The organism is Thiohalophilus thiocyanatoxydans (assembly GCF_004366735.1).
GTDB lineage: Bacteria > Pseudomonadota > Gammaproteobacteria > UBA6429 > Thiohalophilaceae > Thiohalophilus > Thiohalophilus thiocyanatoxydans.
Genome location: NZ_SOQX01000002.1, coordinates 346,029 through 460,551, shown reverse-complemented (window position 1 = coordinate 460,551; position 114,523 = coordinate 346,029). Strand labels below are relative to the sequence as shown.

At 57.9% G+C, this 114,523-nt stretch carries 113 protein-coding genes and 5 tRNA genes (2 of these 118 only partly in view); 61 read left to right on the top strand and 57 right to left on the bottom strand.

From position 1 onward, the window contains the following. From EDC23_RS05860 to EDC23_RS05840, 5 genes are all read left to right on the top strand, one after another. Window positions 1–1,194, top strand: the 3' portion of a protein-coding gene (locus tag EDC23_RS05860) for a vWA domain-containing protein (protein WP_166668782.1). The gene continues 651 nt to the left of window position 1, outside the view; 1,194 of the gene's 1,845 nt are visible here — the last part of the coding sequence; its start codon lies off the left edge, out of view; the stop codon is at window positions 1,192–1,194. Further along, window positions 1,188–2,702 (top strand): BatD family protein, encoded by a 1,515-nt coding sequence (locus EDC23_RS05855; RefSeq protein WP_134082071.1) that lies wholly within the window; start codon window positions 1,188–1,190, stop codon window positions 2,700–2,702. The genes EDC23_RS05860 and EDC23_RS05855 overlap by 7 nt, the downstream gene beginning before the upstream one ends. A gap of 46 nt (window positions 2,703–2,748) precedes the next feature. Continuing rightward, on the top strand, window positions 2,749–5,490 hold the full coding sequence (locus tag EDC23_RS05850) for a cation-transporting P-type ATPase (RefSeq protein ID WP_134082070.1): 2,742 nt from the start codon (window positions 2,749–2,751) through the stop codon (window positions 5,488–5,490). Between the two features lie 112 nt (window positions 5,491–5,602). Then, window positions 5,603–6,403 (top strand): oxygen-binding di-iron domain-containing protein, encoded by an 801-nt coding sequence (locus EDC23_RS05845; RefSeq protein WP_134082069.1) that lies wholly within the window; start codon window positions 5,603–5,605, stop codon window positions 6,401–6,403. Further along, window positions 6,400–7,536 carry a diguanylate cyclase gene (locus EDC23_RS05840; RefSeq protein WP_134082068.1) on the top strand — a complete coding sequence of 379 codons (1,137 nt, stop codon included), beginning with the start codon at window positions 6,400–6,402 and terminating at the stop codon, window positions 7,534–7,536. The genes EDC23_RS05845 and EDC23_RS05840 overlap by 4 nt, the downstream gene beginning before the upstream one ends. 676 nt (window positions 7,537–8,212) lie before the next feature. Here the strand turns inward: EDC23_RS05840 and EDC23_RS05835 are convergent. The 7 genes from EDC23_RS05835 to uvrY all read right to left on the bottom strand — a co-directional run bounded on the left by EDC23_RS05835 (window position 8,213) and on the right by uvrY (window position 13,658). Then, a complete protein-coding gene (locus tag EDC23_RS05835; RefSeq protein ID WP_134082067.1) occupies window positions 8,213–9,274 on the bottom strand; it encodes a diguanylate cyclase in 1,062 nt (353 codons plus the stop codon). Between the two features lie 85 nt (window positions 9,275–9,359). Next, a tRNA-Cys gene (locus EDC23_RS05830) sits at window positions 9,360–9,433 on the bottom strand. Between the two features lie 76 nt (window positions 9,434–9,509). Beyond that, window positions 9,510–9,585 (bottom strand) — tRNA-Gly (locus EDC23_RS05825). Window positions 9,586–9,629: 44 nt separating this feature from the next. Continuing rightward, window positions 9,630–10,193, bottom strand: coding sequence for a CDP-diacylglycerol--glycerol-3-phosphate 3-phosphatidyltransferase (gene pgsA, locus EDC23_RS05820; RefSeq protein WP_134082571.1), 564 nt, complete (start codon window positions 10,191–10,193; stop codon window positions 9,630–9,632). Between the two features lie 9 nt (window positions 10,194–10,202). Further along, entirely contained in the window at window positions 10,203–12,056 is a 1,854-nt protein-coding gene (gene uvrC / locus EDC23_RS05815; RefSeq protein ID WP_134082065.1) for an excinuclease ABC subunit UvrC, read from the bottom strand. A gap of 239 nt (window positions 12,057–12,295) precedes the next feature. Then, window positions 12,296–12,943, bottom strand: a complete 648-nt coding sequence (locus tag EDC23_RS05810; RefSeq protein WP_134082064.1) for a uracil-DNA glycosylase — start codon at window positions 12,941–12,943, stop codon at window positions 12,296–12,298. Window positions 12,944–13,007: 64 nt separating this feature from the next. Further along, window positions 13,008–13,658 carry a UvrY/SirA/GacA family response regulator transcription factor gene (gene uvrY, locus EDC23_RS05805; RefSeq protein ID WP_134082063.1) on the bottom strand — a complete coding sequence of 217 codons (651 nt, stop codon included), beginning with the start codon at window positions 13,656–13,658 and terminating at the stop codon, window positions 13,008–13,010. Between the two features lie 409 nt (window positions 13,659–14,067). Between uvrY and EDC23_RS05800 the strand changes: the two genes are divergently transcribed. Further along, entirely contained in the window at window positions 14,068–14,349 is a 282-nt protein-coding gene (locus EDC23_RS05800; RefSeq protein WP_134082062.1) for a hypothetical protein, read from the top strand. A gap of 371 nt (window positions 14,350–14,720) precedes the next feature. Here EDC23_RS05800 and EDC23_RS05795 read toward each other — a convergent pair. Beyond that, window positions 14,721–14,808, bottom strand: a tRNA-Ser gene (locus EDC23_RS05795). A 252-nt stretch (window positions 14,809–15,060) separates the two neighbouring features. On the opposite strand from EDC23_RS05795, the gene EDC23_RS05790 reads away from it, so the two are divergent. Beyond that, on the top strand, window positions 15,061–15,720 hold the full coding sequence (locus tag EDC23_RS05790) for a Bax inhibitor-1/YccA family protein (RefSeq protein WP_134082061.1): 660 nt from the start codon (window positions 15,061–15,063) through the stop codon (window positions 15,718–15,720). 114 nt (window positions 15,721–15,834) lie between these two features. Then, on the top strand, window positions 15,835–16,017 hold the full coding sequence (locus EDC23_RS05785; RefSeq protein ID WP_134082059.1) for a hypothetical protein: 183 nt from the start codon (window positions 15,835–15,837) through the stop codon (window positions 16,015–16,017). A 7-nt stretch (window positions 16,018–16,024) separates the two neighbouring features. Here EDC23_RS05785 and serS read toward each other — a convergent pair whose 3' ends face one another. The 7 genes from serS to ald all read right to left on the bottom strand — a co-directional run bounded on the left by serS (window position 16,025) and on the right by ald (window position 23,979). After that, a complete protein-coding gene (gene serS, locus EDC23_RS05780) occupies window positions 16,025–17,299 on the bottom strand; it encodes a serine--tRNA ligase (RefSeq protein ID WP_134082058.1) in 1,275 nt (424 codons plus the stop codon). A gap of 15 nt (window positions 17,300–17,314) precedes the next feature. Beyond that, window positions 17,315–17,623: a DUF190 domain-containing protein gene (locus tag EDC23_RS05775; RefSeq protein WP_134082056.1), complete on the bottom strand. Its 309-nt coding sequence runs from the start codon at window positions 17,621–17,623 to the stop codon at window positions 17,315–17,317. Continuing rightward, the gene (gene crcB / locus EDC23_RS05770; protein WP_134082055.1) at window positions 17,620–17,994 is read right to left on the bottom strand and encodes a fluoride efflux transporter CrcB; all 375 of its coding nucleotides are present in this window, start codon (window positions 17,992–17,994) and stop codon (window positions 17,620–17,622) included. The genes EDC23_RS05775 and crcB overlap by 4 nt, the downstream gene beginning before the upstream one ends. 192 nt (window positions 17,995–18,186) lie before the next feature. Beyond that, window positions 18,187–19,554, bottom strand: coding sequence for a replication-associated recombination protein A (locus EDC23_RS05765; RefSeq protein WP_166668781.1), 1,368 nt, complete (start codon window positions 19,552–19,554; stop codon window positions 18,187–18,189). Window positions 19,555–19,743: 189 nt separating this feature from the next. Beyond that, window positions 19,744–20,358 carry an outer membrane lipoprotein chaperone LolA gene (gene lolA / locus EDC23_RS05760; RefSeq protein ID WP_134082054.1) on the bottom strand — a complete coding sequence of 205 codons (615 nt, stop codon included), beginning with the start codon at window positions 20,356–20,358 and terminating at the stop codon, window positions 19,744–19,746. Window positions 20,359–20,541: 183 nt separating this feature from the next. Further along, window positions 20,542–22,857: a DNA translocase FtsK gene (locus tag EDC23_RS05755; RefSeq protein ID WP_243830722.1), complete on the bottom strand. Its 2,316-nt coding sequence runs from the start codon at window positions 22,855–22,857 to the stop codon at window positions 20,542–20,544. 69 nt (window positions 22,858–22,926) lie between these two features. Next, window positions 22,927–23,979, bottom strand: coding sequence for an alanine dehydrogenase (gene ald / locus EDC23_RS05750; RefSeq protein ID WP_134082053.1), 1,053 nt, complete (start codon window positions 23,977–23,979; stop codon window positions 22,927–22,929). Window positions 23,980–24,201: 222 nt separating this feature from the next. Between ald and trxB the strand changes: the two genes are divergently transcribed. From trxB to infA, 6 genes are all read left to right on the top strand, one after another. Beyond that, a complete protein-coding gene (gene trxB / locus EDC23_RS05745; RefSeq protein ID WP_134082052.1) occupies window positions 24,202–25,161 on the top strand; it encodes a thioredoxin-disulfide reductase in 960 nt (319 codons plus the stop codon). A gap of 211 nt (window positions 25,162–25,372) precedes the next feature. Next, window positions 25,373–26,521 (top strand): GNAT family N-acetyltransferase, encoded by a 1,149-nt coding sequence (locus tag EDC23_RS05740; protein WP_317622975.1) that lies wholly within the window; start codon window positions 25,373–25,375, stop codon window positions 26,519–26,521. An 8-nt stretch (window positions 26,522–26,529) separates the two neighbouring features. Beyond that, entirely contained in the window at window positions 26,530–27,267 is a 738-nt protein-coding gene (gene aat, locus EDC23_RS05735; RefSeq protein WP_134082051.1) for a leucyl/phenylalanyl-tRNA--protein transferase, read from the top strand. A gap of 111 nt (window positions 27,268–27,378) precedes the next feature. Continuing rightward, the gene (locus tag EDC23_RS05730; RefSeq protein WP_134082049.1) at window positions 27,379–28,113 is read left to right on the top strand and encodes an arginyltransferase; all 735 of its coding nucleotides are present in this window, start codon (window positions 27,379–27,381) and stop codon (window positions 28,111–28,113) included. Window positions 28,114–28,259: 146 nt separating this feature from the next. Then, on the top strand, window positions 28,260–28,493 hold the full coding sequence (locus tag EDC23_RS05725; RefSeq protein ID WP_134082048.1) for a hypothetical protein: 234 nt from the start codon (window positions 28,260–28,262) through the stop codon (window positions 28,491–28,493). Window positions 28,494–28,628: 135 nt separating this feature from the next. Beyond that, window positions 28,629–28,847 carry a translation initiation factor IF-1 gene (infA, locus tag EDC23_RS05720; RefSeq protein WP_134082047.1) on the top strand — a complete coding sequence of 73 codons (219 nt, stop codon included), beginning with the start codon at window positions 28,629–28,631 and terminating at the stop codon, window positions 28,845–28,847. Between the two features lie 311 nt (window positions 28,848–29,158). Here infA and clpA read toward each other — a convergent pair whose 3' ends face one another. Both clpA and clpS read right to left on the bottom strand, forming a co-directional pair. Beyond that, window positions 29,159–31,417: an ATP-dependent Clp protease ATP-binding subunit ClpA gene (gene clpA, locus EDC23_RS05715; RefSeq protein ID WP_134082046.1), complete on the bottom strand. Its 2,259-nt coding sequence runs from the start codon at window positions 31,415–31,417 to the stop codon at window positions 29,159–29,161. Window positions 31,418–31,438: 21 nt separating this feature from the next. Beyond that, the gene (gene clpS, locus EDC23_RS05710) at window positions 31,439–31,771 is read right to left on the bottom strand and encodes an ATP-dependent Clp protease adapter ClpS (protein ID WP_134082045.1); all 333 of its coding nucleotides are present in this window, start codon (window positions 31,769–31,771) and stop codon (window positions 31,439–31,441) included. Window positions 31,772–31,965: 194 nt separating this feature from the next. Here clpS and cspD point away from each other — a divergent pair, with 194 nt between their 5' ends. Then, window positions 31,966–32,184 carry a cold shock domain-containing protein CspD gene (gene cspD, locus EDC23_RS05705; RefSeq protein ID WP_134082043.1) on the top strand — a complete coding sequence of 73 codons (219 nt, stop codon included), beginning with the start codon at window positions 31,966–31,968 and terminating at the stop codon, window positions 32,182–32,184. Window positions 32,185–32,266: 82 nt separating this feature from the next. Here the strand turns inward: cspD and icd are convergent, their stop codons facing one another. Together icd and EDC23_RS05695 are read right to left on the bottom strand one after the other, a co-directional pair. After that, a complete protein-coding gene (gene icd, locus EDC23_RS05700; RefSeq protein ID WP_134082042.1) occupies window positions 32,267–33,526 on the bottom strand; it encodes an NADP-dependent isocitrate dehydrogenase in 1,260 nt (419 codons plus the stop codon). 167 nt (window positions 33,527–33,693) lie between these two features. Continuing rightward, the gene (locus EDC23_RS05695; protein WP_134082041.1) at window positions 33,694–36,615 is read right to left on the bottom strand and encodes a putative bifunctional diguanylate cyclase/phosphodiesterase; all 2,922 of its coding nucleotides are present in this window, start codon (window positions 36,613–36,615) and stop codon (window positions 33,694–33,696) included. Between the two features lie 74 nt (window positions 36,616–36,689). Here EDC23_RS05695 and EDC23_RS05690 point away from each other — a divergent pair, with 74 nt between their 5' ends. The 19 genes from EDC23_RS05690 (at window position 36,690) to EDC23_RS05605 (ending at window position 56,133) form a co-directional block, all read left to right on the top strand. Continuing rightward, complete coding sequence (locus EDC23_RS05690; RefSeq protein WP_134082040.1) at window positions 36,690–37,355, top strand: pseudouridine synthase; 666 nt, start codon at window positions 36,690–36,692, stop codon at window positions 37,353–37,355. Beyond that, entirely contained in the window at window positions 37,258–37,704 is a 447-nt protein-coding gene (locus EDC23_RS05685; protein WP_134082039.1) for an NUDIX hydrolase, read from the top strand. The genes EDC23_RS05690 and EDC23_RS05685 overlap by 98 nt, the downstream gene beginning before the upstream one ends. A 194-nt stretch (window positions 37,705–37,898) precedes the next feature. Continuing rightward, window positions 37,899–38,996 (top strand): tRNA 2-thiouridine(34) synthase MnmA, encoded by a 1,098-nt coding sequence (gene mnmA, locus EDC23_RS05680; protein WP_134082038.1) that lies wholly within the window; start codon window positions 37,899–37,901, stop codon window positions 38,994–38,996. Continuing rightward, the gene (gene hflD / locus EDC23_RS05675; RefSeq protein ID WP_134082036.1) at window positions 38,993–39,610 is read left to right on the top strand and encodes a high frequency lysogenization protein HflD; all 618 of its coding nucleotides are present in this window, start codon (window positions 38,993–38,995) and stop codon (window positions 39,608–39,610) included. The genes mnmA and hflD overlap by 4 nt, the downstream gene beginning before the upstream one ends. 593 nt (window positions 39,611–40,203) lie before the next feature. Next, the gene (acnA, locus tag EDC23_RS05670) at window positions 40,204–42,864 is read left to right on the top strand and encodes an aconitate hydratase AcnA (RefSeq protein ID WP_134082035.1); all 2,661 of its coding nucleotides are present in this window, start codon (window positions 40,204–40,206) and stop codon (window positions 42,862–42,864) included. Between the two features lie 123 nt (window positions 42,865–42,987). Continuing rightward, window positions 42,988–43,215: a hypothetical protein gene (locus EDC23_RS05665; protein ID WP_134082034.1), complete on the top strand. Its 228-nt coding sequence runs from the start codon at window positions 42,988–42,990 to the stop codon at window positions 43,213–43,215. 324 nt (window positions 43,216–43,539) lie between these two features. Continuing rightward, window positions 43,540–44,907, top strand: a complete 1,368-nt coding sequence (gene purB / locus EDC23_RS05660; protein ID WP_134082032.1) for an adenylosuccinate lyase — start codon at window positions 43,540–43,542, stop codon at window positions 44,905–44,907. A 5-nt stretch (window positions 44,908–44,912) separates the two neighbouring features. Next, complete coding sequence (locus EDC23_RS05655) at window positions 44,913–46,082, top strand: ribosomal protein uL16 3-hydroxylase (RefSeq protein WP_134082030.1); 1,170 nt, start codon at window positions 44,913–44,915, stop codon at window positions 46,080–46,082. Then, a complete protein-coding gene (locus tag EDC23_RS05650) occupies window positions 46,069–46,512 on the top strand; it encodes a GNAT family N-acetyltransferase (protein WP_134082028.1) in 444 nt (147 codons plus the stop codon). Before EDC23_RS05655 ends, EDC23_RS05650 begins: the two co-directional genes overlap by 14 nt. Before the next feature lie 9 nt (window positions 46,513–46,521). After that, on the top strand, window positions 46,522–47,052 hold the full coding sequence (locus EDC23_RS14095) for a DUF7931 domain-containing protein (protein ID WP_166668780.1): 531 nt from the start codon (window positions 46,522–46,524) through the stop codon (window positions 47,050–47,052). Between the two features lie 25 nt (window positions 47,053–47,077). Beyond that, entirely contained in the window at window positions 47,078–47,968 is an 891-nt protein-coding gene (locus tag EDC23_RS05645) for a secretin N-terminal domain-containing protein (protein ID WP_166668779.1), read from the top strand. Between the two features lie 14 nt (window positions 47,969–47,982). Beyond that, entirely contained in the window at window positions 47,983–49,845 is a 1,863-nt protein-coding gene (locus tag EDC23_RS05640; RefSeq protein ID WP_208321291.1) for a M61 family metallopeptidase, read from the top strand. A gap of 75 nt (window positions 49,846–49,920) precedes the next feature. Further along, complete coding sequence (locus EDC23_RS05635; RefSeq protein WP_134082025.1) at window positions 49,921–50,295, top strand: DUF4870 family protein; 375 nt, start codon at window positions 49,921–49,923, stop codon at window positions 50,293–50,295. Window positions 50,296–50,397: 102 nt separating this feature from the next. Further along, window positions 50,398–53,208 (top strand): monovalent cation/H+ antiporter subunit A, encoded by a 2,811-nt coding sequence (locus tag EDC23_RS05630; protein ID WP_134082023.1) that lies wholly within the window; start codon window positions 50,398–50,400, stop codon window positions 53,206–53,208. Next, window positions 53,208–53,534, top strand: a complete 327-nt coding sequence (locus EDC23_RS05625) for a Na+/H+ antiporter subunit C (protein WP_134082021.1) — start codon at window positions 53,208–53,210, stop codon at window positions 53,532–53,534. Before EDC23_RS05630 ends, EDC23_RS05625 begins: the two co-directional genes overlap by 1 nt. Continuing rightward, window positions 53,531–55,051, top strand: a complete 1,521-nt coding sequence (locus EDC23_RS05620; RefSeq protein ID WP_134082018.1) for a monovalent cation/H+ antiporter subunit D — start codon at window positions 53,531–53,533, stop codon at window positions 55,049–55,051. The genes EDC23_RS05625 and EDC23_RS05620 overlap by 4 nt, the downstream gene beginning before the upstream one ends. Continuing rightward, window positions 55,048–55,539: a Na+/H+ antiporter subunit E gene (locus EDC23_RS05615; protein ID WP_134082016.1), complete on the top strand. Its 492-nt coding sequence runs from the start codon at window positions 55,048–55,050 to the stop codon at window positions 55,537–55,539. Before EDC23_RS05620 ends, EDC23_RS05615 begins: the two co-directional genes overlap by 4 nt. Next, complete coding sequence (locus EDC23_RS05610) at window positions 55,536–55,805, top strand: K+/H+ antiporter subunit F (protein ID WP_134082014.1); 270 nt, start codon at window positions 55,536–55,538, stop codon at window positions 55,803–55,805. The genes EDC23_RS05615 and EDC23_RS05610 overlap by 4 nt, the downstream gene beginning before the upstream one ends. 4 nt (window positions 55,806–55,809) lie before the next feature. After that, window positions 55,810–56,133, top strand: a complete 324-nt coding sequence (locus EDC23_RS05605) for a Na+/H+ antiporter subunit G (protein ID WP_134082012.1) — start codon at window positions 55,810–55,812, stop codon at window positions 56,131–56,133. 249 nt (window positions 56,134–56,382) lie between these two features. On the opposite strand, the gene egtD is transcribed toward EDC23_RS05605, so the two are convergent. The 8 genes from egtD to EDC23_RS05565 form a co-directional block, all read right to left on the bottom strand. Continuing rightward, a complete protein-coding gene (gene egtD / locus EDC23_RS05600) occupies window positions 56,383–57,354 on the bottom strand; it encodes an L-histidine N(alpha)-methyltransferase (protein WP_243830721.1) in 972 nt (323 codons plus the stop codon). After that, complete coding sequence (egtB, locus tag EDC23_RS05595; RefSeq protein WP_134082010.1) at window positions 57,354–58,634, bottom strand: ergothioneine biosynthesis protein EgtB; 1,281 nt, start codon at window positions 58,632–58,634, stop codon at window positions 57,354–57,356. The genes egtD and egtB overlap by 1 nt, the downstream gene beginning before the upstream one ends. A gap of 80 nt (window positions 58,635–58,714) precedes the next feature. After that, entirely contained in the window at window positions 58,715–58,987 is a 273-nt protein-coding gene (gene grxC / locus EDC23_RS05590) for a glutaredoxin 3 (protein WP_166668778.1), read from the bottom strand. Continuing rightward, window positions 58,984–59,547 (bottom strand): hypothetical protein, encoded by a 564-nt coding sequence (locus EDC23_RS05585; RefSeq protein ID WP_134082008.1) that lies wholly within the window; start codon window positions 59,545–59,547, stop codon window positions 58,984–58,986. The genes grxC and EDC23_RS05585 overlap by 4 nt, the downstream gene beginning before the upstream one ends. A gap of 4 nt (window positions 59,548–59,551) precedes the next feature. Further along, entirely contained in the window at window positions 59,552–60,679 is a 1,128-nt protein-coding gene (locus EDC23_RS05580; protein WP_134082006.1) for a hypothetical protein, read from the bottom strand. 27 nt (window positions 60,680–60,706) lie between these two features. Then, a complete protein-coding gene (locus EDC23_RS05575) occupies window positions 60,707–62,092 on the bottom strand; it encodes a DUF2201 family putative metallopeptidase (RefSeq protein WP_134082004.1) in 1,386 nt (461 codons plus the stop codon). A gap of 23 nt (window positions 62,093–62,115) precedes the next feature. Beyond that, entirely contained in the window at window positions 62,116–63,159 is a 1,044-nt protein-coding gene (locus tag EDC23_RS05570; protein WP_134082002.1) for an AAA family ATPase, read from the bottom strand. Window positions 63,160–63,390: 231 nt separating this feature from the next. Next, a complete protein-coding gene (locus tag EDC23_RS05565) occupies window positions 63,391–63,825 on the bottom strand; it encodes a tetratricopeptide repeat protein (protein ID WP_134082000.1) in 435 nt (144 codons plus the stop codon). Between the two features lie 530 nt (window positions 63,826–64,355). Between EDC23_RS05565 and EDC23_RS05560 the strand changes: the two genes are divergently transcribed. Continuing rightward, window positions 64,356–64,550, top strand: coding sequence for an Alvin_2107 family globule sulfur oxidation protein (locus EDC23_RS05560; RefSeq protein WP_134081998.1), 195 nt, complete (start codon window positions 64,356–64,358; stop codon window positions 64,548–64,550). 172 nt (window positions 64,551–64,722) lie between these two features. Here the strand turns inward: EDC23_RS05560 and EDC23_RS05555 are convergent, their stop codons facing one another. Beyond that, on the bottom strand, window positions 64,723–65,274 hold the full coding sequence (locus EDC23_RS05555; RefSeq protein ID WP_134081996.1) for a hypothetical protein: 552 nt from the start codon (window positions 65,272–65,274) through the stop codon (window positions 64,723–64,725). Between the two features lie 235 nt (window positions 65,275–65,509). Between EDC23_RS05555 and EDC23_RS05550 the strand changes: the two genes are divergently transcribed. From EDC23_RS05550 to EDC23_RS05540, 3 genes are all read left to right on the top strand, one after another. Beyond that, window positions 65,510–66,541, top strand: a complete 1,032-nt coding sequence (locus EDC23_RS05550; protein WP_243830720.1) for an Sfum_1244 family protein — start codon at window positions 65,510–65,512, stop codon at window positions 66,539–66,541. Between the two features lie 137 nt (window positions 66,542–66,678). Then, window positions 66,679–67,287 (top strand): 2OG-Fe(II) oxygenase family protein, encoded by a 609-nt coding sequence (locus EDC23_RS05545; RefSeq protein WP_134081992.1) that lies wholly within the window; start codon window positions 66,679–66,681, stop codon window positions 67,285–67,287. A 14-nt stretch (window positions 67,288–67,301) separates the two neighbouring features. Next, window positions 67,302–67,748 (top strand): GNAT family N-acetyltransferase, encoded by a 447-nt coding sequence (locus tag EDC23_RS05540; RefSeq protein WP_134081990.1) that lies wholly within the window; start codon window positions 67,302–67,304, stop codon window positions 67,746–67,748. Window positions 67,749–68,287: 539 nt separating this feature from the next. On the opposite strand, the gene EDC23_RS05535 is transcribed toward EDC23_RS05540, so the two are convergent. From EDC23_RS05535 to EDC23_RS05525, 3 genes are all read right to left on the bottom strand, one after another. Further along, entirely contained in the window at window positions 68,288–69,430 is a 1,143-nt protein-coding gene (locus EDC23_RS05535) for an ABC transporter substrate-binding protein (protein WP_166668777.1), read from the bottom strand. Window positions 69,431–69,435: 5 nt separating this feature from the next. Beyond that, window positions 69,436–70,644: a hypothetical protein gene (locus EDC23_RS05530; protein WP_134081986.1), complete on the bottom strand. Its 1,209-nt coding sequence runs from the start codon at window positions 70,642–70,644 to the stop codon at window positions 69,436–69,438. 392 nt (window positions 70,645–71,036) lie between these two features. Continuing rightward, window positions 71,037–71,354, bottom strand: a complete 318-nt coding sequence (locus tag EDC23_RS05525) for a hypothetical protein (protein WP_134081984.1) — start codon at window positions 71,352–71,354, stop codon at window positions 71,037–71,039. A gap of 82 nt (window positions 71,355–71,436) precedes the next feature. Here EDC23_RS05525 and EDC23_RS05520 point away from each other — a divergent pair, with 82 nt between their 5' ends. Beyond that, window positions 71,437–72,111, top strand: a complete 675-nt coding sequence (locus tag EDC23_RS05520) for a Fe2+-dependent dioxygenase (protein WP_134081982.1) — start codon at window positions 71,437–71,439, stop codon at window positions 72,109–72,111. A 204-nt stretch (window positions 72,112–72,315) separates the two neighbouring features. On the opposite strand, the gene EDC23_RS05515 is transcribed toward EDC23_RS05520, so the two are convergent. The 5 genes from EDC23_RS05515 to EDC23_RS05495 form a co-directional block, all read right to left on the bottom strand. Then, window positions 72,316–72,525: a hypothetical protein gene (locus EDC23_RS05515; protein ID WP_134081980.1), complete on the bottom strand. Its 210-nt coding sequence runs from the start codon at window positions 72,523–72,525 to the stop codon at window positions 72,316–72,318. 110 nt (window positions 72,526–72,635) lie between these two features. Next, window positions 72,636–72,977 carry a TusE/DsrC/DsvC family sulfur relay protein gene (locus EDC23_RS05510; protein ID WP_134081978.1) on the bottom strand — a complete coding sequence of 114 codons (342 nt, stop codon included), beginning with the start codon at window positions 72,975–72,977 and terminating at the stop codon, window positions 72,636–72,638. Between the two features lie 134 nt (window positions 72,978–73,111). Beyond that, complete coding sequence (gene cas6 / locus EDC23_RS05505) at window positions 73,112–73,786, bottom strand: type I-MYXAN CRISPR-associated protein Cas6/Cmx6 (RefSeq protein WP_134081976.1); 675 nt, start codon at window positions 73,784–73,786, stop codon at window positions 73,112–73,114. A 21-nt stretch (window positions 73,787–73,807) separates the two neighbouring features. Next, window positions 73,808–73,999 (bottom strand): sulfur relay protein DsrC, encoded by a 192-nt coding sequence (locus EDC23_RS05500; RefSeq protein ID WP_134081974.1) that lies wholly within the window; start codon window positions 73,997–73,999, stop codon window positions 73,808–73,810. A gap of 220 nt (window positions 74,000–74,219) precedes the next feature. Continuing rightward, a complete protein-coding gene (locus EDC23_RS05495) occupies window positions 74,220–75,134 on the bottom strand; it encodes a TauD/TfdA family dioxygenase (protein WP_134081972.1) in 915 nt (304 codons plus the stop codon). A 500-nt stretch (window positions 75,135–75,634) separates the two neighbouring features. Between EDC23_RS05495 and dsrA the strand changes: the two genes are divergently transcribed. The 17 genes from dsrA (at window position 75,635) to EDC23_RS05410 (ending at window position 91,541) form a co-directional block, all read left to right on the top strand. Beyond that, window positions 75,635–76,894 carry a dissimilatory-type sulfite reductase subunit alpha gene (dsrA, locus tag EDC23_RS05490; protein WP_134081970.1) on the top strand — a complete coding sequence of 420 codons (1,260 nt, stop codon included), beginning with the start codon at window positions 75,635–75,637 and terminating at the stop codon, window positions 76,892–76,894. A gap of 49 nt (window positions 76,895–76,943) precedes the next feature. Next, entirely contained in the window at window positions 76,944–78,020 is a 1,077-nt protein-coding gene (gene dsrB / locus EDC23_RS05485) for a dissimilatory-type sulfite reductase subunit beta (protein WP_134081968.1), read from the top strand. 20 nt (window positions 78,021–78,040) lie between these two features. Next, window positions 78,041–78,433, top strand: coding sequence for a sulfurtransferase complex subunit TusD (gene tusD / locus EDC23_RS05480; RefSeq protein ID WP_134081966.1), 393 nt, complete (start codon window positions 78,041–78,043; stop codon window positions 78,431–78,433). A gap of 13 nt (window positions 78,434–78,446) precedes the next feature. After that, a complete protein-coding gene (gene tusC / locus EDC23_RS05475; RefSeq protein WP_134081964.1) occupies window positions 78,447–78,854 on the top strand; it encodes a sulfurtransferase complex subunit TusC in 408 nt (135 codons plus the stop codon). A gap of 18 nt (window positions 78,855–78,872) precedes the next feature. Next, entirely contained in the window at window positions 78,873–79,181 is a 309-nt protein-coding gene (gene tusB, locus EDC23_RS05470) for a sulfurtransferase complex subunit TusB (RefSeq protein ID WP_134081962.1), read from the top strand. Window positions 79,182–79,220: 39 nt separating this feature from the next. Then, window positions 79,221–79,556, top strand: coding sequence for a TusE/DsrC/DsvC family sulfur relay protein (locus tag EDC23_RS05465; RefSeq protein ID WP_134081960.1), 336 nt, complete (start codon window positions 79,221–79,223; stop codon window positions 79,554–79,556). Window positions 79,557–79,659: 103 nt separating this feature from the next. Continuing rightward, window positions 79,660–80,388 (top strand): respiratory nitrate reductase subunit gamma, encoded by a 729-nt coding sequence (locus EDC23_RS05460; protein WP_208321290.1) that lies wholly within the window; start codon window positions 79,660–79,662, stop codon window positions 80,386–80,388. Window positions 80,389–80,420: 32 nt separating this feature from the next. Next, window positions 80,421–81,947, top strand: coding sequence for a sulfate reduction electron transfer complex DsrMKJOP subunit DsrK (gene dsrK, locus EDC23_RS05455; protein WP_208321289.1), 1,527 nt, complete (start codon window positions 80,421–80,423; stop codon window positions 81,945–81,947). Between the two features lie 49 nt (window positions 81,948–81,996). Beyond that, window positions 81,997–83,943, top strand: a complete 1,947-nt coding sequence (locus EDC23_RS05450; protein ID WP_134081958.1) for an NAD(P)-binding protein — start codon at window positions 81,997–81,999, stop codon at window positions 83,941–83,943. Window positions 83,944–83,964: 21 nt separating this feature from the next. Next, on the top strand, window positions 83,965–84,468 hold the full coding sequence (locus EDC23_RS05445) for a hypothetical protein (protein ID WP_134081956.1): 504 nt from the start codon (window positions 83,965–83,967) through the stop codon (window positions 84,466–84,468). Continuing rightward, window positions 84,468–85,229: a sulfate reduction electron transfer complex DsrMKJOP subunit DsrO gene (gene dsrO / locus EDC23_RS05440; protein WP_134081953.1), complete on the top strand. Its 762-nt coding sequence runs from the start codon at window positions 84,468–84,470 to the stop codon at window positions 85,227–85,229. The genes EDC23_RS05445 and dsrO overlap by 1 nt, the downstream gene beginning before the upstream one ends. 30 nt (window positions 85,230–85,259) lie before the next feature. Then, the gene (gene nrfD / locus EDC23_RS05435) at window positions 85,260–86,471 is read left to right on the top strand and encodes an NrfD/PsrC family molybdoenzyme membrane anchor subunit (RefSeq protein WP_134081951.1); all 1,212 of its coding nucleotides are present in this window, start codon (window positions 85,260–85,262) and stop codon (window positions 86,469–86,471) included. A 196-nt stretch (window positions 86,472–86,667) separates the two neighbouring features. Further along, the gene (locus EDC23_RS05430) at window positions 86,668–88,062 is read left to right on the top strand and encodes a cobyrinate a,c-diamide synthase (protein ID WP_134081949.1); all 1,395 of its coding nucleotides are present in this window, start codon (window positions 86,668–86,670) and stop codon (window positions 88,060–88,062) included. A 76-nt stretch (window positions 88,063–88,138) separates the two neighbouring features. After that, the gene (locus tag EDC23_RS05425) at window positions 88,139–88,477 is read left to right on the top strand and encodes a HesB/IscA family protein (RefSeq protein ID WP_134081947.1); all 339 of its coding nucleotides are present in this window, start codon (window positions 88,139–88,141) and stop codon (window positions 88,475–88,477) included. A 76-nt stretch (window positions 88,478–88,553) separates the two neighbouring features. After that, a complete protein-coding gene (locus tag EDC23_RS05420) occupies window positions 88,554–90,203 on the top strand; it encodes a histidine kinase (protein WP_134081945.1) in 1,650 nt (549 codons plus the stop codon). A gap of 2 nt (window positions 90,204–90,205) precedes the next feature. Further along, complete coding sequence (locus EDC23_RS05415; RefSeq protein ID WP_134081943.1) at window positions 90,206–90,871, top strand: response regulator; 666 nt, start codon at window positions 90,206–90,208, stop codon at window positions 90,869–90,871. A 205-nt stretch (window positions 90,872–91,076) separates the two neighbouring features. Beyond that, entirely contained in the window at window positions 91,077–91,541 is a 465-nt protein-coding gene (locus EDC23_RS05410; protein WP_134081941.1) for a rhodanese-like domain-containing protein, read from the top strand. A 241-nt stretch (window positions 91,542–91,782) separates the two neighbouring features. On the opposite strand, the gene EDC23_RS05405 is transcribed toward EDC23_RS05410, so the two are convergent. From EDC23_RS05405 to cysG, 3 genes are all read right to left on the bottom strand, one after another. After that, complete coding sequence (locus EDC23_RS05405; protein WP_134081939.1) at window positions 91,783–92,142, bottom strand: S24 family peptidase; 360 nt, start codon at window positions 92,140–92,142, stop codon at window positions 91,783–91,785. An 87-nt stretch (window positions 92,143–92,229) separates the two neighbouring features. Continuing rightward, window positions 92,230–94,050, bottom strand: coding sequence for an ABCB family ABC transporter ATP-binding protein/permease (locus EDC23_RS05400; RefSeq protein ID WP_134081937.1), 1,821 nt, complete (start codon window positions 94,048–94,050; stop codon window positions 92,230–92,232). Between the two features lie 197 nt (window positions 94,051–94,247). Next, on the bottom strand, window positions 94,248–95,645 hold the full coding sequence (gene cysG, locus EDC23_RS05395; RefSeq protein WP_134081935.1) for a siroheme synthase CysG: 1,398 nt from the start codon (window positions 95,643–95,645) through the stop codon (window positions 94,248–94,250). A 107-nt stretch (window positions 95,646–95,752) separates the two neighbouring features. On the opposite strand from cysG, the gene cysC reads away from it, so the two are divergent. After that, complete coding sequence (gene cysC, locus EDC23_RS05390) at window positions 95,753–96,361, top strand: adenylyl-sulfate kinase (protein ID WP_134081933.1); 609 nt, start codon at window positions 95,753–95,755, stop codon at window positions 96,359–96,361. A 452-nt stretch (window positions 96,362–96,813) separates the two neighbouring features. Here cysC and EDC23_RS05385 read toward each other — a convergent pair. The 11 genes from EDC23_RS05385 to EDC23_RS05335 form a co-directional block, all read right to left on the bottom strand. Then, a tRNA-Pro gene (locus tag EDC23_RS05385) sits at window positions 96,814–96,890 on the bottom strand. Window positions 96,891–97,148: 258 nt separating this feature from the next. Next, a complete protein-coding gene (locus EDC23_RS05380; RefSeq protein WP_134081931.1) occupies window positions 97,149–97,511 on the bottom strand; it encodes a MerR family transcriptional regulator in 363 nt (120 codons plus the stop codon). Next, entirely contained in the window at window positions 97,489–97,794 is a 306-nt protein-coding gene (ihfA, locus tag EDC23_RS05375) for an integration host factor subunit alpha (RefSeq protein ID WP_134081929.1), read from the bottom strand. The genes EDC23_RS05380 and ihfA overlap by 23 nt, the downstream gene beginning before the upstream one ends. Before the next feature lie 2 nt (window positions 97,795–97,796). Beyond that, on the bottom strand, window positions 97,797–100,418 hold the full coding sequence (gene pheT / locus EDC23_RS05370) for a phenylalanine--tRNA ligase subunit beta (protein ID WP_134081926.1): 2,622 nt from the start codon (window positions 100,416–100,418) through the stop codon (window positions 97,797–97,799). Window positions 100,419–100,919: 501 nt separating this feature from the next. Beyond that, window positions 100,920–101,942, bottom strand: a complete 1,023-nt coding sequence (gene pheS, locus EDC23_RS05365; RefSeq protein WP_134081924.1) for a phenylalanine--tRNA ligase subunit alpha — start codon at window positions 101,940–101,942, stop codon at window positions 100,920–100,922. Window positions 101,943–102,193: 251 nt separating this feature from the next. Further along, entirely contained in the window at window positions 102,194–102,568 is a 375-nt protein-coding gene (locus EDC23_RS05360) for an endonuclease domain-containing protein (protein ID WP_208321288.1), read from the bottom strand. A gap of 527 nt (window positions 102,569–103,095) precedes the next feature. Continuing rightward, window positions 103,096–103,455 carry a 50S ribosomal protein L20 gene (gene rplT / locus EDC23_RS05355; RefSeq protein WP_134081920.1) on the bottom strand — a complete coding sequence of 120 codons (360 nt, stop codon included), beginning with the start codon at window positions 103,453–103,455 and terminating at the stop codon, window positions 103,096–103,098. Window positions 103,456–103,471: 16 nt separating this feature from the next. Continuing rightward, a complete protein-coding gene (gene rpmI, locus EDC23_RS05350; RefSeq protein WP_134081918.1) occupies window positions 103,472–103,669 on the bottom strand; it encodes a 50S ribosomal protein L35 in 198 nt (65 codons plus the stop codon). Window positions 103,670–103,722: 53 nt separating this feature from the next. After that, on the bottom strand, window positions 103,723–104,238 hold the full coding sequence (gene infC / locus EDC23_RS05345) for a translation initiation factor IF-3 (RefSeq protein WP_134081916.1): 516 nt from the start codon (window positions 104,236–104,238) through the stop codon (window positions 103,723–103,725). Between the two features lie 192 nt (window positions 104,239–104,430). Further along, complete coding sequence (thrS, locus tag EDC23_RS05340; RefSeq protein ID WP_134081914.1) at window positions 104,431–106,356, bottom strand: threonine--tRNA ligase; 1,926 nt, start codon at window positions 106,354–106,356, stop codon at window positions 104,431–104,433. A 215-nt stretch (window positions 106,357–106,571) separates the two neighbouring features. Next, window positions 106,572–106,648, bottom strand: a tRNA-Val gene (locus tag EDC23_RS05335). Window positions 106,649–107,002: 354 nt separating this feature from the next. Here EDC23_RS05335 and EDC23_RS05330 point away from each other — a divergent pair. After that, a complete protein-coding gene (locus tag EDC23_RS05330; protein WP_134081912.1) occupies window positions 107,003–108,205 on the top strand; it encodes a Fic family protein in 1,203 nt (400 codons plus the stop codon). A gap of 395 nt (window positions 108,206–108,600) precedes the next feature. Here EDC23_RS05330 and EDC23_RS05325 read toward each other — a convergent pair whose 3' ends face one another. The 7 genes from EDC23_RS05325 to EDC23_RS05295 all read right to left on the bottom strand — a co-directional run bounded on the left by EDC23_RS05325 (window position 108,601) and on the right by EDC23_RS05295 (window position 113,316). Further along, window positions 108,601–109,023, bottom strand: a complete 423-nt coding sequence (locus tag EDC23_RS05325) for a type II toxin-antitoxin system VapC family toxin (RefSeq protein WP_134081910.1) — start codon at window positions 109,021–109,023, stop codon at window positions 108,601–108,603. Beyond that, complete coding sequence (locus EDC23_RS05320) at window positions 109,023–109,259, bottom strand: type II toxin-antitoxin system Phd/YefM family antitoxin (RefSeq protein WP_134081908.1); 237 nt, start codon at window positions 109,257–109,259, stop codon at window positions 109,023–109,025. Before EDC23_RS05320 ends, EDC23_RS05325 begins: the two co-directional genes overlap by 1 nt. Window positions 109,260–109,542: 283 nt before the next feature. After that, a complete protein-coding gene (locus EDC23_RS05315; protein ID WP_134081905.1) occupies window positions 109,543–109,851 on the bottom strand; it encodes a type II toxin-antitoxin system RelE/ParE family toxin in 309 nt (102 codons plus the stop codon). Window positions 109,852–109,860: 9 nt separating this feature from the next. Continuing rightward, a complete protein-coding gene (locus EDC23_RS05310; protein WP_134081903.1) occupies window positions 109,861–110,103 on the bottom strand; it encodes a type II toxin-antitoxin system ParD family antitoxin in 243 nt (80 codons plus the stop codon). Window positions 110,104–110,401: 298 nt separating this feature from the next. Further along, window positions 110,402–110,665 (bottom strand): Txe/YoeB family addiction module toxin, encoded by a 264-nt coding sequence (locus tag EDC23_RS05305; protein WP_134081901.1) that lies wholly within the window; start codon window positions 110,663–110,665, stop codon window positions 110,402–110,404. Continuing rightward, complete coding sequence (locus EDC23_RS05300; protein ID WP_134081899.1) at window positions 110,662–110,904, bottom strand: type II toxin-antitoxin system Phd/YefM family antitoxin; 243 nt, start codon at window positions 110,902–110,904, stop codon at window positions 110,662–110,664. The genes EDC23_RS05305 and EDC23_RS05300 overlap by 4 nt, the downstream gene beginning before the upstream one ends. A 432-nt stretch (window positions 110,905–111,336) precedes the next feature. Continuing rightward, on the bottom strand, window positions 111,337–113,316 hold the full coding sequence (locus EDC23_RS05295; protein ID WP_134081897.1) for a polysaccharide biosynthesis protein: 1,980 nt from the start codon (window positions 113,314–113,316) through the stop codon (window positions 111,337–111,339). 368 nt (window positions 113,317–113,684) lie between these two features. On the opposite strand from EDC23_RS05295, the gene EDC23_RS05290 reads away from it, so the two are divergent. The 3 genes from EDC23_RS05290 to EDC23_RS05280 form a co-directional block, all read left to right on the top strand. Beyond that, window positions 113,685–113,927 carry a type II toxin-antitoxin system Phd/YefM family antitoxin gene (locus EDC23_RS05290; RefSeq protein ID WP_134081895.1) on the top strand — a complete coding sequence of 81 codons (243 nt, stop codon included), beginning with the start codon at window positions 113,685–113,687 and terminating at the stop codon, window positions 113,925–113,927. Next, window positions 113,927–114,304, top strand: a complete 378-nt coding sequence (locus EDC23_RS05285; protein WP_134082541.1) for a type II toxin-antitoxin system VapC family toxin — start codon at window positions 113,927–113,929, stop codon at window positions 114,302–114,304. The genes EDC23_RS05290 and EDC23_RS05285 overlap by 1 nt, the downstream gene beginning before the upstream one ends. Window positions 114,305–114,464: 160 nt before the next feature. Next, a protein-coding gene (locus EDC23_RS05280; RefSeq protein ID WP_134081893.1) for a CopG family transcriptional regulator crosses the window boundary here: on the top strand, window positions 114,465–114,523 show its start. It continues 172 nt past the right edge of the window; the window shows 59 of its 231 coding nt (coding positions 1–59); it begins with the start codon at window positions 114,465–114,467; the stop codon falls past the right edge of the window.

Genomic DNA, 114,523 nt, shown 5'->3' with positions numbered 1-114,523 from the left:
TTGCAGGAGACGGTCACCGCATTGCAGCAAAACGGGCACCGTCTGTATATCCTGGGTGTGGGGAGCGAGTCCGGTACAAACCTGACCGATCCGGACGGTGGCTGGCTGGAACAGGATGGCCAGAGCGTGCTGTCACGCCTGCAACGCGCACGGCTGGAAGCGTTGGCCGAACGTGGCGGCGGCCGGTATGCCACGGCACGGGATGATGATCGTGACTGGCAGCAGCTCTATGACAACGGCCTTGCCGGAACCCTGTCCGACTCACTGAGCGAACAGTCGGACGGCCTGGTGATCTGGCGCGAACTGTTTGCCTGGTGTCTGCTGCCGGGTCTGGCATTGTTACTGCTGGCCCATCTTCGCCTGCCACGTCAGAGACCGACAGCCGGTTCTTTGTCCCTGCTGCTGGGGTTCGTGCTGGTCGCCAATCTGTTCGGTGTGCCCAACAACAGTTATGCCGCCCAATCCGACGCTCTGCAACAGGCCTGGCAGGCCTTTGAACAGGAAGACTACGCCAAAGCACAGAAGGCCTATCGACGGGTCGCCGGTTACCGGGGACGCATGGGCGAAGGCAGCAGCGCCTATCTGCGCGAGGAATTTCGCACCGCTTTGCAGCAATTCACCCGCGCGGTCGCGATGGCACAAAACGCTACGCAGCGGGCCGACGCCCTGTTCAATCTGGGCAACAGCTACGCCCGGCTCGAGCGCTATACGCAAGCGGCAACGATCTATGCTGATGTGTTGCGCTATCAAACCTCGCATACCCGGGCGGAACAAAACCGGACCCTGGCTGAAAAACTCGCCCGGGAACAGGTGGCGCGTGAGCGCCGCGACGAGCGCGGTCGCCAGGGACGCGGCACCCGCACCCGCGAGCTGGAGGAAGATGAACAGCTCACCCGCGGCAATCTGACTCTGAGCGATCAAAGCGAGTCCGAAGGCATCGCCCTGGGCGATGCGCACAGCGACGAGGCCGCGCGCCGTGAATCGGGCGGCGCCACGCTGTCGGATGAGACGATCATGGAGCGCACTGATCCGCAGTGGGACTACGCGGTCAACGCGATGAGCCAGCTGGCCAGTCGCGCCAGCGGGATGGACAGCGAACCGGCACGCTTCTGGCAACGCCTGTTTGAAAGCGAAGCAGGCTATCCGGCCCCGCTTGAGCAACCCGAAAACAAAGCGGGAGTGCGGCCATGGTAGCGCGTATCGGCCGACCCCTGTCGCTGCGACGGCTGTTCATCCTGTTAGCCGCCCTGTCGACGGCCCACGCCGCCAGCGCAACGGACAGCGGTTTGACGGTCAGTGTCGATCGGCACACAGTCGAATACGGCAAGTCCGTTGTATTGACCGTGCGCAGCACGGAGCCGGATACCGATCCGGGCGCCATCTCGTTAGCCGCACTGGAACCGGACTTTGCCATTGAACCGATCCGCGGCCGTTCAGCCACTGAAACCGATACCCCGATGCGCCAATGGCGGCTCTATCCGCGCCGCCCCGGCGAGCTGATCATCCCGGCGCCGGATAACGCGGCTCGCCGCGACCCGGTGAGGCTGAACGTGACACCGGCGGTGGATCCGCGTGACGGTCAGCCCATCCGGGTTACCCGCGAGATATCCGGCACGGATGTCTGGTTACGTCAGGCGGTGCATCTGACAATGACCCTGGAAACCGCCTCGCCGATTATTATTCTCGAGCGGGAGACGCCCGCCCATGACGCGCTGGCGATTCATGAGCTCGCCACAACCGAACGGCCGGTTGACCCGCAACAACAACGTTATCGCCATACCACCGGCTGGGTCGCCCACCCCCTGCGCCAGGGCGAACAACGGCTGCAATTACCGCCGCTACGCTATGTGCGCGACGGGGTGACGACACACCGTTTCTACCCGCCGGTGTTACAACTCGCGGTCCGTCCCCTGCCGCCCTATCTGTCACCGCAGATGCCGATCGGAACGTTGTCACTGCAGATCGACAGGCCGGATCGGTTTGTCTTCACCGACGAATTGCACGATCTGAAAGTGACATTACAGGGCCGGGGAATCCGCCGTCAGGATATGCCGCAACTGGAACGGCAACTGGCCAGCTCGGCCGACATCACCCTTTACCCGGCGCAACAGGCCTATCAGCAGAAAACCGACGCGGGCCGGCTGATTGGCCAGAGTGACTACGCGATCCCCTTCAGCATCAAACAGAGCGGACGGATCACCCTCCCCGATTTGCGGCTCGACTATTTCGACCCGAACACAGGCCGGATAGTCAGCCGGCAAGTCGCGGGGCAGGCCGTCTATGCCATGAATCGCTGGCTGTTTTATTTGCTGATCGGAATCGGATTAGTGGTCCTGGGGATCAGCATCCGAAAATCACTGCCCCCGTTAACCCGGCACCTGCGACGTCTGAAAGGTTACACCCGGGTCATCGGATTATTGCCGATGGCCGATTCCGATGAACGTGTGGTTCAACTGCTGCGGGAGGTGGCCCTCGGCGAGGGCTGGCCGGCCAATCTGACGCTGGCGCAGTGGTTGCAATACTGGCAGAATCATTATCGGCCTGACACACGTCTTGACCGGGCGATTGAGGCGTTAATCTTAAAACGCTATGCCGGCGAGCCGCTTGATATCCGGCAGGTGCGGGAACAGCTCCGCGCGGCACTATCCCGGCAACATGCTATTCCGGGCTGGCTTGGTCGACTCACACCGGTCAACGAATGACACCTGAGCGGCTCCACGTTTTACTTGCTCCAGGGAGATAGGCGCAATGGCAACAGACGATTCAGATCTGCAGCACGGAAATTCCGACACGACCCCACCTGACTGGCATGCCCTGCCCGGCGAGGACGTTTTTGAACGTCTTGCCAGCGCCTCGCAGGGACTGGATAAAACAGAGGCCGAACAACGCCTCAAACAGATCGGACCGAACCGCTTGCGTGCCCAGCAAAGCGAATCGGCCTTGCGACGCCTGCTCAGACAATTTAACAACGTCCTGATTTATGTTTTGCTCGCTGCCGGCTTCATTACTCTGTTACTGGGTCACTGGATCGATAGCGGTGTCATTTTCGGCGTCGTGATCATCAATGCGTTGATCGGGTTTGTCCAGGAAGGCAAGGCCCAGAAGGCGCTGGCCGCCATTCAGCAACTGTTGACCCGCCAGGCGCGGGTCCGCCGCGAAGGTCAGGTTAAAACGCTCGATGCGGAACAGCTGGTGCCCGGTGACGTGGTGCTGTTGCAATCGGGTGACAAGGTGCCGGCCGATCTGCGCCTGTTCAAATCCCGCCAGCTGCGTATTGATGAATCCCTGCTGACCGGCGAATCGGTGGCGGCGGAGAAGACCAGTGAACCCGACAAGGCCGAAAGCTTGCTGGCGGATCGCCATTCCATGGCCTATTCCGGCACCCTGGTCACCTATGGCCAGGGCACGGGCGTGGTGGTGGCGACCGGCAACGAGAGCGAAGTGGGCCGGATCAGCGACATGTTGCAGTCGGTTGTGACACTGACCACGCCACTGCTGCAAAAAATTGCCCAATTCTCCCGCTGGCTGACCGGCGCCATTCTGGTCATCGCTTCGGCCACCCTGGCCTATGGAATATTCATCAAGGATTACACCAGCGGCGAGATGTTCCTGGCCGCGGTCAGTCTGGCGGTAGCCGCCATCCCCGAGGGGCTGCCGGCAATTATGACCATTACCCTGGCCATCGGCGTACAACGCATGGCCCGGCGCAATGCCATTATCCGCCGTCTGCCGGCGGTCGAAACCCTCGGCTCGGTGACGGTGATCTGTTCCGACAAGACCGGCACCCTGACTCAGAACGTGATGATCGCCCGCAATGTGGTGACAGCGAAACAGAACTATGAAATCAGTGGTAACGGTTACGAACCATACGGCGATTTTTCTGTTGATCGAAACAGTATCGAGGTGGAATCGGATCCGGTGCTGTCGGAGCTTACTCGTGCTGCCCTGCTGTGTAACGATGCCAAAGTCGAGAAAGTCGAGGGGCAATGGCAACTCCATGGCGATCCCACCGAGGGGGCGCTGGTGGTAATGGGGATGAAAGCCGGTCTCGATCCACTCTACCAGAATGAACAATGGCCACGGGGCGATGCCATTCCGTTTGAATCCGAGCATCGTTTCATGGCAACACTGCATCACGATCACGCCGGTCATGGCTTTATCTATGTCAAGGGTGCACCGGAACAGATTCTGTCCATGTGTTCGCGTCAACGCACCGACGGGGAAACATCGCCGTTGGATACACCTTACTGGCATGAACAGATGCATCAGCTGGCCGAAAACGGCCAGCGGGTGCTGGCGATCGCGTTTAATACCACCGACAGTGACCAGCGCGAACTGAACTTTAACGATGTCGAAGCCGGGCTGACCCTGTTGGGGATGGTCGGGATTATGGATCCGCCGCGCGATGAAGCGATTGAATCGATCCGTCAATGTTATGCGGCGGGGATCCGGATCAAGATGATCACCGGCGATCACGCCACCACGGCGCTGGCCATCGCCCGCAAGATGGGTATTGTCGCCGGCGACAGCAAGGCATTGACCGGCGCCGATCTGGATCAAAGTGATGATGCGGCATTGCAGAAGATAGTCCGGGAGACCGATATCTTTGCCCGGGTCAGTCCCGAGCAAAAACTGAGGCTGGTGGAAGCGCTACAGACACAGAACAATGTCGTGGCCATGACCGGGGATGGCGTCAACGATGCCCCGGCACTGAAGCGGGCCGATGTGGGCGTGGCCATGGGTAAAAAAGGCACCGAAGTGGCTCGCGAGGCGGCCGAGATGGTACTGGCCGACGATAACTTTGCCTCTATCGCCCGGGCCATCGAGGAAGGCCGGATTGTTTATGATAATCTGAAAAAATCGATCATGTTCATCCTGCCGACCAACGGCGCTCAGGCCCTGACCCTGGTCGTCGCCATATTGCTGGGGATGATGTTGCCGATTACGCCGGTGCAGATCCTCTGGATCAACATGGTCACCGCCGTCACGCTTGCGCTATCTCTGGCATTTGAACCGGCCGAAGGCCAGGTGATGGCCCGCCCGCCGCGCGATCCGGAAGAACCGATCTTTACGCCGTTTTTGATCTGGCGGATATTGTTTGTCTCGCTGATTCTGGCTGTTGGAACTTTCGGTCTGTTCTTCTGGGAACGCGGCCAGGGAACCGGCCTCGACGAGGCACGCACCATGGCGGTGAATGTGCTGGTGCTGTTTGAAATGTTCTATCTGTTAAATTCCCGCTTTTTAATCGAAAACTCGCTGACCTGGCGAGTCTTCATGAACAACCGCTATGTACTCTACGCCATCGGCCTGCTGATCCTGCTGCAGCTGGCCTTCACCTACTGGGGACCGTTGCAACTGTTGTTCAGTACCACGGCGCTGGCCTTGACGGATTGGGCGCGACTTATTCTCATCGCCGCGTCCGTGTTCTTTATCGTGGAACTCGAGAAGTGGATAATTCGTCGCTGGATAAAAACAGGCACACTACGATGAGCGCAGACAGACACTCAACAGACTCTTTACCGCCTTAGTGAGTTCAATACCAATACCGTAAGAGTATGGAATAACGATGCCTTTATAATACTCACCAGCCAGGAGGTTCCGGATGCACACATCCGATAGCACGATTGGGTCGCACGATTTGAAAAACATTGAAATCGATATAAACCGCCCGACACCGCTGTTTCTGGACAAGAATCACGAAGTCTACTGGCTGGGCATTACCCAGGAAACCGCATTCCGCTGTAACAGCTACCTGATACGCGATGGCGATCAGGCCCTGATAGTGGATGCGGGCAACCGGAGTTTTTTCCCCCAGGTTCACGAGCGTGTCGCCCAGATTCTGGAACCGCAGGCGATAACGGGGCTGATTTTCTGTCATCAGGATCCCGATGTGGCCGCCTCAATCTGTGAATGGCTGGAACAGGCGCCCGATGCCCGGGTCTATACCACTCCCCGCACGCAGGTACTGTTACCCCATTACGGGTGCAGTGATTATCCCTATGTCGATGTCACAACCACATCGCGCCTCACACTCCCCTCCGGCTCGGCATTACGGTTTATTGATGCGCCGTATCTTCACTCTCCGGGCGCCTTTGCAACCTATGACGAACATGCCCGCTATCTTCTGTCGGGTGATATATGGGCCGCACTGGACACTGATTGGACGCTGGTGGTCAGGGATTTCGAACAGCATCGCAATTTACTCGATCTTTTCCACCTGGACTACATGGCTTCCAATGTCGCGGCACGGGGGTTCGTAAACCAGCTCGACAAGCTGGATATCGAAGCGATTTTACCTCAACACGGTTCGATCATTTCGCCACCCGATGTCCCCGCTGCCCTTGACTATTTGCGCAATCTGCGTTGCGGTACCGATATTGCCTATCCGGATCTCACCCCATGAACAATTCAGACCAAAAAATCGACGCGCTTCAACAGCGGATTGCCGAACTCGAGCGCAAGAATCACTCCTATGCCGAAGCGCTCTCCCAGGCGGAACGGATCCGCCACCAGTGGGCCGAGGCAATGGAAACACTCAAACGTACCAGCCGTGAACTGAAAACCGCCAATGACGAACTTTCCTTGCTGCATAAGGTGGCCGCCACTGTCAGTGAGACTGTGTGGCTGGACGAATTACTGGAGCACACTCTCGAACTGATGACCGGGTTGGTCGATACACCCGTTGATTGCGGTATATTCCTCATCAACGACGACAAAATGGAGCTGGCTGCCTCTCGCGGTTCCACTCAGCCCTTCCTGGATGCGCATGAGGGAATGCGTGTCGGTGACTGTCTGTGTGGCCAGGTTGCACAAAGCGGTGAAATGATTGTTACCGAAAACTGTGTGAATGATTCGCGACATACCATCCACTACCCGGGGATCCGGCCCCATGGGCATCTTATTTTACCGCTGAAATCCAAAGGCGAGGTTGTTGGCGTCTTCTACTATTATCTGCCCCAGGAGCAACCACTTCCCCAGCGTAAATTGACTCTGTGGCAGGCCGTGAGCGCGCAAGTGGGAATAGCCATCGGTAATGCACGCCAGCATGAAAAAACCCACGACGAATCCGTTCACGACTCACTGACCGGCCACGCCAACCGGCGTCATCTTGAAGTGAACCTCAAACGGGAGTGGGCCGCGGCCCGGCGCGGTACAAACATGTTGTCCGTTATCATGCTGGATCTGGATCACTTCAAAAATTATAACGACACCCATGGACACCCGGAGGGTGACAAATTACTGATCCAGGTTGCAGATATTATACGTCAATGTATCCGCGAAGAAGATCTCCCGGTCCGCTATGGTGGTGAAGAGTTTCTGATCCTGCTGCGCAACAAGGATCGCCAACAGGCCGCCGACGTGGCGGAACGGTTGCGCTCCCGTATCGAACAGCAAACCGAGATAACGGTCAGTGTTGGCGTCGCTGTCTTCAGTGAAAATGATGACGACCCCTGGAAAATGATTAAACGCGCGGATAACGCCCTCTACGCCGCTAAACAGAATGGTCGCAACCAGGTCATCACACAGGAGACGTAAACAGTATCAAGATGAGTATGAAAAAGAAGAAATACGGGGTAATTCGAATCTATCAATACACTATCGCACGGAATCGCCCTCACGCCTGATAATTCCGGACGTTTTTAGGCAGCAGGTCAAAGCCTGTCAAGTAATGGTGCCCGGGGCCGGAATCGAACCGGCACGGTCGCAATGACCGAGGGATTTTCTTACCACTACAGCTTTCGCTGCCGCGTACTTAAAACGCATTTGTGGCCTGGACTTTACCTTTACCCTATTCTAAGCTTGATAGAACTTAGGCAGGAGCCGTCAAGTCTCTACACTTTCCCGAGATAGTTACGAGTGACGAGGTACGAGTAACGAGGGATTCCCGAACTGTCGGTACTCGTGACTCGATAGTGCTTTATCGGGCTTAGCTCGGGATTGCCACCACCCTGCGTGCTGAGGTTTCCCCGAATTTGACTCCATTCACGCCGGCCGTTTCCGAGCCGGGTGCTCAATTTTTTAAGTCCCTTGCGTCTACCAATTTCGCCACCCGGGCTGCGGTGTGACGGGATATATTCTACATGCATATGCATCAGATTTGAAAGCTCAGAAAAAGATGCCTGGCCTGAAACTGTATTCCCGTGTTGAGGGGCGCGCTTATATATTATTGATTATTAAGAGAATATTCTGGTTCGCGCGGCAAGTTGGGAGTTTAACGGCTCACGACACGATTACGCCCGCCGTTTTTGGCTTCGTAGAGTGCTTCATCGGCGCGGTGGAAGAAGGAATCCTCATCATCCTCTTCCCGCAGTGTGGTCACGCCGGCGCTGAGGGTAACCTGGATATGCTGATCATCGTCGATTTCGATCGGGTTGTCTGAAACACTCGAACGCAGCCGTTCCATGACAATGTTTGATCCGGCCAGGTCGGTATTGTTCAGAATAATCATAAATTCTTCACCACCGTAGCGGCCCACGAAATCCTCACTGCGCAACAGACCCTGTATTTTCTCACCCACCTCCTTCAGTACCTTGTCACCCGCAAGGTGCCCGTGGGTATCATTGATCTGTTTAAAATGGTCCAGGTCCACCATCGCCAGGCTCAGGTTGGTCTTCTGAGAACGGGATTGCGTCAACATCCTGGAAAATATTTCCATAATGGAATTTCGCGTATGCACGCCGGTCAATTCATCCGTCGTGACCTGATCACGTAACTGCGCGCCTTCGGTGCGAAGCGTATTCAGCGAAACCTGCATCTCCTGGATATGTTCGACGTGGTAGGAGTGAATGGCAAGTGACATATCGAATGCAGTGATGCGCCGGGCAAATGACTCAAGCTCACGACGGTTTGCGCCGGGCTGTTCATTCGAAGCCGGAATCTTATCAATAATTATCCCGAGCAGTTTGGTATATGCGCTCTGATATAACGTCGTCGGCAGGCCGACCTGTTTGTGTATCGTGCCGACATGTATACGTTCCTCAAAATAGTTCGGGGTGTCAAACTCAACGCCAAGTGTGTAAAGATAATTGCGTTGAGATTTTTTCAATCGCGCAATCAGAACCTTATCCTCGAGATAAGGCCGAAAACGGTCATGCGAGAGCATGAAATCGTAAAATTTATCCACAATCTCATCGACATTGGGCTGAATAACATGGCGCTGCAGTATGTCGGCAAGTTTTTTATCCCCGGATGATAATTCGAACAATTCGAGAAATGACTTGCGGGCGTCATAGCTCAGGTTGAATGGCGGGATATTGGTCTGTTTGTTCATCATCAATGAACAGGGCTTTTTTGTTATAAGCAGAGGTTAGCGGGCAATTTTAACCGGGATGGCGCCAGAAATCCACGGCAAGGAAAGATGGAGGCTGGGCCCGGAGTCGAACCGAGGTACACGGATTTGCAATCCGGTGCATAGCCACTCTGCCACCCAGCCGTAGGGGTATTTTACCGGACTCTGCCCGGGGTTTACACAAAAAAACCCCGGGAGCGGCCGAGGTTTCCAGGGAATCTGGAGCGGGAAACGAGACTCGAACTCGCGACCCCAACCTTGGCAAGGTTGTGCTCTACCAACTGAGCTATTCCCGCTTGAGAGAGGCGTATTTTAGCGATACGGCGCGCGCTGTCAAGACTTACGCGGACCGGTCCCGGGTCAAACTGGGCCAGGCGGCGTGCAGATAGAGGAACATGGACCAGAGCGTCAGCCCCGCCGAGGCGTAGAGCAGCAGATAACCGATCAACATGGTCGGAAAACGGCCAATCGGCTCCTCGAACAGCAAAAAACAGACCGCCAGCATCTGCGCGGCTGTCTTGAACTTGCCAATGATGGAGACCGCCACCCGGGTCTGGCTTCCGATGTTAGCCATCCACTCGCGCAGCGCCGAAATGGTGATTTCCCGGCCGATAATCACGGCGGCCGGGATGGCCAGCAGGAAGCCGGGATGCTTGCTGACCAGCAGCACCAGGGCGACGCCCACCAGCAGTTTGTCGGCCACGGGATCGAGAAAGGCGCCGAAATGCGATTCCTGATCCCATTTACGGGCCAGATAACCGTCGAACCAGTCGGTGATGCTGGCCAGAATGTAGAGCGCGGTAAGCAGATAGTTGCTGATGCCAAAAACCGGCACATAGAACAGCACGATGAAGAACGGAATAATTCCAATCCGCAACAGGGTCAGCTTGGTCGGCAGGTTCATCGGCATGGGTCAGTATCCGTCTTGATGAAATGTATCATAGATTTGTTGCGCCAGTTTGCGACTGATGCCGTTGACCGCGGCCAGATCCTCGACGCCGGCGCGGGCGATCTCCTGCAGACCGCCGAAACGGTGCAGCAGGTTTTGCCGGCGCCGGGGTCCGAGGCCGGGGATCTGCTCCAGCGTCGACGTGCTGCGGGTCTTCTGGCGGCGTTGCCGGTGCCCGGTAATGGCAAAACGGTGGGCCTCGTCACGGATCTGCTGAATCAGGTGCAGGGCCTTGGAGTCGGCCGGCAATATAGTGTCTTCCCCGCCGTCTGACAAGTAAAGGGTTTCCAGTCCCGGCTTGCGGCCCGGCCCCTTGGCGATCCCAATTAGCCGTACACCGGGAACCTGAAGCTCCTCCAGCACGTTGCGGGCCGTCTGGACCTGCCCCTTGCCGCCGTCGATAAACAGGATGTCCGGCAGCTTGCCCTCCCCCTCGCGCAGCCGCTTGTAACGCCGTGTCAAAGCCTGTTCCATGGCGGCGTAATCATCGCCGGGGGTGATGCCTTCGATGTTGAAACGCCGGTAATCGGATTTGAGCGGGCCATTAATATCGAACACCACGCAGGAGGCCACGGTCGCCTCCCCCATGGTATGGCTGATATCAAAACACTCCAGTCGCTGTGGCTGTTCATCCAGTTGCAGCGCCTCCTGCAGGGCTTCAAAACGCTGCAGCTGGGTGGCCTGGCTGTTGAGACGCTGGCCCAGTGCCTGGCGGGCGTTTTGCGTCGCCATATCCCGCCAGCGGGCCCGGGTACCGCGCAGCTTGTGGCTGATCGTGACCCGCCGGCCGGCCGCCTCGCCCAGGGCGGCCTCGATCAGGCCCTGCTCCGCGGGGGGATGACTGACAATGAGCTCGGCCGGGATGTCCTCGGGACGAGAGAGATAATGCTGGGTCAGAAAGTGGCTGATCAGCTCGCTTTCGGGCTGTTCCGGGGCGAGTCCCTCCAGATGCTTGGGGAAGTAGCTGCGATTGCCCAGGTTCCGCCCCTGGCGAATGGTAAAAATCTGCACACAGGCGACCCCGCCCTCGACGGCAGCGGCGATCACGTCCAGGCTGCCGCCGCTGTCGCTGTCCATGTACTGCTTGTCCTGAATATGCCGCAGGCTGGCGATCTGATCCCGATAGCGGGCCGCCGCCTCGTAATCCAGTGCCTCAGCCGCCTCGGCCATGCGTTGCGCCAGGGCGTCGATCACCACACTGCTCTTGCCCTCCAGAAATAAAATGGCGTGACGCACATCCTCGGCGTAATCGGCCTCGCTGATCAGGCCCACACAGGGCGCGGTACAGCGTTTGATCTGATACTGCAGGCAGGGGCGCGAACGGTTGCTATAAAAGGAGTCCCGGCACTGGCGCACCGGAAACAGCTTTTGCAACAGACTCAGGGTCTCGCGTACCGACGGCGCGCTGGGGTACGGCCCGAAATAGCGTCCCTTACCCCGTTTCGCGCCGCGATGAAACGTCAGTCGCGGATACGGATGCTCGGTGGAGAGATAGATATAGGGGTAACTCTTGTCATCGCGGAACAGGACATTGTAGCGCGGGCGCAGCGACTTGATCTGGGTGTTTTCCAGAATCAGCGCTTCGCTCTCGTTGCTTGTCACCGTGACCTCGATCGCGGCGATCTGCGCCACCATCACCCGGGTTTTGGGACTGTCCAGATTGGTCCGAAAATAACTGGACACCCGTTTTTTCAGATCCACCGCCTTGCCGACATAGATCACCGTGCCCCCGGCATCGAGCATGCGATACACGCCCGGCCTGTTGGGCAGGCCCTTGATAAAGGCTTTGGCGTCAAAATCGGAGGTAGTCGCGCTCATGAAACTATTTTAACCGCAGAGACCCGGGAATAAGAACAGATTGCACCACAGAGGACGCAGAGGTCACGGAGAAATTAATGGGTTATAGCTCCGGACACAGAGATTAATGTTTATAAAACATTGCGCGGCCTGAGTCTGACAGTACATGTCGGCCTATGGTATTGAGAATAAAGAAAAATAAAATTTTCCTCTGTATCCAAACAACAGGCATAAATGCTCTGCGCCTCTGCGGTAAAAATTCAATCCGTCAGTTTACCAATCAGCCGGAACACGTCATGAAACATCTTTTCGGTCAGTCGGCCGGTCTGGGTGTTGTAGCGGCTGCAGTGATAGGAGTCGACCAGCCAGCGCCCGTCGGGCAGCTGATAATGGGCTGCATGACCGAACTTGTACTGCGACTGTTTCAGATCCTGTGCCTTGAGCACCGCCTTGTGGGCAATGCCGCCCAGCGCCAGAATCACGCTGTTGCGCGGCAGACTGGCCAGCTCCTGGCGCAGATAGCCGTTACAGGTATTCATCTCGTCGGTGGTCGGCTTATTCTCCGGTGGCAGACATTTGACCGCGTTGGTAATCCGGCACTGCTTGAGTTTGAAGCCGTCCCCCAGGGCGATCGAATCGGGCCGGTTGCTGTAACCAAATTCATACAGCGTTTTGTACAGCAGGATACCGGCAAAATCACCGGTAAACGGGCGCCCGGTGGCGTTGGCCCCGTGCATGCCGGGTGCCAGTCCCACGATCAGCAGACGCGGCCGCTTGCTGCCGAACGGGGCAACCGGACGGGCATGGTAGTCGGGATAATCGCGACGGACCTGTTTCAGAAACCCTTTCAAGCGCGGGCACTGACTACAGTCGGGATCGAATTCGGCCGGGGCCTGGTTACTGGACATGTTTTTACTACGACAGTTAAAACAGCGGTGAAAAGATAATTATAACGGATTCTGGCGGGACAGGTTACTGGACCTGGCTGCTTTCAATCACGCCGTGGCGCATCGCCAGGCGGGCCAGTTCAATATCGCTGTGTACCCCGAGCTTGGTATAGAGGCGTTGGCGGTAGGTACTGATGGTTTTGGGACTGAGACAGAGCTGGTCGGAAATCGCGCTGATCTTCTGCCCCGCCATTAACATCATCAACACCTGCAGTTCCCGCTCCGACAGGCTGTCAAAGGGCGAGTCGGTTTCGTGCTCGGGAAACTGGGACAGGGCAAGTTGCTGAGCGATCTCGGGGGTAATATAGCGGCGTCCCGCCAGGGTTTCATGGATCGCATGGCTGATTTCATCCACCCGGGCCCCCTTGGTCAGGTAACCGACCGCGCCGGCTTTAAGCAGACGCTGGGCGAACAGATCATCCTGGTGCATGGTGACGATAATAATCCGCAGCGCGGGATTGTTGCCGAGCATCTTGCGGGTCGCTTCAAGACCGCCGATCCCGGGCATATTGATGTCCATCAGGACCACATCCGGATCGAGTTCCGCGACCATTTTGATCGCCTCTTCCCCGCTGGTGGCTTCACCCAGAATTTCAAAGTCCGCCACATCTTCCAGCAACCGGCGAACGCCGGTACGGACCAAGTCGTGATCATCCACTAAAAGGATTCTCGTCATGAAACTCGCCTCCCACCCAGTCAGGCGCGGTATGGATTATTATGCAGTGAATGTAACCCAAACACCGTAAAATTTGTAGTTCTTTATAGATCGCCCCGTCGTTGCGCCGCAATAACCGCTTTTATCAGATGGTTTTATTGTCCCACTACCGGCCCTGTCTCAGGCGGGCGCCTGGTGCAGATCAGGTTCGCGCGTTAACGAGTCTTCCGCGGAAAATACATCAGCCTCTCTCTTCACAGCCCCGACTGATTTATTAAAAATAGACAAATCGCCTCCTCTCTGCCATAGCTAATCAAGACACGGTGTAACCCGAAGGATACATGGCACAAAGCAACGCCCACAGGCAACGCGATCGCTGCAAGTCATACCAGACTGGCCTATGCTTACATAACCATCAGGAGTAACAGCTGTGAATCAACCAACCGATTTTGAGAAAGCACTCAAAGACCCGATGCTGATCTATCACAGACCGCATGAAGTTCTGGCTGATCAACAGTTGAGTGATGAACAACGCCGGCAGATTCTCAAACGCTGGGAACAGGATGCGCGCGAGCTGGATGTCGCGCAGGAAGAAGGCATGACCGGCGGCGAGAACAGCCTGTTGGATGAAATCCTCAACGCCCTGGAAACCCTGGATGGTGACTCGACATCAGCCGAGGCCCCGACCAAGCAGGGTAGCTCGATCGACTAATCCGGGGTGAGCCCTGCTTCTGTTCAAGGTTGTGTCACGCAGGCTATCGCCAACGTGACCTACGAGGCTAGCCCTTCTTTTCCAGATTGCCGGACATCGCTCGCGCTTTGTCCGGCCTACATCAGATAAAACCACCTCGTCCCTCGGCCCTTAGCTTGTTGCCCAGTTGTAGGCCAGGTTACGCGCAGCGCTACCTGGCGCCCTGCCTCTGCTCAGGGTTGTGTCACGTAGGCGAAATCTGGATCCGTCGCGTTGCTCCTTAGATCCAGGCTACTCGGTAAATGGACTGGTATTCGGAACACGTAGTTAGTTTTAACTAGCACCTAGCCCCTAGAAACTAAAAAAGGGCCCGTTAAGGGCCCTTTTTTAATTGGCGGAGAGGGAGGGATTCGAACCCCCGGACCGTCGCCGGTCAACGGTTTTCAAGACCGCCGCTTTCGACCACTCAGCCACCTCTCCAGAACAGTTGCTAGTCTCTAGGGGCTAGGTCCTAGTCTCTAACTCCCTAGGACCTGGCCACTAGCTTTTCCTAGTCACTAGCCCCTAGCACCTAGTCACTAGCTTTGAGGGGGCGAAGAATACCCTATGAAAGGCGAAGTTTCCAGAGGGGCGCGGGCTTGAAATCGGATCGATATGGCTTGATATCGGGAACTAATCAGGTATGCTGTAGTCCATTAGTCAGGCTTAATTTTGAATAAGGATGGGTTAAACATGTACCAAGAACGCACTGCTACCCGGCCGATTGGGTCGGCGATAGAGACCAACAAGGTATTGCGCAATACTTACGCGCTGCTGTCCATGACCTTGATCTTCAGTGCCGCGATGGCAGCGATCAGTGTGGTCTCGCAGGTTTCTTATGGTATCGGGCTGATCGCGACGATCGCCGGCATCGTCATGCTCTGGTTCGTCCTGCCGCGCACCGCCAATTCCGCCACCGGGATTCCGGTGATTTTTGCCATCACGGGCCTGCTGGGCTTCGGTCTGGGGCCGATCGTGGGCTATTACCTGGCCGCGAACCCGACGATTGTCATGACCGCGCTGGGCGGCACCGCCGTGATCTTCCTGGGTCTGTCCGCTTATGCGCTGACCACACGCAAGGATTTCAGCTTCCTGGCGGGGTTCCTGTTCGTCGGCTTCTTCGTGGTCCTGGCCGCGGCGCTGGCGAACATCTTCCTGGAGATTCCGGCGCTGTTTCTGGCCGTGAACGCCGCCATCGTGCTGATCATGAGCGGGTTCATCCTGTTCCAGACCTCCTCCATCATCCATGGCGGGGAAACCAACTACATCATGGCCACGGCCGGGATTTTCCTCTCCCTGCTGAACATGTTCCAGGCGCTGCTGCATCTGCTGGGTGCCTTCGGCAACGAATAAACGCCGCCCACGGCGACGTCAAAAGCCCCGATATTTCGGGGCTTTTTTTGGTCTGAAATAAGCCCCGAATGGTGAGAAAATCACCGCTTCGGGCGAATTTAAAGGAGGCTTTCAATGGGTTGGGAAAAAATCGCCACGGCGGTGTTGCTCGGTGCCATGCTGATTTTCATCTTTCCACGCATGCGCCATGCGCTCAACAACGCCCCCAAGGGCTCCGCCGAGGACTGGAAAGGCTTTCTGTTCCCCATCGCCCTGGTCGTGGGCTTCGTGGTGCTGCTGATCCTTCTGGTCAAATAATCGCCACCTACTCCAGGCGCTGCAGCCCGCCCATATAGGGTTGCAGTGCCGCGGGAATGGCGACCCGGCCGCCCGCGTCCTGATAGTTTTCCAGAATCGCCACCAACGTGCGCCCGACCGCCAGGCCGGAGCCGTTGAGGGTGTGGACCAGCTCGGGCTTGTTCGTCCCGGGGTTACGCCAGCGGGCCCTGAGCCGGCGGGCCTGGAAGTCCTCGAAATTGCTGCAGGAGGAGATCTCCCGGTATTTCCCCTGCCCCGGCAGCCAGACCTCCAGATCGTAGGTCCGCGACGCAGAAAAGCCGATATCCCCCGTACACAGATCGACCACCCGGTACGGCAGTTCCAGTCTCTGCAGCACCGCCTCGGCATGGCCGGTGAGCTCCTCGTGGGCCGCCAGTGAGTCTCCCGGGCGCACGACCTGCACCAGCTCCACCTTCTCGAACTGGTGCTGGCGGATCATGCCGCGGGTGTCCTTGCCGTAGGAGCCGGCCTCGCTGCGAAAACAGGGGGTATGCGCCACGTATTTGCGCGGCATGGTTTCATCCTCGATGATCACATCGCGCACGATATTGGTCACCGGCACCTCGGCGGTGGGGATTAGATAGAAATCCTGCTCGTGGTGCAGCTTGAACAGATCCTCCTCGAATTTGGGCAGCTGGCCGGTGCCGCGCAAGCTTTCCGCGTTGACGATATAGGGGACGTAGGTTTCGGTATAGCCGTGCTCGGTGGTGTGCAGATCGAGCATGAACTGGATCAGCGCCCGGTGCAGCCGGGCGATGCCGCCGCTCATGACGGCAAAGCGGGAGCCGGTCAGCTTGGCCGCGGTATCAAAATCGAGACCGCCGATCTGCTCGCCCAGATCCACGTGATCCTTCGGTTCAAAATCCAGCTGGCGCGGTTCGCCCCAGCGGCGGATTTCCACATTGTCGTCCTCATCCCGGCCATCTGGCACATCAGGCTGCGGGATGTTCGGAATGCCAAGCAGGATCGCGTCCAGCTGCTGCTGGACCTCCTGTAACTGTGTTTCGGCCGCCTTGAGCCGATCGCCCAGATCGGCCACGGCTTCGAGAATCGGCGCGGCATCCTCGCCTTTGGCCTTGGCCTGGCCAATGGCTTTGGATTGGGTATTACGTTCGGCCTGCAGCTCCTGGGTTGTCACCTGCAGCTGTTTGCGCTGCTCTTCCAGTGACTCGATGGTTTCCGTCTCCAGTTGATAACCGCGGCGGGCCAGCTGTGTGGCACAACCTTGCAAGTCGTTACGTAAGCGTTTGGGATCCAGCATGAGAAAACCTTCTGTTTATTGGGCATTCACCCGGGCATCCCAGATGACGATATGACCGGGTTTGATAAATTCATTCAGGTGTTCCACGATCGCCGCGGCCTTGTCGGGCGTATCGAAGAACTCCACCACCACAGGCAGATTAAGCGAGAGATCGAGCAGACCGGAGTGATGTATTTCGCCTGATTCGCCAAATCCGGAGATACCGCGAAACACGGTGACACCGCTGGCCTTTTCCCAGTCATGCAGACGTCGCATCAGGGTATCGAGCTGGGCCTCGCCTTCGGTCAGGTAGATCCGGACCATGGTGACCGCTGTTTGATTCATAATTGACGTCCTCCCAACATGCCCACCCAAGCGGCCAACAGACAGAGCGTGACACTGAGCAGGATGTTCATCCCCGCTTTAATCAGCGCGCCACTTTCGATCAGATTCAGGGTTTCCAGGGAAAAGGTCGAAAACGTGGTAAACGCCCCGAGCAATCCGATCAGTAGCAAGGCGCGCCATTCGGCACCGAGACTGGCCCGCTCCAGCAAGACAATATACAGAAACCCCATTAACAGGGATCCCAGTACATTGACGCTGAGCGTCCCGTAAGGAAACTCCCGGCCCAACAGCTGATGTACCCCGCCGGAGAGCGTAAAGCGCAGCACCGAACCGATGGCGCCGCCCACGGCAATGGCGAGAATCTGAAGCACCGATTAATCCCTGATCAACAAAGGTACATGATAATCAAAATCCGACAGCCCGGCAAAAACGATATTGCGCCTTCTTGCCATGCACTACTGAACACACCGAATCCACTGACGCCACTTTAAAAGTCGATCCGTATTGTCTATTCATTTTTCGGTGGGTTCGGTGGTTAGCCTGCACTGAACGCTTCACCACACTCACTCCGAACCCCGGGCTTTTTTATCCAGATCGCGCAGGTGGGCCAGTTTCTCGGCGATCTTGATCTCCAGGCCGCGATCCACCGGGTAATAATAGCGTCGCTCGCCGAAACTTTCGGGAAAATAGGTCTCGCCGGCGGCATAGGCTTCGGGTTCATCATGGGCGTAACGATAAGCCTTGCCGTAACCCAGCTCTTTCATCAGCCGGGTCGGCGCGTTGCGCAGATGAATGGGGACTTCGTCCGAACCGGCCTGCTGGACATCCGCCCGGGCCTGGTTGAAGGCGGTATAGACGGCATTGCTCTTGGGCGCGCAGGCCATATAGATCACCGCCTGGGCGATGGTCAGTTCGCCTTCGGGACTGCCGAGCCGATCCTGAACATCCCAGGCGTGCAGCGCGATCGTCAGTGCCCGCGGATCGGCATTGCCGATATCCTCGCTCGCCATGCGCACGACACGCCGCGCAATGTAAAGCGGATCACAGCCCCCGTCGATCATGCGCACGAACCAGTACAACGCGGCGTCCGGATCCGAACCGCGTACGGATTTGTGCAGCGCCGAGATCTGATCGTAAAACGCCTCGCCCTGCTTGTCGAAACGGCGCAGGCCGCTGCCCAGCACTTCGGCCAGGGTCTGCTCCGTGATCCGGGCGCGGCCCTCCTCTTCCTCGGCCAGCTCGGTGGCAATCTCCAGTAGATTGAGTGCGCGCCGGGCATCGCCATCGGCGGCCTCGGCCAGTCGCTGGAGCAGTTCGGGGGCGATCTCCAGCTGCAATTGCGCCAGCCCGCGTTGCGGATCGCTCAACGCCCGTTGAATCACCTGCAGAATATCGTCACTGTCGAGCGCCTTGAGTACATAGACCCGGGCGCGGGATAACAGGGCGTTGTTCAGTTCAAAGGAAGGATTTTCGGTGGTGGCACCGATGAACGTGACGGTACCGTTTTCCACATAGGGCAAAAAGGCATCCTGCTGGGATTTGTTAAACCGATGTACCTCATCGACAAACAGGATACTGGGCCGGTTCTGTTGTTGCTGTACTTCCTGGGCATGGGCAATGGCGGCACGGATCTCCTTGACCCCCGACAACACCGCGGAGATGCTGAGAAATTCGGCATCGCAATAGCGGGCGATCATCCGCGCCAGGGTCGTCTTGCCGGTGCCGGGCGGTCCCCAGAAAATCATTGAATGCAGCTTGCCCGATTCGATGGCCTGACGTAACGGTTTGTTCTCACCCAGCAGGTGCGACTGACCGGCGATTTCATCCAGAGTGCGCGGGCGCATGCGATCAGCCAGCGGGCGCCAGGCCAGTTCGCCACTCTCCTGCCCGGCGTCGCTGGCGGTATTAAACATGTCGGGTGTATCGGACATTCTAATCAGGCTCGTTGCCGGGTATTCAAACGCATAATGGGCTTCGTGGATCTGCCCCCTGGCGTACCGAATTCACCCGGCCCAGCGGAATACATACGCGATCCGTATTTCATGACCATGTCCGATCCAGTCAGCCTACCCGCTGTCGTCGTGATGAGCAGGTTATTACACCGCAGTATAGCAACGAGGCTACTGCTCGATGACATCCACCCCCTCAGGGGGGGTAAAACGGAATGTTTCGGCGGAGAACCCCGGGTTACGCCGGATATCGTCAAATTCCAGCCGGGTGATGCGCCCGAAACCGTCTTTCAATTCCATAATCCGGATCTGCGTCTCGTCAAACCCCAACTGGACCTCATCGAACTGGTTCTCTGAACTTTTGGGCGTCAGGCGAAACCAGATCAGGTTATTATCGTCACTACGATATTGGTCTGTCTCGTACTGGCGTTGCAGCTGTTGCGGGTTACTTAAAATCATCGCCGGCGTATCGCGCAACAGATTCTGTTGCTGTTTGACAATGACCTGTTCCAGATCGGCATCATAAGACCAGAGCCGTTTTCCATCGGCAATATAAAGCTGTTCATAGGGCTCGCGGTATTGCAGATAGAAGCGATCCGGGCGCTGGATTTTGATCACCCCGCTGCTCTCTTCCTGCAGTTCCTGCTCGGCATTGAACAGGCGCTGTACAAAGTCCGCTTCGAAACTGTCGAGGTTACCGAAATAGTCCTCGATAGTCGGCGCCGCCTGGGCGTTGGTCCAGGACATGAGGCCGGCAATAATAAGTAGTAATAAACGGGTTGGCATGTGTTGTATCTCTGTTAGGTCGTTAGGTCGTTAGTGCGTCAGGGCGTCAGGGCGTCAGCGCGCGAGATTACATCATGATTTTCCGATTTCCGCTCTCACGATTTCACGCCCTCACGATCTCACGTTCTCACCCTCTCGCGCAGTCTCGCTCTTCCCCTCTCACTCTCTCTCGCCCTGACGCCCTCACTCCTTGGGCGGTGGTGGTGCCAGCACATCGCGGTTGCCGTTGGATTCCAGCGGCCCGACCACCCCGGCCTGTTCCATGGCCTCGACCAGGCGCGCGGCCCGGTTATAGCCGATACGCAGGCGACGTTGTACCCCGGAGATCGAGGCGCGGCGGGTTTCGGTGACGATCTGGACCGCCTCATCATAGAGCGGGTCGGCTTCGGCGTCATCACCGCCATTGCCGCCGGCACCGCCGCCGGTGTCGGGCGGCCCGTTGAGCACTTCATCAAGATACTGGGGCTGACCGCTTTTCTTCAGATTGTCGACCACGTTATGCACTTCATGATCGTCCACGAAGGCGCCGTGAATGCGTACCGGCAAGCCGGCGCCCGGCGGCAGGTACAACATGTCGCCGTGGCCCAGCAGCTGTTCGGCACCCATCTGATCGAGAATGGTGCGTGAATCGATACGCGAGGAAACCTGAAAGGCAATTCGCGTCGGAATGTTGGATTTGATCAGGCCGGTCAACACATCGACCGACGGGCGCTGGGTCGCCAGAATCAGGTGAATGCCCGAGGCGCGGGCTTTTTGCGCCAGGCGGGCGATCAGCTCTTCGACTTTTTTACCGACCACCATCATCATGTCGGCCAGCTCATCCACCACCACCACGATATACGGCATGGGTTGCAGTTCCTGCGCTTCCAGCTCGGAGTCGGCCGGGTGCAGGGGATCGAGGATCGGTTGCCCCGCCTCTTTGGCCTCGCGCACCTTGCGATTGAAGCCGGCGATGTTGCGTACCTTGAGCGCCGACATCAGCCGGTAACGTTGATCCATCTCCGCCACACACCAGCGCAGCGCATTGGCGGCCTCTTTCATATCGGTGACCACCGGCGCCAGCAGATGCGGAATCCCGTCATAGACCGACAGCTCGAGCATCTTGGGATCGATCAGGATCAGCCGCACATCCTTGGGGCTGGCGTTGTAGAGCAGGCTCAGGATCATGCCGTTGAGGGCCACCGATTTGCCCGCGCCGGTGGTCCCGGCCACCAGCAGATGGGGCATGCGGGCCAGATCCGCGACCGTGGGGTTGCCGCTGATATCCTTGCCCAGCGCCAGGGTCAGCGGGGATTTGGCATCGGCGAATTCGGGCGCCTTGAGGGTGTCGCTGAGGCGCACCACTTCGCGCTGCTGGTTGGGGATCTCCAGCCCGACCGTGGTCTTGCCCGGAATCACCTCGACCACCCGCACGCTGATCGCCGACAGGGAGCGGGCCAGATCCTTGGCCAGGTTGGTGATCTGGTTGACCTTGACCCCGGCCGCCGGCTGCAGCTCGAAACGGGTGATCACCGGCCCGGGATGGACCGCCACCACCTCCCCCTCGATGCCGAAATCCTGCAACTTGAGCTCGACCTGGCGGCCCATCGCCTGCAGGGCCTCTTCGGAGATCTCGTTACGCTCGTCGGGTTTGACGTCATCCAGCAGCGACAACGGCGGCAGCGCCCCGTCCTGATCACTGGTAAACAACGGCACCTGACGTTCGCGCTCGACGCGCTTGCTCGGCGCCGCCGGTTTCTCTTCCCGCTGGATCACCGGGGGAATCCGTTTGGCCTCCTTGTCCTTTTGCTTTTCGACCTTGGAGACAAACTGCTGTTGATGTTGTTTACGCGCACGATACGCCTGCAGCCGCTCCAGCAGCCGGGTGAATGCCGCGCGCACCCTGTACAGCCCCCGCAGGGTCAACGCCCCGAGACCGTCCATCAGCCAGAGCCAGGAGAGATGGGTAAACAGCGTCACCCCGCTCAGAAACAGCGCCAGCAGCAACAGGGTCCCGCCGAGAAAGCTGAAGGCCCCGATCATATTGACCGCGACATATTCCCCCAGGATGCCGCCGCTGTTGGCCGGCAGGGAACTCAGACCGCCCACATCGTGCAGCGCCGCCAGGCCGCAACCGGCCACCAGGGTCAGCAGAAAGCCGCCCACGCGCAGGCCCAGTCCCCGGATATCGAACGGCTGGACATTGCGTCGATCCCGGTACAGACGCCAGCCGGCATAGGCGACCATGAACGGAAACAGATAGGCGAGATAGCCGAACAGCGTCAAAAAGACATCGGCCAGCCAGGCGCCGGCCGGTCCGCCGAGATTGGCAATGCGCGAGTGTACCCCGCCGCTGTGCGACCAGCCCGGATCGGTGGGGTGGTAACTGTACAGCGCCAGCAGAAAGTAGAGCGCGGTAAAGCCGAACACATACAGGGCGCCCTCTTTGAGCGCACGCTGCAGGTGGCCGGCCAGCGGCGGACTCTTGGCTTCGGCGGCTGTTTTCTTGGCCTGGGGCAAAGTTTATCTTCTTTATGAAAAAGGTATTATAAGTTACTAAATTAAAAGGATATATGCAATACAAGAATGCTATTGCAAGGCGGCCAGCAGCAGCTCACCGGCGCGGACATTGATCCCGGCGGCCAGCGCCGGCTGCGCCTCCCAGCCCGGTTCGGCCAGTCGCAGGATATAGGGAAGCAATGGCGCAGACAACGCTTGCGAGGCGGTTCTGGGAACCGCGCCCGGCATGTTGGTCACCCCGTAGTGAACCACATCCTCCCAGAGGAAGGTGGGGGCCTCATAGCTGGTAGGCCGGGTGGTTTCGATACAGCCGCCCTGATCCACCGAAATGTCGATAATCACGCTGCCCTGGGGCATCCGGCGGACCGTCTCGGCCGACACCAGGTGCGGCGCTCTCGCCCCGGGAATCAGTATCGCGCCGATGAGCAGATCCGCGTGCTGCACCGCCGTCTCGATGGCGCTGGCAAAGGCGTGGCGCCCGGTGACATTGGGGCCGATAAGCCGGGCCTGCTGCAGCTTGTCCGGATTGCGGTCGAACACGGTGACCTGCGCGCCCATCCCCGCCGCCATGCGCGCCGCGCTGGTGCCGGCCACGCCGGCGCCGAGAATCACCACCTGGCCCCGCTCGGTGGCCGGCACGCCGCCCAGCAGCACGCCCCGGCCGCCGTGATGCTGATAGAGCAGGTTACTGCCGGTCTGACTGGCAATCCGCCCGGCGATGTCGCTCATCGGTGCCAGCAGCGGCAGCGTCCCGCTCTCGCTGACCGTCTCAAAAGCGACCGCGGTCAGGCCAATCTCCTGCAGGGCGCGGGTCAGTTCCGGTTCGGCCGCCAGATGGAGGTAGGAAAACAGCAGATGATCCGGGCGCAACAGCGCCAGTTCCGCCGGCTGGGGCTCCTTGACCTTGACGATCAGTTGCGCGGCAGCATACAGCTCGTCCGCGCTGTCAATGATCTGCGCCCCGGCCTGACGATACGCCTCGTCCGTATAACCGCTGCAGCGGCCCGCATTGTGTTCGACAAAGACTGTATGCCGATGGCGAACGAGTTCGGCCACCGCATCCGGAATGAGAGCGACCCGCCCTTCCCGGGCCTTGATTTCAAGGGGTATCCCGATCTTCATGTTGCGCCTTTACCCTCCAGCCGGCATTCCGTAGACTAAGCGGGGTTCCGAAAAACCGCATATCGCATCATCGCGCTCTTCGCGGAGCAGCGTCCCTGATGTGCCCTTCCGGAACAGTGATCCTGTGCTATTGCACCCTTCGACAAGCTGAACCTGTACCGGTTTCGACTGTCTGTTTAGGAAATCGAAGAACAATCCAATTTTGCCTCCGGAGTCTAACACATGAGTGAAACCAAACACTGTCGCCTGCTTATTCTGGGATCCGGTCCCGCCGGTTATACCGCCGCTGTTTATGCCGCACGCGCCAATCTCAATCCCGTACTGATCACCGGCATGGAACAGGGTGGCCAATTGATGACCACCACCGAGGTGGATAACTGGCCGGGCGACGTCGAAGGTCTGCAGGGCCCCGGACTGATGGAACGCATGAAGCAACACGCCGAACGTTTCGACACCGAGATTGTGTTCGACCACATCAACAAAGTGGACCTGAAACAGAAACCCTATACGCTCACCGGCGACAGCGGTACCTATACCTGCGACGCGCTTATCATTGCCACCGGCGCCTCGGCCATGTATCTGGGTATCCCCTCGGAAGAGACTTTCCGCGGCAAGGGCGTCTCCGCCTGTGCCACCTGTGACGGTTTTTTCTATCGCGGCCAGAAAGTGGCCGTGGTCGGCGGCGGCAACACCGCCGTGGAAGAGGCGCTGTTTTTATCCAACATTGCCGACCATGTAACCGTGATCCACCGCCGGGATAAATTCCGTTCGGAAAAAATCCTCTCCGACAAGCTGCTGGAGAAGGCCAAAAACGGCAACGTGTCGATCGAATGGAACCACGAGCTGGATGAAGTCCTGGGCGACAACTCCGGGGTCACCGGCCTGCGTCTGAAGAGCACCGAGGACGGCGGCACGAAAGAAATTGACGTTATGGGTGTCTTCATCGCCATCGGCCACAAACCCAACACCGATATCTTCGAAGGCCAGCTGGAGATGGAAGGCGGCTACATCAGCGTGAAAAGCGGCACCAAAGGCGATGCCACCGCCACCAGCGTGCCAGGCGTCTTCGCCGCGGGCGATGTCAGCGATCATGTCTACCGCCAGGCCGTCACCTCCGCCGGCACCGGCTGCATGGCCGCCCTCGATGCCGAACGCTACCTCGAAAAAGAGGAAAACGCCTGACGGGCAATAGCTGACGCTCTGGGAAATAACGCGGAGGACGCGGAGGCGCGGAGACGCAGAGAAAACATTTTGTTAAATCTGTTCAGCACATATTCTGTAAACAAAGCAGTTCAATGATGTCGACAGACAGCAATAATTTGTACAAATTAATAAAACTCCGCGACTCTGCGCCTCCGCGTCCTCTGCGATATATTCCCATTGAACTCAAAAAATGAATGACATGACAATCCGGATACTGGAAAGTCTCGCCGAGGTTTCCGCCGAGCAATGGAACGCCCTCTCTGACGGGCGTTTTCCATTTGTGCGGTATGAATTTCTGCGCGCGCTGGAGAAGCATAACGCGGTCGGTGAGTTGTACGGCTGGTATCCGCAATATGTGCTGATCGAGGAAGACGGCGTCCCGGTGGCCGCCGCGCCGATGTATATCAAGGACAACTCCTACGGCGAGTTTGTGTTTGACTGGGCCTGGGCCGATGCCTGGCACCGGGCCGGGCTGCGCTATTATCCCAAGCTGGTCGTTGCCATCCCCTACACCCCGGCGACCGGGCCGCGTCTGCTGGTGCGGCCGGACAGGGACTATGCAACGTATGCCTCACAGCTAATCGATGCGGCAACGGCCCATGCGCAACAGAGCGGCATGTCATCCCTGCACTGGCTGTTTACCGACGAACGCGATACGCGACAGTTTCAAAATGATTCACGCTATCTGATGCGCCTGGATTGCCAGTTCCACTGGCAGAATCACGGCTTTCGCGATTTTGACGATTACCTGTCCCATTTTACCCAGCAAAAGCGCAAAAAAATCCGCCGCGAGCGACGCATGGTTGCCGAACAGGGGGTCGAGATCGAGATCCGCCATGGTCACGAGATGAGCGAACAGCACTGGGATATTTATCACCGCTTTTATCGCTCCACCTTTGAACGCAAAAGCGGTATCCCCACCCTCTCCCGCGAGTTCTTTATGGAGCTCGGCCAGAGCATGCCGGATAACGTGGTTGTGGTCATGGCCCGATACCAGGGGGAATATGTAGCAGCCGCGTTCAATATCCGCGGCAGCGATACCCTGTATGGGCGGCACTGGGGCTGCAACCGGGAATTTCACAGCCTCCATTTTGAAGCCTGTTATTACCAGGGTCTCGACTACTGTATCGAACATGGACTGCAACGGTTCGAGCCCGGTGCCCAGGGTGAACACAAGATCAGTCGCGGATTTTTACCGACCCCGACCTGGTCGGCCCACTGGATCGCCCATGAGGGGTTCCGCGAGGGGCTGATCCGCTATCTTGATCATGAGCGCGAGGCCGTGGAAGACTACATCGACGAATTGCAGGATCATTCACCCTTTAAACAAACCGATTAATTGCGACCATGAGCGCGCCTTACTGGTTACCGCCCCACCAGCCCGACTGGTTTCCCGATGTGGAGGAAGCCCTGCGCGATCCCGATGGTTTGCTGGCCATCGGTGGCGATCTCTCACTGACTCGCCTGCTGAGCGCCTATCGACACGGCATCTTTCCCTGGTACAGCGATGCACAACCGATCCTGTGGTGGTCACCGAATCCCCGCTCGGTCCTGTTCCCCGAAGAACTGAAAATCGCCCGCAGTCTGCGCAAAACACTCAAAAAAGAACGTTATCAGATTACCTTCGATACGGCCTTCTCTGATGTGGTACAACAATGCGCCGAACCCCGCGTCGATGAGTACGGCACCTGGATCACCGATGAAATGCAGCAGGCTTATCAACGCCTGCATGAAGCGGGTTACGCCCATTCGGTCGAAGCCTGGTATCAGAACAAACTGGTCGGCGGACTCTACGGTGTCGCGCTGGGCAAGGTCTTCTTTGGCGAATCGATGTTTGCGCGCATGACCGATGCCTCCAAGGTCGCCTTCGTCACCCTGGTAGCCCATCTGCGCCAGTGGGATTTTCAATTGATCGATTGCCAGGTGGAAACCGCGCACCTGAACAGCCTGGGCGCCAGAACGATTCCCCGGCGGGAATTCACCCGTTATTTGAACGACTATTGTGCCCCGCTCGTGGCCGAACACTGGACAACCGATTTACAATGGATCAGGCTGTTACAGGAAACCGGTCGCACCGATTTTTAACCAGGCGTTCCGAATGCCCGTTCACTTTAACTTTAATCGGTACTGCCACGCCTCATACCTGTATTGGTATTCGAAACGCTTATTTAACACAGACAAATCGTGTAAATTCTGATGAATGATCGCCAGAGCTTCCACCCGTTACTGAACGAGCTGCAGTTTTTTGCCAGCCCGGAACATCCCTGCAGCTATCTTGACGGTCGCACGGCCACCTCGATCTTCGTCGATCCCTCCCTGCTGTTGACGCCACAGCACTATTCGGTACTCGCCACCATCGGCTTTCGCCGCAGCGGCAATTACATCTATCGCCCGCATTGCCGAAATTGCCGGGCCTGTGTGCCGGTCCGGATTCCCGTCGAACAGTTTCAACCGACGCGCAGCCAGCGCCGTACCCGCAGGGCCAATGACGATCTGCAGCGGGTGATACGTCCTGTTGAGTTTATCGATGAGCACTATGCGTTGTACCGCCGGTATATGCAGCACCGCCACCCCGGAGGCGGTATGGACGAGGATGATCCCGATACCTATATGCGGGTGCTCGACTCCTACTGGGCCAGTACCGAACTGCTGGAGCTTCGCGATGAACAACACTTACTGGCCGTCGCGGTAACCGATCGACTCGCGGACGGCCTGTCGGCGGTCTATACCTTTTTCGATCCCGACGCCGCGCAACGCGGTCCGGGAACGCAGGCCATCCTGCAGCAGATCGAACTGGCCCGCGAACGTCAACTGCCCTATCTCTATCTCGGTTACTGGATTGGCGAATCGGAAAAAATGAATTACAAACGCCGTTTTCAGCCCCTGGAGGGGTATGATGGCCACCAGTGGCGAACCCTCGACACTGATTAATCCTCAATTAATCAATCGGATAGCTCGAATTAAAGCCGACAGCGCAGCCGGTCGATATATGCGGTAAGACCATCTGAACTCCCGTGTCATCGGGTTGTCTTAATAGACAGGCACGCCGGGTTCCCAACAGAAGGAGGTGCCTTGTGTTGAGCTTCATCTACCACCTCGCGAACAAGTTCGAGCTTGAACAGGGCTTTCGGCCCAACGTATTAACCATGAATCACCAGCATTTTGGCCGGTTAAAAGCGGATCTCGCGGCCATTCCCGATCTGGACATGATTACCCGGCTACTGGGCATGGAGATCGTGCTGGATGATGAACTGGTCCATCCCCACGTCTACTGGACCGCGACAGACTGGCGACGCGCCGTGGCGGTCTGAGTCGCCCACTACCGCTGTCCCCCCTCCCCGGCCTTGAAACGGTCGAATCCGTCGCTATCGACGTATTTACTTTGAAAATTGGTCCCGAATCAGGCATCATTCGCGCTGTTTCGGGAGAGTGAGAATATTTACTGAATGGCTAAAGAAGATCATATTGAAATGGAGGGCACGGTGGTGGAAACCCTGCCCAATACCATGTTTCGAGTCGAACTCGAAAACGGTCACGTTGTGACCGCGCATATCTCCGGCAAAATGCGCAAGCACTATATTCGCATCCTGACCGGCGACAAGGTCACCGTCCAGCTGACCCCCTACGACCTCAGCAAGGGCCGCATCACCTTCCGAAATCGCTAGGCCAGGCCTGCGGCCTGGCAGGGGCCAGGTGCTAGTCGCTAGTAAAACAACCCCCTGTTCATAAGCCTGTAGGCCCGATAAAGCACCCTTCGGGCATAAACTCCGCGGTATCGGGCAGATTGCCGGACATCGCTCACGCTATGTCCGGCCTACATCTCTGGCTCGAGCCTTGTCACGCAGGCTATCGCCAACGTGACCTACGAGCAGGAAACCAGCCCCCTCTTATCTAGAACCTGGCCCCTGTTACAGAATTGCCGGACATCACTCGCGCTTTGTCCGGCCTACACCTTACTTCTAGGACCTAGCCCCTGTTACTGAGTGGCCAGCTCGTCCTTGCTGTCCATCTCGAAGCTCAGTTCGTCGTTGTCGACGCTGATCCGGATGTGCCCGCCGTTGGCCAGTTTGCCGAACAGCAGCTCCTCGGCCAGCGGCTTCTTGATATTTTCCTGAATCAGTCGCGCCATCGGCCGGGCGCCCATGGTCGGATCGTAGCCGCGCATGGCCAGCCAGGTACGGGCCTCGGCATCCACTTCCAGCGTCACACCCTTCTCTTCCAGCTGGGCCTCGAATTCGAACATGAACTTGTCGACCACCTGGCTGATGATGTCCGGGCTCAGCTGCTTGAACTGAATGACCGCATCCAGGCGATTGCGGAATTCCGGGGTAAAGGTCTTCTTGATCGCCTCCATGGCGTCGCTGGAGTGATCCTGCTTGGTGAAGCCGATGGAACTGCGTGACAGGTTTTCGGCCCCGGCATTGGTGGTCATGACGATGATCACGTTGCGAAAATCGGCCTTGCGTCCGTTGTTGTCTGTCAGCGTACCGTGATCCATCACCTGCAGCAGCAGGTTGAAGACATCGGGATGGGCCTTTTCGATCTCATCGAGCAGCAGGACCGCATGCGGATGCTTGTTGATCTCCTCGGTCAGCAGGCCGCCCTGGTCGTAACCGACGTAGCCCGGAGGGGCGCCGATCAAGCGGGAGACGGTGTGCCGTTCCATGTATTCGGACATATCGAAGCGGATCAGCTCGATACCGAGAATTCGCGACAGCTGCTTGGTCACCTCGGTCTTGCCCACGCCGGTCGGACCGGAAAACAGGAACGAGCCGATGGGCCGGCTCTCGTTGCCCAGGCCGGCCCGGGAGAGCTTGATCGCCGCCGAGAGACTGTCGACCGCCTCTTCCTGACCGTAGATAACCAGCTTGAGATCCCGTTCCATGTTGCGCAGGGTCTCCATATCGCTGGAGGAGACGGTCTTGGGCGGAATCCGGGCGATCTTGGCCACGATGGCCTCGATCTCTTTGACGCCGATCGTTTTCTTGCGTTTGGACGGGGCCTGCATGCGCTGATTGGCCCCGGCCTCGTCGATCACATCGATCGCCTTGTCCGGCAGATGCCGATCGTTGATATAGCGCTCCGACAGCTCCGCCGCCAGGCGCAGGCCCTGGTGGGTGTAACGCACGCTGTGGTGCTCCTCGAAGCGCGACTTGAGCCCTTCGAGGATCTGCACGCACTCTTCCACCGTTGGCTCGGGGACGTCGATCTTCTGAAACCGGCGGGACAGGGCCCGATCCTTTTCGAAAATGCCGCGGTATTCCTGATAGGTGGTGGAGCCGATGCATTTGAGCTCGCCGGAGGCCAGCACCGGTTTGATCAGGTTGGAGGCGTCCATCGCCCCGCCCGAGGCGGCGCCGGCGCCGATAATGGTGTGGATCTCGTCCACGAACAGCACCGCGCCCTCCTGTTTGTGCAGTTGTGCGAGAACGGCCTTGAGCCGCTTTTCAAAATCGCCCCGGTATTTGGTCCCGGCCAGCAGGGTACCCAGGTCCAGTGAATAGATGGTGCTGTCGCGGAGAATCTCCGGGACCTCGCCGTCGACGATCTTCTTGGCCAGCCCTTCGGCCAGCGCGGTCTTGCCCACTCCGGCCTCGCCGACGAACAGCGGATTGTTCTTGCGCCGGCGGCACAACACCTGAATGGTGCGCTCCAGTTCGTTCTTGCGCCCGATCAGCGGATCGATCCGCCCCTGACGGGCCAGCTCGTTGAGATTGGCGGTAAACTGCTTGAGCGGATTGCTGGCATCGTCGCCGCCTTCCTCGTCGCCGAGGTTTTCCGAATCCACCTGCTCTTCGTCCTGCACCTTGCTGATGCCGTGGGAGAGGTAATTCACCACCTCCAGGCGATTGACGTCATGCTTTTTCAGAAAATAGACGGCCTGGGATTCCTGCTCGCTGAAGATGGCCACCAGGACATTCGCCCCGCTGACCTCCTGCTTGCCGGAAGACTGCACATGAAACACCGCCCGTTGCAGCACACGCTGAAAGCCGAGGGTGGGCTGGGTCTCGCGGTCGTCATGGGGCGGCAGCAGCGGCGTGGTCTCGTCGAGGAATTTACCCAGGTCCTTGCGCAAGGCCTCGATGTTGGCGCCGCAGGCCTTGAGGACCTCGATGGCGGACGGATTGTCCAGCAGCGCCAGAAGCAGGTGCTCCACGGTCATAAATTCGTGGTGCTGCTCCCGCGCCTGTTTGAACGCTTCGTTCAGGGTTTTTTCCAGGTCCTTGTTCAACATGACGACCTCCTCGCCTACTGCTTAGTCGGAATCCGACTCGAGGGTACAAAGTAGCGGATGCTCATTCTGCCTCGAATACTCGTTGACCTGCTCCACCTTGGTTTCGGCAACATCGCGGGGATAGATACCGCAGATGCCTTTGCCCTTGGTATGGACGTTCAACATGATATGGGTCGCCTTTTCACGATCCATGCCAAAAAATGCCTGCAATACATGAACAACGAACTCCATCGGAGTGTAGTCGTCATTAATCAGCACAACTTTATACATTGGCGGGCGCTTGACTTTGGGTTTTGCCTCGTCAAGGACCAGCCCTTCATCCTGGTTGTCACGGGTATGCTCTTGATCACTCATAGGTCGATTTTAGCCGATACAGGCCAGGGATTCACATCCCCCGTTTTTGTGGCTTTGTCGGATGAAATTCAACTCACTTTGACTATAGTCAGGGGGTGAAGTTGCACCCGGGTCGGGCCCGGGGCAGTGCAATTCCATGACAATACAAGGGGTAACCGGGTTGCCCCGTCGATGGACGAGGAGGCTGAAAGACTATGTCGACAGGTACAGTAAAATGGTTCAGTAATGCCAAGGGATACGGGTTTATCGCCCCCGAAAATGGCGGAGACGACATTTTTGCCCATTTTTCCGCCATTAGCATGGAGGGCTACAAGACCCTGAAAAAGGGCCAGCAGGTTGAATTCGAGTATCAACAGGGCCCCAAAGGGATGCATGCGACCACCATCACCCCCCAGGACACCGGTACCCACTGATTCGGACCGGCCACGGGATTCACTCATCAGCCAATAACCGCTCTTTTAGAGCGGTTATTTTGCCTGGCCCGGCTCTGCCCGGTCACGCCATTTGCGCGATCAGCGCATCGCCGAAGCCCGAGCAGCTGAGCAGACTCGCGCCCGGGACCAGGCGTTCAAAATCATAGGTCACGGTTTTATTGGCAATGGCGCGGGACATCCCCTGCACCACCCGATCGGCCGCTTCAACCCAGCCCAGATGACGCAGCATCATCTCCGCGGAGAGGATCAGCGAACCGGGATTGACCTTGTCCTGGCCAGCGTACTTGGGCGCCGTGCCGTGGGTCGCCTCGAACAGCGCCACGGTATCGGACATATTGGCGCCCGGCGCGATGCCGATGCCCCCTACCTGGGCCGCCAGGGCATCGGAAATGTAATCCCCGTTGAGGTTGAGTGTGGCGATCACGTCATAATCTTCCGGGCGCAGCAGGATCTGCTGCAGGAACGCGTCGGCAATCGCATCCTTGACGACGATCTCGGTGCCGGTGTCAGGGTTTTTAAAGCTGCACCAGGGGCCGCCATCAATTTCTTTTGCCCCGAACTCCCGTTGAGCCAGTTCGTAACCCCACTGCTTGAAGGCCCCTTCGGTGAATTTCATGATATTGCCCTTGTGCACCAGGGTCACCGAGGGCCGGTCATTATCAATGGCGTACTGGATCGCCTTGCGTACCAGCCGCTCGGTGCCTTCGCGGGAAACCGGTTTGATCCCGATTCCTGAACTGTCGGGGAAGCGGATTTTGTTAACCCCCATCTCCTGTTGCAGAAAATCGATGACTTTTTTCACCTCCGGGGTACCGGCCTGCCATTCGATGCCGGCATAGATATCCTCGGAATTCTCGCGGAAAATGACCATGTCGGTCTTTTCCGGTTCGCGCAGCGGACTGGGCGTGCCGTCATAATAACGGACCGGGCGCAGGCAGACATAGAGATCGAGATCCTGACGCAGCGCCACATTCAGGGAACGGATACCGCCGCCGATCGGCGTGGTCAGGGGACCCTTGATGGCCACGCTGAATTCACGAATCGCCGCCAGGGTCTCGTCGGGCAACCAGACATCTTCACCGTACAGGCGGGTGGACTTCTCCCCCGCGTAGATCTCCATCCAGTGCAGCCGGCGCTCGCCCCCGTACGCTTTTTCCACCGCGGCATCGATCACCTTCTGCATCACCGGGGTGATATCAACCCCGATCCCGTCGCCTTCAATATAGGGAATAACGGGATTGTCGGGCACATTCAGGGAATTATCCGGGTTGACCGCGATGGCCTGACCATCGGCGGGGACGGCGATCTTCTCGTAAGCCATACCTCTGTCCTGTGAATCGCAAATGAGTTTCGGATTATATCGGATAAAGGCGCCGGACAGAACGGTTCGGGCCCACTAACTCAGCCGGGTGCGGTAAACGGCGATGTTATGACTGGACCGGCCTGCGAATGTCCGATCACCCGGGTTTCAATCGGTACGCGAAATGCCTATTCCGGGGTAATACGCCGCCGCTCGAAGTCGGGGATTTCGGGACGGCCGATATAATAGCCCTGCAGGTAATCCAGGCCAATCAGCTCCAGTATATTCATAACCGATTCCGTTTCGATAAATTCGGCCACGGTCAGCTTGCCCATGGCCTGGGCTACATCATTCATCGATTTGACGATCGCCCTGTTCAGCTCATTGCTGTCGATATCCCGGACAAAAGAGCCGTCGATCTTGACATAATCCACCGGCAATTCCTTGAGATAGGCAAACGACGAATAGCCAATACCAAAATCATCCAGCGCGGTACGACAACCGAGACTGCGAAGCTTCTCCAGAAACGACGCCGTCAACTCAAGATCGGCCATTGCCATGGTCTCGGTAATTTCGAAAGTAATACGGGTGGGATCGATCCCGGTTTGTGAGATTCTATCGGTAATAAAATCAATCATTGCCTCATTATCAAATGAGCTCGCAGACAGATTGATCGACAGATTACTGTCGCCACTGTCTTCACTGGCCAGATACCCCACGGCATGGTTGACGACCCAGCGATCGATTTCCGGCATCATGCTGAAACGTTCCGCCGGTGGTATAAACCCACCGGGCATAATCAACTCGTCCTGCTCATCAAGCATGCGCAGCAGGGCTTCAAAACGGCTGATCTCACCGGTACCGGCATGCATAATGGGTTGCAATGCAAATACGAACCGGTCATTACGCACCGCTTCCTTGATGCGTCTTACCCACCCCATATCATCGGAAATATTATCCAAATTTTGTTTATCTATATCGCTATACAGATGTACTTTATTACGCCCCGAACGCTTGGCGGCGTTACAGGAAAGATCCGCCCGGGCCAGAAGCTCGTCCCTGGTTACATTTTGTTCGACCATAGCTACGCCGACGGAACAACCGACATCGGCCAGGTTGCCATCAAAAGAAAAACGATACTCACCCAGCTTTTCGCGAAACGCATCAGCAGCTTTCAATGCATCATACTGTTCAACATCATAAAGGATAACCGCAAATTCATCGCCACCGATACGCGCCACCAGATCCGTATCGCGGCTGCGTTTTTTCAGCATCCCAGAAACCTCGATTAAAAGCTTGTCACCCGCCATGTGCCCCATGGTGTCATTAACGTACTTAAAGTTATCCATGTCGATATATAACAAAGCGACATCGCCATGCAATCCTCTTGCCGCGCGCTGCACAACTCTTTCCAGTTCCTGCAAAAAGAAATAGCGATTGGCCAGCCCGGTAAGCGAATCATGTTCCGCCAGGTGGCGCAGGTTGCTTATCATGGTCATGCGCTCGCTCACGTCATCAACCATCGCGGTATACAGTTGCTGACCTGCAACATTCATCTCGCCAATTTTTATCGACATCGGAAAGGTTGTTCCGTCACGATGCAACCCAACAGTGTCGATCTCCGAGTTTGTCTGGGAAATATTGCCCTGGCAGAGACGACCAACAAATGAACCCTTGCGCGCCTGAATTGCTTCCGGAAAAAGCTGCTTGATATTAGCGCCGATCATCTCTTTCGCCCCGTAACCAAACAATTTTTCCGCTGACTTGTTGAAGCTTTCAATCACCCCGTTTTTATCTATGGTGATAATACCTTCGGCAGCACTGCCCAGTATCGACTCCAGCCTCGCCTGTCTGGAGTGGACCTGCTCCTGCATGTTATGAAATGCATCGACCAGAAGTTGAGTTTCCTGAATACTGGAACTCATTATCGGATAAAACGACTCACCACTGGCCTCGGCATTCATTGCATCGGCAACCACCCGCACAGGACGACGTATCAGTCGTTCAAACATCAAATACCCAAGCAATATCAGGATGACAAAAATTACCGCAGACAGCCAGATAACCAGGTTAATCCGGTTCACAGTTTCATCGGTACGGCCGATTATCTGCGTTGATTGTTGTTTGACTCTTTCGCTTAAGTCACTGACCAGCTGGTTCAACGCGCCAAACTCCGGCTGCAATTTTTCATGCAGAAACAACTGATCAATTCGCCATTCGTCCGACATTAATGTTGGCTTTATACTGTTAAATTCCTCTTCATAGATGGAATGGATACGATTCATCTGCTCGATCGCAATCTCGACCTCAAATGGCAAACCTGTCTGCTCATTCAGCTGCTGCAGCTCGGTCAACAAGCCCCATACTCGCTCAACAAAAATATCCCGGTCACTCAGGGTTGCCTGCATGGCAGAACGTGGCGTGTCAAACATCCCGCTGCGTGAGAGCACAAACATGCGAAAGGCACTGATTTTCTGAATCCAGGCATAACGCAACTCAATGAGCAATTGCCTGACCTGCCTGTATTCCCGTGACAGCTCGGCATCCTCCATGCCGGTCAAGGCGGTCCCAATACTGGTAACAAACTCATTATTCAGGGGCAACAGTTTATTGTTCAGGTTCTCGGCAAACGGAAATCGCAGGCGGGTATCGACGATCACCATATTGTAATACCCGATATAGCGTTTGATTTTCTGGAAATCCTGTTTCAACTTCACGGTCAGCGCTGCAAATGAGTCCTGTTCGTTTTTTGCGATCTCCTGCCAGTCGTTATGCCGGGATGATGTCGCAAACAGCTTTTCGATCTGGCTGTCGACCTGCTCGATCTGCGTCATCAGTTTCTTTTCGACATCCCCCTCGTCAGCATAAGCGATTACCGTGCGCTGATAGACCCGCTGCTCCAGTTTCTGCAGGCCGGCGCGGATCTCATTGATCCGGCGTTCCATCTGGCGGATTTCTGCCACGCTCTGAATTGTTTCCTCGGTAATCTGACCGACCTGGTTCTGGGTATAGACAATGATCCCGCTGAGCACTGCCAGCATCAGCAAGGCCATGACCACAAAACGTCTTTGCAGGGTGGATTGAAACATACGGGTGGCAAAATTATTCACAGTGGGGTTTATCGGCTGTCGAAATTAATAATTGAGCCCTTTACCGGGACTTTTTTTGCTGTAAAGTGCCAGCAATGTTGATTGGCTTCAACAAACCCTTTGGCGTGGTTTGTCAGTTTAGCGGCCAGACTGCTGACACAACCCTGGCCGACTATATCTCGCTGCCCGGTGTGTACCCGGCCGGGCGTCTGGACAAGGACAGCGAAGGTCTGATTCTGTTGACCGATGACGGCAGACTGCAAAACCGGATCAGCGACCCGGCCTTCAAGCTGCCCAAAATCTACCAAGTGCAGGTCGAGGGTGAACCCGATGCCGCCGCACTTCAACAAATACAGCAGGGGATTGAATTAAAAGACGGTCTGAGCGCCCCGGCCGAGGCTGCACGGATCCCCGAACCGCCGGCCTTGTGGCCCCGCCAGCCCCCGGTGCGTCACCGGGCGTCAATCCCCACCGCCTGGCTCGCCCTGACCCTGCGCGAGGGCCGCAACCGCCAGGTACGGCGCATGACCGCCGCCGTCGGCTACCCTACCCTGCGTCTGATCCGGTATGCTATCGGCCCCTGGTCACTCGACGGGCTCCAGCCCGGACAGTGGCGGGAGATTGAGCAACCCTGGCCCAGCCTGCAACAGTATTGCGAGTCCCATGACATTTCAGCCCCACCTGACCGTCGCCGCGGTCATCGAACAAAACGGCCGCTTTCTGATGGTCGAGGAAGACGTCGAGGGCCGGATCGTCCTTAACCAGCCGGCCGGCCACGTGGAGGCCGGTGAAAGTTTCCTCCAGGCGGTCAAACGCGAGACCCTGGAGGAGACGGCGCATCACTTCGAACCGCAGGCGGTCACCGGAATCTATCGCTGGATGCATCCGGATAACGGTATCACCTTTGTGCGCCATGCGTTTTGCGGTGTCGTCGGCGAACCTGATACCGATCTTGCGCTCGATGAAGGTATCCTGCGCGCGCTCTGGCTCGGCCCGGACGAACTGCGGGCGCAAGCGGACAAACTGCGCAGCCCGCTGGTCATGCAAAGCATCGAGGATTATCTGAACGGACAGCGCTATCCTCTCAAACTGTATCGAGACATCGAGTAGCGATTCATTTTTTTAGCGCTCCGGGAGAAAACGCGGAGAACGCGGAGGCGCAGAGAAAAATAAGTATTTCAGAAACTTTACCTGTCCGATTGATTCCGCTGTCACCGATTAATATCACGTTTTACTTTTCAGTGTATTCGGTGACGTCGGTGTTTCGGTGGTTTAATTAAAGCAACCAACAAGTTATTAAGATCATGGCAGCAATGGATATCATCGTGGGCATGTCCGGCGGGGTTGATTCGTCGGTGGCGGCACTGTTGTTAAAGCAACAGGGCCATGCCGTGCGCGGGGTGTTCATGAAAAACTGGGAAGGTGACGATGAGGACGACCACTGCGCCGCCGAGGAAGACCTCAAGGATGCGCAACAGGTCTGCGAAGCACTGGGCATCCCGTTACAGGGTGTGAACTTTGCCGATCAGTACTGGGATCGGGTGTTCAGTTATTTTCTGCAGGAGTACGGTGCCGGGCGCACGCCCAATCCCGACATTCTCTGCAACCGGGAGATCAAGTTCCGGGCGTTTCTGGATTATGCCCTGGCGCAGGGCGCCGAACGCATTGCCACCGGTCATTACGCGCGGATCCGCGAACAGGATGGCCGGTTTTATCTGTTACGTGGCAAGGATCACAACAAGGATCAGAGTTACTTTTTATATACCCTGAATCAGGAACAGCTCGGCCGCAGCCTGTTTCCCGTGGGCGAACTGGACAAGCCGCAGGTCCGCTGGCTGGCCGAACAACAGGATCTGATCACCTATAATAAGAAAGACAGCACCGGGATCTGTTTTATCGGCGAGCGGGATTTTCGGGCCTTTCTCAAACACTACCTGCCCGCCCGGCCCGGCGAGATCCGCACGCCCGAAGGCGATCGGCTCGGCCGTCACGAGGGGTTGATGTATTACACCCTGGGCCAGCGTCAGGGGCTGGGGATCGGCGGGGTCAGGGGCTATCCGGATGCCACCTGGTATGTGGCCGACAAGGATCTGGAGAATAATGTGCTGATCGTCGTCAATGGCCACGATCATCCCCTGCTCTACAGTCAACAGCTGAGCGCCACCGATCTGCACTGGGTCGCCGGCAGTGCGCCGCCCATCCCCCTGCAATGCACCGCCCGGACCCGCTATCGCCAGCCGGACACGGCCTGTACCATCACCGCTTTACACGACGGCGTCTGTGAGGTCAGCTTTGCCGATCCCCAGTGGGCCATCACGCCCGGTCAGTCGATCGTGTTCTATCAGGACGAGGTCTGCCTCGGCGGCGGCATTATTCAGAATTATCAGCGGAGTCAGGCATGAACCGGACAGAAGAACAAACCCTGGCGTTAGCCGCGGTGTTTCAAACGGCCCAGCTGGTGCACAACATCGCCAGCAGCGGCCGCTACGACGACGATGATCTGCAGGTTTGTCTGCAGGGGATCCTTAACACCGATCCCGATTCGGTCACCGATGTCTTTGGTCCACCTGCGGTTTTGCGTACCGGATTGCAGACCCTGATCAATCAACTGGGAGCCAGCGCACAAACCCGCAAGGTCGAAATCGCCCGCTACGTGATCGCGCTGCTGCACCTGCAACGCAAACTGGACAAAAACCCCGCCATGCTGGGTCAAGTCGCCGAAGGGATCGAACGGGCCCGCGCCCAGACCGAACACTACGCCCTGACCCATACCAACGTGCTGGCCAACCTGGCCGGCATCTACAGTGATACCGTGAGTCACATGACACCCAAGATCATGGTCAACGGCGAACAACAATACCTCTCCAACCCCGACAATGTCAGTCGTATCCGCGCCCTGCTGCTGGCCGGCATCCGCGCCGCCGTACTCTGGCGTCAGGTCGGCGGCAACCGCTGGCAGATCCTCTTCAAACGCAAACGCATCGTCGACACAGCGCAACAGTTGCTTCGCCAGTAGATAGTTTCTGGAAATTAACGCGGAGAACGCGGAGTCGCAGAGGCGCGGAGAAAACAAATTCAATTTATTAAAATCGACGTATTTTTCTGAACTTGTATTACTGCACCAATTTCAACCATACAATATTAAAACCTCTGTGCCTCCGTACCCAAACGACGGGCATAAACGTATCTGCGATCTCCGCGTTTTCTTTCCCGTCCGTAAAAAAACCCGGTTTATTCCAGATCAACACTGCCAGCAATTGCTTCGCCAGTAGATAGTTTCTGGAAATTAACGCGGAGTTCGCGGAGGCGCGGAGGTATAATTATACAAATGATTTTATGTAAGTTAGTTTTACCGGAACAGAGACAGGGATTTCCTTATAATTTAGCTAACCCTGTTCAAAGTAAGCGTCATCAATCAGACTCAGTAAAGTGATCTGTCCGATGAAGCAAAATTACTTTCTCCGCGCCTCTGCGCCTCCGCGAACTCCGCGTTGTCTTTCCCGCCCCTGAAAAGAGCCGGGTTTGTTCCAGCGGGCCGGGCTTTCGCGTATAATCGGGGCAGTATCATTCACCGGCAAAATCATCGTTTTCTCCGAAGGAGCCCGTTACATGAGCAACAGTTTCAACGCCCGCGCCACGCTGTCCGTGAATGGCCAGGACCATGAAATTTACCGCCTGGATGCGGTTCAGGGCGCCGATCGGCTCCCCTATTCGCTGAAGATTTTGCTGGAAAACCTGTTGCGCCATGAGGACGGCAAGGTGGTCAGCGCCGACGATATCAGGGCGATGGCGGCCTGGGATCCGCAGGCGGAGCCGAGCCAGGAGATCGCCTATACCCCGGCCCGGGTGCTGATGCAGGACTTCACCGGGGTGCCGGCGGTGGTGGATCTCGCTGCCATGCGCGACGCCATGCAAAAACTGGGCGGCGATCCCGAGCGCATCAACCCGCTGCAGCCGGCGGAGCTGGTCATCGACCATTCGGTGCAGATCGACAGTTTCGGCAACAAGGATTCCCTGCGGCTCAACGCCGAGATGGAATACCGTCGCAACCAGGAGCGTTACAGCTTTCTCAAGTGGGGCCAGAAGGCCTTCTCCAACTTCAAGGTGGTGCCGCCGGATACCGGCATCGTGCATCAGGTCAATCTCGAATACCTGGCCCGGGGCATCTTTGCCAAAGAGAACCACGGTGTGCTGCAGGCCTACCCCGATACCCTGGTCGGCACCGACTCGCACACCACCATGATCAACGGCCTGGGCGTGCTGGGCTGGGGTGTGGGCGGCATCGAGGCCGAGGCGGCCATGCTGGGCCAGCCGGTCTCCATGCTGATTCCCCAGGTGGTCGGTTTCCGGCTCAACGGCGCCCTGCCCGAAGGCGCCACTGCCACCGATCTGGTGCTGACCGTGGTCGAGATGCTGCGGGCGCACGGAGTGGTGGGCAAGTTTGTCGAATTCTTCGGCGAGGGACTCGAGCACCTGTCACTGGCCGATCGCGCCACCATCGCCAACATGGCCCCCGAGTACGGCGCCACCTGCGGCATCTTCCCCATCGACGGCGAAACCCTGAAGTACCTGCGCCTCACCGGTCGCGATCAGCAGCAAGTCGATCTGGTGGAAACCTACAGCCGCGAACAGGGGCTGTTCCACGAGCCCGGTCAGCCCGAAGCCGTCTACAGCAGTGTGCTTGAACTCGATATGGCCACGGTCGTCCCCAGTCTGGCCGGGCCCAAACGGCCGCAGGATCGGGTGGCATTGAGTGACAGCAAGCGTGAATTTGAAACCGCGCTCAAGGCGCTCAAGGACGAACGCAAAATCCACAGCAAGCCGGTCACGGCCCATCTGGATGGCGAGGACGTGACCCTGCAGGATGGCAATGTGGTCATCGCCTCGATCACCTCCTGCACCAACACCTCCAACCCGTCGGTGATGATCGCCGCCGGGCTGGTAGCGCGCAAGGCGCACGCACGCGGGCTCAAGGTCAAACCCTGGGTCAAGACCTCGCTGGCACCCGGCTCGCGGGTGGTCACCGGCTACCTCGAACAGGCCGAGCTGATGGACGATCTCGAATCACTCGGTTTTCACGTGGTCGGCTACGGCTGCACCACCTGCATCGGCAACTCCGGTCCCCTGCCCGAGGCGGTCTCCAGAGCCATTGTCGAAGGGGATCTGTCGGTCTGCTCCGTGCTCTCCGGCAACCGCAACTTCGAGGGCCGGGTGCACGCCGAGGTGCGCATGAACTACCTGGCCTCGCCGCCGCTGGTGGTGGTCTACGCCCTGGCCGGGCGCATGGACATCGACGTCTACAACGAGCCGCTGGGCCGGGACGCCGACGGCAACGAGGTTTTCCTCAAGGATGTCTGGCCGACCCAGCAGGAGATCCAGGATCTGATCCTCAACAGCGTCAACAGCGCCGGGTTTACCAGTTCCTATCAGGATGTTTACAACGGCGAGGATGCCTGGCGCGATCTCAGCTCGCCCGAAGGCCAGCTGTTCGACTGGCAGGCCGATTCCACCTATATCCAGAACCCGCCCTACTTCGAGGGCATGACCCGCGAACTGACGCCCGTCAGCGATATCCGCGGCGCGCGCCTGCTGGCCCTGCTGGGCGACTCGGTCACCACCGACCACATCTCCCCGGCCGGGGCCATCAAGGCCGACAGCCCCGCCGGTGAGTACCTGCAGGCCAAAGGCGTGGATCCCAAAGACTTCAACTCGCTGGGCTCGCGGCGCGGCAACCACGAGGTGATGATGCGCGGCACCTTCGCCAACATCCGCCTGCGCAACCTGCTGGCCCCCGGCACCGAAGGGGGCGTCACCCGCCATCTGCCCGACGGCGAGACCATGAGCATCTATGCTGCGGCGATGAAGTACCACGCCGAGCAGGTCCCGCTGGTCGTCATTGCCGGCAAGGAGTACGGCTCCGGCTCCTCCCGCGACTGGGCGGCCAAGGGGCCGCGCCTGCTCGGCGTGCGCGCGGTCATCGCCGAAAGTTACGAACGCATTCACCGCTCCAATCTGATCGGCATGGGCATCCTGCCGCTGCAGTTCAATCCCGGCGACAGCGCCGGCTCCCTCGGCCTCAGCGGCGAGGAGCAGTTCGACATCACCGGCCTGCAGGACGGCACCGCCAAACAGGTGAATGTGACCGCGATCGCCCCCGACGGCCAGGCGATCACTTTCACCGCCCGGGTGCGCATCGACACGCCGCAGGAGATCGAGTACTACCGCAACGGCGGCATCCTGCAGTACGTACTGCGACAGCTCGCTGCCTGAATCCGCGAAACAGCTGGCATCACTTAATCGCTCGATGACACGAGCCGCCCGGTTGAAACCGGGCGGTTTCATGACCATGTAGGGACTAAAGCAACAGGACATCTTGCCGCCAAAGGCAAGTGAATGTCGCAAACCCTTAATCAGGAGGTCAGTGTCGTGCAAAAACCGTCTTACGGACCGAAAATCGGAAGTCATCTGGGCAAGCCGATCTACCAGTCCATCGAGCGCAACGGCCAGCGTTATGAATACGATCGCCTCGCCTGGTGTAATGATGAAGGCTGTCCCCTGGATCAGCTGGCGGCCAACGAGGTGCTGTTCAAACCGGGTCTGATTTACCGCCGGGCGGGTTAAAAGAACGCAACCCAGCGGTCGCAAAGGCCACAGAGTTATTATTTCATTGTGCCCAGACCCCGGGCATAACGATGCCGGGAAAGTCTGTCTACCCGATTCTGTTCATCAACCGTGGCGTTGAAGATGGACAAAATCCGGCTCTGTTTTTCGTGCATTGACGCGATGCCATAGTTTTTCCTCCGGGACTTCCGCACCCCAACAACGAGCATGAATACCCAAACAGCGGGCATAAATCTCCTCCGGGTGAATTTTACGAACAGCGGACAGTGCCCACTGAATCGTGTAAAATAGCGGCTCTGTTTCAAGAGCCCGACAGGAACCCGAATGGAGCTGACCAGCCTGACCGCCGTTTCCCCGATCGACGGCCGATATGCCAGTAAAACCCGTGACTTGCAACCGATCTTCAGCGAGTACGGACTGATCCGTCAGCGTGTGCTGGTCGAGGTGCGCTGGCTGCAACAACTGGCCGCCAGCGACGCCATCCCCGAGGTCCCGCCCTTCTCCGGGCATGCCCGCAATATCCTCGATGCCATCGTTGATGACTTTGCAGTGGACGATGCGCAACGGGTCAAGAATATCGAAAAGACCACCAACCACGACGTCAAGGCGGTGGAGTATTTCCTCAAGGAGAAGATCGCCGGCAATGCCGAGCTGGAAGCGGTCAGCGAGTTCATTCACTTTGCCTGTACCTCGGAAGATATCAATAACCTTGCCTATGCCCTGATGCTGCGCGAGGCGCGCAATCAGGTGTTGTTGCCGCAACTGGATGAACTGATCGACACCTGTCGCGAACTGGCACACCGCTTCGCGGCCATCCCGATGCTCTCGCATACCCATGGCCAGCCCGCCTCGCCGACCACCGTCGGCAAGGAGCTGGCCAACTTTGTCGCCCGTTTCAAACGCCAGCGTCAGCAGATCGCCGCGGTGCCGATGCTGGGCAAAATCAACGGCGCGGTGGGCAACTACAATGCCCATCAGGTGGCCTATCCCGAAGTCGACTGGCCGGCCTTCGCCGAGGCGTTTGTCACCTCGCTGGGACTGGAATGGAATCCCTACACCATCCAGATCGAACCGCACGACTACATTGCCGAGTTTTTCGATGCCATCGCGCGCTTCAATACCGTCTTGCTGGATATGGATCGCGACATCTGGGCCTATATCTCCCTGGGCTTTTTCAAACAAAAGACCGTGGCCGGCGAAGTGGGCTCGTCCACCATGCCGCACAAGGTCAATCCCATCGACTTTGAAAACTCCGAGGGTAATCTGGGCATTGCCAATGCCCTGTTCGATCACCTGGCCGCCAAACTGCCGGTCTCGCGACTGCAACGGGATCTGACCGATTCCACCGTGCTGCGCAATCTGGGCGTCGGTATCGCCCACTCGCTGATCGCCTATCAATCCAGCCTGCGGGGATTGAGCAAACTGGAAGTCCATGAAGCCCGGCTGCAGGCCGTGCTGGATGACAACTGGGAAGTGCTGGGTGAGGCCATCCAGACCGTCATGCGCCGTTACGGAATAGAAAAGCCGTATGAGAAGCTCAAGGAGCTGACCCGTGGCCAGCGCATCACCCCCGAGGGGATGCGTGAGTTCATCCAGCGTCTGGAGATTCCCGAACATGCCAAACAACCGCTGCTGGAGATGACGCCGGCGACCTATATTGGTAACGCCAGCGAACAGGCCAGCGGCGTCTGACCCCGATGGCCATACGCACTCCGCTGGGCCAACTCTCCACTGCCGATTTTTTACAGGACTACTGGCAACAACGCCCCTTGCTGATTCGCCAGGCGTTTCCCGATTTTGTCCCGCCCCTGAATGCGGACGAACTGGCGGGGCTGGCCTGCGAATCCGACATCGAATCGCGTCTGGTGCTGGAAAAAGACGGCCCCGCCCCGTGGCATCTGGAAAACGGGCCGTTCACCCCGCAACGCTTTGCCGAACTCCCCCCAAGCCACTGGACCCTGCTGGTGCAGGATGTGGACAAATACATTCCCGCCGCGGCCGAACTGCTGCAGGCGTTTCGATTTGTTCCCGACTGGCGCATGGATGACATCATGATCAGTTATGCCGCCGATCAGGGCTCGGTGGGGCCGCATGTCGACAATTACGATGTCTTTTTGCTGCAGGCCAGCGGGACCCGGCGCTGGCAGGTCAATACCCGGCCCGTCGCGGCGGAGAACTTCGTGCCCGGCATTGCCCTGAATATTCTGCAACAGTTCGAACCCGAACAGACGTGGTTGCTCGAACCCGGTGACATGTTGTACCTGCCGCCCGGCGTGGCCCACCACGGTATCGCCCAAGGCGAAGGCATGACCCTCTCCGTCGGCTTTCGCGCCCCCTCCTATGCCCAGCTGATCGGCAGCTTTGCCGATGACTACGTGGAAGAAGAGGCGAGCCCGCGCTTTTATACCGATCCCGGCCGTGCCCTGCCCGATCATCCCGCGCACCTGGATAGCGAATCACTGCGCGAATTGCGCGAGATCCTGCGCCTGCGGTTTTTATCCGACACACAACTGGACGAGTGGCTGGGTCGCTTGTTAACCGAGGCCAAACAGGCCGATAGTGTTGTGCCACTGGACAAGCCCTTGAGTCAGCAGGCGGTTGAGCAGGCGCTGGTCCGGCAGTCGGTACTGGTACGCAATCCCTGGGCCCGGCTGCTCTATACCGATGACGGGCAACAGCTCACCCTGTTCGCCGCAGGCCACAGCCTGACCGTGGTGCATGAGCTGTTCGAGCCGCTGCGCTGGTTATGTGATCACGAGGTTTACGATCTCTCGGATGTGCCTCGCTGGGGGGCCGATCCCGCGTTTATCGCCCTGCTGAGTCAGCTGATCAACCTCGGGGTAATCCTGATCGATGAAGCGGACTGAGTTCAATCTCGCACAGCCGACCTTCGCCGAGGCGCGCCCGGCCATCGAAGCCGTCCGCCGGCGGGTCTTTATCGAGGAACAGCAGGTACCCGAGGAACTCGAGTGGGACGGCCAGGATGAGCACGCCAGACATCTGCTGGTGACAGCCGGCGACGGCACCCCGGTGGCCACGGCCCGACTCCTGCCAGAGGGTCACATCGGTCGCATGGCAGTGCTGCCAGCCTGGCGGGGTCAGGGCGTGGGCGCGGCAATGCTCCGACGCCTGCTGGAGATGGCCCGCGAGCAGCACCTGTCCCGGGTATTTTTGAACGCCCAGCTCGGGGCTGAAGGGTTTTATGCCAAAGCCGGATTCCACAGCGAGGGGGAGACCTTCATGGATGCCGGTATCCCGCATAAAAGAATGGTTCTGGAACTGGCCCGGATCGACTAGAATTTTACCATGACACAGATTCACGACACCCCGGCGTTAACCCGTGCCGAGATCGGCGAGCAGACCGGCGAGCTGACGATCGACGACAGCCAGGATAATTATCAGACCCTGCTCAACATGCTCAACAAGGGACGCCGCAGCCTGTCCGTCTACAGCCGGTACCTGGACGGTAAACTCTACGACCAGCAGGAATTCAATGAGGCGTTACGCCGCCTGGCGACGCGTCATCCCCAGTCACGGATCCGCATTCTGATTCGGGATATCGATCCCCTGGTCAAATCGGGCCATCGACTGATCGAACTGTCCCGGCACCTGAGCAGCTCGATGGAAATCCGGGAAATTCACAAGGAGTATGCGAACAATCTCGAAAGCTTTTTTATCGTGGATGAACGGGCGGTACTACACCGCCAGCAGGCGGATCGTTACCAGGGCATTGTTAACTACAACGATCCCAAGCTGGCCCACTACCTGTTGCAGCACTTTAATGAAGTCTGGGATCACAGCCAGGTGCCGACCGACGCGCGTCGGCTCCATTTGTAACATCATTTCACCGCAGAGACGCAGCGTGAAGCCTGTTTTATTCCTGATCAAACGTTTCCTGTTCATGCCGCTGTTATTGGCCGGGCTACTCTGTAGCCCGCCGCTGATCGCCGCGGCGATGGAACTGGACGTAATCGATCTGCGCCATCGCACGGCGGAGGAAGTGGTCCCCATGGTCAAACCGTTTGTCGCCAAAGGCGGTACGGTAAGCGGTACCGATTACAAATTGATTGTTCGCACCACACCACGCAATCATGAAGAGATTCGCCAGCTGCTGGACAAGCTGGACACCGCGCCGCGGGAATTAACTGTGTACGTCTCCACCGATTACCAGGCTATCGAGGCCGAGCAGTCAATTACGGCCCGGGGCCGGCTGGGTAACGGTTCAGTCGAAGCGCGCGCCGAGGCGCCGGACCCGGATAAAAAACGCGGGGTCATTGAGGGTGGCCGGGAAACCGGGGACGGCATCCGCGGCGGGGTCGACCTGTCCCGCTCCCGAACCCGCTCGAAGGCGCCGTCCGCGCAGACCATCCGGGTTCAGGAGGGCCAATGGGCCACCATCCACACCGGTCAGGCCAGGCCGATCCGCGAACAGACCACCAATCCCGACGGCACCGTCACTCGCACGACCCGTTATCACACGGTCCGCCGCGGCGTTCAAATCCGTCCCCGGCTCAATGGCGAACAGGTACAGCTGTTTATTCGTCCGCAACGCGCCGCCGTTAACGACACCCGTAACGGACGGATTGATGTCAGTGGACTGACGACGACCGTGAATACCCGTCTCGGTGAATGGGTGGAACTGGGCGGCACGCATGAAAGCCGGCAAAGCCGGCAGCGCGGTACCACCTACTCCCGTCGAAGTGACAGTGAACGGCGCCAGCGCGTCTTTGTTAAAATCGAACTCCAGCCGTAACTCACGAGGTTGTTGTGAACCAGACTTATTCGATAGCCTATTCCATTTTTCCGGTTTCCCCCGAAGCCCATCTGTTTCGAGTTCGCTGTCGCGTCGATCAACCGGATCCGGACGGCCAGCGACTGAGCATGCCGAACTGGATTCCCGGCAGTTACATGATCCGCGACTTTGCCCGAAACATTGTCTGGCTCAACGCGACTGATCGTAACCATAACCCGGTGACGGTAGAGAAGCGGGACAAGGCACGCTGGCAGGTCGCGCCCTGTGACGGGCCCTTATATATAGAATACGAGGTCTATGCCTGGGATCTGTCGGTGCGCGGCGCGCACCTGGATACCGGCCACGGCTACTTCAATGGCACCAGTGTCTTTATCGCCGTCGACGGCCAGAGCGAGCAACCCTGCCGGGTCGATATTGCCCCGCCGGCGGGCACGGCCTATGAAAACTGGCGGCTCGCCACCACCCTGCCGCGCCTGGATGCGGAGCTGTACCAGTTCGGCAGCTATCTGGCCCGTGACTATGATGAGTTGATCGATCACCCGGTGGAGATGGGCCAGTTCGATCTCGCCTCCTTCGAGGTCGCCGGCACGCCGCATGACATTGTCATCACCGGCAAACACCGCGCCGATCTGCCCCGCCTGTGCCGGGATCTGGAAAAAATCTGCACCACCCACGTCGCTATGTTCGGCGAGCTGCCCCCCATGGAGCGCTACCTGTTTATGGTGATGGCCGTCGGTGAAGGTTACGGTGGACTGGAGCATCGCAGCTCCACCAGCCTGTTATGCAGTCGCGAGGATCTGCCGCAGCCGGGACAGGAAACAATGACCGACAACTATCGCAATTTTCTCGGCCTGTGCAGCCATGAATATTTTCATCTGTGGAATATCAAGCGCATCAAGCCAGCGGTCTTCATGCCCTACGATCTGAGTCGCGAAACCCCGACCCGGCAGTTATGGGCCTTCGAAGGCATCACCTCCTATTACGATGATCTGGCGCTGGTGCGCAGCGCGCTGATCGAGCCGCAAAGTTATCTCCAGCTGCTGGGCCAGACCGTCACCCGCGTCTGGCGCGGCGCGGGACGTTTCAAACAGAGTGTCGCCGACAGCAGCTTCGATGCCTGGAACAAGTTTTACAAACAGGATGAAAGCGCCCCGAATAACATCGTCAGTTATTACAGCAAAGGCGCGTTGATTGCCCTGGCGCTGGATCTGACCCTGCGCCGGGTAACGGATCAACAGCGCTCACTGGACGATCTGATGCGGCGCCTCTGGCAGGAATACGGCAAGGCGGGGATCGGTGTGCCCGAAGGCGGGATCGAACAACTGGCGGCGGATATCGCCGGGCGGGATCTGAGCGAGTTTTTCAGCCGTTATGTCTACGGCACCGAGGATCCGCCATTACAGGAGCTGTTCGCCGATCTGGAGATCGATTTTCAACTGCGCCCCGCACGCAATGCCGATGACAGGGGTGGTGAGCCGGCCGCGGAAGAGATCAGCAACCGGCCCCAACCCTGGCTTGGCGCACGGATCGTCGACGACAATACCGGTGCCCGGCTCAGCCATGTGTTCGACAACGGCCCGGCGCAAAAAGCGGGCCTCTCCGCCGGGGATGTGATCATTGCCTGGGACGGCATCAAGGTCGGCAAAACCAGCCTGGAGCCCCGGCTGGAGAATTACCCGCTTGATACACCCGTCACAATACACGCCTTTCGGCGGGATGAACTGTTTGAAACCCGACTCCGTCTGGAACCGGCGCCGGCCGATACGGTCTATTTAACCTGGCAGGCGGATGCCAGCGCGACACAATCGTCGGCCCGTGCAAACTGGCTGCAACTTGCGGATGAAGCGGCTTCGACAAAACAGGCTGTCAATCAATAAAGCCCCGGGCATTGAATCGCCTGTACGCCCTTATTTTGATAACCGGCATAACAACAACCTGGCACAAAACAACACATGGAACCGACCTACGACCCCTATCAGGACCCCCTCGACAATCTGGTCAAGCTGACCCACATTGTCTATCTGTTGCAGGCATTGGCGTATGTCACGGCAATCACCTATGTCATCGCGGTAATTGTCAATTATGTCAAACTGGATGACGTGCGCGGCACCTGGCTCGAATCCCATTTTCGCTGGCAAATCCGCACTTTCTGGTACGGTCTGCTCGGCTTGATCGTCGGTGCCATCACTTACTTCATTGTGATCGGCTGGCTGATCCTGCTCGCGACTTTTTTCTGGGTGGTGTACCGCATTGTCAAGGGCTGGTTGTACCTGTATGAAAAACGACCAATGACCCCGCCGACAATACCGCCCCAGGCAAGCACCTGAGAGTCGCTTGTGGTATTGTGCGTTGCGTTGCGCCACAGCAAACCTGACAGTTATGTTCACGGCATAAAAACCCGTTGTCTGTAGAAGGATAAAACGCGACCCATGAGTCTGCTGGGACTGGTACTCACAATCTTTGTCGGCAGCATGCTGGCTGCACTGGTCTCCCGCTTCGGGCGACTGCACGCCGCGTGGCTCTCCGGCGTGGTGGTGGTGGTGGCGTTGATCCAGTTGCTGTTTTTGATGACACCGGTCATTGACGGCGAAACCACCATCGAACGCTGGAGCTGGATACCGACGGTGGGGCTGGATCTGGTCTTTCGCCTCGACGGTCTGGGAATGCTGTTTGCCCTGCTGATTCTGGGGATCGGCCTGCTGATCGTCATCTATGCCCGCTACTATCTCTCCGAGCGGGACTGCATGGGACGGTTTTACGCCTATTTGATGCTGTTCATGGGCGCCATGCTGGGCATCGTCCTGTCGGAAAACATCATCCAGCTTTTGATCTTCTGGGAAATGACCAGTCTGTCGTCATTTTTGTTGATCAGTTACTGGCAGGAGCGCAGCGACGCCCGCAACGGCGCGCGCATGGCGCTGGCTATCACCGGCGCCGGCGGCCTGGCGATGTTCGGGGGCTTTGTACTGCTGGGCGAGATGGTCGGCAGTTATGAACTGTCCGTCATCCTGGATTCCGGTGAACTGATTCGCAATCACCCGCAATACCTGACGGTGTTGATCCTGATTCTGCTCGGCGCCTTTACCAAGTCCGCCCAGTTCCCGTTTCACTTCTGGTTGCCCAATGCAATGGCGGCCCCCACCCCGGTCTCCGCCTATCTGCACTCGGCCACCATGGTCAAGGCCGGGGTCTTTTTGCTGGCGCGGTTTTTTCCGGCCCTGTCGAACACCCCGGAGTGGTCCTGGCTGGTGGGCGGCGCCGGGCTGATTACCCTGCTGGTCGGCGCCATCGTCGCGCTGTTCAAACACGATCTCAAGGGACTGCTGGCCTACTCCACCATCAGCCATCTGGGCCTGATCACCTTGCTGTTCGGCATCGGTACCCCGCTGGCGGCGGTGGCCGGGGTGTTCCATATCATCAATCACGCCATCTTCAAGGCGTCGCTGTTCATGGCCGCCGGGATCATCGATCACGAAGCCGGCTCGCGCGACATGCGCCAGCTCAACGGCCTGTGGAAGTACATGCCGCATACCGCCCTGCTGGCGATGGTGGCGGCCGGGGCCATGGCCGGGGTGCCCCTGCTCAACGGGTTCCTCTCCAAGGAGATGTTCTTTGCCGAGGCGGTCAGCGCCGCCACCTATCTGCAACTGGGCTGGATACTGCCCGCGCTGGTGACGCTGTCGGGGATTTTCGCCTTCGCCTATTCCATTCGCTTTATTCACGATGTGTTTTTCAACGGCGAGCCGATCGGGCTGCCCAAAACGCCTCACGAACCCCCGCGCTGGATGAAAGTGCCCGTGGAGATGCTGGTGGCGTTGTGCTTGCTGGTGGGGATCCTGCCGACCCTGACCGTCGAACCGCTGTTGCGCATTGCCGCCGGCGGGGTGCTGCAGGCACCGCTGCCGTATTTTGATCTGGCCATCTGGCACGGTCTCAGCCCGGCACTGTTGATGAGCCTCATCGCCCTGATCGGCGGCTTGCTGGTATACAGCCTGCGTTACCCGCTGTTTCGCTTGCATGATCGTTTCGAGCCCTATGTTCAGGCCAGCAAGGTATTCGACGCCCTGCTGCGCGCGCTCCACGCCCTGGCAGCCGCGATTACCCGGCACACCGATATCGGCTCCCTGCAACGCATGCTGGCCTGGTTTGTATTCAGCGCGCTGGTGCTGGGGATCAGCGGCTTTGCGGCCGGTGACGGTATCCTGCGCGGCCCGCGCACTACGCTGCCGCTCGATGGCGTCAGTCTGGTCGCCGCGGCGGGCGTCATTGCCGCCGCGCTGGCAACCGTGCTGCTGCATCGTCGACGGCTGTTGAGTCTGATCGTGATGGGCGCGGTGGGGCTGATCGTGGCGCTGATTTTCGTCAAATTCTCTGCCCCGGATCTGGCCCTGACCCAGCTCTCGGTGGAGGTGGTCACCATCGTCCTGCTGCTGCTGGCCCTCTACTACCTGCCCCAGCGGCAACTCCCGGAATCCGGGCTGTGGCGCCGCGCTCGCGATGGGCTGCTGGCGCTGGCCGCCGGCGGCGGCGCCGCCCTGTTGAGCTGGGCGGTGTTGACCCGGCCCTTTACCAGCATCTCCGACTACTTTCTCGACAACAGCGTCAGCGGGGGCGGTGGCACCAATGTGGTCAACGTGATCCTGGTCGACTTCCGTGGCTTTGATACCCTCGGCGAGATCACGGTCCTGGCGCTGGCGGCACTGGGGATCTACGCCATGCTGGAGCATCTGAGCCTGAGCGGGCCCACGGTCGATCGCCGCGGCCGGCCGTGGGATCGGGACGTCCACCCCGCCATCATGGGCTCCCTGACCCGGATATTGCTGCCCATGGCCCTGCTGGTCTCACTGTTTATTCTGCTGCGCGGGCACAATCTGCCCGGTGGCGGTTTCATCGCCGGGCTGGTGACCGCCGTGGCGCTGATCACCCAGTATCTGGCCAACGGCGTTCGCTGGACCCAGGCGCGCCTGCCCGCCAACATGCACCCGGTGATCGGCGTCGGGCTGTTGCTGGCCACCCTCACCGGGCTGGGCAGCTGGTGGTTCGGCTATCCGTTTTTGACTTCCACCTTCAGTCATATGCACTGGCCGATCGTCGGCGAGTTTGAACTGGCCTCGGCCATGCTGTTCGATCTGGGCGTTTATCTGACCGTGGTCGGCGCCACCTTGCTGATTCTGATCTTTATCGGCATGTTGCACAGCGGCGATGATACGGAACACAAACCCGCCGGAGAGTCAGCCTGATGGAAGCACTGTTATCGCTGATCATCGGTGTGCTGACCGCCTGCGGCGTCTATCTGATGCTGCGCGGACGCAGCTTTCCGGTGGTACTGGGACTGACCCTGCTCTCCTATGCGGTCAACGTCTTTCTGTTCGCCATGGGCCGGCTGACCATCGGGCAACCGCCGATCATTCGCGAGGGTATCAGCCAGTATACCGATCCCCTGCCCCAGGCCCTGGTGCTCACCGCCATTGTCATCAGTTTCGGTATGACCGCCTTTGCCATCGTGCTGGCCCTCAAAGCGCGCGCGGAACTGGGCAATGATCACGTGGACGGGCGCGAGTCATGACGACCCATCTGGTTATCGCACCCATCCTTCTGCCGCTGTTAAGCGGCATCCTGTTGCTCCTGCTGCGCCGGATCACAGTCCGCTGGCAACGGGGCCTCGGTCTGCTGGCCCTGCTGGCCCAGGTGAGCGTGGCCGTGATCCTGTTACAGCACGTGCTCGACGGACCGCTGCAGGTCTATGCACTGGGCAACTGGCAGGCCCCCTTCGGTATCGTCCTGGTCGCCGATCCGCTCGCCGCCTGGATGGTGCTCATCACCGCCCTGCTGGGCCTGTTCGCCCTGCTCTATGCCTGCCAGGGGGCGGATCGGGCCGGACGCCATTTTCATGTGCTGTTTCAGCTGCAACTGTTCGGTCTGCAGGGGGCGTTTCTGACCGGGGATCTGTTCAACCTGTTCGTCTTTTTCGAGATCCTGCTGCTCGCCTCCTACGGGCTCTTGCTGCATGGCAGCGGCCCGCAACGAACCCGCGCCGGCCTTCACTTTGTGGTCATCAACCTGGCCGGCTCCACGCTGTTTCTGTTTGCCGTCGGCACCCTGTACGGCGTCTTCGGTACGCTCAACATGGCCGATCTGGCTGTGCAGATCCGTCAGGTCACCCCGGAGCAGATCGGGCTGGTGCGCCTGGCCGGGCTGCTGCTGTTCGGGGTGTTCGCGCTCAAGGCAGCGCTGGTGCCGCTTCACCTCTGGTTGCCGGCGGCCTACTCGGCCGCCACCGCCCCGGTGGCGGCGCTGTTCGTGATCATGACCAAGGTCGGCGCCTACGGCATCTTGCGCCTGGACACCCTGCTCTATGGTCAGGGAGCCGCCGCGGACCTGCTCGATGCCTGGCTGTTGCCGCTGGCCCTGACCACCCTGGTACTGGGGACCCTGGGTGTAATGGCCAGCACCGCCCTGCGCCGGCAGATCGCCTGGCTGGTGGTCCTCTCGGTCGGCAGCCTGCTCACCGCCTTTGCCCTGGGCGGCGTCAACGGGATTGCCGCCGGCCTCTATTATCTGCCGCATACCTGCTTTGCCGGCGGCGCCTTCTTCCTGCTGGCCGACAGCATTGCCCGGCGCCGCGTGGACGCCGGGGATCGGTTTGCCCCCAATGGGGTCCTGGTGGATCGCCGGCTGCTCGGCGGGCTCTTTTTCATTCTCGCCCTGCTGGTGGCCGGGCTGCCGCCGCTGTCAGGCTTTGTGGGCAAGTTCCTGATCCTGCGCGCGGCGCTGGACAGCCCGGCCATCGCCTGGGTACTGGCGATCGTGCTCGGTGGCGGCCTGTTGACCATCATTGCCCTGGCGCGCTCGGGCAGCGTGCTCTTCTATCGTTCGGTGCCCGGTGACAACCCCGCTGAGAAGCGGTCTCAAGCCGCGCGGCGTTTGAGCACGGAACTGCTCCCGGTCGGCGGCCTGGTGCTGTTGTGTCTCGTCCTGGTGATCGGCGCCGGGCCGGTGGACGCCGTGACCCGCACTATTGCCGAACAACTGCTGCAGCCGGAGATCTATATTCGCGCGGTCCTGGGAGGAAGCGGCACATGAGACAACGTCTGTTACCCCATCCCGTACTGACCCTGGTGCTGGCGCTGATCTGGCTGCTGCTGGTCAACAGCTTTGCCCCCGGCCATCTGCTGCTGGGGTTGCTGCTGGGCTGGGCGATCCCGCTGTTTACCCGTCACTTCTGGCCGGAGAAGGTGCGCATCGCCCGGCCCCTGGTGCTGTTCAAATTCATTGTCATCGTGCTGTTCGATATCATCGTGGCCAACCTGATCGTGGCGGCGCTGATTCTCGGCCGGCCGAAGAAACTGCGCCCCGTCTTTGTCGAGCTGCCGCTGGATCTGCGCAACGAACTGGCCATCAGCATGCTGGCCAACACCATCACCCTGACCCCGGGCACCGTGTCGGTACAACTGGCCGAAGATCACAGCCATCTGCTGGTCCACGCCCTGCATGAAACCGACAGCGAGGCGCTGGTGAAAAAGATCAAACAGCGTTATGAAGCGCCGTTAAAGGAGGTGTTCGAACCATGATCGAAACCGTCATTCCCATCGCCTTTACCCTGGTGGCACTGGCCGTGGTGCTCAACTTCTGGCGGCTACTGTTCGGGCCGGATGCCCCGGATCGGATTCTGGCGCTGGACACCCTGTATGTGAACACCATCGCCCTGCTGGTGCTGTTCGGTATTTACTCCGCCAGCAACATCTATTTCGAAGCGGCCCTGCTGATCGCCCTGATGGGCTTTGTCGGCACGGTGGCACTGAGCAAATACCTGTTACGCGGCGACATCATCGAGTAACCGTATGATTGAATACATCATCTCAGCATTGATACTGATTGGCGCGCTGTTCACCTTCATCGGCTCGCTGGGCCTGGTGCGTCTGAAAGACTTCTATACCCGCCTGCACGGCCCCACCAAGGCCACCACCCTCGGCGTCGGCAGCCTGCTGTTCGCCTCGGCGCTCTATTTCAGCCGCGGCGGTGAACTGAGCATGCACGAGATCCTGGTCACCCTGTTCCTGTTCATCACCGCCCCGGTCAGCGCCCACCTGCTCGCCAAAGCCGCCCTGCACCTGCAACTGCGCTCCCTTGCCGAACCGCCGGAAGCTGAAAGCAAAAGAGATTAACGCAGAGGCGCAAAGGCGCAGAGGAACGCAAAGAAAATGATTTATAAATCAAATCATGATTTATTCCATTTTCTTAAATTCTGCAGAATTAGCAATCCGTCAGGAAGCAGAACTGTCGTATCAGAGTATTAATACTTACTCTATAAACCGACAGGATGTCATGGATGAGTTGCCGGATCCTGTTTAGATAGATTAATTATTTATTCCTCTGCGTATCTCTGCGCCTTTGCGCCTCTGCGTTGAGATCTTTTAGTCTCTGACATCAAAATAGTGCAGGCTGAAGAGCTGATCGGGATCGGTCCAGACCTGGCGGCTGGTGAAGCCGGCGCGCCCGGCCAGGTCGGTGAATTCCTCGACGGTATATTTGTAGGAGCTTTCGGTGTGGATCGACTCGTCCTTGTCGAAATGGAATTGCTGATCGCCGATTTTCAGCGTCTGCGCCCGCTGGCTAATCAGATGCATCTCTACCCTGCCCTGATCTTCATTGTAAAAAGCATGATGCCTGAATAAAGCCGGATCGAGTTCAGCGTTGAGTTCCCGCTGTATGCGGTGCAATAAATTCAGATTAAACGCCGCGGTCACACCCTCACTGTCGTTATAGGCGGCATTGAGAATCGCCGGATCTTTTTTCATATCCACGCCAATTAACAGGCTCCCCTGATCACCGGCCACATTATGCAGGTTACGCAGGAACACTTCTGCCTGCCCGGGATCGAAGTTACCGATACTGGAACCCGGAAAGAAAATCAGTCGTCGGCCGTCGTCCGGACACCAGGGCAAATTCAATGGCGCGGTGAAGTCCACACAGGCGGCATACACATCCAGCCAGGGGTAATCATTCGCCACCTGTTCGGCGGCCTGAAAAAGAAAGTCTCGGGAGATATCCATTGGTAAATACGCGGCGGGCTGCAGTTGATCCAGCAGTAGCCTGACCTTGTCGCTGTTACCGCTGCCCGGCTCGATCAACAGACACTGCTCGCCGATCAGCTCGGCAATCTCCGCCGCGTGGGTTTGCAGCAACTGTTGTTCGGTGCGGGTCGGATAATACTCCTCGGTACGGCAAATGGCGTCGAACAGTTCCGAGCCCCGCTCGTCATAAAAAAACTTGGGCGAGATGCACCGGGGCCGCTGTTGCAGTCCGCTGAGTACTTCGCCGAAAAAATCGGCCATAAGCGGATGTTCATCATAAAAACGAATCCGCGTTTGCGGTATGCCCGACATCAGAGATCCTCCGCGAGGCGAAACCCGCTGAACTGCCATTGATCGGCGGGGTATAAAAAGTTGCGATAGGTGCGGCGAATATGATCGGCCGGGGTGACGCAGGAGCCGCCTTTGAGCACATACTGGCCGCACATGAATTTGCCGTTGTATTCGCCCAGCGCGCCCCCGGCCTGCCGGTAGCCGGGATAAGGCCCGTAGGCGCTCTGGGTCCATTCCCAGACGTCGCCGTACATCTTGCTCAGGCCGGTTGCGATCGTATCCGGCGCGAGCGGTTGCAGATAACCGCTGCTGCGCAGATTGCCCTCGACGGGCAGATTCTCCGCCGCGGTCTCCCACTCCGCCTCGGTCGGCAGACGCTTGCCGGCCCAGCTGGCATAGGCGTCGGCTTCGAAATAATTGACATGTGCCACCGGCGCATGGGGATCGACCGGCTGCATGCCGCCCAGGGTATAGTGCCACCACTGACCGTCGCGGTTCTCCCAGTACAGCGGGCCGTGGAATTGGCCGGCTTTGATCGCGGCCCAGCCGTCGGCCAGCCATAACTCCGGGCGTTGATAACCGCCGTCTTCAATGAAGTCGATGTATTCGCCGTTGCTGATCGGGCGCGCGGCGATTCGAAACGGCGATTGCCAGATATCGTGCCGGGGACGCTCGTTATCAAAGGCAAAGCCATGCTCTTCGGCGCCGAGTTTTTTCAACCCGCCGGTAACGCGGATGAACGTGAGCGGTTGCGCCATCCCTTCTGGCAGATCACATTCGCGGTAGGCGGGACGCAGGGGGTTCATACCAAGGATATGTTTGATATCGGTGAGCAACAGCTCCTGGTGTTGCTGTTCGTGATGCAGCCCGGTGAGAAGACGTTCGCGGATTCGGGTGTCGGCTTCGGCACGGCCCGAGTCGATCAGCTGCAACATCGCCGCGTCGACATGTGCACGATAGGCATCGATCTCCTCGACGGTGGGACGCGATAACAGCCCGCGCTGCGAACGGGGATGATAGACCCCGACCTGTTCGTAATAGGAGTTGAACAGCCGCACATACTCGGGATGAAATTCCCGGTAATCCTCGCCATACGGTTTGAGCAAAAAGGTTTCAAAAAACCAGCTGACGTGCGCCAGATGCCATTTGGGCGGGCTGACGTCAGGCATGGTCTGTACGCCGTAATCCTCGATAAACAGCGGCTCACAAATCAGCTCGCTGGTCTTGCGCACCCGTTGATAGGCCGAGCGCAATTCCTGGCTGTCTGTTTGCGGCGCGATGGGTTCCATCGAGGCGACCATATAAATCCCCTGCTGTCGTTATCTGTTTATCGAAAGCTATTCCGGATGAACATTACCATCGAATCATGCCAAACGACAGCTCAGGTTCCAGTACGGGGATCGGATTGTAACAACTTTAACAATTTGCCGTTTTTATCCAGCTTGCGCAGTTCGTCATACCCGCCGATATGGCGATCGCCGATGAATATCTGCGGTACCGTTTCCCGTTTGCTGCGTTTGAGCATCTCGCGCAACCTGCCTTTGGCCAGATCCACCCGGATCTTCTCAAAACGAATCTTGCGTTTGCGCAACAGTTGCTCGGCGCGCTGACAATAGGGACAGGCTTTGGTGCAGTACATTTGAACCCGGATCATGCCTGTGTCTCATCCCCGTCCGGCGGCAGATAGCGGATGTTGGTGATATCGATCGCCTCGAAGTGCTCATGCAGCCAGCGCCAGGTCATGCGCTCGGCCATCTTGATGGCGGTTTCGGGGGTATCCCGATGGCGGATCGAGGTGGCGATCAGGGTCAGCTTGACCTGATCCGGGGTGAAATGCTCGCCCAGACGCAGCAGGGCATTGTTCTGGCCGGGGCGCACGGTAGGCATGGTGTAGGCCAGTGCCTGAATGGACTCAAAGCGGAGATTGGAAAACACCGGTCGCAGACGAGTCTTGATCTCTTCACGCACCAGGCCGGTGACCAGCCAGGTCATACTCTCCACCGCATTGAGCAGATCCGGCTCCACGCCACCGTGTTCGAGAAAATAATCCAGCGCCGGGTAATAGCCCAGATCATGCTGCTGGGCATAGCGTGCCACCTCGCGCGCCAGCTCTTCGCCGACCACCGCCGGATTGGCGACCATGTGCTGTTCCAGGACCTCCAGAGGCACCTTGACGACCAGCGACAGTGCGACGCGAGAGAACTTCAGTCCCATCGGATCAGGACTCGCCCAACAGTCGACCGGCGTGTTCAAAAAACGGGATGCTGACCGGCTCAATCTTGCGCCGCATGACCGAACCGACCGAGTCGGTGGCGGCAAAAATGGGATTCACCACCGGCACCCCCATTTGCGCCAGCACCAGGGCCGACTCGGCCAGCTCCCGGCTTTCGGGGACCTGCTCGATCACCTCGCGGGCCGGTGCCGGCAGTTGTTGCGGTTCCTCGCAACAGCGCCGGGCCGTCTCCAGAAGCGTGTCGACCTCGCGGCACGGTTCGCAGCCCGGATGCAACGGGGCAAAGTACTCTTCCATCGCCTCGAGCAGGGCCACCACCACATCCTGGTTGGCTGGCTTTTTCATCACCTGGCTGGCGGTCTTGAGAAAGGCCTGTCCGGGCGTATCCAGTGTGCGCCGCAGTTGCCGCGCCGCCGGGTTACCCTGCTCGATCAGGGCATCGAGCGCCGGTTGCAGCGTCTCGAATTCAGGATGGGGCGTCGCCGGCTCGGGCAGCGCATCCGGCAGCGTCTTGAGAAAGCCGACCAGATAGGCGTTCTTGCGCTGTCCCTTGGCCCACAGATCCTGTTTGGTCGCCTCGTCAATCAGTCCCGGCTGCAACACCAGACGCACCGACTCGACGATATCGCGGGGCTCTTCCTCGAAGGGCAGAAATTCGAGCAGAAACTCGGCCAGCACCGGCCCCATCTCGCCCTGCACCACCGTCTCGCGGCGCAGCATGCAGCGAGCGTTCTCCGAACAGGGCATGGCCCACCAGGCGCGCCGCGCCAGATCGTCGGTCAGCCCCTCGGCGTGGACCACGGCCACCACCGCCTCGGACTCGCCCAGTTGCAGCAGCTTGTCCAGACTTTTGTCTTTGGTCTGGCCCATGCGGGTCCAGCGGCGCAGGAACACCGGGTAACCGCCCGGCGAGCCCAGCACCTGGGTGGAGATGAGCTCCTTGACCTGCTTGAGGTATTGCTCGTCCCGGCAGTTGGGATTGAGTGAGACCGTCGCCTCGCCCTTGTCGGACAGGCCGTAGACGATCATTTTTGACTCATCGATCCGGATCGCCTGCAGATCCTGGTTGAGCAAGACATTCAGGCGCAGCGCGTCTTCGTTGGAGAGTTCCATAGGTCTATTGTACCAACTCGGTGTGGATCAGTTCAGCTGAATACGCTGGCCCCAGGGCACCGGTGCCTTGCCCTTGACCAGCCAGATGACCGGGAAGTCCGGTTCGTATTTGGGAAACGCGCCCCGGGCATCGGTAAAATAGATCAACAGCTCCGGATAGCGATCCTGACGCTGGGCCCACTCGAACACCGGTATGAACGAGGTGCCGCCCCCGCCGGTGATCGACACCGGTTTGGTGAATTCATCCCACGGCTCATAGACCCAGGGCCCCTCGCCGGCCAGCTCGGAGTCACAAGCCACCAGCGTAATGCGGGCGCGCATCTGGCCCTTGATGGCATCAATTTCCGAGATGAATTCCTGGATCTCGGCATCGGAGATGGAGCCGCTGGTGTCCACGGCCACCACAATATCCACCTGCTGACTGCGCAGGCTCGGATAAACAGCGGGATCGCCGCGCCGGGGATTGGGCCGGGTATAGCTGTAGTCGTCACGCGCCACCGAGCTCATATAGCGGGCCAGCAGCGCCCGCCAGGGCAGCTCCGGCTGCAGCAGAAAGTCCACCAGCCGGGCCATATCCTCGCCCAGTTTGCCGGCCTGCATGGCCGACTGGGCCGCGCCGGCCAGGCGCTGTTTCCACTGGACATTGAGCGCTTCTTTCTCACTGTGTGACAACGGCACCGGCTGGGGCGCGCCCTCGGGGGAGTCGGATTCATCCGGCTCCGGGCTCGAACCCCCGCCCTTGATCTCGTCCTCGTCGAGCTGCGGGCTCGTACCGTTGCCGTCGGATTCGCTGTCGCTATCGTCATCCGCGTCACTGTTGCCGCCCTGGCCCTCGTTGGGCTGTGAATCGGGTTCCTGGTCGTCCTTATCGCCGCCCTGCTCGCTCGGCTGGTCCTGCGGGGACGACGGGGTTTCCGTGGGCGGTTCCATGTCGCCCTGCGGATTCTCCCCGTCCGAGTCCGATTCGTCGTAGACATGCTGGTCCTGCGGTGTCTCGTTCTCGAAGTCGTCCAGCATGGGGTAGATCTCTTCGGCGGTCATGCCGTCGAACATGGGCTGGTAGAGGGCGTTGGGTGGCGGCGTCAGGCCGTCTTTCATCAATAGCGGATTGATCGCGAAATCGCAGGCCAGATCCCAGCGATGGCGCACCCGGTGCTGGCGACGCGCGAAATGGGACAGGGCACAGTGCAGGGCTTCATGGGCGAGCACAAACTGGGTCTGGGCCAGACTCAGATCGTTAATGTACTCGGCGTTGTAATAGAACTTGCGCGCGTCGGTGGCGGTGGTCTTGCACCAGCCCGGGTCACCCTTGACCATCGGCAGGCGCAATACCAGCGCCCCCAGAAACGGTTTGTCGATGATCAGTTTGGTGCGCGCGGCGGCCAGCTTGGTTTCCAGATCCTGCTCGCTCATAACCTTCGACAACCCGTCCCGGTTCAGTTGTAGAGCATGACGTCAGCCACGGCATTCGACCATTTGGTAAACTGCGGCACGTTGAAAATATCCTGGCCGATGGCCCGGTGCATATCGGAGACCAGCATCACCCCCATCTCCTTTTGCGGGAAGGCGTTGGCATACTCGATGATGTTGCCGTGCACCTCCATGGACTCCTCGCTGTCGCGGGCCTTGATGGCACGCCCGACCAGCGACGCCGCCACGGCGTATTGCAGATCGATCTCCTTGGGCGCCGACACCGGCTCACCGCGTACGATGGCGTCGATATCCGGCAGCTGATCCAGATTATTGATAAAGGCGTTCAGCTCGATCCCGGCGGCCGGTCCGACACACGCCTGCAGGGTACCCAGGCGCACATCGTTCTGATGTTCAAACTTGTGCAGGGCGCGGCTGGCAAACTCCCAGGAACGCGGCGACGGAAACGCCATGGGGTTGTGCGCCGGATCGAATTCGAACAGCAGCTCGGGGCGAAAGCGCACGAAGGCGATAATGCGATCGTCGACGCCGTGTTGATAGGCCCAGGCCACCCAGTCGTCCAGGTTAACCTCGAACTCGAAGTGCGAGAAGCGGTTGGCCAGCGGCGCCGGCATGGTATAGGTCACCCCGCGATCACCCTGGCGGTTGCCGGCGGCGAAAATGGCCCAGCCGTCGGGTATCTCGTACTCGCCCAGACGCCGATCGAGAATCAACTGATAGGCCGCCGCCGAAACACTCGGCGTGGCCGAGGTGATTTCATCCAGGAACAGAATGCCCTGGGGACCATGGCGTTCGGCATCCGGCAAAATCGCCGGCACCGCCCACTCCACCGTCTCGCCGTTGCGAAACGGAATCCCGCGCAGATCGCTGGGTTCCATCTGCGACAGACGAATGTCGATCAACGGCACCTGATGCCGCTCGGCGATCTGGCCGATGATCTGCGACTTGCCCACCCCGGGCGGGCCCCAGATCATCACCGGCGTGTGCTGCCCCTCCCGGGCACTGAGAAATTCCTTGTCGAGAACCGTCATCAAATGTGCTGGACGCATAAACTAAACTTCCACTTTTCAAATTAACTATAAATAACGCGGAGGTCGCGGAGACGCAGAGTCGCAGAGTAAAACGATTATTAATTCTCAAACTTTGAACTTGCTCAGTTCAAAACGCTCTGGCTATGAGCTTTAACTACTGACTCATGATTGTTTTTTGTAATCCACAAAACTCTTTGCGTCTCCGCGTCTCCGCGTCTCCGCGACCTCCGCGTTACTTCCACCGCTCTATCAAAAGCCCGCCTTGGCGTACCATTTCTGGGCTTCTTCGGCGTCCTGCGGGACGCCCTTGCCCTCTTCGTACATCAGCGCCAGGGTGGTCATGGAGCCGGCCAGGCCCTGGTCGGCGGCCTTGCGGAACCACTCCACCGCCTGGGCTTCATCCTTGTCGACGCACTCGCCTTCCAGATACATGAACCCCATGCCGTGCTGGGCCAGGGCGTGGCCCTGTTCGGCGGCGGCGCGCATCCATTTGAGCGCCTGTTCGTCGCTGCGCACCACGCCCAGGCCGTTCTGGTACATGATCGCCACCCGGTGCTGGGCTTCCGGCTCGCCCTTTTCGGCGAACGGCATCAACATCGGCATGGCGCGCGAAAAGTGCTTGGCCTCGAAGGCGGACATGGCGCTGGAAAATTCCACTTCTTCGGTGCTGGTATGTTCAGACATAATATTGGGCTCCCGCTGCGGGTTTGTCGCTTTAATGCATGTGTCCTGTCACACGTCTAATGGCGTCTTCAGAGCCACCGAGCCGCGCCACTGCAAGGCGCAGCGCGCAGGCAATGGCGCGGCTCGGTAGCTCCCTTTGGGCAAGGCGTCATTAGACGTGTGACAGGACGCTAGTATATCCTGATTCACTTAACCTAGTCACGCACTCGGTTATTATTCCCTTGTGAAAGTGGCCATCTCCCTCTATCGGGATATACGTGATAAATCAGGGTTTTTGTACACTACCCTCACAGTGGCGTCCGTCAGGTGACAACTGACCCGGGCGGGGGGCGCTGGAAAAACAGGATTTACGCGCCAGAGTCTGGTATATTTCGCGGCCATTCTGCGCAACCCGGCGGGTTGGCGCAATACGGCGACAGAAATGCCACTGACTGAATTTCGGTCCGGCTCCGACGGTTGAAACGCCGCGGGCCGGAACCTACTGATACCAACGTACTGCGATAATCTGCTGAATATAGAGGAGACGCTCAATGAACCAAGACTACTACGACGCTGTGACCAAGATGGAAAAAGAAGGTGTTGATCCGGAATACATCCAGGGTTGGCAAGGTGGCTTCCTGAACAATCCCGGACGGGAAGAGCAGCGTGTCACCGAGGCCTACAGTGCCGGCTACGAAGACGGCAAGGCCAAGAACACCGACAACTTCGCCAAGTGGAAGAAATAACCCACGGACCAACGGCAAGTTGAACAAAAAGCGGGCTACGGCCCGCTTTTTTTATGTCTGAAATCTTTCACCGCAGAGACGAAAAGACCCTGATTTTGAATGTTGAATTATGAATTTCGAATGGCGAAATCCCGGCTAACTCAGCACTCAGCACTCAGCACTAAGAACTCAACTATGTAAAGAGATTCGGCATAGCACGGCGCAGCTGTTTGACGATCTCGGGCGCCTCGGCGTCGATGATCTGCTGGCCGATCCACTCCTTGTCCCGGTCGTTGAGCAGCGCCTTGACGAACTCCCCGAAGATCCGCTTCATGCCGAAGCTGGGACCGTTCTCGGCGGAGTAGTCACATTCGGCGTATTCGGCCATGCGATGATTCACCAGGTCGATGAATGCCGCACGGTAGTCGCCGCCGCCCATCACGTCGCGCATGTTGTCTTCGTAGTGCTTGGCACACTTGCTCACCAGCTCGGTCATGAAGGCCTGGCGCTCGTTCTCGTCGAACTGCTCGTAGGTCATGCGATCCGCCAGATGAACGCTGAATGCGAGGTATTCGGCGATGATCTCCATCCGGTGCTTGAGACTGTTGGTCTCGAAATCGGCCTTCTCCAGGTTCAGGACGCCGTTCATGGCGATTTTCCAGAGGTTATAGGCCAGTGCGCCGGCGATCTGATCGAAACTGTGGCTGACCTCCTTGTTATGCCAGCGGGTCTTTAAACGTACCATTTGAACCTCACATACAAATTATCAGGGTGCGCTCTGTGCACCGGGTTCCGCGCCCGGACAGGGGAGCGAAAAAACTTTAAAAGTCATATATAACACATTGAATTTCAAGGGGTAGAACCTGAAAGCTCAACATGCTAACCTGTAATCCAGAGTATTTTACTAAGTTACTTGCCGGAAAAACAAGATTATACTCCGGTTTGGGCGTCGAGGAATAATGAAACCGATGGGGTCGAAGATGGAAAATCTGCAAGAGACTGTACAGCGCAATTGCCATATCGCCGATGCCAGCCATGCCGGTGACTATACCCTCTGTATCTATCTCATGAAAATGCGCGAATTCTTCCGCTGGGAGGCCGGAGAAGGCTTCTCGGCGTCACTGGACAATCGCCAGGTCGGGCGCTGGCTGCGCGAGCGCGAGGCGCTCTGGGAGAGCCTGGAGAGCGAGGAGTTTGCCCCCATGCGCATCGGCGAGCATGAATACGATCCGTTTGACTCCGGCGCCATCAACGCAGCCCTGCGCGACGACGATCTGGTCTACAGCGGCGGCCTGGGGATCAACAACAAACCCCATTTTTTCCTCGCCCGCCTCGAGCGCTACGATCAATACAACGGTTATAGCCTGTATGTCGCCGACAAGGAGCTGGCCCGGGATCTGACCTCCCCGCCCGCCATGGCCCAGGGCAACAATATCTACATCCGTCGCGAATCGCTCAAACGCATGCTCTGGGAAAAGCTCGAGAGCTGGAACTGGAACCAGCCCGACAACGCCATGGGCAAGGCGCTGGGCTATTACGATTTCAAAGGCGATGTGGACCAGGCGCTGGAGGCGATGACCGATAACGAGCTGGAAACCATCCTGCTGCATGAAATCGGCGAGATCCGCGCCGGTGAACGCCTCGGCCAAAAATGGGAAGAGTTGCTGATCACCCTGCCCTACACCAAAGCCGAGCTGATGCTGCGCGCGGTACGCGATCATCTGGCCGACGCCATCACCACCCTGCCCGCGCTGCTGGAAAACGGGAACGAACCCTCCCTGCATTTTTATTTCGGCAACCTGACCCACATGCGCAAGCACCTGTCGCCGTCGCTGATGGATGCCTACCGCCACTGGCAGGAGAGCGGCCATCGTGCCCGGCTCGAAGAACTGGCCGGGCGCAACGAGGAACACTGGTCGCAACTGACCGAGCAAATCCTCCAGATCGAGCCCGATCCCGAGCGCCAGTACGTGGCAGCCATCCAGGACCTGATCGAAAACAACCGACTGTGAAGATATAATTTTGAATGTTGAATTTTAAATTTTGAATAGGGGCCCGCATTTAATTCAAAATTCAACATTAAGCATTCAACATTACCTTGCGCCTCTGCGTTAAGATCTTAATCTGTTAAATTTAGCCAGGTCCGACAATGTCCGCCAAGATGGAATTCACCCCGCCGCCGTTGAAAAGTATCCGCGAGGTCCAGCCCAACAGTTTTATTTTCGAGCAACACAATGCGCTGTCGGTCGAGTTGTGCCGGGAGATGATCGAACGCTTCGAGCAACATACCGATGAACAGTACCCGGGGCGCATCGGCCAGACGGTGGATGAGAACAGCGGGGTGAAAAAGACCACCGATCTGGTGGTCAGCGGCAAGGAGCACTGGAAGGACGTGGATCACGCCCTGTTTCAGTCGCTCAAAACCGCCCTGCTGGAATTTCGCGAGACCTTTCCCTATTTCAAGGGGCCGTTCAAGGACATGGGCTACGGTCTGCAGCGCTATCAGCCCGGGGAGTATTATCACTGGCACATCGACGGCGGCAGCCACGATTTTGCCATGCGCCAGCTGGTCGCCCTCTGGTATCTGAACGATGTCAGTGACGGCGGCGAGACCGAATTTTTGTACCAGGACATCAAGGTCAAACCGCAAACCGGCAAACTCATCCTGTTCCCGCCCTTCTGGACTCATGAGCACCGCGCCTGTGTACTCGAACAGGGCGTCAAGTACATCGCCACCACCTGGGTGGTGTTTGCCTGACGGCCACGCAGCCCATGCAGCCTGTCACGCCGCAGACACCGGCGCAGTTCGAAGCCTATTACGATCTGCGCTGGCGGATCCTGCGCGCCCCCTGGCAACAGCCGCGCGGCAGTGAACGCGACGAGCTGGAAAACATCGCCACCCATCGCATGATCATCAATCAGGACCAGCAGGTCCTGGCCGTCGGCCGCCTGCATGCGCTGGACAGTGAGAACGGACAACTGCGCTACATGGCGGTCGCTCCCGCCTACCGGGGACAGGGGCTGGGCAAACAGATGCTGTTATCCCTGGAAGACGCCGCCCGCCAGCAAGGCATGACGACGCTGGTATTGCACGCACGCGAACCGGTGGTCGGTTTCTACCAACAACACGGTTATGAACTGCTGGGACAAAGCCACACCCTGTTCGGCGAGATCGTCCACTACGAAATGCACAAAGCCCTGACCGGGAATCCCGCGTAGGCCCGATAGAGCGATAGCGGTATCGGGCATGTGCCGGATTGCCGGACACCGCTATCGCTATGTCCGGCCTACCTCCTTCACCACGAAGACACGAAGACACGAAACACCCTTGATTGAAATTTCAGGACTTATCCTTCCGTGTCTTCGTGGCTCCAAGGTTTTGATCTTCCTCGTCCCTCGGCCCTGTTATAAAGCGGTGTCCGGCAAATGCCCGATACCGCTGGCGCTTTATCGGGCCTACCTGCTGAAGATTCACCACGAAGACGCGAAGACACGAAACACCCTTGATTGAAATTTCAGGACTTATTCTTCGTGCCTTCGTGGTTGCAAGGTTTTGATCTTCCTCGTCCCTCGTAACTCGTCCCTGTTATAAGCCAGATTGCCGGACACCGCTACCGCTCTGTCCGGCCTACCTGCTGAAGATTCACCACGAAGACACGAAGCATCCTTGATTGAAATTCTTCGTGTCTTCGGGCCTTCGTGGTTACCGGGTTTTGATCTTCCTCGTCCCTCGTCACTCGTCCCTCGCCCCTCTTCTTTTAATGAGGCAAGGCCCGCGGCACCCGCACCGGCCGCTCCAGCCACTCTTCGAAGCGGATGTTGATTTGTTCGAAATGCTCGGCCCACCAGGCGGCGTTGATCTTCAAGGCGTTCGCGAAGTTATCCGGTTCGGTCGGCAGATGCGGGCGCAGGGCGCGGTCGACCTGCGCCAGGGCCGAATGGCGCACCGGTCCGTAGGGAATATGCCGGGCCTGTTCCGCCAGTTGTTCACTGCTGGTGGCAAAACGGAGAAATTGCTCGGCCTGCTCCTGGTTGCGGGTGTGGCGCGGTATCCCCAGCAGGTCATAGCTCCAGATCTGATGATCCCAGATAATTTGCAACCCCGGATTGCGCTGGGCCATGGCGTCGTAAACCCGTCCATTATAGGCGGTAGTCATCACCACCCGTCCGGCTTCCAGCAGTCGCGGTGCCTGGGCGCCGCTGTTCCACCAGACAATATTCGGCTTCAATCGATCCAGTACGCTGAACGCCCGTTGCAGGCCCTCGTCAGTCTCCAGTACCGAATAGACCTGATCCGCGGGGACCCCGTCACTGATCAGCGCCCACTCCAGGTTGGCCTTGGGCGTGCGGCGCATGCCGCGGGGACCGGGGAAGCGTTCCGTATCAAAGAAATCCTTCAGACTCTCCGGCGCCCTCTCGCCCTCAAACTGCTGCCGGTCATAAGCGATAACGGTCGACCAGACCACGGTGCCCACGGCACATTTTTGAATGGCCTCGGGAAAAAAGTCCTCCTGCAACGATTTGCCGTCCGGACTCTTTTTCAATAGCGTCGGATCGAGCGGCTGCAGCAACCCCTCCTCGCAACCGCGCAGGGCATCGGCCGGCTCCAGGTCGATCACATCCCATTTGACGTTGAGTGAGCTGACCTGATCACGGACCTCCTCCAGTCCGCCGTGATAATCGAGCACATTGACCCGGGTATTGAAACGCCGTTCAAAAGGATAGACAAAGGCCAGCATCTGGCTGCGCGTGTATGCCCCGCCCCAGCTGACAAAGGTCAACGGATCCTGGTAGGTATTACTTTGCGCCTGCACTGTCCCGGCACCCGGGACCAGCAGATACAGCAGTGTCACCGCGCACAACAGGGAACGGCCAGAGGCGCTTGTGCGTAATGAAATCATATGCATTACCAGTAAATACCAAAGTTGATGTTAAAGCGGGTTTCCCAACGGTTACCTCCCCCACTCGCCAACACATTATCCGCGTCACTGGTCCCTATATACGGCATATTCTTGCCACGAATAATATCCACGTAGGTGTAGGTCGGTCCGGCATTGATCAAACAGCCGGTGGTATTGATATAGGAATCATCAAAGCCGTTAATCTGCTTGTCCAGCATACTGAAATCATTGTAACAGGTCAGCAGCTGGATACCCGGCCAGTTGACCGGCAGATTATAGGCCACGTTGGCCACATAAACATGGCCTTTGGCGGCGATCTCGTAACTGTCGGCAAAGGCCCCGAGGGTGATCGTCTCCGTTGAGACGCCGGCGGGATTTTTCGGGTTATATTCATAGGTCGCGGCCTGCAACTGGAAATTCCAGCGTCCGCAGTGCGTATCCAGATGGGTTGCCGCGGCCCAGTGATCGCCGTCTTCGGCGGTATCGGCGTTGTACAACTGTCCCGCCTGGCCGGACAGACCCAGCTCATAACTACAGCTGCCCTGCGGATTGACGGTATAGGTCAGCCGGGCATTGACGGTATTGCTCTCCTGATTGGCCGTCGCGCCGGTTGTCACCGGATCGTAGGAATAGCGCTCCAGATCCCCGGCATTGCCCAGCTCCGCATTCTTGAAAAAGGCCAGTTGCGTATCCCAGCCGTCCCGGCTGTATTGGTACTTGATACCCGAATCATAATCATCGGCCAGCCCCAGATAATAGGGCACGCCGAACCAGAAGTTATGCGCGCCGTAGGGCAGCAGCCCGAAGGGAACCCGGGTAATACCGCCCTGGATTTCGCTGTGATCGCTCAGTTGATAGCCCACATAGCCGTGATGAATGGTGTTCATATAACGATAAAAACGGTATTCGGCGGAGAAAAACAGCCTGTCGAACTCCCCATTGACGTTAAGCCGGAACAGATCCAGACCGGTATCCCCATAGCGGTTTTCCAGATCATCGCTGTGTTCACCGTTGAAGTAATTAAATCGCAGTGCGCCGCCCAGTTTCACCGGCGTCTCCTCGTCTTTCTCACTCGCCTGTGTCGCCCGCTGCTTATCGGCGAGACCTTCATCCTGCGCGGTTTGCCGTTGCTGCTCGAGCGCCTCGATCCGCTGTTTGAGCGCCTCGATCTCGGCGCCGGTATCGCCGACCGCCGGATCCGAACAGATCGACAAGGCAATAAAAAAGCAAAGACCGCCCGCAAGCCGAGGCATCGCGGCCGGTTGTCGTAGAGGGAAATTCAAAAACTGCGTCATACCTGTATTTATTTTCGTTGTCAGGACTATCCGCGTAGGCCCGTTTTTGACTATAGGATCCCCGCAGCGGAAATGCCAGAAAACCGGCCCGATTACTCCAGCAACGCCTGTTTTTCCGTACCCTGTCGCCAGAAAACATGATCAACACCGGGGTTATCCAGATCGGGCAGGCACGCTTCAGCGCCTGTCCTGCCAAACGTGCTCAAAAGGGTTTCGATTCAGCCGCGAGGCTTTCGGTGTACAGCAGGAAATGCGAGACAATGCCCGCCTTGCCGTCTGCGACAACGGCTGGCGGGAACAGAACAGAGGAGTTACATGAAATGGGTTTCGGTCATCTCGCCGTTGGTGTCGATCACCACGGTTTCAACGTGCGGCGCCTTGCTGAGAATGTAGGCGGCCATCATTTGTGCCATATTGCGATTGTCCGTCTCCAGCGCGGTCAGCAGCTTGTCCGCGGCGATCTGACAACGCTGCTCCGGATCCGGATTATCCAGCCAGTCCCGGCCCATCTGCCAGCCGTTATCCATGTCCGCATCCATTTTGTCAAAGACCGGCCTGGCTTCGTTGAGCATATTGTCCGGTATTTCCAGCGGAATACTTTGCCCATCCGCCATTATATTCAAAATCATTACGTGCTCCTGTTTACCAGCGCGTCGACCGGCATGAATTTGATACCATTGTAACGAATCCCTGCCACAGAGACACCACGTAATGCTTGTGACAATACCCGAGGTACTCGATCAACAGCGTCTCGACTATATCCGCTCGGTGCTGGACAACGCCCGCTTCGCCGACGGTAAACTCTCCGCCGGCATGGCGGCCCGGCGGGTCAAACAGAACGAGGAGCTGGCCGCCGATGCACAACAACTGGAGCAGCTGAACAATCTGGTCATGGGCAACCTGGTCAAACATCCGCTGTACCAGTCCGCCGCCCTGCCGGCCAAAATTGCCGCCCCCTACTACGCACGCTATCAGTCGGGCATGGCCTATGGCGATCATGTGGATGATGCCGTCATGGGACCGGCCCAGGGACGCTATCGCTCCGATGTGTCGACCACGGTATTTCTCAACCGTCCCGACGAGTATGACGGCGGCGAGCTGGTGATCCGCACCAGTTTCGGCGAGCAGACGATCAAACTGCCGGCGGGCCACGCCGTGGTCTACCCCTCGTCCAGCGTGCACCACGTGAACGAGGTGACCCGCGGCACCCGGCTGGCGGCCGTCACCTGGGCGCAAAGCATGATCCGCGACCCCGCGCAGCGGGAGCTGCTCTACGGCCTCAACCAGGCCCGCGAGAGCCTGCTGCAGCAGCGCCCCGACGACGACGAGACCCGACAGGTGGATATCGCCTATTCAAACCTGTTTCGCATGTGGGCCGAGATCTGACCCGTTTTAGAACAGTGGAAGAAACGCGGAGTTCGCGGAGTCGCGGAGGCGCGGAGAAAACAATTTATTCACTCTGCGTCTCCGCGCCTCTGCGAACTCCGCGTTAATTACAATGAAACTGAAAAGTGGATAGATGTTAGAATTTACATGAAAAACGGGGCCTAAGGCCCCGTTTTTATTAGCTATTTTCGCAATAAAGAGCGATTAGCTGAAGGCCTTGGAACCGACCTCTTTGTGCGCTTCATCCAGGACGTCCATGGCCAGGTCGCGGTACTGCTGACGGTAACCGTCCAGGGTGTGACCGGATTCCGGGGCATAGTAGTCCTTGGGATCCACGCCGTGGGTCTGTTCGTATTCGATGAATTGCTTCTGCATTTCGATCAACTTGGCGATCTTTTCTGCTTTTGAGCTCATAGCGGTTACCTCGCTCTCTATTTATATAAATAGTATCTGAATTCGTGATTGTGGCTCAATTTAGCAGGCCGGGCCCGCCACGCCTATATCACTTTTGGTCTATGCCGGAATTAATACCCGCCCTTGCGGCGACTTTCCGGCAGTCCGGCGACCTTACCGCCCTGCTTGGAGGGCATTTTGGGGAACAGGGAGAAGGTATCCTTCTGACCGATTTTGGCACCCCATTTTTCGCCCATCGCCTTGAGAATGGTCCGCTCATTGGGCTGGTTACTGGCATTGTTGATGTACTCATCACGCAGGTAGTTGATGATGTCCCAGTGTTTTTCGGTCAGTTCACCCAGCCCTTCCTCATTGGCGATGACCTGAGCCAGCTCCTCGTTCCACTCGTTGTGATCCAGCAGATAGCCGTTTTCGTTGGTTTCAATGGTCTTGCCGTTCAGTTCGTAAGCCATTTCGCTTTGTCCCCTCTCAAATCAATAGATCATACCAAAATTACAATTGCTGAATATTAAAGGGCGCTTATTAAACCAAAAAACGCCGACAGGGTGAATACTTTTCGTGAGTTTTCGACCATATTGGCCGCGATTCAAACCGCCTTGATACCTTTTTGCGGCACAAACAGGCCGCAGCCCAGCTTGCGGTGGGGTCCCAGCCCCGTCTCCTGCAGCCGGACCGAATCTTCCGGGGTGAGATCGGCCAGCATCAGTCCGCGAGTGTGCAGCGGGCCGTCCGGCGTGCGAATATCCCGCTCGATACTGGCCATCATTTTCTTCACCTGCACATCCAGTTCCTGCAGTTCCCGGGCCACCTGCTCGAGAAACTCGTCTTCGCTCAGTCCCGGGCGGGTCGCCACGTTGCGTGCGAACAGGGTCGGCAGATCGCTCAGCAGACGGGTTTTGGCCTCGCCGACGGTCAGGCTGTAGCCGTCGACCTCCAGGGTACTGCCGGACAACTGCCTGGCGTCCTCGACCCGCTCACGCGGGACGCGCAGGGTCATTTTCTGACGCCGGGAAAGATAGATCGGGGCATCGGGATCCGCCGGGCGTTGCCAGCCGTTGCCGCTTTCGGCGCCGTAGATCGGATGGACACCGACCTGCTCCTCCTCCGCCAGCCAGGGCAGCGTCTGCTGCAGGGCCTCGGCCAGCGGATAGGCGTGTTCCGCCGGCAGACACGGGCAATCTTTCACGGCGAAAACCACATCCACCACATTATCGGGGATCACAAATTCCTGCTGTTCGTCGTTTTCTTCATTCCAGAACACGTCGGACCACCTCGGGTTGATTCAGTTTGTGCGGGAGGTAAAGACCGCTTCCAGGCGCTCTTCCCAATTGGCCGGGGTATCCTGAAACGGCGGCTTCACGTCCATCCGAAAGAACATCTCCCCTTCCTTGGCTTTTTCCACGATCACTTTTTCCAGTTGTTCAAAACTTTCCAGATCGTGGTTTTGCAGTAACACTTCACTTAACCAGAGCATAATCCTGTCCTGTTGCTGTAAGTTGATTGTTCTCTTGCCAGGCCGCAGAGACGCAACGCCATGTTAATTTGACATCCTGTTTCCGTTGCGAGCTCGGCGTCTCTGCCAGAGCTTACTGTTGATTTTGCTGTTCTCTCGCCAAGACGCAGAGACGCAAAGTAATGTAATTCAATGCCCTGTTCCCGTTGCGGGCTCTGCGCCTTGGCGAGAGTCACGCTTTTCATGTCTCGCTGATGCGATCGTAATAGCGCGCCCGGTACAGCAGCCGCGGTTGCGCCGGGTCGTCGTCGAATCCGCTGCGGCTGTGCAGTACGTTGTTACAGACGATCCCTTCGCCCGGCGCCAGCCGATGCCGGAAAATATAGTCCGACTCGCTGGCCAGAAACTCGCGCAGGCAGGCCACGGCCTCCCGGGTCAGGGTATCGGCTTTCCATTCGATGCTGCGCTGGCGATGGGTATAGCGCATATGCAGACTGCCAGTGCGGCCATCGACGGAAAAGACCGGCCCGCTGCGGGCGCCGCGAATTTCCACCCCCTGCTCCACATTGGGCGGAATGGTCATCGCATCCGCCGCCATCAGGGCGGAGATATAGGCGGGTTCGGTATCTCTCAAGTGGATATAGGCGATTTCATGATCCAGCAGGGCATTCTCGCCGCCGCTGGCCGCCGGACGCACGCAGTGCAGCAGCATGGCCCGAATCATTTGATCGCCCTTATTATAGTATCCGTCCGTGTGCCAGCTCAGCGGCAGGTTGCTGTAGGGAATATAGCCCTGCTGGCGCCCCTCGGGGATCACCTGCAATGCGGTCAGGCTGTCCTCGTCAGCGCACAGATTGCCATCCAGATGCTCGAGCCCCAGCTGCCGGCCCAGGGCGCGGATCGGTTCACGCCCCGTCTGCGCCGGGTCGATCGCGTAGATCGCCATATTGCAGCGCTGGATCCGATCGCGCAGGGCCGCCAGCTCGGCCCCGGTGAGTTGCGCGGGATCGGCGACCGGCACCCGCAGCCCGTCGGTGCTGGCCGGATAGCCGGCCAGGCGCCGGTCCCGCCATTGCCGATAGGCGCGCGCATTGTCGAGATCAAACGCGGCAACATCGACACCCGCGTTTTTTATTGGTGCATTAATGATTTGCATTCTGGCTGTTCATCAGTAGAATACGCCCACATTTTACGAGGCGTCCCGACTGTTTTACTCGGGTATGTAAAAATATTGCCGGCATGGCAATGACCACCTTTTATATAGGCCGGAATGAATCCGCAGCGGATTCCGTAATCCGGCGCTGCGCCTGACAACCGGTCGATTGCAGGGTGTTGATTAGAGCATACCGCGACCGCAAGACGAATACCCAGCTGGTAATACAGCGCAACACACTGTATTACTGGTCCCTGGAACAGGAACCGGGACGGCAATTGTATATAGACGGGCTGACAGCCCCTAGATGTAGTATCGGTGGATATACCCCATAAGGGATAACCCGGGGGGTCCAATTCACCCCATCAGTACGATACTCGTCACAAATATTGCGGCATAGACTTCGCAGTAACTTTGAAAAGATGTGTTAATCCCACGGCTTGGTGGGGTTGTAAGGCAAAACGTAAAACGGCTTATTTGGGTAACCCCTTAAGGAGAACACCATGGCTGCAAAGAAAATGTATGACACTCCGATGCTCGATGAGCTGGAGAAAGGCCCCTGGCCCAGCTTTATTTCCGGCTTTAAGCGTCTGCGCGACGACCATCCCGACGAACGCATTAATGAAATGGCCAGTTCCCTGCTGGGGCAGCTGGAGCACTCTTACGAAACCCGCAAGGGTTACTGGAAAGGCGGTACCGTTTCTGTATTCGGTTATGGCGGCGGGATCATTCCGCGCTTCTCCGAAGTTGGCGACGCATTCCCCGCTTCCCGCGAATTCCATACCCTGCGCGTTCAGCCGCCGGCAGGTAACTACTACACCACTGACATGCTGAACCAGCTCGGCGACAGCTGGGAAAAACACGGTTCAGGCCTGGTCACCTTCCACGGTCAGACCGGTAACATCATGTTCATCGGGACCACCACCAACGGTACCCAGCACTTCTTCGACGAAATCAACGAATACGGCTGGGACCTCGGCGGCGCCGGTCCGTGCGTCCGTACCGCCATGTCCTGCGTTGGTTCCGCCCGTTGCGAACAGTCCTGTGCCAACGAGCACGGCATTCAGCGCTGGCTGGTCAACAACTTTACCGATGACGTGCATCGTCCGGCCCTGCCCTACAAATTCAAGTTCAAGGTTTCCGGCTGCCCGAACGACTGCGTTAACGCCATCGAACGTGCCGACTTCGCCGTAATCGGTACCTGGCGCGACGACATGAAAGTCGACCAGGAAGAAGTCAAGAACTTCGTCAAGGCCAAGGGTCGTGAATACGTTATCGACAACGTTGTCACCCGTTGCCCGACCCAGGCACTGAGCCTGAAAGACGACGACACGCTGGAAGTGGACAACCACAACTGCGTACGCTGCATGCACTGCCTGAACGTCATGAACAAGGCACTGTCTCCCGGCGACGACCGCGGTATCACCCTGCTGATCGGTGGTAAGCGTACACTGAAGATCGGTGACCTGATGGGTACCGTTATTGTTCCCTTCATGAAGCTGGAAAGCGAAGAAGACTACGAACGTCTGGTCGAAATCGCCGAGGAAACCATCGACTTCTTCGCCGAAAACGCCCTGGAACACGAGCGTACCGGTGAAATGATCGAGCGCATCGGCCTGGTCAACTTCCTCGAAGGTATCGGTATCGAGGTCGATCCGCACATGGTCAACAACCCGCGTCAGTCTTCCTATGTTCGTACTGACGGTTGGGACGAAGAAGCCGAGAAATGGTTTGCCCGCAAGGCTGAAGAAGCAGCAGGCTAACCAGCAAGGTTGACAGATTAAGTAAGATTAACTCAATCAGGAGAGAATGATGGCATACGAAGACATGCGTCAACCTATTGAATCTGGTTGCCCTGACGGCTTCCAGTACATGCATCCGGTAATGCGCAAGAACTTCGGCCTGTGGAAATTCCACGAACACCCGAAACCGGGTGTTCTGCGCCACGTCGCCCATAGCGGTGATGAAATCTGGACCGTCAAGGCCGGTACCCAGCGTATTCTGGATGTTTATTCCCTGCGCAAGCTGACTGAAATCGGCGAAAAGTATGGTGACGGTTACGTGCGCTTCACCATCCGCAGTAACATCGAATACATGGTCTCCGACGCGGCCAAGGTTGATCCGTTGATCACCGCCCTGACCGACGCCGGCTTCATCGTTGGTGGTACCGGTAACTCGGTTGCGATGATCTCGCATACCCAGGGCTGGTTGCACTGCGACATCCCGGGTACCGACGCCTCCGGTGTGGTCAAGGCCATGATGGATGAGCTGGTCGACGAGTTCCAGAACTGCAACATGCCCAACCGTGTGCATATCACCACGTCTTGCTGCCAGATCAACTGTGGCGGTCAGGGTGATATCGCCATCAACGTTCAGCATACCAAGCCGCCGCGCATCAACCATGATCTGGTTGCCAATGTGTGTGAGCGTCCCTCGGTTGTTGCCCGTTGCCCGGTTGCCGCGATTCGTCCGGCCATGGTTAACGGCAAGGCATCTCTGGAAGTGGACGAGAAGAAATGCATCTGTTGTGGTGCCTGCTTCCCGCCCTGCCCGCCGATGCAGATCAACGATCCGGAACACACCAAGCTGGCTATCTGGGTTGGTGGTAACCACTCCAACGCCCGTAGCAAGCCGACGTTCCAGAAGCTGGTTGCCTCCGGTATTCCGAACAACCCGCCGCGTTGGCCTGAAGCGACTGCACTCGTCAAGCGCATCCTCAAGGAATACAAAGAAGGTGCGAAAGACTGGGAGCGTATCAACGACTGGATCGAGCGTATCGGCTGGCCGCGTTTCTTCGAAGTAACCGGACTGCCCTTTACCAAGTATCACATCGATAACTGGCGTGGTGCCCGTAACAGTCTGAACGCTTCAACCCACATCCGCTTCTAAACCAAGGGGACGTTAATCAGATGAAGTATGTTATTCAGGTTAACGAAGGCCCTTACAATCATGAAGCCTCCACCTCGGCCCTGAACTTTGTCAGGGCCGCGCTGGATGCCGGTCATGAGGTCTTTCGTGTATTTTTCTATCATGATGGCGTAAATAACGGTACGCGTTACACCACACCGCCGCAGGATGATCTGAACATCGTGAACACCTGGTCTGAACTGGCCAGCAAACACGAACTGGATCTGGTGGTTTGTGTCGCAGCTGCACAACGCCGCGGTATTGTTGATGAAGGCGAACAGAGTCGAAACGGTAAGGACGGCAATAACATTGCCCCCGGTTTCCGTATCTCTGGTCTGGGACAGCTGATCGAAGGCTGTGTACAGGCGGATCGTCTCATGGTATTTGGCGACTGATTAGGGGTGCCTCATGTCTGATGTGAAGAATTTTTTATATCTGAACCGCCGGGCGCCCTACGGTACGGTCTATGCCTGGGAATCCCTGGAAGTCGTACTGATTGGCGCCGCTTTTGAACAGGACGTTTCACTGGCTTTTGTTGATGATGGTGTTTACCAGATCATGAAAGGCCAGGATACATCCGGGCTCGGCATCAAGAACTTCTCGCCGACCTACTCTGCTCTGGGCGACTACGATGTTCAGAAGATTTATGTTGAAAAAGAGTCGCTGGACGCGCGCGGTCTGACAGTCGAGGATCTCCTCGATCTGAAATACGAAGACGAAGATGACGACTGGGCGGAAAAAGATTCCATCAAGGTGGTCTCTGCCGAGGAACTCGCCAAACTGATGGATGAGTCCGACGTCGTATTGAGCTTCTAAGTATAAGGTGAGAAAAAAATGCCGATTTTACACACTGTAAATAAATCGCCTTTTGAGCGTAACTCCCTCGACAGCGCCATTAGTCACGCTCTCAAAGGCAGCTCTGTCATGCTGTATGAAGACGGGGTTTATGGTGCGATGAAGGGCACAGCATCCGCTGACAAAATTTCAGGTGCCATGAAAGATGTCTCTTTCTATGTTTTGGGTCCTGATCTGAAAGCCCGAGGCATCGACGAAAGCAAGCTGATCGACGGCATCAAGGTTGTCGACTACAGCGATTTCGTTCAGCTGACTGTCGATAACGACAAAGTCAGCGCATGGACTTAATGAGCAATCCACACACAGTATCTTAATAGGAGATAAACGATGGGTACTATCAACGTAGGTGGCAAAGAGCTGGAAGTCGACGAAGAAGGTTATCTTTCCAATCTGGCCGACTGGACTCCGGAAGTTGCCGAGTATATGGCAAAAGACGAAGGTCAGGATCTGACCGAAAACCATTGGGAAGTTATCAATTTCCTGCGCGAATACTATGAAGAGTATCAGATCGCGCCGGCAGTTCGTGTACTGACCAAAGCGATCGGCAAGAAGCTGGGCAAGGAAAAAGGTAACAGCAAGTACCTGTACGAACTGTTCCCCTATGGCCCCGGCAAGCAGGCATGTAAATATGCCGGTCTGCCCAAGCCGACAGGTTGCGTATAAAGCTCTGACGCGACGGAATTCGAGGGGAGCTTTACTCCCCTCTGTTCCATTAACCTGATGTAAATCGATAATTACAACGAGATAACGTAGAGGGAACAGTAGCATGTCGGCGCTGTCCGTGACTTACGCAATACTATTTTATGCGGCAACCCTGCTTCTGGTTGTTGGTTTGGTGCGCAAGATTGCCTTGTATGCGCGTACACCGGCACCATTAAAGATTCCCACGACACCGGCCCCCGTAAACCGCACCGGTGTTGTCTTGCGAATGGTACAAGAGGTTGTGCTATTCACAAGTTTGTTCAAGGCAACCAAGTGGACCTGGCTGTTCGGTTGGTTGTTCCATTTAGGTTTACTGCTCGTTTTACTGCGCCATCTGCGCTACTTCCAGGCTGAAACCTGGTTCTGGGTTGATCTGATTCAACCGTTTGGCAAATATGCCTCTTACGCCATGGTCGTCGGCCTGCTCGGCCTGTTTGCCCGGCGCATCTTTGTGGATCGCGTGCGTTACATCTCCGCACCGTCCGACTATCTAATGCTGCTGTTGCTGATTGTCATCGGTATCAGCGGCATGCTCATGACCTTTGTCACCCATACCGACATTGTCATGGTGAAAGGCTTTTTCCTGGGCCTGCTACGTTTCAGCATTGAACCGCTGCCGAGTGACCTTTTATTGCTCACTCATCTGACACTGGTTGCCCTGCTGATGATCATTTTCCCGATCAGCAAGCTGTTGCACGCACCGGGCGTTTTCTTCAGCCCGAGCCGTAACCAGGTCGATAATCCGCGGGAAAAACGCCATCTGGCGCCGTGGGCCGCTGATCTCGAAAAGTAAATACACTGGAAAGTCGCTAGAGGATTACTGACGTGGCAGACTTCGAAACACCAGAACTGCGTGAATACCCGATTATCCCCAAGCTCAAAGAAGGGGTAATGGAACACAGCAAGCCGTATGTGGCCAAGGTCCAGTTCCAGGAAGCCCTGGGCTTTCCCGGCGAGCTGGTGGATAACTGGGAAGAAAAAGCACTGGAAAAACTCGATGATCTGAGAGGACGCTACCGTTCCCTCCAGGTCTATCTGGATTCCTGCGTCAAATGCGGTGCCTGCACCGACAAGTGTCACTATTATCTTGGCACCAGCGATCCGAAAAACATGCCGGTGGCGCGTCAGGATCTGCTGCGTCAGGTTTACCGCCGTTACCGCACATTTGCCGGGAAGTACTTCCCCAAACTGGTCGGCGCGAAAGACCTGACCAAGGATGTCCTCGACGACTGGTACAGCTATTTCCATCAGTGCTCCCAGTGTCGGCGCTGTTCGGTATACTGCCCCTACGGCATCGACACCGCCGAAATCTCCATGGCTGCCCGTGAAATCATGGATACCATCGGGGTCGGACAAAAATACTGTAATGAAATTATCGGCAAGGCCGCGACGGTGGGTAACAACCTGGGTCTGCCGGAGCCGGCTCTGGCCGATACGCTGGAAGGCCTCGAAGAAGAAGTTGAGGAAGATACCGGTGTCCCGGTCAAGTTCCCGCTGGATCAAAAAGGCGCGGAAATCCTGCTGGTCACCCCCTCCGCCGACTTTTTTGCCGAACCGCATGTGGACGGCCTGATCGGTTATGCCAAGGTCTTCCATGAAGCCGGAGTGAGCTGGACCATGAGCTCCTACGCTTCCGAGGCGGCCAACTTCGGTATGTTTATCGGCAGTTATGAAAACATGCGTAATCTGTCATTACGTATTCGCAAGGCCGCCGAGGATCTGGGCGTCAAACGCATCGTATTCGGTGAATGCGGCCATGCCTGGCGTGTTGCCTACAGCTTCCTGAATACCCTGGCCGGACCCTTCGACTTTCTGGATCCCAACTATCCGGTGCCGCAGCACATCTGCGAATTCACCTATGATTTGATCCAGAAGGACAAGCTGAAATTCGACAAGTCCGAAAACGATCACATGACCCTCACCTTCCACGATTCCTGTAACGTGGCGCGCGCCTCGCGCATGGGTGACAAAGCCGGGGGTCAGTTCGATATTCCCCGCGCGATCATTCGGGCTGCCTGCAATAACTTTGTCGACATGCCCGCCGACGCCATCGGCGAAGCCACTTTCTGCTGTGGTGGCGGCGGCGGCCTGTTGACCGACGATCTTATGGAGCTCCGCGTCAAAGGCGCCCAGCCGCGTATGGAAGCCTACAAGCGCGTCGTGGAAGACAACGGCGTGACCAACGTGGCGGCGATCTGCGCGATTTGCAAAAGCCAATTTACCAAGGTCCTACCCTACTACGGGTTCGGTATGACTGACATTGTCAGTGTTCATCAGCTCGTCAGCGAGGCACTCATTCTTAGTGATGCGCCGAGTGACGATACTGAGAGTAACGCTGAAGCAGAAGCTTAATTTTTTTACGATTTGACGGTAATAACCGACATCGCATAGGAGAACAGGCATGGCGACTTCCCAAGACGATATGAACACCAAGTTAACCTTCCGTCTATACAAGGATGGTGAAACCAATGAGGACTGGGCTTCCTGGTCGGACAAGATCTTCAAAGAAGATACTTCACACAAATGTCCGACTTACGTACATCGTACGCCCCCCTGTCAGGGAAGCTGTCCGTCAGGTGAAGACATTCGTGGCTGGCTGGATATCGCCCGCGGTATCGAGAAGCCCCCCGAAGATATGGACTGGCAGGAATATGCATTCCGCCGTTTGACCAACGCCAACCCGTTCCCTTCCGTCATGGGCCGGGTTTGCCCCGCGCCGTGCCAGGACGGCTGTAACCGTAATGAAGTTGAAGACTACGTCGGCATCAACTCCGTCGAGCACTTCATCGGCGACACTGGCCTCTCCAACAAGTACAAGTTCGAAGTTGGCGAAGATAACGGCAAGAAAGTCGCCATCGTTGGTGGCGGCCCGGCCGGCCTTGCAGCGGCATTCCAGCTGCGTCGCAAGGGCTATGGCGCAACCGTTTTCGATAACCACGCCACCCTGGGCGGCATGATGAAATACGGTATCCCGGGCTATCGTACCCCGCGGGATGTACTGGACGGCGAAATCGATCGCATCACCGAAATGGGTGTCGATGTCAAACTCAACACCTGGGTTGGCAAGGATGTGACCGTCGAGCAGCTGGAAAAAGACTACGACGCCATTCTCTGGGCCGTGGGCACCTGGACCGGCCGCAAACTGCCGATCCCCGGCGCCGACAATGCGCAGAATGTGCTGACCGGTGTCGACTTCCTCGAAGCCTTTAACGACGGTCGTCTGCAACTGGTTTCCGAAAAAGTCGTGGTAGTCGGTGGTGGTGATACCTCTATCGACGTGGCCTCCGTTGCCCGTCGTCTGGGTCACATCAGCGAAATCAACGAAAAAGATCGCCCGGAAAACATCGTTCTGGGCCATACCGCTCACGACGTGGCCTCTTCCGCCACCCGTCAGGGTGCACAGGTCATGCTGCTGTCCCGTTCACCGGTCAAGGACATGGCCGCCGCCGAGCACGAAGTTAACGATGCCCTGCGTGAAGGTGTCGATATTGTCGACCGCGTTAACCCGATGGAAGTGATTCTCGACGACAAGGGCCGTGCCAAGGCGCTGCGGGTACAGAAGCTGGAAGATGACGGCAAGACCCCGGTCGAAGGTTCTGAATACGATATCGAACTGGATCTGCTGGTCTCGGCCATCGGTCAGGGCGGCAAGCTGGAAGGCTTTGAAGAGCTGGGTAACGAACGCGGCTTCATCGACGCCGATCAGCACTACCAGGTTCCTGGCAAACCGGGACACTTTGTCGCCGGCGATATCGTGCGTCCGCATCTGCTGACCACCGCCATCGGCCAGGCTTCCATCGCGGTTGACAGCATCGACCACTACCTGAAAGCGGAAAACCTGGGCAAGCGTCCGAAGGTCGACAAGCACCACTTCAACCTGCTCAACAAGCTGCGTGAAGCCGGACTGGAACCCAATGATTATACCCATGAATCAGAATGGGGCACCGCCGCCGCGGAATGGGCCGTGCATAACTATGAAGACCGTTCGGCGCATGAAATCATCCCCGCGGATGAACTGTTCCTGGGTCATTTCCACTACACGCCGCGTCTCAAACGCCATGAAGATGTGCCTTCATCCGACGATGTACTGGGTCACTTCCAGGAACGTGTGAAGGGACTCTCCGAAGAGCAGGCCCGTGAAGAAGCCGATCGCTGCATGAGCTGTGGCATGTGCTTCGAGTGTGATAACTGTGTTATCTACTGCCCGCAGGACGCTGTCTATCGTGTGCCGAAAAACCAGCACACCATGGGCCGTTATGTTGCCACCGATTACTCACGCTGTATCGGGTGCCACATCTGCGCCGATGTTTGCCCGACCGGCTACATCGATATGGCAATGGGTGAATAACAACGAATAGAGGTAGTAACGGTGTCACTACGACAGTTGATACAAACAACAATAATGGCAGGGCTTCTCGCCCTGCCCTTTACTGTGCTGGCAGGTGATGCGCCTGCGCCTGAAATTCCCAAAGCCAAAGAAAAGGCGACTGAGGAATATGGTTGCGTTGCGCCGGTCGAATATATGCGTAAAAACCATATGGATGAGCTGATGCACAAGCGCGACGATACACTGCGTGAAGGCATCCGGACCGACAAGTTCAGCCTGGCGGAATGTATCAACTGCCACGTCACCCCGGATGAAGACGGCCAATTTGCCAGCTTCGGTGAAGACGAGCATTTTTGCAGCACTTGCCACAACTATGCCTCGGTCAGCGTCGACTGCTTTAGCTGCCACCGGGATACACCGGAAGATACGGATTACCGGCACAGCTTCAATGTCGGCAATAATCCGCATCACGGCAAAATGGCTCTGAAAGGGAACAAACTCTCCGTCGAAACCTTGAAGGTATTGACTGAAGGAGACCAGGAATAATGACCAATAAAACATATAACGCGGACCTGTCGCGCCGGCACTTTTTCAGTAAAGCGGCCGCCGCGGCCGGCATGGCGATCGCACCCGGGGTTTTCCTGCGCCAGGTGCATGCCCGCCCGGCGGAACAGGCTGCGACCAGTGAGAAGCGCTGGGGTATCCTGATCGATACCGACAAGTGCGCAAAAGGTTGTGACAGCTGCGTCACCGCCTGCATGAATGAAAACGGCTGGGGCGAGATCAACAACAGCGAGGAACATTCCAATCCTCACCAGAAGGCCCAGTGGATTCGCAAGGTCACCGTCAAGGACAAACAGACCGGCCATGTCCAGTCACTGCCCCTGATGTGCCAGCATTGCGAAAATCCGCCCTGTGTCGATGTCTGCCCCACCGGCGCCTCGATGAAACGGGCTGATGGAATTGTGCTGGTCGACAAGCATACCTGTATCGGTTGCCGCTACTGCATGATGGCCTGTCCCTACAAGGCGCGTTCTTTTATCCACGAGGATCTGGAAGATCAGAAAGTCGTGGCGCCGCGTGGTAAAGGTACCGTTGAGTCCTGCACCATGTGTGTCCATCGTGTCGACGAAGACGGCACGCCTGCCTGTGTCGAGGCCTGCAATGCCGACAATCACAACGCCATGTACTTTGGCGATCTGAAGGATCCCAACAGCGAAATCTCACGGCAGCTCAAGCAATATGGTGGTGAGCAGTTACGCGCCGATCTGGGTCTGAACACCGGCGTTCGCTACCGGGGTCTATAACAAAATCTACAAAGCAGGTTGTCAGTCGAAATGAAAAAAGCACAGTTCATGGAAATTGAAGGCCGGAGCTTCGGCTACCTTGCCCTCCTCGGCATCCTTGGCGCCATCATTCTGGTCGCACTGGGTGCCTGGTATGTCATGGAACATCATGGCCATTACGTAACCGGCATGAACAACGCCATCGTATGGGGCACGCCGCATATCTTCGCGATCTTTCTGATCGTCGCGGCCTCGGGGGCACTCAATGTGGCCTCGATATCCTCGGTATTCAACAAAACGGCCTACAAGCCGCTGGCCAGGCTCTCCGGACTGCTGGCCATCGCCCTGCTTGCCGGTGGTCTGATGATCCTGGTGCTTGATCTGGGACGCCCTGATCGCCTGATCGTGGCCATGACCTACTATAACTTCAAATCGATCTTTGCCTGGAACATCATTCTGTATAACGGCTTCTTCGTCATCGTTGCCGTCTATTTGTGGATGATGATGCAGCAGAGCATGAACAAGTACAGCAAACCGGTCGGGATCGCCGCATTCCTCTGGCGCCTGATCCTGACCACCGGTACCGGCTCGATTTTCGGCTTCCTTGTGGCCCGGGATGCCTTTGACGCCGCCATCATGGCGCCGATGTTCATTATCATGTCCTTCTCCTTCGGTCTGGCGATCTTTTTGCTGGTACTGATGGCCTCCTACCGCTGGACCGGCCGCCCGCTGGGCGACGCCCTCTTCCAGCGCCTGAAGAATCTGCTGGGCGTGTTCGTCGCTGCGGTGCTCTACTTTGTACTGGCCTACCATCTGACCAACCTTTACGCGACCGAGCATCACGGCATCGAAGCCTTCATCCTGCGCGATGGCGGCATCTACACCCAGCTGTTCTGGATCGGCCAGATCGTGCTCGGCAGTCTGCTTCCGCTGCTGCTGTTCTATCACCCCAGCTGGGGCAAGAAGCGCAGCCTGGTCGGTTTGGGTGCCGTACTGGTCATCATCGGCGGCCTGATTCAGCTGTATGTGCTGATCATCGGCGGCCAGGCCTACCCGCTGGAAATCTTCCCGGGCAAGGAAGTAATCGAAAGCAGCTTCTTTGACGGCCAGGTCGCGCAATACACGCCCAGTATGTGGGAAGTGCTGCTGGGACTGGGTGGCATGGCCGTGGCTCTGATCATGGTCGCCCTGGCGGTCAAGATCCTGCGTTTCTTGCCCACCAGTCTGGCCGATGAGGATGTTGATCCCCACCACTCCGCCTGATTTTAATCACCAGCGTCCTGTACACAGGACGCTGGTAAAATCAGGCAGGTACGAGGGGCGAGTGACGAGGTACGAGGACTCCTCCGATTGCCTCCAGAATTCTTAGATACTAAAGCACTCCTCGCTTTTCACTCGCATTCGTTTCGGGACAACATGCGCGTGATATGCTGATTCCTTTCAAAGGCCCCGTCCTGTCATGAACCGCCTGCTCATTTCCGCCGCCCATAAATCCTCGGGGAAAACCACCCTGTCGATCGGGCTGTGCGCGGCGTTTCGGCAGCAGGGGCTCGATGTCCGGCCGTTTAAGAAGGGGCCGGACTATATCGATCCCATGTGGCTGGGTCAGGCGGCCGGGCGGCCCTGTCATAATCTCGATTTTTACACCATGTCCCGGGACGAGATCCTGCAGACCCTGCAACAGCAGGCCGGGGCGAGCGATCTGGCGCTGATCGAGGCCAACAAGGGGCTGTATGACGGACTGGATATCGAGGGCAGCAACAGCAATGCCGCCCTGGCCCGCCTGACCGAAACCCCGGTCATTCTGGTCATTGACGTGCAGGGCATGACCCGGGGGATCGCCCCGCTGATCCTCGGATATCAGGCGTTTGATCCCCAGGTCAATATTGCCGGGGTGATCCTCAACCAGATCCGTGGCAGCCGCCACGAAGCCAAACTGCGCGCCGTCATCGAACATTACACCCACCTGCCCGTGGTCGGCGCCGTCTATCATGATGCGCGCCTGGCCATTACCGAACGCCATCTGGGGCTGATTCCCAGCAATGAAAATGCCGAAGCCGCCGACAAAATCGAAGCCATCGGCCAGCTGATTGCCCGGCAGGTGGATCTGGCGCGGCTCCAGAGCCTTGCCGGCCAGGCCCCGGCCCTGCCCGCGAGCGAGCCGCTGACGGGCCCGGAACCGGTCCAGCCGCCGGATATCCGCCTCGGCATCGCCCGGGACGAGGCCTTCGGCTTTTACTATCCCGGGGACCTCGAGGCCCTGGAGCAGGCCGGCGCCGAGCTGGTGCCCATCGATACCCTGCGCGACGACCGGTTACCGGCGATCGATGGCCTGTTTATCGGTGGGGGTTTTCCCGAATCCTGTCTGAGCGCGCTGGCCGCCAATCGGCCGCTGCGCGAGGCCATCTACAACGCCATCGAGGGGGGCCTCCCCGCCTATGCCGAGTGTGGCGGCCTGATGTATCTGTGTCGTCAGATCCGCTGGCAAGAGGAGAGCGCGCCCATGGTCGGGGTCATTCCCGCCGATGTGGTCATGCATGATCGCCCCCAGGGACGCGGTTATGTCCGTCTGCGCGAGACCGACGACAGCCCCTGGCCGGACGCCTCCGCCGCGCCCCGGGGCGAATTCCCCGCCCACGAGTTTCACTATTCGAGCCTCGAGAACCTGAGCCGGCCCCAGCGCTTCGCCTACGAGGTCGTGCGCGGCACCGGCATCGACGGGGCCCATGACGGGCTGATCCACAAAAACCTGCTGGCCTGTTACGCGCACCAGCGCGATACCGCGCGTCACCATTGGGCGCGGCGCTTTATCGACTTTGTCCGCCACACCCGCCAGAACGGAATTGATGTATAATTGACTAAATGACTGGGATATTTGACCATCCGGTCTGTGAATCACTGTCAGACAATCGAAATGAAGGAGTTCTCTTATGATTACGGTGACGCCCAAAGCCGCTGAACAAATCAAGCAATCGGCCAAGCAGAACCAGATGGAAGGCATGCCCATCCGTATCGCCGCCAAACGCGATGACGCCGGCTCGATACAGTACGCCATGGGATTCGCCGATCAGCAGGATGAGAATGACATCAGCTATACCTCCGAAGGCGTTACGGTGATGGTGCCGCCGGACAGCGTGGAACTGCTGCAGGGCGCCACCCTGGACTTTGTCGAGCTGGAATCGGGCGAGTTCAATTTTATTTTCCTGAACCCCAACGATCCCGAGTATGTCCCGCCCCAGGAAGGCAGTGGCAGCTCGCATTACTTTTAATTCAAGCAGTTAAATCGCCTCGTCAAGAGGCTTATCCGCCTGCACATAGCCTTGCTATCGGGGTCTGCCGTATACTATGTCGATGATCGATCCGCCTACAGGTCATACTGAACCGGCCGGTGACAGTGAAACGTCCGGCGCTGACGCCACTGCCCTGCCCCCGCGCGAGGGCATCTGGCGCAGTCGCCTGTGCGGCGCGATTTTCGGCATTGGTGCGGTCCTCATCATCCTGGGCATCGCCAGCACCTGGCTGTTGTACGTCAACCATGCCGGCTCCACTCTGGTGATCATCACCCTGGCCCTGCTGGTGGGCGGTCTGGGATTCATCGCGCTTCTCATCAGGCTGGTGCAGCGGACCCTGCTCACCCCCCTGACCCAGTTACGCCACTGGACCGCACAACTGCGCCAGGGCAATCTCGCCGCCCGGCTGCCGGGGGAGGTGCCCAACGACTTCAAGGGGCTGTTCGGTGACTTCAACACCCTGGCCGATGAGCTGGAAGTCCTCTCGCTGGACATGCAAAGCCAGGTCCGCAAACAGACCAAGCATATTGAGCGCAAAACTCACTCGCTGGAAATCATCTATGATGTCGCGGCCAGTATTAACATCTCCCGGGATCTCGATGATCTGCTGACCCGGTTTCTGCACACCCTCAAAGATGTGGTCAATGCCCGCGCCGCCGTCGTGCGACTGACGGACGACAACAACCAGATGCGACTGGTCTCCAGCATCGGACTGGATGAGGATCTGGTCAAACGCGAACAGTTTATCCCCTCGGAAGAATGTCTGTGCGGCAGCTCCTTCACCGAAGGCAAGGTGCTGTTCCAGACCGACCTGCAAAAATGCAACAAGATCATCGGCCGCAACTTCTTTGATAGCGAAGACGTCGGCATGATCGTCGTCCCCCTCCAGTACCGGGGCAAGACTCTCGGGGTCTACAACCTGTTTGTCAGCCAGGAGGACTTCGCCGAGCCCGAGGATATCGAAGATCTGCTCACCAGCATCGGCCGACACCTGGGGATGGCGATCGACAAGGCCCGCTCCGAAGACGAGGCGCAACGTCTGTCGATCATGGAAGAGCGTACCCGGCTCGCCCATGAGCTGCACGACTCCCTGGCCCAGACCCTGGCCAGCCTGCGCTTCCAGATCCGCGTCCTGGATGAAACCATCCGCCAGGGCGAAGAACCCTCGATCTGGTACGAGCTGGAAAAGATCGAAAACAATATCGACGAAGCCTATGCCGAATTGCGCGAACTGATCACCCACTTCCGCGCGCCGATCGACAAGCGCGGCCTGGTGCCGGCCGTTGAACACCTGGTGGAGCGTTTCCGCAACCAGTGCGATATCTCCATCTACCTGCAAAAGGAGTGGAATGTGCTCTACCTCCCGGCCAGCGTGGAAGTGCAGGCATTGCGCATTATCCAGGAAGCGCTCAACAATATCCGCAAACACAGCCAGGCCCATACCGTCCGTGTTATTATGCGCAGTGATGTCAACGGTGACTGCAACATCCTCATCGAAGATGACGGCGTCGGCATGAATATCCTGCCGTCCTCCGATCGTACCTCCGGCGATCATCTCGGTCTGAGCATTATGGACGAACGGGCCAAACGCATCGGCGGCACTGTCCGCATTGAAAGCGAACCCAACGAGGGCACCCGGGTCTTGCTGCGTTTCCGTTATCCCGAAGTCCAGACCGTTGAAGTACCGCTACAACTACAGGGTTGAGTATGAGTCTGCGCGTTCTGTTAATTGATGATCACACCCTGTTTCGCGTGGGTCTGGAAGGCCTGCTGGCCAGCCGGGGCATCGAAATCGTCGCCTCGGTCGGTTCCGGCCAGGACTGCCTGCGACTGGTCGAGGAACTCAAACCCGATGTGGTCCTGCTGGATATGCGCATGCCGGGCATCGATGGGCTGAGCGTCCTCAAGGTATTGCGGGAGAATGACGAGAATCTGCCGATTGTCATGCTCACCACCAGCAGCGATGAAGGGGATCTGCTCGAATCCCTGCGTGAAGGGGCGCAGGGTTATCTGCTCAAGGACATGGAGCCCGATGATCTGGTTCTGGCCCTGCGCGATATCGTCAACAACGGCAAGACCGTGGTGGCCCCCGATCTCGCCCCGATACTGGCCAAGGCCGTCCAGGGCAGTCACAGTGACGAGGAAGGCGCCAGTACCAGCCCGTTTGACGAACTGACTCCGCGGGAGACGGAAATCCTCGGCCTGCTGGCCGAAGGCCAGAGCAACAAGGCCATCGCCCGCAACCTGGGGATCTCCGACGGGACGGTCAAACTGCACGTCAAGGCCATCCTGCGCAAACTGGATGTTCACTCCCGGGTTGAGGCCGCGGTCATGGCCGTCGAATACGGCCTGTCTCGCGCCACCCCGGAATAACACTCCCGCTCGTCGATCACCGGCGGTTATTCGAGACCGATCTGTAATCCGCGATGACATCAAAAGCCCTGAAGACAGCAACAACGAAGGCACAGGCCGATCGGTTTTACTTGCCCGGTCTTCTCAAAGCATTCGACGGATTCAGGGATTCACCTGGTTTATATCTCTGACAAACTACATTTAATTTATTGGACAGGCTGTAACGATGAAAAAATTTACCGAACTGCTCGCCGAGAGCGCCAAACATGTCGATGAACTTTTCCCCTGGGATCTGGAAGAGCATCTGCAGGAAAACCCCGACACCCTGATCGTGGATGTGCGCGAGCCCTACGAATACGACACCATGCACATCCCCGGCTCGATCAATGTCCCCCGCGGCATACTCGAGACCGCCTGCGAATACGACTACGAGGACACCGTCCCCGAACTGGTCGAGGCCCGCGATCGGGATGTCGTGGTCGTCTGCCGCTCCGGCAACCGCAGCATCTTCGCCGCCGAAGTTATGCAAAAACTCGGCTACAAAAACGTGGTCTCACTCAAAACCGGCCTGCGCGGCTGGAGCGACTACGAACAGCCCTTCTACGACAACAACGGCAACGAAGTGGACGAAGACACCGTCATCGACTTCTTCACCCCCAAACTTAGCCCGGAACAACTGAGCAAGAAATAATCTTTTTTTTAGAATCCGATTAAAAACGCAGAGGACGCGGAGGCGCGGAGACGCGGAGGAATAAAATTATCGTTAATCACGAAGGCGCGAAATCCCGAAGAAGATATTGCTATAACTTGTAATTATGGAACAGGCGGGCTTTTAACCGGAGATCAAGCAATCAACCTGGTAACAAGATAAAAATGATTTTCTCCGCGCCTCTGCGCCTCCGCGTCCTCCGCGTTAATTCCCAACAATCTGGCTAGTCATCGTACCGCTTGCGGTCCTTGCGGCGGCCGTGGGGGCCGGACTGCTGGACGACCACGCCCTGGATGGCCTTGAGTTCGATCGGGCGTTTCTCGTGCATATACTCTTCATTGAGCGGCTGCAGATAGTACTGTTCGTTTTCCAGAACCAGCTGACGAAAAATATAGCCGTTTTCGATCAGGGCAATGACGTAACTGCCGTCGCGGGCGACGCCGGTCGGATCGACCAGGATGATACAACGACGCCGGAACTCGGGTTCCATGCTGTCGTCCACCACCTGCAGGGCATAGGGCTCGGCGCCGCCGCAGCTTGACTCGGCAGCGGATTCAATCGCCCTCTTCATATCTTGTTGCATGGCTCACCTCACGGATGTTCGAGGCCGATTATAGCGCGAATCGCGCCGTGACACAGCCGCCCAATTCCCCTGCCGACCTGGTGGTTATCAGACGTCCCGTGGCGGCGGCCCGGACTGTAACAGCTCATGCTGCTCTTTTTGCTGCAGCGCCCACATGTGACTGTACAGACCGTCGCGTGCCAGCAGCGTGGCATGGGTTCCCCGCTCAAGAATCTGGCCCGCTTCCATGACCAGAATTTCATCCGCGTCGACAATGGTCGAGAGGCGATGTGCCACCACCAGCGTCGTATGCTGTTCCGCCACTTCCCGCAGTGCCGCGAGGATCGCCTGCTCCGACTGACTGTCCAGCGACGAGGTGGCCTCGTCAAACACCAGAATCACCGGGTTCTTCAAAATCACCCGCGCAATCGCCACGCGCTGTTTCTCGCCCCCGGAGAGTTTCAGTCCCCGCTCGCCCACGATGGTGTCATAGCCCTGGGGAAGATTGACGATGAAATCATGGATATGGGCATGGCGCGCCGCCTGTTCCACCTCTTCCCGGCTGGCGTCGGGGCGGGCGTACTGGATATTGTAGAAAATACTCTCGTTAAACAGCACCGTGTCCTGCGGGACAATGCCGATGGCGGCACGCAGGCTCTGCTGGGTAACCTGACGAATATCCTGATCATCGATCACGATCCGCCCGGAGGAGACATCGTAAAACCGGAACAGCAGTCGGGCCAGGGTCGATTTGCCGGCCCCGGAGGGCCCCACCACCGCGACCTTGCGTCCCGGCTCTATCGAGAAGGTGATGTCCTTGAGAATTGGCCGGTCTTCATTATAGGCAAATCCGACGTGTTCAAACTCGACCCTGCCACGCGTGACCTGCAAGGGCCGGGCATCCGGGGCGTCCTGGATCTCCTCTTCGCGTTGCAACAGCTTGAGCACCAGATCCATATCCGCCAGCGTGTATTTGAGCATCCGGTAGATGATCCCCAGGGTGCCCAACGGCATGAACATCTGCAACATCAGGGTATTGACCAGCACCAGATCACCCAGACTCATCTCGCCATCGACCACGCCGTGACCGGCGTAAATCATAATCATGGTCAGGCCAACGGCGATGATCGCGCCCTGACCGAAATTGAGTAACGACATGGAGGTCTGGCTCTTGACCGCCGCCGCTTCCCATTCGTTGAGGGTATCGTGATACCGCTGCACTTCGAACTGTTCGTTATTAAAGTACTTGACCGTCTCGTAGTTCAGCAGGCTGTCGATCGCCTGGCCATTGGCCTGCGAATCCATGGTGTTCATGCGATGGCGAAAATTCATACGCCATTCGCTGACCAGCAGGGTATAGCCGACATACAGACCCACGGTTAGAAATGTCACAATGGTAAACTTGATGTCGTACTGACCCAGTAGAATGACTGCCACCATCAAAAACTCGGCCAGGGTCGGCAGGATATTAAAGACCATGTAGTTCATGATCGAACTGACACTCTGGGCGCCCCGCTCCAGGTCCCGGGTAATATTCCCGGTGCGACGATCCAGATGAAAACGCAGGGAGAGCTGATGCAGATGCTTCAGAACCTGAAGCGACAGCTTGCGCATGGCGCCGTAGCGCACCCGGGCGAAGACCGCGTCGCGCATCTCATTAAAAAACGAACTGCCCAGACGTAATGCGCCATACGCCAGAAACAGCACAATGGGCAATACCAGCGCCTGCCCCTCCTCCGTATCCAGGGTATCGACGATCTCCTTGAGCAGAACCGGGATCCCCACCGTCGCCACCTTGGCCAGCACCAGACTCAGCAACGCAACCAGCACCCGACCCCGATACTCCCACAAATACGGCACTATACGCCGCAGATTACGCAGATCCTGACGATTCTTATGCGGCGCGCTCGTGTAACGTGGAATAGTCATGGATGATTAGCAGTTGGCAGTTGGCAGTTGGCAGTTGGCAGTTGGCAGTTGGCAGTTGGCAGTTGGCAGTTGGCAGTTGGCAGTTGGCAGTTGGCAGATTTTTAATTCGGTATCTATCGTTGTCAACGAGCCTCTTGGCGACTTACGACTTACGACTTACGATTTATGACTGCAAACTGCAAACTGATAACTTTTTTTTAATTCTCATGCCCGGTCGGATCAAACCATTTGAGCTTGTCATGCAGGGCCACGACTTCGCCGACGATGATCAGGGTCGGTGGTTTGATATCGTTGTTTTTCACCAGGTCCGGCAAGGTCGCCAGGGTGCCGAGATGCACTTTCTGCTCCTGGCTGGTGCCTTTTTCCACCAGGGCGGCCGGGGTTCTGTCCGCCAGACCGTGCTTGACCAGGTTTTCGCAAATCGCCGGAAGACCGTGCAGGCCCATGTAAAACACCAGTGTCTGACCCGGCCGGGACAGGTTCTCCCAGTTGAGGTTGATGCTGCCGTCCTTGAGATGGCCCGTGACGAAAGTACAGGACTGAACATAATCGCGATGGGTCAGCGGAATACCGGCATAGGCGGCACACCCGGCGGCGGCGGTAATCCCCGGCACCACCTGGAAGCTGACCCCCTCTTTCATCAGGGTTTCGATCTCCTCGCCGCCGCGGCCGAAGATAAACGGATCGCCGCCTTTCAGACGCAGGACCTTCTTGCCTTCCTTGGCCAGCCGCGCCAGCAGGGTATTGATATCTTCCTGTTGAATCGTGTGCTTGTTACGCTCCTTGCCGGCATAGATAAACTCCGCATCGCGGCGCACCATATCCAGAATGCCCTGTGACACCAGCCGGTCGTAGACCACCACGTCGGCCTGCTGCATCAGTCGCAACGCCTTGAAGGTCAGCAGATCCGGATCGCCCGGCCCCGCGCCGACCAGATAGACTTCCCCTTCCAGCGAAGGTGCCTGGCCCGAGGCGACTGCCTGTTCGAGCAGCGCCTCGGCCTCCTGCTCCTTGCCGGCCAGCAGACGATCGGCCACCGGCCCTTCCAGGATCGCCTCCCAGAAACGGCGTATCTCAGTAATGGAACCGAAGCGTTGTTTGACCTTTTCCCGATAACTTTCCAGCAACGTGGCCAGTTGCCCGTACGCGGCCGGGATGACGGTTTCCAGTCGCGAACGCAGCAAGCGGGCCAGTACCGGTGACGCGCCACCGGTCGAGATGGCAATCTGGACCGGCGAGCGATCGATGATCGAAGGCATGGTAAAACTGCACAACTCCGGCGCATCCACCACGTTGACCGGGATGTTCTTCAACTTGGCCAGTTCGGAGACGCGGCGATTCACCGCCTCATCATCGGTCGCGGCGATCACAATATAGGGATGATCAATATCCGCATCGTCAAAATCACGGGCAATGTGTTCGAGATCCCCGGCCTGCTGGCGTTCGACCAGCTCCTGGCACAACGCGGGCGCGACCACCGTGACCCGGGCGCCGGCACGCAGCAGTAAAAAAACCTTGCGCGCGGCAATCCCGCCACCGCCCACCACCAGACAGGGCTTGTCCCTGATATCGAGAAAAATCGGTAAAAATTTCATATTGGAAAAATCCGGAATAACCCGTTGAAATAGCAGGATATTTTACTATATATTGGCGCTTCGCGCATTATTTTAATTTCAATGGCCTCTCAACCCCGGGAACCCGCATGACCGCACAGGACAACAACGTCGTCTGGCACGCCGCCAGCATCGATCGCGAACAGCGCGAAAGCCTGCATCACCACAAAAGCGCCGTCCTGTGGTTTACCGGCCTCTCCGCCTCCGGCAAATCCACCCTCGCCCATGCCGTGGAAAAAGAGCTCTACGCCCGGGGCTGTCACAGCTTCGTGCTCGACGGTGACAACGTCCGCCACGGCCTGTGCAGCGATCTCAGCTTCTCACTCGAGGACCGGCACGAGAATATTCGCCGTATTGGCAACGTGGCCAAACTGTTCATCGAGGCCGGAGTCATCGTCCTCACCGCCTTCATCTCCCCCCTGCGCCAGGATCGGAACATCGCCCGCAATCTGATGCCCCACGGCGACTTTCTGGAAATCTTTTGCGATGCGCCGGTCGAAGTGTGTGAAAAACGCGATCCCAAGGGGCTGTATCAAAAAGCCCGGGACGGCAAGATCCCCGAATTCACCGGCATCAGCTCCCCCTACGAAGCCCCGCTCAAACCCGAGCTGCACCTCGATACCGGCGAACAACCCCTGGAAGAGTCGGTCCAGGCCGTCATCAACCTGCTGACCGAACGGCATATCATAAAGTGCTGAGAGTTTAGTTCTTAGTTCTGAGTTCTGAGCGTAGGCCCGATAAAGCGCAGCGGTATCGGGCGTTTGCCGAACGCCACTTTATGACAGGGCCGGGGGCCGGGGGACGAGTGACGAGGAAGATCAAAACCTTGCAACCACGAAGGCACGAAGACACGAAGGATAAATTCTGAAATTTCAATTAAGGAGCTTCGTGTCTTCGCGTCTTCGTGGTGAAGCTTCAACAGGTAGGCCCGATAAAGCAAAGCGGTATCGGGCAATCCACAAGATAGGAACAGATTTGACGAGGATGCCACCCTACGGCGGGATAGCGCGTAGGTCACGCTGGCGACAGCCTGCGTGACACAACCTTGAACCGAGCAGAAACACCAGGTAGCGCTGCGCGCAACCTGGCCTACGACTCACGGCGGGGAGAGAAATACTAGCCCCTAGAACCTAGAGACTAGAAACTGATTTGGTCGGGACGGCAGGATTTGAACCTGCGACCCTCTGCACCCCATGCAGATGCGCTACCAGGCTGCGCTACGCCCCGACGGTTTGAAGGCGGGAATCATACACCACATCAATCTCAGGGCCAAGGGACGAGTTACGAGGGACGAGGAAAAACACCCTGTCCCGTAAACTGTTGGGAGCGCCTTCGGCGCGTGGATTGTGCGGGTGGAAAGGTTTGTCGCGGTCGTAGCCCGCTCCCCGGCGTCCTCCGGACGCAGGGACGAGTATGTAGGCCCGATAAAGCGAAGCGGTATCGGGCGGACCTCGTCACTCGTCCCTCGTAACTCGGCCCTTTGGTTTATCTTGAAAGAATCGAGGCGATTTCCTCGAGTTCCATGCGCATCTGGCGCAGGGTTTCCTTGTCGGTCCGGCTGCCTTTTTTGGGCTGGTTGTTGCTTTCGGTCAGTTGCAGACGCGCGCCGCCAATGGTGTAGCCCTGTTCGTAGAGCAGGCTGCGGATCTCGCGGATCATCATCACATCCTGACGCTGATAGTAGCGGCGGTTGCCGCGGCGCTTGACCGGCTTGAGCTGGGGGAATTCCTGCTCCCAGTAGCGCAGCACGTGCGGTTTGACCGCGCACAGCTCGCTCACCTCACCGATGGTGAAGTAGCGCTTGCCGGGGATCGGGGGAAGTTCGTTATTGTTGGTGGGTTCCAGCATATGCTTCGACTCTGGCCTTCAGTTTTTGTCCGGGTCGGAAAGTCACGACTCGCCGTGCGGTTATCGGGATCTCTTCCCCGGTCTTGGGGTTGCGCCCGGGACGTTGCTTCTTGTCACGTAAATCGAAATTGCCGAAGCCGGAGAGCTTCACCTGCTGGCCGTTTTCCAGCGCATTGCGAATTTCCTCGAAAAACATCTCCACAATTTCCTTGGCTTCGCGCTTGTTCAGCCCCAGCTCTTCGAACAGTCGCTCGGCCATCACCGCTTTTGTCAGCGCCATAATTGTTATTCTCTAAGTGTAGCCCCAAGTTCGCGATTCAGCGCCGTCAGTATCGTGCTGATCTCGCTCTCGACATCTGTGTCCTTAAGAGTGCGTGAAAGATCCTGCAAGGTCAAGCCCAGAGCCAGACTTTTTCTTCCAGAATCAATACCTTCGCCCACATAGACATCAAACAGCTCGATGTTTGCCAGGCGCTGGGAGCCCGCTTTTTCGATGCAATCCTTGACTTTCTGCGCGGATATGACCTCATCCAGCACGATGGCAATATCCCGACGAATAGACGGGTATTTCGACAGCGGCGCGAACGCCGGCAGCCGGCGGTCGGCCAGCGCGGCCTGGGCAATCTCGAACAGATAGACCCGCTGCGCCAGCCCCAGCGACTGCTGCAACGCCGGATGCAGCGCACCCAGACGCCCGACCGGCCTGCCCTCGCGCAATATCACGGCCGCCTGGCCGGGATGCAGCGCCGGGTGGGTCTCATCGGCGTCGAAGCGGAATTGATCGGCGTTCCCTGTCTGTGCCAGCAACTGCTCAACGTGTCCCTTGCAATCGTAAAAGTCGGCCTGGCGGGTGGCGCTGCCCCACTGCGGTGGCTGCAACGGCCCGGACAACAAACCCGCGAGTACCGGTTCCTGTTCTAATTCAGCGCCTTGGAAAACAAACCTCAGACCCTGCTCGAACAATAATACCCGATCCTGCTGACGATTCAAGTTATATAGCGCAGTTTGCAGCAATCCCGGCCAGAGCGAGGTGCGCATCGCCGCCATGTCGGCCGAGATCGGATTGGCCAGCTGCAGGGCCCCGGCCTGCGGATCGAGCTGTTGCTGCAGCTTCGGATCCACAAAGCTGTAGGTAATCGCTTCCTGGTAGCCCCGATCCACCAGCAACCGCTTGTAATGCCCCGCCGGCCGACGGGATTCCGGCCGCTCCCCCATCGCCAGCGTAATCCGCGGCCGACTGGCCGGCAGATTGTCATACCCGTGGATCCGCCCCAGCTCCTCAATCAGATCCACCTCCAGATTGATATCAAACCGAAACGACGGCGGCGTCACCTCCCAGATTATCTCGGCCGAAGAGGTTTTTTGATCCCCTCCCCCTAACCCCCTCCCTGCGGGAGGGGGAATAATCTGATCGGCTCCCCGCTCCATCCCCTCCCCTTCAAGGGGAGGGTTAGGGAGGGGTGATCGATCCTCGCCCCTCGCCCCTCGTCCCTCGTCACTGCCCGAAGGGCCAGGGAGGGGTGATCGATCCTCGTCCCTCGTCCCTCGTCCCTCGTCACTGCCCGAAGGGCCATCCTCGTCACTATCGGCCGGCTGGACCACCATCCCGAGACGCGTCAGAATATCGACCACCGCGTCCCCGGCAATGTCCGCCCCGAGAATCCGGCCGATTCGGGCATATCGCAGCCTCACCGGCGCTCTGACAGGCAATTGATCGGCCTGCTGGACATGGACCACCGGCCCCGCCTCACCGCCACAGATGGCCTGCAGCAGCGCCGTGGCCCGTTCCAGCGCCGGGACCTGCAGCTGCGGGTCCACCCCCCGCTCGAAGCGGTGCGAGGAGTCGGTATGCAGGCCATAGCCCCGCGCCTTGCCGGCGATAGCCTGCGGCGCGAAGTACGCGCTCTCCAGAAAAATATCGACCGTCCCCTCGCCCACGGCGGAGTCGGCACCGCCCATGATTCCCGCCAGCGCCACCGGCGCGGTCTCATCGGCAATCACCAGCGTCTCACTATCCAGCTCAATGGTCTGCTCATCCAGCAAAGTCAGGGATTCACCGGCGTCGGCATAGCGGACCTGGATGCCGCCGCGCAGCTTGCCCAGATCGAAGGCATGCATCGGCTGCCCCAGCTCCAGCAGCACGTAGTTGGTCACATCCACCACCGGGCCCAGGCTGCGCAGGCCGCTGCGACGCAGCCGCTCGGCCAGCCACAGGGGCGTCCCGGCCTGTGGATTAATTCCTCGCAACAGCCGCCCGGCGTATTGCGGACAGGCCCCGGCGGCTTCCAGCGTCACGTTCAATGTGTCTTTGATCGGCGTGGCGCATTCGCCGGGCTCGGGCCCTTCGACCGCCAGTTTGTTCAGCACACCCACTTCCCGGGCGATCCCCGCCACGCTCAGACAGTCGCCGCGGTTGGGGGTCAGCCCCAGTTCGATAGTCACATCGTCCAGCTGCAGATAGTCGCGAATCGATTCGCCCACCGGCGCATCAATGGGCAGTTCCATCAACCCCTCGGCACTGTCTGCCAGCCCCAGCTCCTTCTCGGAGCAGAGCATGCCCTGCGACGGCACGCCGCGCAGCTTGGATTTTTTGATTTTCAGATCGCCCGGCAGCTTCGCCCCGACCAGCGCCGTCGGCGCCTTGAGGCCCTCGCGCACATTGGCCGCGCCGCAAACGATCTGCAGCGGCTCGTCCGCACCGACATTCACCGTCGCCACGCGCAGCTTGTCCGCATCGGGATGGGGTTCCAGCCCGATCACCTCGCCGACCACCACCTTGTCAAAGGCCCCGGCCACCGGCTCGATCGCATCCACCTCCAGCCCGGCCATCGTCAACTGATGCGCCAGCGCCTCGGTATCGATATCGGGATTAACCCACTCGCGTAACCATTTTTCACTGAATTTCATGATGTAATCTCATTTTTTACCGCAGAGACGCAGAGAGCGTAGAGAGCGTAGAGAAGAAAATTATTTTTTGTATCACACCCGAATCCATCGAATCACAATGTTTATCCTTGGATATATACCCAAAGGACCTGTGGGAGGCGATTGAAGCACATGGAAGTGCAACCACCCAAAACACTCGCCTTACTCGCGGGGTGGGCTCTGTCGCGGTAGGCATGGTGCCCTGACCTATCGGAGATAGGTAGGGTACTCATAATGAAACCCAAAGGGTTTCTATGAGACACGCCGTAAGCGACCCATCGGCGACCTGCCGAAATTCAACAAGTCGCGGCTACAAGCCCCTCCTACAACAAATAGTCCTAAGAACTAAGAACTAAGAACTAAGAACTAAGAACTAAGAACTAAGAACTAAGAACTTTTATATTCTGCCAACTACAAACTGTCATCTACCAACTTTATATAATTTTTTCTTTGCGCCCTCTGCGTCTCTGCGGTGAGGCTCTTTTAATTGAATTGCTTCAAAAACCGCAGGTCGTTTTCGAAGAACAGCCGCAGGTCGTTCACGCCGTAACGCAACATCGCCAGCCGCTCCACGCCCATGCCGAAGGCGAAGCCGGTCCAGGTTTCGTTGTCGATCTCGACATGGTTGAACACGTTCGGATGCACCATGCCGCAACCCAGCACTTCCAGCCAGCCGGTGTGGCTGCAGACCCGGCAGCCTTCGCCGCTGCACATCACACACTCGATATCCGCCTCGGCGGAGGGTTCGGTAAACGGGAAATACGAAGGCCGAAAACGCACGGCCAGATCGTCGCGCTCGAAGAAGCGGTGCAAGAAGTCGTTCAGAATTGCCTTGAGATCGGTAAAGCTGACATTCTCGTCGACCATCAAGCCTTCCACCTGATGGAACATCGGCGTGTGGGTCAGATCTGAATCGCAGCGATAGACCCGCCCCGGCGCGATCACCCGCAACGGCGGTTTATTCTGCTGCATGACGCGGATCTGCACCGGCGAGGTGTGGGTCCGCAACAGCCGGCCGTCCTCAAAATAGAAGGTATCGTGCATGGCACGCGCCGGATGGGATTCGGGAATGTTCAGCGCCTCGAAGTTGTGAAAGTCATCTTCCACTTCCGGCCCCTCGGCCACCTCAAAACCCAGTTGTGCGAACAGATCCTCGATGCGCTGCAGGGTCAATGTCACCGGATGCAGGCCGCCGGTCTGCTGACCGCGCCCCGGCAGGGTCACGTCGACTTTTTCCTTCGCCAGCTTCTCGTTCAGCGCCGCGTTCTGCAGCGCCTCCCGCCGCGCCTCGATCGCCTGCTGGATCTGCTGCTTGGCCTGATTGATCGCCTGGCCCGCCTTCGGCTTCTCCTCCGGCGGCAGCTTGCCCAGCGACTTCATTTGATCCGTGATCAAGCCCTTCTTGCCCAGATACTGCACCCGCACCTGGTCCAGCGCCTGCAGATCCCCGGCCGCATTGATGCCCTGTTCGGCATCTTTGATAAGTTGTTCGAGTTGTTCCTGCATCGGATTCTATTTCTATCTTATCTTGTCTTGTGATGGTTTTATTAATATCCCCTCCCCCTAACCCCCTCCCTGCGGGAGGGGGAACCGATCTTCGCGATTAGCAAGATCATTCCCTCCCCTTCAAGGGGAGGGTTAGGGAGGGGTGATAAAGTTCAGCCCCAGCAATACACCTTGTTACTCGCCCCTCGTACCTCGTCCCTGCCCGAAGGGCCAAGGAGGGGTGATAAAATTCAGCCCCAGCAATACACTTGTTACTCGCCCCTCGTACCTCGCCCCTGCCCGAAGGGCCTGGGAGGGGTGATCAAATGAAATCGAATTGCTTCGATTACACCCTCAATGTTGTTTATTACATCGTTATTCCAAAACCGCAGAACGATATAGCCACATCTTTTCAGAAACTCGTCTCTTTCTCGATCCTTTTCTTCTTCAAGTTGGTGCTGTCCACCATCAAGTTCGATGATCAGTTTTGCCTCAAAACAGGCAAAGTCGACAATATAGGGTTCAATGACAACCTGTCTGCGAAATTTATACCCATCTAGCTGCTGCTTACGTAAATATTCCCACAACAATCGTTCGACATCAGTCGAGTTGTTTCGCAATCGTCTAGCTAGCATCCTAAAGCTCATGTTTTCCTCCATGAAAACGTATTTCGAACCTTTTTCCTATAACCCTACAGGTAGATACCAGGTACTGGGTGCCAGGGCTTGTTTTTTATCCCCTCCCCCTAACCCCCTCCCTGCGGGAGGGGGAACCGATCTTCGCGATTAGCAAGATCATTCCCTCCCCTTCAAGGGGAGGGTTAGGGAGGGGTGATAGAAAATCAGCCCCAGCAAACCCTCCTCGTCACTCGTACCTCGTCCCTGCCCGAAGGGCCAGAGAGGGGTGATATAAAATCAGTCCCGGCAAAACCCTGGCACCAGGCCCCTGGTAACTCGTCCCTGTCCGAAAGGCTCAGCGCGTAGAACACACCCTACCTTACTTTTCTATTCAACTGTTCTTCGAGTCTTTGTGTCTTGGTGGTTAATATTTTTTATCGTCCTTGAAATGAAAAAAGGGAAGACCAGCCGGACCGGGCTTGTCTTCCCTTATTTGCAATACGGCTTCGCCGCTCCTGGACATCCCTGTCCTCGCGGCATTAGCACATCCATGTGCGTTAGTTCGACAAGTTGGCCTTGGCTTGTTCTGCCAGCGCCGCAAAGGCGCTCTTGTCAAACACGGCCAGATCGGCCAGCACCTTGCGATCGATTTCGATCTCGGCCTTTTTCAGCCCGTTGATGAACCGGCTGTAGGACAAGCCGTGTTCGCGGGCGCCGGCGTTGATGCGGGCGATCCACAGCGCGCGGAACTGGCGCTTGCGCTGTTTGCGGCCGATGTAGGCGTACTGGCCGGCCTTGGTGACGGCCTGTTCGGCAACCCGGAAGACGTTTTTACGGCGTCCGCGATAACCCTTGGCCTGATCGATTACTTTTTTGTGCCGCGCATGGGCGGTCACACCACGTTTTACTCTTGGCATTTATCCTTACCTCGGGTTAGCTGTAGGGCATCAGGCGACGAATCATCGCCACGTCAGCGTCCGCGACCTGTTCGATCGTGCGTAAATGACGCTTGCGCTTGGTGCTCTTCTTGGTAAGGATATGGTTCTTGTGCGACTGGGCGCGCTTGAACCCGCCTGAGGCGGTGCGTTTAAAACGCTTGGCCGTCCCCCGGTTAGTCTTCATCTTGGGCATTTTTCAATACTCCGCATTCGTTAATAAATAAATTAACCCGTCAACACGACGGATCATTTCTTTTTCGGGGCAATCACCATCACCATCTGCCGGCCTTCCATCCTTGGGAATTGCTCGACGGAGGCTATCTCGGCCAGGTCCTTCTCGATACGTTCGAGAAGGTGCCTGCCCAGCTCCTGGTGAGCCATTTCACGACCGCGAAACCGCAGCGTGACCTTGGCCTTGTCCCCGTTCTCCAGGAAACGTATCAGGTTGCGTAGTTTGACCTGATAATCCCCCTCTTCCGTCCCGGGACGGAACTTCACTTCCTTGATCTGAATCTGTTTCTGTTTCTTCTTGGCGGCGTGCCGCTTTTTGTTCTCTTCAAACTTGTACTTGCCGTAATCCATGATCCGGCAGACCGGTGGATCGGCATCCGGTGCAACCTCCACCAGATCCATTTCGGCGGTTTCCGCCATGTTGAGCGCATCTTCCAGCGACATCACGCCGGCCTGTTCACCCTCCGAATCAATTACCCGCAGCTCAGGCGCGGTGATGTCGTCATTGATTCGTGTTTTTTTCGTCGCGATACTTTAATCCTCCAATAAAATCTCAGGTACGAGGGACGAGTTACGAGTAACGAGGATATTCTATCACCCCTCCCTGACCCTCCCCTTGTAGGGGAGGGAATGATCTTGCGTATCGCAAAGATCCAACCCCCTCTCTCAGGGAGGGGATCAGGGGGAGGGAATAAAACCTCGTCCCTCGTAACTCGTCCCTGGCTACTGTTCTAAAAGACTACGGCCGCGGCTCGCGATTTCCTGTTCGAGGTGCCCGATGAATTCATCGAGGGGCATGCTGCCCAGATCCTCGCCGGTTCGCGTGCGCACGGCCACAGTAGAATTTTCAACTTCCCGATCCCCGATGACCAGCAGATAGGGAATGCGCTGTAGCGTATGTTCCCGGATTTTAAAGCCGATCTTCTCATTTCTCAAGTCAGCTTTGGCCCGCAAGCCCCTTGCGCGCAAGGTTTTTTCGATCTTTTTGACCGTTTCGGCCTGTTTGTCGGTAATTCCCATCACCACCACCTGCTCGGGGGCGAGCCAGGCCGGGAAGGCGCCGGCGTATTCTTCGATGAGAATCCCGATAAACCGCTCCAGCGAACCCAGGATCGCCCGGTGCAGCATGACGGGGGTATGGCGGTCGCCGTCCTCGCCCACGTACTCGGCGCCCAGCCGTCCCGGCATGGAGAAGTCCACCTGGATGGTCCCGCACTGCCAGACCCGACCCAGACTGTCCTTGAGCGAGAATTCGATCTTGGGCCCGTAGAAGGCGCCCTCGCCCGGCTGCAGGTCCCATTCCAGGCCCTTGTCGTTCAGGGCCCGCTCCAGGGCGTGCTCGGCCTTGTCCCAGACCTCGTCGGAGCCCACGCGCTGCTCGGGGCGGGTGGAGAGCTTGATCAGCACTTCCTCGAAGCCAAAATCGCGGTAGACCTCGAACAACAGATCGATAAACGCCGAGACCTCCGGCTGGATCTGATCCTCGGTGCAGAAGATGTGCGCATCGTCCTGGGTAAAGCCGCGCACCCGCATCAGCCCGTGCAGCGTGCCGGAAGGCTCGTTGCGGTGGCAGGAGCCGAACTCGCCCATGCGCAGCGGCAGATCCCGGTAGCTCTTGAGCCCCTGGTTAAAGATCTGCACGTGGCAGGGGCAGTTCATCGGCTTGACTGCGTAATGGCGGTCCTCCGACTCGGTCGTGAACATCATGTGCTGGAACTTGTCCCAGTGGCCCGACTTCTCCCACAGGGAGCGGTCCACCACCTGCGGGGTGCGGACCTCTTCGTAATCGTGCTCGCGCAGCCTGGCGCGGATGTACTGCTCGACCTGCTGATACAGCGTCCAGCCCTTGTCGTGCCAGAACACCATCCCCGGCGCCTCTTCCTGGGTATGGAACAGGTCCTGCTGGCGGCCCAGCTTGCGGTGATCGCGCTTTTCGGCCTCTTCCAGGCGATGCAGATAGCCCTTGAGCTGCTTCTTGTCCGGCCAGGCGGTGCCGTAGACCCGCTGCAGCATCTCGTTCTTGGAGTCGCCGCGCCAGTAGGCGCCGGCCAGTTTCATCAGCTTGAACGCCTTGAGCCGGCCCGTGGAGGGCACGTGCGGGCCGCGGCACAGATCGATAAAGTCGCCCTGGCGATAGAGCGACAGCTCTTCGCCTTTGGGGATGTCCTCGATGATTTTGGCCTTGTACTCCTCGCCCATCTGGCGGAAGAACTCGACCGCCTCCTCGCGTGGCATCACCGTGCGCTCGACCGGGATGTCCTGTTTGGCCAGCTCGGCCATTTTCTGCTCGATCTTCTCCAGATCCGACTCGGAGAAACCGTTTTCGTAGGCGAAATCGTAATAGAAGCCGTCCTCGATCACCGGGCCGATGGTCACCTGGGCGTCCGGAAACAGCTCCTTGACCGCCTGGGCCAGCAGATGGGCGGTGGAGTGGCGAATGACCTCGAGCCCGTCCTCGTCCCGCTCGGTGACGATGGCCAGCTCGGCGTCGTGATCGATCTTGTAGGAGGTGTCCACCAGCTTGCCGTCGACCTTGCCCGCCAGAGCGGCCTTGGCCAGACCGGCGCCGATATCGGCGGCCACGTCGGCAACGGTAACGGGATTGGCATAATCGCGCTGACTGCCGTCAGGCAGGGAAACAGTAGGCATGTCGTGCTCCTCATCTTCTCAGTGGCGACCGGTACCAGGGGCCGCTTGGTGCATCTTGCGCCGACCCCCACAATGGGCCGGCAAGAGGGCTTCGCCCTTACAAGGTACTAGGGGCTAGTAACTAGGGGCGAGTAATTCAATAATTTGTTCCTGCCCACCGGGCAGGACTCAAGGCTTTTACTAGGACCTAGCGCCTAGCCCCTAGTATCTGGATTTGGTAGTCGCGAGTGGACTCGAACCACCGACCCCCACCATGTCAAGGTGGTGCTCTAACCAACTGAGCTACGCGACTGGAGAGGCGGGAAAGATACAGAAATGAACGACTTATGGCAAGCCTCAAATGCGGGGGAAACGGCCTCTCAGCCTCGGTCCCGAGGCTGGGTATATACCGACCGCTCCGTCCCGTTCGAACCGGGACAAGGGACGAGGAAAGCAAATTCAGTCCCAATGGGCTGTAAGAGCGCCTCCGGCGCGACAAACCGTGCCACGCGGCAAGATCTATCGCGGCGCAGCCGCCCCTGCAAATCTGGCGGCCAACAATCCGGCCAAATCCAGGCCGAAAATCACACTCAATAGTTTCACATGACTGATCCAAAAGATATTTTTATGTCTTGATTCCGGCCAAAAAACCGGCCAAAATCACCTCATGCCAACGCTCCTGCAAGCCTGCTCGCCCTATGTGCCTTCGGATAAGGCGCTGCGGAACAGCCCCCTGCCCGATATGGCCCTGGCCATCAATGCCGCCTCGGCCAAGCTGGCCGGCCGCGTGGCCGAAGAGACACGCCGAACCCTTATCCGCCATATGGCCGTCATCAACTCCTATTATTCAAACCTGATAGAAGGTAACCGGACTCTCCCGCATGAAATCCGGGCCGCACAGCAGGGGGAATTTTCCGCCGATCCCGCCAAACGGGATCTACAACTCGAATCCCTGGCACATATCGAGGCGCAAAACTGGCTACAGGACCAGTCCCCCGGGCTGGATAAGCTCTTCACGGCGGATTTTATTCAGGCGATTCACCGGCAATTCTATCGGCATATCCCCAACACGTTCCGTGAACTTAAAAATGAGCAAGGCGAAGTGATCGAGCAGGTCATCCCCGGCGACTGGCGCAGCAAACCGGTTACGGTAGGACGCCACCATCCCCCGCCCCCCGAGACATTGCCGCAGTTTATGCAACAGTTCTGTGAGACCTATCATCCGAGCCGGTACAGCGGAGATCGTAAAGTGATCGCCGTGATGTGCGCTCATCACCGTTTGGCCTGGATCCACCCGTTTGCCGATGGTAATGGTCGCGTGATGCGACTTTTTACCGATGCGTCTCTTCGAGCACTGGGTTTGGAAAGCGAAGGTGTCTGGTGTTTGAGCCGCGGCCTGGCCCGATCGTCCACGCAGTACAAGGCAGCCCTGGCACACACCGATATGCCCCGCCAGGGAGATTACGACGGCCGTGGTCAACTTAGCGAATCGGCCCTGCTCGCGTTTTGCCAGTTCATGCTGGAGACAGCACTGGATCAGATCCAGTACATGGACGAGCTACTGGCACTCGATGCCATACAGGCGCGTATTGCAAGCTACGTACAGGCCAGAAACGACAACCGGGTCTCGGGAATGGGACAACTCAAGGAAGCCGCGTCGCTGGTTCTCTATTCCGCCTTCCTGCAGGGCAGGCTAAAACGTGCCCACGCACTGGAGCTCACCGGCATGCCCGAGCGCAGTGCCCGGCGTCTGTTGTCCCAGCTCAAGCAGGAAGGCCTGCTGACCGAAATCAGTCCCCGTTCGGATCTTTACTGGGCAATTCCGGCCCATGCCGAGCCCTGGTATTTCCCGCAACTGGCACCGGCGTAAAACAGGCTCGCAACCCGGCGCAAAAGCTCAATTCCCGCCGCATATCAGATAGGCGGCCATATGTTGATCAGTTTTGGCATCGTATACAAAGCTCGCCCGATCTCAGGTCAATGATGTTCGGCTGTAAAAACCCGGGTGGCCGAGGAACTGACCACGCTGGAATGGGTGCGCTGGTTGAACCACCACCGACTGCTGGAAAGCATCGGGTATCTATCCGCCGGCGGAAGCTTACGACCAGTAGCTTGGCGAATCGATCGCTGCAGCGGCTTAACTTAAACCAAACAGCCTCCGCGAAAACCGGGGCGATTCACTCAGCACTCAGCACTCAGCACTCAGCACTCAGCACTCAGCACTCAGCACTCAGCACTCAGCACTCAGCACTCAGCACTTTATTTTTACGGCCACCGCACCCGCAACCCCAGAAATTCCGCTGCCTTGAACAGTGCCTCGTCCCCGGTGACCAGAATCGCTTCGTTACCCGCCGCGCAGGCAAGGTGTAGTGCATTCAGCGAGCGTAAAGCGGTCTTGCGCGTCAGCAGCCAGTGGTTGGCCCGTTCGAATTGTTGGCCGGTGAGTGCTTTGACGATGAAACGCCCCTCATCACAATCTTCATTAAACGCCGCTTCGATTCGATTGGCCTGGACCTCGCTCAACTCACCGGTTCTGACCCAGCGGGCCAGCGCCGAGGCGAGCTCCAGCTTCGTCAATCGGCTGATCAACACCGGCGACCGCTGCGCACTGAACAAGGCCTGCACCTGTTGGCTGGCCGGCTCCTGGCGGTAATAAGGCAACAGCGCGGAAGTATCGATATAAAGCATTAATACCGTTCCTGATCCCGCAGTTCGCGCACCACCTCTGCCGCCGTCGTCTCCAGCGGCGGCAAGGATTCCCGCAGCTGCTGCCTGTCGGGGAAGCTGATGCTTTTCGCCCCCATACCCACCAGGCGCGCGGCAGGCGCGCCTCGCCGCAGGATAATAACCTCCTCACCGGCCGCCACCTCATCCAGTAGCTGCGCAAACCGCTCCCGCGCATCCCGCACATTCACCGTCGACATAACCCACCTCCTTTTGATGTACACAATAAGTGTACACAAAGAACCCCGTTCCGACCAGTCCCACCAGGGCTCAAAACCAAAATTGCAGCCTGACTGTCATCTGCAAACTGTCAACGACTCCCGGCTCGCCCTTCCCTGGCCACAGAAACTGTAGGAGGCACTTGTAGCGACGACTTGCCTGGCTTCGAGAAGTCGCGGCTGCAAGCCCCTCCCACAACAGACAGTCCTTAGTCCTTAGTCCTTAGTCCTTAGTCCTTAGTCCTTAGTCCTAAGTCCTAAGTACTCAGAACTCAGAACTTTTATATCCTGCCGACAGCCAATCTTCATGACCATGCCGTACACGAACGATAAAGACATCATCATCTTCATCGACGGTGTAGATAATCAGGTGGGATTCAAAAGGATGCACACGAACAGGAGGAGTAATTTCATATCGCTCGCGTGCCGCTTTGGGATTCTCTGCAAGAAACTGAAAACATTTCTCCAGCTCGTCGTGATAGCGTTCGGCCTGTAACAAACCGAACTGTTCAATCCCGGCGACAAAAACCGCAATGGTATCTTCTTCCGCCTTGCGACTGAGCTTGTAAGCCATCAAGTGGCGTCAGGTTGTTGATACTTTCTTTTGAGCGGCGGCGCGTAGCTCATCCATAGAACGCTCCCCCTCCCCACTCTCAATCCCCTCGGTCACCAGGGACTGCATCCGGGCAATTTTCATCGTCTGATCCTGATCCCGACGAATCAGATCGCGGACATAATCACTATGATTACTATACCGCCCGGACCGGGCCTGCTTCTCCACCCAGTCTTTCATTCCCTCAGGCAGCGAAATATTCATCGTGGCCATAATCAACACCTCCTTTACTTAATATGGCAAATATTGCCAATGTATGTCAAACAGAAGGCGGTAAAATGTAAGTCTATTACATACCCTTTTTCACATTTTATTTATGCGTCTTTAAGCACGACACGCTTCAACACTATCGCGGCGTAGCCGCTCCTACGCTGCCGACTCAGCACTCAGCACTATTTTATCCTGCCGACTGCCGACTGCCGATTGCCGACTGCCAACTTGTTTGCACTCAGCACTCAGCACTCAGCACTGTTTTATCCTGCCGACTGCAAACTGCGACTGCCAACTTGTCTTATTCATAATGCGTCCAGAGCCGAAGGACCTTGACCACGCGCTCCTCCTCCAGAACCTGATACACAAGGCGGTGTTGAATATTGATTCGACGTGAACAGGCGCCGGACAGATCGCCGACCAGCTTTTCGTAGGGCGGTGGATTTTGGAAGGGATTACTCTCCAGAACGGCGAGTAGCTCCCGGGCCTTGTTCTTCAGCCCCGAAGCGGCGAGCTTTCTGGCATCTTTTTGCGCTTGTTTGGTATAGATAAGCGTCCAGCTCACCAATCCAGTTCCCTGGCACATTCATCGACAGGCTCATCCATGCCTGACTTGATCGACTCGCGCATACCGGGCACGGACAACAAATGCAGGGTTTCCGCAATGGCGTTCCAATCCTCTTCCGAGATCAGAACCGCATTGGTCCGCTTGCCGGTGATCACGGCAGGCTGGTGTGATTCAGCCACCTCATCAATCAGGCTGTAAAGTCTGGCCCGGGCCTCAGTAGCAGTAATGTTGCTCATATCAATTACCTCTACCGAAAACGTACGTTATAACGTGCGTTTTGTCAATACAGCCAACCTGCCTCCCCTTGCCCGAAGGGCCTGCAGGAGGTGACGCCCCCGACGGCGAGTTTTGCCTCACTTCGAAAAGTCGCGGCTGCAAGCCCCTCCCACAACAGACAGTCCTTAGTCCTTAGTCCTAAGTACTCAGAACTCAGAACTCAGAACTCAGAACTCTTATATCCTGCCAACTGCAAACTGCCGACTGCCGACTTTTATTTATCCCACAACCAAAAAACGGCGCCGAAGCGCCGTCCAATTCAACATTCAAAATTACTTGTGGGAGGCGATTTAATCGGCGACCAGTCTGCCTCACTCATACAGTCGCGGCTGAAAGCCCCTCCTACAACAGACAGTCCCCAGCACTCAGAACTAAGTACTAAGTACTAAGTACTAAAGATTCCCGATTTCCAATACATTCTCCCCCGCCATCCCTACGGCATTTTTGTAGACGAGATCTTCAATCCCGCACTGAGGATTAAAGCCTTTCACCGCGTCCAGCAGTACATCCCGGATGGTTTGTTGATCGAAGCTTTGTACCGCCGCATCCAGCCGTTTCAGGTAGGCCTCCAACCGGCTCCAGTCGAGGGCGTCTTCTTCGGCGCGCATGATGGCCGGGTGGCAGGTCTCGCTGACGTTATCGCCGATCAGCAGCTCTTCAAAAAGTTTTTCGCCGGGACGCAGGCCGGTGATCTCAATCGCGATATCGCCGTCGGGATGTTCCTCATCCCGTACTTCCAGGCCGCTGAGTCGGATCATGTGCTGGGCCAGATCCAGGATCTTGACCGGCTCGCCCATATCCAGCACAAAAACGTCCCCGCCCTGCCCCATGGCCCCGGCCTGGATCACCAGCTCGGCGGCCTCGGGAATGGTCATAAAGTAACGAATAATCCGCGGATCGGTCACGGTGACCGGCCCACCGTTCTGGATCTGGCGCCGGAACAGCGGAATGACCGAACCGGACGAGTCCAGCACGTTGCCGAAGCGGACCATGCTGAACCGGGTCCCGACATCCTGGCGCCGGCTCAATGCCTGCAGGATCAATTCGGCAAAGCGTTTGCTGGCCCCCATGGTATTGGTCGGGCGCACCGCCTTGTCGGTGGAGATCAGGACGAACGATTCGACCCCGGTATTGATGGCCGCCTGTGCGGGATGCAGGGTGCCGAAGATGTTGTTGCGGATCGCCGCCACGGGGTTCATCTCCACCATGGGCACATGCTTGTAGGCTGCGGCGTGATAAAGGGTCTGCACCCCGAAGGCGGTACACAACCGCTCCAGCCGCGCCTGATCGAGCACCGAGCCGAGCACGGGCAAGACCTGGCGTTGTGCCACCCGATCCGCTGACGAGCCCTGATAAGCGGGCGCATGGATCAGCTCATGATCGATGTTGTACAGGGCGTATTCGTTCTGCTCGTAGAGCAGCAACTGGCGGGGATGGTGTTTGAGGATCTGGCGGCACAGCTCGGAGCCGATGGAGCCGCCGGCGCCGGTGACCATCACCACCTTGTCGCGCACATTGGCCTCGATCAGCTCCGGACGCGGCTCGACATGATCACGGCCCAGCAGATCGTCGATCTCCACCTCCTTGACATCCTCGATCTTGACCCGCCCGTCGGCCAGTTCGGTAAAGCCGGGCAGGGTTTTCACATGCACCGAATAGGGCTCGAGCCGCCGGATGATCATCTTGCGCCGGCTGCGCGGCGCCGAGGGCATGGCCAGCATGATCTCACGCACCCGCAGACGTTTGATCAGTTTGTCCAGCGCGGAGAAGGCAAACACCGGCAGGCCGTTGATCTGATGGCCCTGCAGCGCCGGATTGTCGTCGATGAAGGCCACCGGCCGGTATTGCTGACTAAAGCTCAGCGCCGTGGCCAGCTGGATCCCCGAGGCCCCGGCGCCATAGATGAGCACACTGATGCGTCCGTGCACGGACGCGTCGGGTTCCGACTGCAGGCGCAGGAACCACCAGCGGGCCAGCATGCGGCTGCCGCCGATAAGCAGGATCGCCACCAGCCAGTTGATCAGGATCACCGAGCGGGGAATGCTCTCGACCCCGCTCAAAAACGCCAGCACCGCCCAGGTCAGCGCGTAGAGGGAGACCGCCTGCACCACCACCCAGATCGCCTTGAGCCCGATATAACGGACAATGGCCCGGTACAGGCCAAAACGGATAAAAAGCGGAATCGCCAGCAGCGGCGCCGCCAGCATCACCCACAGCACCGGCGGCTGCGGCACATACAGCGTCCCCAACCGCAATGAAAACGCCGCCCACAGCGCCATAATCAACAGCAGGGCATCCGATGCCGCCATCACCAACTGCTTGTACGGCCGGGGCAAATCCCCCAGCCAACCGGTTATTCTTGTTATTGTCATACCCATATCCGTATTGTAGACAAATGAGACTCAATTCTCATATCGGGGAAAACCCTGATAACTTTAACATAATTTAACCACCCCCGGCCCCCGTGCGTTCGCCAGCGGCCCGACTCCGATCACCATCCAGACTGACCGGAGAATACCACATGCTCAAATTTTAACCCCTGCGCCAATCCAACTCTACGAAGTTCTGAGTTCCGGGTGCTGAGTACTGAGTCACAACAAAGCACTGAGTACCGCCAACTACCTACTTAGTCCTCAGAACTTAGAACTTAGAACTTAGAACTCAGAACTCAGCACTGTGGTCTCTTGACACCCACCCCAACAAAGTTACAATTAAAAGTGAAACTTACGAGATAACCACCATGGAAGCCAGCACCAAAGATCTACGCCTGCATACCGCCCAGGTCCTCGCCGCCATCGAGCGCGGTGAAGAAGTCATTATTACCTACCACGGCCAGCGCCGCGCCGTGCTCACGCGCTGGCAGGAGGCGCAAGCCGACCGGCACAGACCGCAAACCAATCCCGCATTTGGCCTCTGGGCGGATAAAACCGACCGTGTCGAGAACGAAATTCGCCAACTCAGACAACGACGGGATTTGCCATGATCCTGGTGGACACGGATGTCCTGATCTGGAACCTGCGCGGCAACCGCAAAGCCGCCGATCTGCTCGACACACATACCGGCTTTACCCTGTCCGCCGTCAGCTATATGGAACTGGTCCAGGGCGTGCGCAACAAACAGGAATTGCGCAGCATCAAACAGGCCCTCGCCTTCTGGGACGCCAGGATCATCCATATCGACGAAGGGATATCCAATCGCGCCACATTTTTAATCGAACAACATGCCCTGGCCAATGCCATGCAACTGGCCGACGCCCTCATCGCCGCCACCGCGCTCGAACAGGGACTCGAACTCCTGACCGCCAACGACAAACACTACCGCCACATCGACAACCTCGAACTCACCATCTTCCGCCCCTGACACCACCCGACGACCATCGCGGCACTACCGTTCCTCACTGTCGACTAAGTACTAAGAACTAAGTACTCAGCACTCAGCACTCAGCACTCAGAACTGAATAATTGCATCCCACCAAAAATAACTTATAATATAAATTATATTAGCCTGTTTGGAGGTACTGATGGGACAAGTCACTATCTACCTTGACGACGAGAATGAGCGCCGGCTCAAAACCGCTGC

Excerpts from the sequence above, each read along its gene's own strand:
- EDC23_RS05855 (WP_134082071.1), top strand. The coding sequence starts at position 1,188 with ATGGTAGCGCGTATCGGCCGACCCCTGTCGCTGCGACGGCTGTTCATC.
- EDC23_RS05850 (WP_134082070.1), top strand. The coding sequence starts at position 2,749 with ATGGCAACAGACGATTCAGATCTGCAGCACGGAAATTCCGACACGACC.
- EDC23_RS05845 (WP_134082069.1), top strand. The coding sequence starts at position 5,603 with ATGCACACATCCGATAGCACGATTGGGTCGCACGATTTGAAAAACATT.
- EDC23_RS05840 (WP_134082068.1), top strand. The coding sequence starts at position 6,400 with ATGAACAATTCAGACCAAAAAATCGACGCGCTTCAACAGCGGATTGCC.
- EDC23_RS05835 (WP_134082067.1), bottom strand. The coding sequence starts at position 9,274 with ATGATGAACAAACAGACCAATATCCCGCCATTCAACCTGAGCTATGAC.
- pgsA (WP_134082571.1), bottom strand. The coding sequence starts at position 10,193 with ATGAACCTGCCGACCAAGCTGACCCTGTTGCGGATTGGAATTATTCCG.
- uvrC (WP_134082065.1), bottom strand. The coding sequence starts at position 12,056 with ATGAGCGCGACTACCTCCGATTTTGACGCCAAAGCCTTTATCAAGGGC.
- EDC23_RS05810 (WP_134082064.1), bottom strand. The coding sequence starts at position 12,943 with ATGTCCAGTAACCAGGCCCCGGCCGAATTCGATCCCGACTGTAGTCAG.
- uvrY (WP_134082063.1), bottom strand. The coding sequence starts at position 13,658 with ATGACGAGAATCCTTTTAGTGGATGATCACGACTTGGTCCGTACCGGC.
- EDC23_RS05790 (WP_134082061.1), top strand. The coding sequence starts at position 15,061 with ATGTACCAAGAACGCACTGCTACCCGGCCGATTGGGTCGGCGATAGAG.
- EDC23_RS05785 (WP_134082059.1), top strand. The coding sequence starts at position 15,835 with ATGGGTTGGGAAAAAATCGCCACGGCGGTGTTGCTCGGTGCCATGCTG.
- serS (WP_134082058.1), bottom strand. The coding sequence starts at position 17,299 with ATGCTGGATCCCAAACGCTTACGTAACGACTTGCAAGGTTGTGCCACA.
- EDC23_RS05775 (WP_134082056.1), bottom strand. The coding sequence starts at position 17,623 with ATGAATCAAACAGCGGTCACCATGGTCCGGATCTACCTGACCGAAGGC.
- EDC23_RS05765 (WP_166668781.1), bottom strand. The coding sequence starts at position 19,554 with ATGTCCGATACACCCGACATGTTTAATACCGCCAGCGACGCCGGGCAG.
- lolA (WP_134082054.1), bottom strand. The coding sequence starts at position 20,358 with ATGCCAACCCGTTTATTACTACTTATTATTGCCGGCCTCATGTCCTGG.
- ald (WP_134082053.1), bottom strand. The coding sequence starts at position 23,979 with ATGAAGATCGGGATACCCCTTGAAATCAAGGCCCGGGAAGGGCGGGTC.
- trxB (WP_134082052.1), top strand. The coding sequence starts at position 24,202 with ATGAGTGAAACCAAACACTGTCGCCTGCTTATTCTGGGATCCGGTCCC.
- EDC23_RS05740 (WP_317622975.1), top strand. The coding sequence starts at position 25,373 with ATGAATGACATGACAATCCGGATACTGGAAAGTCTCGCCGAGGTTTCC.
- aat (WP_134082051.1), top strand. The coding sequence starts at position 26,530 with ATGAGCGCGCCTTACTGGTTACCGCCCCACCAGCCCGACTGGTTTCCC.
- EDC23_RS05730 (WP_134082049.1), top strand. The coding sequence starts at position 27,379 with ATGAATGATCGCCAGAGCTTCCACCCGTTACTGAACGAGCTGCAGTTT.
- infA (WP_134082047.1), top strand. The coding sequence starts at position 28,629 with ATGGCTAAAGAAGATCATATTGAAATGGAGGGCACGGTGGTGGAAACC.
- clpA (WP_134082046.1), bottom strand. The coding sequence starts at position 31,417 with ATGTTGAACAAGGACCTGGAAAAAACCCTGAACGAAGCGTTCAAACAG.
- clpS (WP_134082045.1), bottom strand. The coding sequence starts at position 31,771 with ATGAGTGATCAAGAGCATACCCGTGACAACCAGGATGAAGGGCTGGTC.
- cspD (WP_134082043.1), top strand. The coding sequence starts at position 31,966 with ATGTCGACAGGTACAGTAAAATGGTTCAGTAATGCCAAGGGATACGGG.
- icd (WP_134082042.1), bottom strand. The coding sequence starts at position 33,526 with ATGGCTTACGAGAAGATCGCCGTCCCCGCCGATGGTCAGGCCATCGCG.
- EDC23_RS05690 (WP_134082040.1), top strand. The coding sequence starts at position 36,690 with ATGTTGATTGGCTTCAACAAACCCTTTGGCGTGGTTTGTCAGTTTAGC.
- EDC23_RS05685 (WP_134082039.1), top strand. The coding sequence starts at position 37,258 with ATGACATTTCAGCCCCACCTGACCGTCGCCGCGGTCATCGAACAAAAC.
- mnmA (WP_134082038.1), top strand. The coding sequence starts at position 37,899 with ATGGCAGCAATGGATATCATCGTGGGCATGTCCGGCGGGGTTGATTCG.
- hflD (WP_134082036.1), top strand. The coding sequence starts at position 38,993 with ATGAACCGGACAGAAGAACAAACCCTGGCGTTAGCCGCGGTGTTTCAA.
- acnA (WP_134082035.1), top strand. The coding sequence starts at position 40,204 with ATGAGCAACAGTTTCAACGCCCGCGCCACGCTGTCCGTGAATGGCCAG.
- EDC23_RS05665 (WP_134082034.1), top strand. The coding sequence starts at position 42,988 with ATGTCGCAAACCCTTAATCAGGAGGTCAGTGTCGTGCAAAAACCGTCT.
- purB (WP_134082032.1), top strand. The coding sequence starts at position 43,540 with ATGGAGCTGACCAGCCTGACCGCCGTTTCCCCGATCGACGGCCGATAT.
- EDC23_RS05655 (WP_134082030.1), top strand. The coding sequence starts at position 44,913 with ATGGCCATACGCACTCCGCTGGGCCAACTCTCCACTGCCGATTTTTTA.
- EDC23_RS05650 (WP_134082028.1), top strand. The coding sequence starts at position 46,069 with ATGAAGCGGACTGAGTTCAATCTCGCACAGCCGACCTTCGCCGAGGCG.
- EDC23_RS14095 (WP_166668780.1), top strand. The coding sequence starts at position 46,522 with ATGACACAGATTCACGACACCCCGGCGTTAACCCGTGCCGAGATCGGC.
- EDC23_RS05635 (WP_134082025.1), top strand. The coding sequence starts at position 49,921 with ATGGAACCGACCTACGACCCCTATCAGGACCCCCTCGACAATCTGGTC.
- EDC23_RS05630 (WP_134082023.1), top strand. The coding sequence starts at position 50,398 with ATGAGTCTGCTGGGACTGGTACTCACAATCTTTGTCGGCAGCATGCTG.
- EDC23_RS05625 (WP_134082021.1), top strand. The coding sequence starts at position 53,208 with ATGGAAGCACTGTTATCGCTGATCATCGGTGTGCTGACCGCCTGCGGC.
- EDC23_RS05620 (WP_134082018.1), top strand. The coding sequence starts at position 53,531 with ATGACGACCCATCTGGTTATCGCACCCATCCTTCTGCCGCTGTTAAGC.
- EDC23_RS05615 (WP_134082016.1), top strand. The coding sequence starts at position 55,048 with ATGAGACAACGTCTGTTACCCCATCCCGTACTGACCCTGGTGCTGGCG.
- EDC23_RS05610 (WP_134082014.1), top strand. The coding sequence starts at position 55,536 with ATGATCGAAACCGTCATTCCCATCGCCTTTACCCTGGTGGCACTGGCC.
- EDC23_RS05605 (WP_134082012.1), top strand. The coding sequence starts at position 55,810 with ATGATTGAATACATCATCTCAGCATTGATACTGATTGGCGCGCTGTTC.
- egtD (WP_243830721.1), bottom strand. The coding sequence starts at position 57,354 with ATGTCGGGCATACCGCAAACGCGGATTCGTTTTTATGATGAACATCCG.
- egtB (WP_134082010.1), bottom strand. The coding sequence starts at position 58,634 with ATGGTCGCCTCGATGGAACCCATCGCGCCGCAAACAGACAGCCAGGAA.
- grxC (WP_166668778.1), bottom strand. The coding sequence starts at position 58,987 with ATGATCCGGGTTCAAATGTACTGCACCAAAGCCTGTCCCTATTGTCAG.
- EDC23_RS05585 (WP_134082008.1), bottom strand. The coding sequence starts at position 59,547 with ATGGGACTGAAGTTCTCTCGCGTCGCACTGTCGCTGGTCGTCAAGGTG.
- EDC23_RS05580 (WP_134082006.1), bottom strand. The coding sequence starts at position 60,679 with ATGGAACTCTCCAACGAAGACGCGCTGCGCCTGAATGTCTTGCTCAAC.
- EDC23_RS05575 (WP_134082004.1), bottom strand. The coding sequence starts at position 62,092 with ATGAGCGAGCAGGATCTGGAAACCAAGCTGGCCGCCGCGCGCACCAAA.
- EDC23_RS05570 (WP_134082002.1), bottom strand. The coding sequence starts at position 63,159 with ATGCGTCCAGCACATTTGATGACGGTTCTCGACAAGGAATTTCTCAGT.
- EDC23_RS05565 (WP_134082000.1), bottom strand. The coding sequence starts at position 63,825 with ATGTCTGAACATACCAGCACCGAAGAAGTGGAATTTTCCAGCGCCATG.
- EDC23_RS05560 (WP_134081998.1), top strand. The coding sequence starts at position 64,356 with ATGAACCAAGACTACTACGACGCTGTGACCAAGATGGAAAAAGAAGGT.
- EDC23_RS05555 (WP_134081996.1), bottom strand. The coding sequence starts at position 65,274 with ATGGTACGTTTAAAGACCCGCTGGCATAACAAGGAGGTCAGCCACAGT.
- EDC23_RS05550 (WP_243830720.1), top strand. The coding sequence starts at position 65,510 with ATGGAAAATCTGCAAGAGACTGTACAGCGCAATTGCCATATCGCCGAT.
- EDC23_RS05545 (WP_134081992.1), top strand. The coding sequence starts at position 66,679 with ATGTCCGCCAAGATGGAATTCACCCCGCCGCCGTTGAAAAGTATCCGC.
- EDC23_RS05540 (WP_134081990.1), top strand. The coding sequence starts at position 67,302 with ATGCAGCCTGTCACGCCGCAGACACCGGCGCAGTTCGAAGCCTATTAC.
- EDC23_RS05535 (WP_166668777.1), bottom strand. The coding sequence starts at position 69,430 with ATGATTTCATTACGCACAAGCGCCTCTGGCCGTTCCCTGTTGTGCGCG.
- EDC23_RS05525 (WP_134081984.1), bottom strand. The coding sequence starts at position 71,354 with ATGATTTTGAATATAATGGCGGATGGGCAAAGTATTCCGCTGGAAATA.
- EDC23_RS05520 (WP_134081982.1), top strand. The coding sequence starts at position 71,437 with ATGCTTGTGACAATACCCGAGGTACTCGATCAACAGCGTCTCGACTAT.
- EDC23_RS05515 (WP_134081980.1), bottom strand. The coding sequence starts at position 72,525 with ATGAGCTCAAAAGCAGAAAAGATCGCCAAGTTGATCGAAATGCAGAAG.
- EDC23_RS05510 (WP_134081978.1), bottom strand. The coding sequence starts at position 72,977 with ATGGCTTACGAACTGAACGGCAAGACCATTGAAACCAACGAAAACGGC.
- EDC23_RS05500 (WP_134081974.1), bottom strand. The coding sequence starts at position 73,999 with ATGCTCTGGTTAAGTGAAGTGTTACTGCAAAACCACGATCTGGAAAGT.
- EDC23_RS05495 (WP_134081972.1), bottom strand. The coding sequence starts at position 75,134 with ATGCAAATCATTAATGCACCAATAAAAAACGCGGGTGTCGATGTTGCC.
- dsrA (WP_134081970.1), top strand. The coding sequence starts at position 75,635 with ATGGCTGCAAAGAAAATGTATGACACTCCGATGCTCGATGAGCTGGAG.
- dsrB (WP_134081968.1), top strand. The coding sequence starts at position 76,944 with ATGGCATACGAAGACATGCGTCAACCTATTGAATCTGGTTGCCCTGAC.
- tusD (WP_134081966.1), top strand. The coding sequence starts at position 78,041 with ATGAAGTATGTTATTCAGGTTAACGAAGGCCCTTACAATCATGAAGCC.
- tusC (WP_134081964.1), top strand. The coding sequence starts at position 78,447 with ATGTCTGATGTGAAGAATTTTTTATATCTGAACCGCCGGGCGCCCTAC.
- tusB (WP_134081962.1), top strand. The coding sequence starts at position 78,873 with ATGCCGATTTTACACACTGTAAATAAATCGCCTTTTGAGCGTAACTCC.
- EDC23_RS05465 (WP_134081960.1), top strand. The coding sequence starts at position 79,221 with ATGGGTACTATCAACGTAGGTGGCAAAGAGCTGGAAGTCGACGAAGAA.
- EDC23_RS05460 (WP_208321290.1), top strand. The coding sequence starts at position 79,660 with ATGTCGGCGCTGTCCGTGACTTACGCAATACTATTTTATGCGGCAACC.
- EDC23_RS05450 (WP_134081958.1), top strand. The coding sequence starts at position 81,997 with ATGGCGACTTCCCAAGACGATATGAACACCAAGTTAACCTTCCGTCTA.
- dsrO (WP_134081953.1), top strand. The coding sequence starts at position 84,468 with ATGACCAATAAAACATATAACGCGGACCTGTCGCGCCGGCACTTTTTC.
- nrfD (WP_134081951.1), top strand. The coding sequence starts at position 85,260 with ATGAAAAAAGCACAGTTCATGGAAATTGAAGGCCGGAGCTTCGGCTAC.
- EDC23_RS05430 (WP_134081949.1), top strand. The coding sequence starts at position 86,668 with ATGAACCGCCTGCTCATTTCCGCCGCCCATAAATCCTCGGGGAAAACC.
- EDC23_RS05425 (WP_134081947.1), top strand. The coding sequence starts at position 88,139 with ATGATTACGGTGACGCCCAAAGCCGCTGAACAAATCAAGCAATCGGCC.
- EDC23_RS05420 (WP_134081945.1), top strand. The coding sequence starts at position 88,554 with ATGTCGATGATCGATCCGCCTACAGGTCATACTGAACCGGCCGGTGAC.
- EDC23_RS05415 (WP_134081943.1), top strand. The coding sequence starts at position 90,206 with ATGAGTCTGCGCGTTCTGTTAATTGATGATCACACCCTGTTTCGCGTG.
- EDC23_RS05410 (WP_134081941.1), top strand. The coding sequence starts at position 91,077 with ATGAAAAAATTTACCGAACTGCTCGCCGAGAGCGCCAAACATGTCGAT.
- EDC23_RS05405 (WP_134081939.1), bottom strand. The coding sequence starts at position 92,142 with ATGCAACAAGATATGAAGAGGGCGATTGAATCCGCTGCCGAGTCAAGC.
- EDC23_RS05400 (WP_134081937.1), bottom strand. The coding sequence starts at position 94,050 with ATGACTATTCCACGTTACACGAGCGCGCCGCATAAGAATCGTCAGGAT.
- cysG (WP_134081935.1), bottom strand. The coding sequence starts at position 95,645 with ATGAAATTTTTACCGATTTTTCTCGATATCAGGGACAAGCCCTGTCTG.
- cysC (WP_134081933.1), top strand. The coding sequence starts at position 95,753 with ATGACCGCACAGGACAACAACGTCGTCTGGCACGCCGCCAGCATCGAT.
- EDC23_RS05380 (WP_134081931.1), bottom strand. The coding sequence starts at position 97,511 with ATGCTGGAACCCACCAACAATAACGAACTTCCCCCGATCCCCGGCAAG.
- pheT (WP_134081926.1), bottom strand. The coding sequence starts at position 100,418 with ATGAAATTCAGTGAAAAATGGTTACGCGAGTGGGTTAATCCCGATATC.
- pheS (WP_134081924.1), bottom strand. The coding sequence starts at position 101,942 with ATGCAGGAACAACTCGAACAACTTATCAAAGATGCCGAACAGGGCATC.
- EDC23_RS05360 (WP_208321288.1), bottom strand. The coding sequence starts at position 102,568 with ATGAGCTTTAGGATGCTAGCTAGACGATTGCGAAACAACTCGACTGAT.
- rplT (WP_134081920.1), bottom strand. The coding sequence starts at position 103,455 with ATGCCAAGAGTAAAACGTGGTGTGACCGCCCATGCGCGGCACAAAAAA.
- rpmI (WP_134081918.1), bottom strand. The coding sequence starts at position 103,669 with ATGCCCAAGATGAAGACTAACCGGGGGACGGCCAAGCGTTTTAAACGC.
- thrS (WP_134081914.1), bottom strand. The coding sequence starts at position 106,356 with ATGCCTACTGTTTCCCTGCCTGACGGCAGTCAGCGCGATTATGCCAAT.
- EDC23_RS05330 (WP_134081912.1), top strand. The coding sequence starts at position 107,003 with ATGCCAACGCTCCTGCAAGCCTGCTCGCCCTATGTGCCTTCGGATAAG.
- EDC23_RS05325 (WP_134081910.1), bottom strand. The coding sequence starts at position 109,023 with ATGCTTTATATCGATACTTCCGCGCTGTTGCCTTATTACCGCCAGGAG.
- EDC23_RS05320 (WP_134081908.1), bottom strand. The coding sequence starts at position 109,259 with ATGTCGACGGTGAATGTGCGGGATGCGCGGGAGCGGTTTGCGCAGCTA.
- EDC23_RS05315 (WP_134081905.1), bottom strand. The coding sequence starts at position 109,851 with ATGGCTTACAAGCTCAGTCGCAAGGCGGAAGAAGATACCATTGCGGTT.
- EDC23_RS05310 (WP_134081903.1), bottom strand. The coding sequence starts at position 110,103 with ATGGCCACGATGAATATTTCGCTGCCTGAGGGAATGAAAGACTGGGTG.
- EDC23_RS05300 (WP_134081899.1), bottom strand. The coding sequence starts at position 110,904 with ATGAGCAACATTACTGCTACTGAGGCCCGGGCCAGACTTTACAGCCTG.
- EDC23_RS05295 (WP_134081897.1), bottom strand. The coding sequence starts at position 113,316 with ATGACAATAACAAGAATAACCGGTTGGCTGGGGGATTTGCCCCGGCCG.
- EDC23_RS05290 (WP_134081895.1), top strand. The coding sequence starts at position 113,685 with ATGGAAGCCAGCACCAAAGATCTACGCCTGCATACCGCCCAGGTCCTC.